At 55.9% G+C, this 115,343-nt stretch carries 94 protein-coding genes and 4 pseudogenes (2 of these 98 cut by a window edge); 25 read left to right on the top strand and 73 right to left on the bottom strand.

Annotation, left to right across the window (positions count from 1 at the left end; all coding sequences use genetic code 11):
- The 6 genes from D3871_RS19250 to D3871_RS19225 form a co-directional block, all read left to right on the top strand.
- Positions 1–922, top strand: partial view of an alkyl sulfatase dimerization domain-containing protein gene (locus tag D3871_RS19250; protein WP_119770683.1) — the 3' portion only. 332 nt of this gene lie to the left of the window's left edge; 922 of the gene's 1,254 nt are visible here — the last part of the coding sequence; its start codon lies beyond the left edge, outside the window; its stop codon occupies positions 920–922.
- Between the two features lie 29 nt (positions 923–951).
- Entirely contained in the window at positions 952–3,063 is a 2,112-nt protein-coding gene (locus D3871_RS19245; protein ID WP_119770682.1) for an acetate--CoA ligase family protein, read from the top strand.
- 64 nt (positions 3,064–3,127) lie between these two features.
- A complete protein-coding gene (locus tag D3871_RS19240; protein ID WP_233575723.1) occupies positions 3,128–4,108 on the top strand; it encodes a Bug family tripartite tricarboxylate transporter substrate binding protein in 981 nt (326 codons plus the stop codon).
- 255 nt (positions 4,109–4,363) lie between these two features.
- On the top strand, positions 4,364–5,410 hold the full coding sequence (locus tag D3871_RS19235) for a porin (RefSeq protein ID WP_233575722.1): 1,047 nt from the start codon (positions 4,364–4,366) through the stop codon (positions 5,408–5,410).
- 213 nt (positions 5,411–5,623) lie between these two features.
- Entirely contained in the window at positions 5,624–5,848 is a 225-nt protein-coding gene (locus D3871_RS19230) for a hypothetical protein (RefSeq protein ID WP_119770680.1), read from the top strand.
- Positions 5,849–5,853: 5 nt separating this feature from the next.
- Positions 5,854–6,315: a hypothetical protein gene (locus D3871_RS19225; protein ID WP_119770679.1), complete on the top strand. Its 462-nt coding sequence runs from the start codon at positions 5,854–5,856 to the stop codon at positions 6,313–6,315.
- A 533-nt stretch (positions 6,316–6,848) separates the two neighbouring features.
- Here D3871_RS19225 and D3871_RS19220 read toward each other — a convergent pair.
- From D3871_RS19220 to D3871_RS31720, 4 genes and pseudogenes are all read right to left on the bottom strand, one after another.
- Complete coding sequence (locus tag D3871_RS19220) at positions 6,849–10,790, bottom strand: DUF4214 domain-containing protein (protein WP_119770678.1); 3,942 nt, start codon at positions 10,788–10,790, stop codon at positions 6,849–6,851.
- Between the two features lie 495 nt (positions 10,791–11,285).
- Positions 11,286–11,960, bottom strand: a complete 675-nt coding sequence (locus tag D3871_RS19215) for a TetR/AcrR family transcriptional regulator (protein ID WP_158597985.1) — start codon at positions 11,958–11,960, stop codon at positions 11,286–11,288.
- A 640-nt stretch (positions 11,961–12,600) separates the two neighbouring features.
- Positions 12,601–13,176, bottom strand: a pseudogene (locus D3871_RS19210) (class I SAM-dependent methyltransferase); the annotation flags it as partial.
- Between the two features lie 435 nt (positions 13,177–13,611).
- Positions 13,612–13,960: pseudogene (locus D3871_RS31720) on the bottom strand (IS701 family transposase); the annotation flags it as partial.
- Positions 13,961–14,283: 323 nt separating this feature from the next.
- On the opposite strand from D3871_RS31720, the gene D3871_RS19200 reads away from it, so the two are divergent.
- From D3871_RS19200 to D3871_RS19185, 4 genes are all read left to right on the top strand, one after another.
- Positions 14,284–15,345, top strand: coding sequence for an MBL fold metallo-hydrolase (locus D3871_RS19200; RefSeq protein ID WP_119770674.1), 1,062 nt, complete (start codon positions 14,284–14,286; stop codon positions 15,343–15,345).
- Between the two features lie 141 nt (positions 15,346–15,486).
- The gene (locus D3871_RS19195; protein ID WP_119770673.1) at positions 15,487–16,671 is read left to right on the top strand and encodes an acetyl-CoA C-acyltransferase family protein; all 1,185 of its coding nucleotides are present in this window, start codon (positions 15,487–15,489) and stop codon (positions 16,669–16,671) included.
- Between the two features lie 80 nt (positions 16,672–16,751).
- Entirely contained in the window at positions 16,752–18,422 is a 1,671-nt protein-coding gene (locus D3871_RS19190) for an electron transfer flavoprotein-ubiquinone oxidoreductase (RefSeq protein ID WP_119770672.1), read from the top strand.
- Between the two features lie 14 nt (positions 18,423–18,436).
- Entirely contained in the window at positions 18,437–19,141 is a 705-nt protein-coding gene (locus D3871_RS19185) for a TetR/AcrR family transcriptional regulator (RefSeq protein WP_119770671.1), read from the top strand.
- A gap of 368 nt (positions 19,142–19,509) precedes the next feature.
- On the opposite strand, the gene D3871_RS19180 is transcribed toward D3871_RS19185, so the two are convergent.
- The 7 genes from D3871_RS19180 to D3871_RS19150 all read right to left on the bottom strand — a co-directional run bounded on the left by D3871_RS19180 (position 19,510) and on the right by D3871_RS19150 (position 26,489).
- Complete coding sequence (locus D3871_RS19180; RefSeq protein WP_233575721.1) at positions 19,510–21,315, bottom strand: sigma-54 interaction domain-containing protein; 1,806 nt, start codon at positions 21,313–21,315, stop codon at positions 19,510–19,512.
- A 57-nt stretch (positions 21,316–21,372) separates the two neighbouring features.
- Positions 21,373–21,777, bottom strand: coding sequence for a hypothetical protein (locus D3871_RS19175; RefSeq protein WP_147376849.1), 405 nt, complete (start codon positions 21,775–21,777; stop codon positions 21,373–21,375).
- Positions 21,778–22,060: 283 nt separating this feature from the next.
- Positions 22,061–23,194 carry a branched-chain amino acid ABC transporter substrate-binding protein gene (locus tag D3871_RS19170; protein WP_119770669.1) on the bottom strand — a complete coding sequence of 378 codons (1,134 nt, stop codon included), beginning with the start codon at positions 23,192–23,194 and terminating at the stop codon, positions 22,061–22,063.
- A gap of 12 nt (positions 23,195–23,206) precedes the next feature.
- The gene (locus D3871_RS19165; protein ID WP_119770668.1) at positions 23,207–23,920 is read right to left on the bottom strand and encodes an HAD family hydrolase; all 714 of its coding nucleotides are present in this window, start codon (positions 23,918–23,920) and stop codon (positions 23,207–23,209) included.
- A gap of 12 nt (positions 23,921–23,932) precedes the next feature.
- A complete protein-coding gene (locus D3871_RS19160) occupies positions 23,933–24,688 on the bottom strand; it encodes an enoyl-CoA hydratase/isomerase family protein (RefSeq protein WP_119770667.1) in 756 nt (251 codons plus the stop codon).
- On the bottom strand, positions 24,685–26,037 hold the full coding sequence (locus tag D3871_RS19155) for a phenylacetate--CoA ligase family protein (RefSeq protein ID WP_119770666.1): 1,353 nt from the start codon (positions 26,035–26,037) through the stop codon (positions 24,685–24,687). The genes D3871_RS19160 and D3871_RS19155 overlap by 4 nt, the downstream gene beginning before the upstream one ends.
- A gap of 35 nt (positions 26,038–26,072) precedes the next feature.
- Complete coding sequence (locus D3871_RS19150; RefSeq protein ID WP_119770665.1) at positions 26,073–26,489, bottom strand: thioesterase family protein; 417 nt, start codon at positions 26,487–26,489, stop codon at positions 26,073–26,075.
- 417 nt (positions 26,490–26,906) lie between these two features.
- Here D3871_RS19150 and D3871_RS19145 point away from each other — a divergent pair, with 417 nt between their 5' ends.
- Together D3871_RS19145 and D3871_RS19140 are read left to right on the top strand one after the other, a co-directional pair.
- Positions 26,907–27,848: a LysR family transcriptional regulator gene (locus D3871_RS19145; protein ID WP_119770664.1), complete on the top strand. Its 942-nt coding sequence runs from the start codon at positions 26,907–26,909 to the stop codon at positions 27,846–27,848.
- 380 nt (positions 27,849–28,228) lie between these two features.
- A complete protein-coding gene (locus D3871_RS19140) occupies positions 28,229–29,218 on the top strand; it encodes a porin (protein ID WP_119770663.1) in 990 nt (329 codons plus the stop codon).
- A 702-nt stretch (positions 29,219–29,920) separates the two neighbouring features.
- On the opposite strand, the gene panB is transcribed toward D3871_RS19140, so the two are convergent.
- The 7 genes from panB to D3871_RS19105 all read right to left on the bottom strand — a co-directional run bounded on the left by panB (position 29,921) and on the right by D3871_RS19105 (position 38,301).
- Positions 29,921–30,751 carry a 3-methyl-2-oxobutanoate hydroxymethyltransferase gene (panB, locus tag D3871_RS19135; protein WP_119770662.1) on the bottom strand — a complete coding sequence of 277 codons (831 nt, stop codon included), beginning with the start codon at positions 30,749–30,751 and terminating at the stop codon, positions 29,921–29,923.
- A gap of 761 nt (positions 30,752–31,512) precedes the next feature.
- A complete protein-coding gene (gene argE, locus D3871_RS19130) occupies positions 31,513–32,697 on the bottom strand; it encodes an acetylornithine deacetylase (protein WP_119770661.1) in 1,185 nt (394 codons plus the stop codon).
- Between the two features lie 46 nt (positions 32,698–32,743).
- Positions 32,744–33,745: an ABC transporter ATP-binding protein gene (locus D3871_RS19125; RefSeq protein ID WP_119770660.1), complete on the bottom strand. Its 1,002-nt coding sequence runs from the start codon at positions 33,743–33,745 to the stop codon at positions 32,744–32,746.
- Complete coding sequence (locus tag D3871_RS19120) at positions 33,742–34,737, bottom strand: ABC transporter ATP-binding protein (protein ID WP_119770659.1); 996 nt, start codon at positions 34,735–34,737, stop codon at positions 33,742–33,744. Before D3871_RS19120 ends, D3871_RS19125 begins: the two co-directional genes overlap by 4 nt.
- 13 nt (positions 34,738–34,750) lie before the next feature.
- Positions 34,751–35,674, bottom strand: a complete 924-nt coding sequence (locus D3871_RS19115; RefSeq protein WP_119770658.1) for an ABC transporter permease — start codon at positions 35,672–35,674, stop codon at positions 34,751–34,753.
- Between the two features lie 3 nt (positions 35,675–35,677).
- On the bottom strand, positions 35,678–36,655 hold the full coding sequence (locus D3871_RS19110; RefSeq protein ID WP_119770657.1) for an ABC transporter permease: 978 nt from the start codon (positions 36,653–36,655) through the stop codon (positions 35,678–35,680).
- A gap of 50 nt (positions 36,656–36,705) precedes the next feature.
- Complete coding sequence (locus tag D3871_RS19105) at positions 36,706–38,301, bottom strand: ABC transporter substrate-binding protein (protein WP_119770656.1); 1,596 nt, start codon at positions 38,299–38,301, stop codon at positions 36,706–36,708.
- A 505-nt stretch (positions 38,302–38,806) separates the two neighbouring features.
- Here D3871_RS19105 and D3871_RS19100 point away from each other — a divergent pair.
- Together D3871_RS19100 and D3871_RS19095 are read left to right on the top strand one after the other, a co-directional pair.
- The gene (locus D3871_RS19100; protein ID WP_119770655.1) at positions 38,807–39,739 is read left to right on the top strand and encodes an aldo/keto reductase; all 933 of its coding nucleotides are present in this window, start codon (positions 38,807–38,809) and stop codon (positions 39,737–39,739) included.
- Complete coding sequence (locus D3871_RS19095; RefSeq protein ID WP_119770654.1) at positions 39,739–40,413, top strand: DUF6064 family protein; 675 nt, start codon at positions 39,739–39,741, stop codon at positions 40,411–40,413. Before D3871_RS19100 ends, D3871_RS19095 begins: the two co-directional genes overlap by 1 nt.
- 13 nt (positions 40,414–40,426) lie before the next feature.
- Here the strand turns inward: D3871_RS19095 and D3871_RS19090 are convergent, their stop codons facing one another.
- The 6 genes from D3871_RS19090 to D3871_RS19065 are packed head-to-tail and all read right to left on the bottom strand — an operon-like array spanning position 40,427 to position 48,526.
- A complete protein-coding gene (locus tag D3871_RS19090; protein ID WP_119770653.1) occupies positions 40,427–41,242 on the bottom strand; it encodes an HpcH/HpaI aldolase family protein in 816 nt (271 codons plus the stop codon).
- Positions 41,220–42,458 carry a type III PLP-dependent enzyme gene (locus tag D3871_RS19085; RefSeq protein ID WP_119770652.1) on the bottom strand — a complete coding sequence of 413 codons (1,239 nt, stop codon included), beginning with the start codon at positions 42,456–42,458 and terminating at the stop codon, positions 41,220–41,222. Before D3871_RS19085 ends, D3871_RS19090 begins: the two co-directional genes overlap by 23 nt.
- On the bottom strand, positions 42,449–44,290 hold the full coding sequence (locus D3871_RS19080) for an IucA/IucC family protein (protein ID WP_119770651.1): 1,842 nt from the start codon (positions 44,288–44,290) through the stop codon (positions 42,449–42,451). Before D3871_RS19080 ends, D3871_RS19085 begins: the two co-directional genes overlap by 10 nt.
- Positions 44,291–44,304: 14 nt before the next feature.
- A complete protein-coding gene (locus tag D3871_RS19075) occupies positions 44,305–45,483 on the bottom strand; it encodes an MFS transporter (protein WP_119770650.1) in 1,179 nt (392 codons plus the stop codon).
- The gene (locus D3871_RS19070; RefSeq protein WP_119771444.1) at positions 45,480–47,321 is read right to left on the bottom strand and encodes an IucA/IucC family protein; all 1,842 of its coding nucleotides are present in this window, start codon (positions 47,319–47,321) and stop codon (positions 45,480–45,482) included. Before D3871_RS19070 ends, D3871_RS19075 begins: the two co-directional genes overlap by 4 nt.
- Complete coding sequence (locus D3871_RS19065) at positions 47,318–48,526, bottom strand: ATP-grasp domain-containing protein (RefSeq protein ID WP_119770649.1); 1,209 nt, start codon at positions 48,524–48,526, stop codon at positions 47,318–47,320. Before D3871_RS19065 ends, D3871_RS19070 begins: the two co-directional genes overlap by 4 nt.
- Positions 48,527–49,501: 975 nt before the next feature.
- On the opposite strand from D3871_RS19065, the gene D3871_RS19055 reads away from it, so the two are divergent.
- The 5 genes from D3871_RS19055 (at position 49,502) to D3871_RS30950 (ending at position 55,632) form a co-directional block, all read left to right on the top strand.
- Positions 49,502–51,634, top strand: a complete 2,133-nt coding sequence (locus D3871_RS19055; RefSeq protein ID WP_119771443.1) for a TonB-dependent receptor — start codon at positions 49,502–49,504, stop codon at positions 51,632–51,634.
- 63 nt (positions 51,635–51,697) lie between these two features.
- Positions 51,698–52,426: a DUF4198 domain-containing protein gene (locus tag D3871_RS19050; RefSeq protein ID WP_119770648.1), complete on the top strand. Its 729-nt coding sequence runs from the start codon at positions 51,698–51,700 to the stop codon at positions 52,424–52,426.
- Between the two features lie 3 nt (positions 52,427–52,429).
- Positions 52,430–53,140, top strand: a complete 711-nt coding sequence (locus tag D3871_RS19045; protein WP_119770647.1) for a PepSY-associated TM helix domain-containing protein — start codon at positions 52,430–52,432, stop codon at positions 53,138–53,140.
- 134 nt (positions 53,141–53,274) lie between these two features.
- The gene (locus D3871_RS19040; RefSeq protein ID WP_119770646.1) at positions 53,275–55,185 is read left to right on the top strand and encodes an FTR1 family protein; all 1,911 of its coding nucleotides are present in this window, start codon (positions 53,275–53,277) and stop codon (positions 55,183–55,185) included.
- 237 nt (positions 55,186–55,422) lie between these two features.
- Positions 55,423–55,632, top strand: coding sequence for a GDCCVxC domain-containing (seleno)protein (locus D3871_RS30950; RefSeq protein WP_119770645.1), 210 nt, complete (start codon positions 55,423–55,425; stop codon positions 55,630–55,632).
- Between the two features lie 62 nt (positions 55,633–55,694).
- Here D3871_RS30950 and D3871_RS19030 read toward each other — a convergent pair whose 3' ends face one another.
- From D3871_RS19030 to D3871_RS18990, 9 genes and pseudogenes are all read right to left on the bottom strand, one after another.
- On the bottom strand, positions 55,695–55,931 hold the full coding sequence (locus tag D3871_RS19030) for a hypothetical protein (RefSeq protein WP_119770644.1): 237 nt from the start codon (positions 55,929–55,931) through the stop codon (positions 55,695–55,697).
- 92 nt (positions 55,932–56,023) lie between these two features.
- Positions 56,024–56,277, bottom strand: a pseudogene (locus D3871_RS30945) (NADPH-dependent FMN reductase); the annotation flags it as partial.
- Complete coding sequence (gene arsC, locus D3871_RS19020) at positions 56,270–56,701, bottom strand: arsenate reductase (glutaredoxin) (RefSeq protein WP_119770643.1); 432 nt, start codon at positions 56,699–56,701, stop codon at positions 56,270–56,272. The pseudogene D3871_RS30945 and the gene arsC, both read right to left, overlap by 8 nt.
- Positions 56,655–57,371 (bottom strand): aquaporin, encoded by a 717-nt coding sequence (locus D3871_RS19015; RefSeq protein WP_119770642.1) that lies wholly within the window; start codon positions 57,369–57,371, stop codon positions 56,655–56,657. Before D3871_RS19015 ends, arsC begins: the two co-directional genes overlap by 47 nt.
- On the bottom strand, positions 57,368–57,868 hold the full coding sequence (locus D3871_RS19010; RefSeq protein ID WP_119770641.1) for an arsenate reductase ArsC: 501 nt from the start codon (positions 57,866–57,868) through the stop codon (positions 57,368–57,370). The genes D3871_RS19015 and D3871_RS19010 overlap by 4 nt, the downstream gene beginning before the upstream one ends.
- Positions 57,869–57,883: 15 nt before the next feature.
- The gene (gene arsN2, locus D3871_RS19005) at positions 57,884–58,321 is read right to left on the bottom strand and encodes an arsenic resistance N-acetyltransferase ArsN2 (RefSeq protein WP_119770640.1); all 438 of its coding nucleotides are present in this window, start codon (positions 58,319–58,321) and stop codon (positions 57,884–57,886) included.
- A 3-nt stretch (positions 58,322–58,324) separates the two neighbouring features.
- Positions 58,325–58,831: an ArsI/CadI family heavy metal resistance metalloenzyme gene (locus tag D3871_RS19000; protein WP_119770639.1), complete on the bottom strand. Its 507-nt coding sequence runs from the start codon at positions 58,829–58,831 to the stop codon at positions 58,325–58,327.
- Complete coding sequence (locus D3871_RS18995) at positions 58,828–59,166, bottom strand: ArsR/SmtB family transcription factor (protein ID WP_119770638.1); 339 nt, start codon at positions 59,164–59,166, stop codon at positions 58,828–58,830. Before D3871_RS18995 ends, D3871_RS19000 begins: the two co-directional genes overlap by 4 nt.
- 366 nt (positions 59,167–59,532) lie before the next feature.
- The gene (locus tag D3871_RS18990; protein ID WP_119770637.1) at positions 59,533–60,576 is read right to left on the bottom strand and encodes a porin; all 1,044 of its coding nucleotides are present in this window, start codon (positions 60,574–60,576) and stop codon (positions 59,533–59,535) included.
- 762 nt (positions 60,577–61,338) lie between these two features.
- Here D3871_RS18990 and D3871_RS18985 point away from each other — a divergent pair.
- Positions 61,339–62,082 carry a TetR/AcrR family transcriptional regulator gene (locus tag D3871_RS18985; RefSeq protein ID WP_119770636.1) on the top strand — a complete coding sequence of 248 codons (744 nt, stop codon included), beginning with the start codon at positions 61,339–61,341 and terminating at the stop codon, positions 62,080–62,082.
- 164 nt (positions 62,083–62,246) lie between these two features.
- Here D3871_RS18985 and D3871_RS18980 read toward each other — a convergent pair whose 3' ends face one another.
- From D3871_RS18980 to D3871_RS18875, 21 genes are all read right to left on the bottom strand, one after another.
- On the bottom strand, positions 62,247–63,503 hold the full coding sequence (locus D3871_RS18980; RefSeq protein WP_119770635.1) for an MFS transporter: 1,257 nt from the start codon (positions 63,501–63,503) through the stop codon (positions 62,247–62,249).
- Between the two features lie 203 nt (positions 63,504–63,706).
- Entirely contained in the window at positions 63,707–64,735 is a 1,029-nt protein-coding gene (locus D3871_RS18975; RefSeq protein ID WP_119770634.1) for a Bug family tripartite tricarboxylate transporter substrate binding protein, read from the bottom strand.
- A gap of 194 nt (positions 64,736–64,929) precedes the next feature.
- Positions 64,930–65,691, bottom strand: coding sequence for a maleate cis-trans isomerase family protein (locus D3871_RS18970; protein WP_119770633.1), 762 nt, complete (start codon positions 65,689–65,691; stop codon positions 64,930–64,932).
- Positions 65,688–66,152 (bottom strand): acyl-CoA thioesterase, encoded by a 465-nt coding sequence (locus D3871_RS18965; protein ID WP_233575719.1) that lies wholly within the window; start codon positions 66,150–66,152, stop codon positions 65,688–65,690. The genes D3871_RS18970 and D3871_RS18965 overlap by 4 nt, the downstream gene beginning before the upstream one ends.
- Positions 66,149–67,303, bottom strand: coding sequence for an FAD-dependent monooxygenase (locus tag D3871_RS18960; protein ID WP_119770632.1), 1,155 nt, complete (start codon positions 67,301–67,303; stop codon positions 66,149–66,151). Before D3871_RS18960 ends, D3871_RS18965 begins: the two co-directional genes overlap by 4 nt.
- Entirely contained in the window at positions 67,303–68,163 is an 861-nt protein-coding gene (locus D3871_RS18955) for a VOC family protein (RefSeq protein WP_119770631.1), read from the bottom strand. The genes D3871_RS18960 and D3871_RS18955 overlap by 1 nt, the downstream gene beginning before the upstream one ends.
- A gap of 24 nt (positions 68,164–68,187) precedes the next feature.
- Complete coding sequence (locus D3871_RS18950; protein ID WP_119770630.1) at positions 68,188–69,855, bottom strand: AMP-binding protein; 1,668 nt, start codon at positions 69,853–69,855, stop codon at positions 68,188–68,190.
- Positions 69,856–69,904: 49 nt separating this feature from the next.
- On the bottom strand, positions 69,905–71,152 hold the full coding sequence (locus D3871_RS18945) for an alpha/beta fold hydrolase (RefSeq protein WP_199724840.1): 1,248 nt from the start codon (positions 71,150–71,152) through the stop codon (positions 69,905–69,907).
- Positions 71,153–71,719: 567 nt separating this feature from the next.
- Positions 71,720–73,111 (bottom strand): aldehyde dehydrogenase family protein, encoded by a 1,392-nt coding sequence (locus D3871_RS18935; protein ID WP_119770629.1) that lies wholly within the window; start codon positions 73,109–73,111, stop codon positions 71,720–71,722.
- A gap of 34 nt (positions 73,112–73,145) precedes the next feature.
- Entirely contained in the window at positions 73,146–73,448 is a 303-nt protein-coding gene (locus D3871_RS18930) for a putative quinol monooxygenase (RefSeq protein ID WP_119770628.1), read from the bottom strand.
- The gene (locus D3871_RS18925) at positions 73,445–74,524 is read right to left on the bottom strand and encodes an Ldh family oxidoreductase (protein ID WP_119770627.1); all 1,080 of its coding nucleotides are present in this window, start codon (positions 74,522–74,524) and stop codon (positions 73,445–73,447) included. The genes D3871_RS18930 and D3871_RS18925 overlap by 4 nt, the downstream gene beginning before the upstream one ends.
- A gap of 56 nt (positions 74,525–74,580) precedes the next feature.
- Positions 74,581–76,005: a CitMHS family transporter gene (locus tag D3871_RS18920; RefSeq protein WP_119770626.1), complete on the bottom strand. Its 1,425-nt coding sequence runs from the start codon at positions 76,003–76,005 to the stop codon at positions 74,581–74,583.
- A gap of 150 nt (positions 76,006–76,155) precedes the next feature.
- Positions 76,156–76,575, bottom strand: a complete 420-nt coding sequence (locus D3871_RS18915) for a cupin domain-containing protein (protein ID WP_119770625.1) — start codon at positions 76,573–76,575, stop codon at positions 76,156–76,158.
- 542 nt (positions 76,576–77,117) lie between these two features.
- Positions 77,118–78,656 carry a methyl-accepting chemotaxis protein gene (locus tag D3871_RS18910; protein ID WP_119770624.1) on the bottom strand — a complete coding sequence of 513 codons (1,539 nt, stop codon included), beginning with the start codon at positions 78,654–78,656 and terminating at the stop codon, positions 77,118–77,120.
- Positions 78,657–78,780: 124 nt separating this feature from the next.
- On the bottom strand, positions 78,781–79,767 hold the full coding sequence (locus D3871_RS18905; protein WP_119770623.1) for a porin: 987 nt from the start codon (positions 79,765–79,767) through the stop codon (positions 78,781–78,783).
- Between the two features lie 418 nt (positions 79,768–80,185).
- The gene (locus D3871_RS18900) at positions 80,186–81,697 is read right to left on the bottom strand and encodes a tripartite tricarboxylate transporter permease (protein WP_119770622.1); all 1,512 of its coding nucleotides are present in this window, start codon (positions 81,695–81,697) and stop codon (positions 80,186–80,188) included.
- A gap of 6 nt (positions 81,698–81,703) precedes the next feature.
- On the bottom strand, positions 81,704–82,231 hold the full coding sequence (locus D3871_RS18895; RefSeq protein ID WP_199724839.1) for a tripartite tricarboxylate transporter TctB family protein: 528 nt from the start codon (positions 82,229–82,231) through the stop codon (positions 81,704–81,706).
- Complete coding sequence (locus tag D3871_RS18890; RefSeq protein ID WP_119770621.1) at positions 82,232–83,194, bottom strand: tripartite tricarboxylate transporter substrate binding protein; 963 nt, start codon at positions 83,192–83,194, stop codon at positions 82,232–82,234. It lies immediately after the preceding gene.
- Positions 83,195–83,354: 160 nt separating this feature from the next.
- The gene (locus D3871_RS18885; protein WP_119770620.1) at positions 83,355–84,383 is read right to left on the bottom strand and encodes a Bug family tripartite tricarboxylate transporter substrate binding protein; all 1,029 of its coding nucleotides are present in this window, start codon (positions 84,381–84,383) and stop codon (positions 83,355–83,357) included.
- A gap of 180 nt (positions 84,384–84,563) precedes the next feature.
- The gene (locus D3871_RS18880) at positions 84,564–85,649 is read right to left on the bottom strand and encodes an IS630 family transposase (protein ID WP_119771405.1); all 1,086 of its coding nucleotides are present in this window, start codon (positions 85,647–85,649) and stop codon (positions 84,564–84,566) included.
- Positions 85,650–85,820: 171 nt separating this feature from the next.
- Positions 85,821–86,720: a GntR family transcriptional regulator gene (locus D3871_RS18875; protein ID WP_119770619.1), complete on the bottom strand. Its 900-nt coding sequence runs from the start codon at positions 86,718–86,720 to the stop codon at positions 85,821–85,823.
- 385 nt (positions 86,721–87,105) lie between these two features.
- Here D3871_RS18875 and D3871_RS18870 point away from each other — a divergent pair, with 385 nt between their 5' ends.
- From D3871_RS18870 to D3871_RS18860, 3 genes are all read left to right on the top strand, one after another.
- Positions 87,106–88,221 (top strand): lactonase family protein, encoded by a 1,116-nt coding sequence (locus D3871_RS18870; protein ID WP_233575718.1) that lies wholly within the window; start codon positions 87,106–87,108, stop codon positions 88,219–88,221.
- A 123-nt stretch (positions 88,222–88,344) separates the two neighbouring features.
- Entirely contained in the window at positions 88,345–89,406 is a 1,062-nt protein-coding gene (locus D3871_RS18865; protein ID WP_119770617.1) for an isocitrate/isopropylmalate dehydrogenase family protein, read from the top strand.
- 430 nt (positions 89,407–89,836) lie between these two features.
- On the top strand, positions 89,837–90,286 hold the full coding sequence (locus tag D3871_RS18860; RefSeq protein ID WP_158597984.1) for a transposase: 450 nt from the start codon (positions 89,837–89,839) through the stop codon (positions 90,284–90,286).
- A gap of 340 nt (positions 90,287–90,626) precedes the next feature.
- Here the strand turns inward: D3871_RS18860 and D3871_RS31395 are convergent, their stop codons facing one another.
- The 3 genes from D3871_RS31395 to D3871_RS18845 form a co-directional block, all read right to left on the bottom strand.
- Positions 90,627–91,010 carry a methyl-accepting chemotaxis protein gene (locus D3871_RS31395; protein ID WP_158597983.1) on the bottom strand — a complete coding sequence of 128 codons (384 nt, stop codon included), beginning with the start codon at positions 91,008–91,010 and terminating at the stop codon, positions 90,627–90,629.
- A 510-nt stretch (positions 91,011–91,520) separates the two neighbouring features.
- On the bottom strand, positions 91,521–93,185 hold the full coding sequence (locus D3871_RS18850) for a class I adenylate-forming enzyme family protein (protein WP_119770615.1): 1,665 nt from the start codon (positions 93,183–93,185) through the stop codon (positions 91,521–91,523).
- Between the two features lie 31 nt (positions 93,186–93,216).
- Positions 93,217–95,340, bottom strand: a complete 2,124-nt coding sequence (locus D3871_RS18845) for a 3-hydroxyacyl-CoA dehydrogenase NAD-binding domain-containing protein (RefSeq protein ID WP_119770614.1) — start codon at positions 95,338–95,340, stop codon at positions 93,217–93,219.
- 210 nt (positions 95,341–95,550) lie between these two features.
- On the opposite strand from D3871_RS18845, the gene D3871_RS18840 reads away from it, so the two are divergent.
- Both D3871_RS18840 and D3871_RS18835 read left to right on the top strand, forming a co-directional pair.
- Complete coding sequence (locus tag D3871_RS18840) at positions 95,551–97,101, top strand: class I adenylate-forming enzyme family protein (RefSeq protein ID WP_233575716.1); 1,551 nt, start codon at positions 95,551–95,553, stop codon at positions 97,099–97,101.
- 55 nt (positions 97,102–97,156) lie between these two features.
- Positions 97,157–98,401: a branched-chain amino acid ABC transporter substrate-binding protein gene (locus tag D3871_RS18835; protein WP_119770613.1), complete on the top strand. Its 1,245-nt coding sequence runs from the start codon at positions 97,157–97,159 to the stop codon at positions 98,399–98,401.
- 108 nt (positions 98,402–98,509) lie between these two features.
- On the opposite strand, the pseudogene D3871_RS30930 reads toward D3871_RS18835, so the two are convergent.
- The 16 genes and pseudogenes from D3871_RS30930 to D3871_RS18755 form a co-directional block, all read right to left on the bottom strand.
- Positions 98,510–98,635, bottom strand: a pseudogene (locus tag D3871_RS30930) (IS200/IS605 family transposase); the annotation flags it as partial.
- Positions 98,636–98,715: 80 nt separating this feature from the next.
- Positions 98,716–98,925, bottom strand: a complete 210-nt coding sequence (locus D3871_RS31390) for an FAD-binding protein (RefSeq protein WP_158597982.1) — start codon at positions 98,923–98,925, stop codon at positions 98,716–98,718.
- A complete protein-coding gene (locus tag D3871_RS18820; protein ID WP_119771438.1) occupies positions 98,922–99,851 on the bottom strand; it encodes an electron transfer flavoprotein subunit alpha/FixB family protein in 930 nt (309 codons plus the stop codon). The genes D3871_RS31390 and D3871_RS18820 overlap by 4 nt, the downstream gene beginning before the upstream one ends.
- A 232-nt stretch (positions 99,852–100,083) precedes the next feature.
- Complete coding sequence (locus D3871_RS18815) at positions 100,084–100,833, bottom strand: electron transfer flavoprotein subunit beta/FixA family protein (RefSeq protein ID WP_119770612.1); 750 nt, start codon at positions 100,831–100,833, stop codon at positions 100,084–100,086.
- A 1-nt stretch (position 100,834) separates the two neighbouring features.
- Positions 100,835–101,662 (bottom strand): SDR family oxidoreductase, encoded by an 828-nt coding sequence (locus tag D3871_RS18810; RefSeq protein WP_119770611.1) that lies wholly within the window; start codon positions 101,660–101,662, stop codon positions 100,835–100,837.
- A 23-nt stretch (positions 101,663–101,685) separates the two neighbouring features.
- Entirely contained in the window at positions 101,686–103,482 is a 1,797-nt protein-coding gene (locus D3871_RS18805; protein WP_119770610.1) for an acyclic terpene utilization AtuA family protein, read from the bottom strand.
- Between the two features lie 12 nt (positions 103,483–103,494).
- Positions 103,495–104,271 (bottom strand): enoyl-CoA hydratase/isomerase family protein, encoded by a 777-nt coding sequence (locus D3871_RS18800; protein ID WP_119770609.1) that lies wholly within the window; start codon positions 104,269–104,271, stop codon positions 103,495–103,497.
- A 36-nt stretch (positions 104,272–104,307) separates the two neighbouring features.
- A complete protein-coding gene (locus tag D3871_RS18795; protein WP_119770608.1) occupies positions 104,308–106,293 on the bottom strand; it encodes an acetyl/propionyl/methylcrotonyl-CoA carboxylase subunit alpha in 1,986 nt (661 codons plus the stop codon).
- A 31-nt stretch (positions 106,294–106,324) separates the two neighbouring features.
- Complete coding sequence (locus tag D3871_RS18790) at positions 106,325–107,479, bottom strand: acyl-CoA dehydrogenase family protein (RefSeq protein ID WP_119770607.1); 1,155 nt, start codon at positions 107,477–107,479, stop codon at positions 106,325–106,327.
- A gap of 29 nt (positions 107,480–107,508) precedes the next feature.
- The gene (locus tag D3871_RS18785; protein ID WP_119770606.1) at positions 107,509–109,128 is read right to left on the bottom strand and encodes an acyl-CoA carboxylase subunit beta; all 1,620 of its coding nucleotides are present in this window, start codon (positions 109,126–109,128) and stop codon (positions 107,509–107,511) included.
- A 155-nt stretch (positions 109,129–109,283) separates the two neighbouring features.
- Complete coding sequence (locus D3871_RS18780; protein ID WP_158597981.1) at positions 109,284–110,156, bottom strand: phosphatidylglycerol lysyltransferase domain-containing protein; 873 nt, start codon at positions 110,154–110,156, stop codon at positions 109,284–109,286.
- 14 nt (positions 110,157–110,170) lie between these two features.
- Complete coding sequence (locus D3871_RS18775) at positions 110,171–110,995, bottom strand: TIGR03084 family metal-binding protein (protein WP_119770604.1); 825 nt, start codon at positions 110,993–110,995, stop codon at positions 110,171–110,173.
- A gap of 23 nt (positions 110,996–111,018) precedes the next feature.
- Complete coding sequence (locus D3871_RS18770) at positions 111,019–111,801, bottom strand: enoyl-CoA hydratase-related protein (RefSeq protein ID WP_119770603.1); 783 nt, start codon at positions 111,799–111,801, stop codon at positions 111,019–111,021.
- A gap of 168 nt (positions 111,802–111,969) precedes the next feature.
- Positions 111,970–113,541, bottom strand: a complete 1,572-nt coding sequence (locus D3871_RS18765; RefSeq protein ID WP_158597980.1) for a long-chain-fatty-acid--CoA ligase — start codon at positions 113,539–113,541, stop codon at positions 111,970–111,972.
- Positions 113,542–113,564: 23 nt separating this feature from the next.
- On the bottom strand, positions 113,565–114,749 hold the full coding sequence (locus D3871_RS18760) for an acetyl-CoA C-acyltransferase (protein ID WP_119770601.1): 1,185 nt from the start codon (positions 114,747–114,749) through the stop codon (positions 113,565–113,567).
- 124 nt (positions 114,750–114,873) lie between these two features.
- Positions 114,874–115,343: the 3' portion of a TetR/AcrR family transcriptional regulator gene (locus D3871_RS18755; protein ID WP_119770600.1), read on the bottom strand. The gene runs 166 nt beyond the window's last position; only the last 470 of its 636 coding nucleotides appear in the window; its start codon lies off the right edge, out of view; its stop codon occupies positions 114,874–114,876.

Here is a 115,343-nt window from a genome sequence, read left to right as displayed (position 1 = left end):
CTATGAACGCTATCGGACTACGCTTGGACTTCAGGAACGCATGGCCGAAATCCAGTTCAGGATGAAGCCTGGCGGTATGCGCGGCAAGATTGCCTTGCACGACCCGGACCAGACATATGCGCACCAATTGGTGCTAGGCAAGGGTGAGCGTCGCATTCACTTGATATGGGCACCGTCGGAGACCGACGACGTGACTGCGGTCTGGGTACCGCACTCACGTGTTCTCTATGGCAGCGCCGCCGTGATCGATTCCATTCCCAATATCGGCACGCCATTTCGCACGATGCGCGATACCTTGCGCTGGGCCAGCACGCTTGATCACCTGCGCGACCTGCGTCCGCTCAGGGTGGTACGGGAATTCGGGCCGGATATTGCCGGTGAAGACGAGGTGCAGCAGGTCCTGGGTGTAACTGCGAAGGCACTGCGCTGGCTCCATGCCGAGGTGGTTCGGATGATTAATGAAGGAATGGGCGAACGCGACATCCTCGCTGCGATCCGGTACCCGAAGCACTTGTTCGATGTACCCTGGATGCGCCCCAGTTATGGCGCGCCGGACTATATCGTACGCGACATCTATCGTTCGGAGAACGGCTGGTGGGACCGCAATCCGACCAGCCTGCATCCGGCTTCCCCTGAGAATATCGGGCGCGAAGTCGTGCAGGCCATCGCCGACAAGGGCGCATTGATTTCGCATGCGCAGTCCCTCGCCGCCAAAGGCGAGTTTCAGCTGGCACTGCATGTGATTGACATACTCGCCACGGCGACCGGTGACACACCTGAACTGATTCAGGCCCGGCAACTGAAAGCCGGATGGCTACGTGCGCGTGCCGATCAAGTACCGAGTTATGTATCCCGCAGCCTGTACAAGGTGTCGGCCGACATGATCGAGCAGGACAGTGCCCACACCTTTGGCATCCGCTGAACAGATTCGTCATCAGGAGACAACACAGCATGACACGCATCAACGAAAGCCTCGACAGCTTTTTTTCTCCAAGGTCGATCGCCGTGGTCGGCGCCTCGGCCACGCCAGGGAAAATTGGCGCGATTCCCATCACCTACCAGAACGACTACGGATTTAACGGCGAGCTCTACCCGATCAACCCGGGACGCGACGAGATCCAGGGCAGGAAGGCATATCCGACATTGGCCGCCGTCGGAAAGCCGATTGACCTGGCAATCTTCGCGATACCTGCAGCTGCAGTCGACGCCTCGCTCGACGATGCGATCGCCGCCGGCGTAAAGAACATCGTGATGTTTTCTGCAGGCTTCGCCGAAGTCAGCGAAGACGGCAAGGCAGCGCAGCAGCGGCTCATAGCCAAGGCGCGTGCCGCCGGAATTCGTATGGTCGGACCAAACTGCCTGGGTTTCATGAACATCGCCCGCAGCATATATGCAACCTTTTCTCCGGTTGTGTTTTCCGGTCGGGCACAGACAGGTTCTATCGGCATCGTTAGTCAGAGTGGTGCGTTCGGGGCCTACGCTTATGCGATGGCGCGTGAGCGCGGGCTAGGCTTATCGGTGTGGGTAACGACCGGCAACGAAGCCGATATCCAGGTCGCCGACTGCATCGCATGGATGGCGAGCGACCCGAATACCAAGGTCATCATGGCTTATATGGAAGGCTGCCAAAACGGTGAGCGGTTAAAAGAGGCGCTTGCACTCGCGCGTGATGCCGGCAAGCCGGTGGTCGTCGTGAAAGTCGGACGGACCGAGCTGGGCGCGGCAGCCGCTGCCTCACATACCGCATCACTGGCAGGAAATGACGCGGTGTTCGACGCATTATTCAAACAGTATGGCGCATGGCGCGCACGCACGATTGAGGATTTTTTTAACATCGCCTATGCGCTATCGATCAGCGGCGTGCCAAGCAAAGGCAAGTTGGGCCTGTTGACGGTGTCGGGCGGAGTGGGCGTGCTGATGGCCGATGACGCCGCCGACTACGGACTGGATGTCGCACCAATGCCGCAAGCCGCGCAAGACTGGCTGCTTGCGCAAGTACCGTTTGCAGCACCGCGCAACCCGGTCGACATTACCGGCCAAGTCACTTCGCAAGTCAGCTTGATCGAAGATACTGCGCGCGTGATGTTACGTGACGGCGATTACGGCAGTTTGATCATTTTTCTCGCGGCCGCCGGGTTGACCGAGCGAATGCAGGCGCTGCAGAAGGAGGTGGCGCAAAAACTGACCGCGGAATTCCCGGGACGGGTCGTGATGTTCTCCACCCTGTTCACCCGTGAGCATCAGCGTGCGCTCGATGAATGCGGCTGCGCGTCATTCCAGGAGCCGTCCAGCGCGATCCGCGTGCTGGCCGCCCTGGACTACTTTCGGGTGCAACGCGAAACTCAGCATATCGATCGTGATGCGGTGATCAAACACGTCGCGCTGTCACCCGGTGCTCTGAATGAAATCGATTCGCTTGCGCTGTTGAACAAGTTTGGCGTGGCGGGGGTGCCATCTCGTATCGCCACTCGGTGCGACGAAGCGGTGACTGTTGCCGGTTCGCTCGGATTCCCGGTCGTCATGAAAGTCCTGTCTTCCGAAATCACCCACAAGAGCGACGTCGGCGGCGTAGTGCTGAGTCTGTCCAATGAGGATTCCGTGCGGATAGCGTACGACAAAATGATGGCACGTATCCATGAAGCGGCGCCGACGGCGAAGCTCGACGGTGTGCTGATCGCGCCGATGGTGCGCGGCGGCGTCGAATGCATCCTCGGCGTGCACCGCGACCCTGTCATGGGACCGGTCGTCATGTTCGGCATGGGCGGCGTGAGCGTTGAGTTGCTGAAGGATGTCAGCTTCCGGATCGCTCCGGTCAGTCCGACGGAAGCACGCGCAATGGTCGACGAAGTGAAATTATCGCCACTATTGCACGGCTACCGCGGCACGGCACCAGCCGATATCGATGCACTGACGCAAGCGATCGTGGGATTGTCCAAGCTTGCGATGGCGGCCGGGGAGACGCTGGAATCAATCGATGTTAATCCTTTCATCGCGCTGCCGGCTGGCCAGGGTGCGATGGCGCTCGATGCGGTCGTGATCGGGCGTAGTCAGTCAACACGATAACGCAGCAAAAGCCGGCTGCTTGAAAGCAGCACCACAATGCAACGCGACGACAATGGAGACCCGTATGAACACCCGTAGAACCGTATTGCAAGCCTTCGCCCTGACCGCATTGCTGACCACGGCCGCCACTGTCCCAGCCGCGGACTGGCCGACTGAACGTCCGATCCGCATGATCGTGCCGACTCCACCCGGCGGCGGCACCGACATTTTTTCGCGGGTGATCGCCAATCACCTCGGCAAGGCGCTTGGACAGACCATCGTTGTCGAAAACAAGGGCGGCGCCAACGGCCTGATTGGTCAGACGACGGCTGCCAAGGCATCGGGGGACGGCTATACGATCCTGTTTACCTATGCTGCGGCGATCGCTGTCAATCCGGCGATGCAGCCCGCCATGCCATACGACACGTTGAAAGAGCTTAAGCCGGTCGCACAGATTGGCGCGAGCGGCAACTACCTGGTCGTCGCATCGGACGTTCCCGCCCAGGACTTGAAATCTTTCATTGACTGGGTCAAGAAACAGCCGGATCCCGTCAATTACGGTTCATGGGGCATTGGTTCGGGCGGACACTTGACCATGGAGGCGGTCAAGATGCAAACCGGGATCAAGCTGAACCATGTCCCATACCGCGGCTCGGGCCCGCTGGTGACGGATCTGTCGGCCGGCACCGTGAAAGTTGCGTTTGCAGACACGGTTTCAACTCTGCCGTACATCAAGAGCGGTAAATTCAAGGCCTTGGCGATTTCCGGCACCATGCGTGCGCCGGTGACACCAAACGTACCGACACTTAGTGAGCAGGGTGTACCGTTCAAGCTGGACAGCTGGTATGGCATATTCGCTCCCGCTGGCACGCCCGACGCCATCGTCAAACGGTTAAATGCCGAGATCACCAAGCTTGTCGGTCTGCCGGAAATAAAGGAGCGTTTTCTGCAAATGAACATGGCCGAGTCGCCAAGTAAGACGCCGGAAGAGTTTGGCGCCACCGTGCGCAGGGATATGCAGGCGTGGGGCGAGATTGTTCGAACCAATAACATCAAGCCAGAGTAACTGCGGCTCCCATCGCCCTTCGCCGCGAAAAGATGAGATCGATTCCCAATAGATGGAAGCGGCGGCAAAATCGATTGATCGGGCAGAAGTGATGGCATGCTAAGACTTCGAGGCGACGTGTACATCGGTGTCGCCCAAGAGAGTGTCGCGGTCGGATGCACAGGCTGCGACGGTGAATGGAGAAGACCGCGACGGACCAGTGACGCATGCATTGCCGGCCGTTGTGAACAGAACAAGCGTTTGGAGGAGACTGGAATGAAAAAGTTAGTCCTGGCCACGGCCTGCAGTATGGTCGCGGCCATCGCACATGCACAAAGCTCTGTACAAGTTTCAGGCATCATCGACCTGGGCATCGATTATGCGAAGGGCTCGCAAAGCCAAGCCCGGTTGCGTGACGGGGACATGGCAGCATCGCGCCTGATCTTTAAAGGTGTGGAAGACCTGGGTGGCGGCAATCGCGCCGCTTTCCTGCTGGAGAACGGCTTCACTGCGGACACCGGTGCCGAGTTCTTCGGGAACAACCGGCTGTTTGGACGACAGGCATGGGTGGAAATCGGTGGCGGATGGGGCACGGTTCGCCTGGGCCGGCAGTACACGCCTAGCTTTGATGGCTTGGTCAAAGTCGACGGCTTTTACGTCAACTCGAACGTGTCGCCGATCAATCTGGTGACCAGCCGCGAGGGTCAGGGGGCGGCAAAAGCCATTTATCTGGGGCGCTTTGACAACATGATTGCCTACCGTTCACCGACGTTAGGCGGATTTTCCACGACGCTCGCCTATGCTCCGGGCGAGGCTGCCGGCTCCTCCAGCGGCAGAAATACAGGTGCGAACCTGATGTACGCGAACGGACCTCTGTACCTGTACTACGCATATCAGGCGCAGAATTCAGGCACGGCTGCAGCGCCGGTAGCCAATCCAACACGGACCACGTTTCATTATGTTGGCGGCACTTACAAAATCGGACCGCTTCAGCTAGGGCTAACGTTTGAGAAAGACTCCAGCAATGCGCCTGGCACCAACGACGCGCGTCATTACCTGGCCTCGGCGACTTGGGAGGTCAACGCTTTCAACACGTTCCGTGGTGAAGTCGTCAAGCGTGCCGTGGACAATAGCCCGCTCGACCCCTATGCGCTCACATTGGGCTGGGACCATTCGCTATCCAAGCGCACCATCCTTTACGCACGCGCGGTCTATGTCAACAATCCCGCTGGCGGTTCCAGTTCAATCAATCAGATTCCTATCGACGCCAACAGCGGTGACAACGGCAGTTCGATTGGTTTTGGCATTCGGCACAATTTTTGATGTCGATCGTCGACGGTTTGGACACGGACAAGATAGCCAAACCGTCGACACAATAGTGTTCGAGCCTTTCACCTCTAAAGTGCGCCGCAGCGCGGCAGCAGACTTATCAGCCTGTTCCAGCGGCTGGATTTCATAAGGTGGTGTTTTCACCCGGCCATTGGCGACTGCATCCACCACCCCGCGGAGGTGTTCCGTAAAGATTGGGGGCTTGCTATGTTGTCCATCTTCTTTTGCGGCCTGCTGCCGGAAGCGTCTTCTATGGCGGATAATGCATTGAAAGCGTCCAATCCAGGCGGCTATAATCTGACGCTACTCGGCAGGTTTCTGACAGCTTTTGCAGTCATCGGCGGAGCAGCCGGCCTTTATGTGCTTGTCATGCATCTATTATTTGGCAAGCGGAAGCGCCGCCCAAAAAGCCAGACCAATCTTCCCCATTGAATCCCATGTCACCTGATAAACCCGACGCTACCCCCATTGCTCTTCCCCTCGTCCTGCGAGCGCGGATCCCGGTTGGCCTGTTGCTTATCTGTACGGCGCTCATCTCCATTGGCGTGGTAGCGGCGGCGAACGACCGCTCCATGGAGATAGCGATTATTGCAGTCATAGCGGGGCTGATTGGACTGCTGCAGCACTTCCCAGGCTTGAGCACACTGACGTTTGACGGCAACGGATTTGTGGTGAAAACCATTTTTGGCTCGCGTGCCGTTGCCTGGCACGACGCGAGCAATTTCCGCCCCATCCGTAAACTGCGGACCGATCTGGTCGCGTGGGATGATGGCGCCGGTGAGCCGAGTTCTCCTCGTGCGCGCGCGCAGATCTTCGCGTATTGGAAATCAGTCGACGCGGCGGCACTCGCCGCGCTGATGAACCGGATTCGGCTACAGGCTGCCGGTACGTCCACTTAAGACGTTTCGTGAGCCAAGGTCGAACGTCGGCAGCTCGGCATTGAGCAGCCGTTTACTTCATCCAATTAATCTTCCATGGACGGCCCAGACCGTGTCAAAACGCTTCTTTCTGAGCGGTGGTATTTCAGACGGAATTGGACCGAATCACGCTGGAATTGATCTTGATCGGGATTGATTGCCACAATCACGAGGTTCGCGTTTGGCGCCGATGATTCGCGTTCACCGGCTCGGTCGACGGCCGGCAGGATAGTACTACTGCGTCACAAAACATCACTGTCCAGTTCCCTCCCCCTTGCAGGGGGAGGGCTAGGGTGGGGGTAGAGTGGTTGCGCTAACGATTGCGCCGATTCGACCTCTCTACCCCCATCCCAACCTTCCCCCTGCAAGGGGGAGCACGTTCGTGACGCAGTAGGAATAGGGTGCCGTCGAAGAAGTTACCTCGGATTCCGAATGCGGGTGGCGGAAAATGAGCCGGCAGGACGCTACGGGGGGCGACATGCTTCAAGTTTCAGGTCGGACGCTTACTTCAAAAGCTAGGCGATAACAGCAGACGCGAAAGGCGGTAGAGCCGAAACGCCGCTTAGTTGGATGAAGACATCGTCTGCCGCAACGCCAGTTCCGGAACCGGTAGTTTCAAACAGCACATAGGTGTTGCCCTCAAAGACGGCAAACGAAACCCCAAGGCTCGTCACGTTGGCGGTAGCCATCGCTGTGGCAATTGCAGTAGCAGACGATCCGCCAGCCAAGGCCGCGACAGCCGTCTGAACATCACTTTGCTGGATTGATACGACGGCGCTGACGCCGGAGAATTGCAGCTTGTCGGTGCCGACGACGAAGTCAGTGATGAGGTCGGCTTGACCGAATGTCGTGCCGCTTGATCCTGCACCGGCAGTACCGACAAACACGAATATGTCTTCACCCCCATTGCCGGTAAGCGTATCCACATCCTTGCCGCCATTGATTGTATCGGCGCCAGCACCACCTTTGAGCACATCGCCATTGTCAGTACCGGTCAGGTTGAACGCGAAAAGCGATGCAGTGGACCCAAGATTGCCTAAATCGACAATATTGCCAATATCGATTTTGATAGCCTCGGCCGTGGAACCCGAAGAATCCTGCGTAAAGATGTAGACGTAATCGGTTGGATAGCTAGTCCACGCATCGATGAAGATGTTTCCCGCCTTCTTCGTTGACCAGACAACTCCCCCCGTACCGTTCCTCTCTTCAAACGATGATCCGTCGATGTTCGACCCAGTGAGCGCGATGCGGACCTTGTCGGCAGTTTTGTCGAAATCCATTATTCGGTCCATGCCAGTGGACAGTATGTCGCTGCCCGTGTACGCAAAGACATCGGCTCCTGCGCCGCCGGTCAACCTATCCGCGCGATTACCACCAATAATTGTGTCATTGCCGCTGCCGCCTTGAATAGTGTCAATGCCGCTGCCCCCGGTAATCATGTCGTTACCGTCATTGCCGTTGATGGTCAATGCCGCTGTGACGCCAGTAAAGTCAAGGACATCGACAGTGCCTGCACCATCCGCCGTGCCGTTGAACGTGATGGTGTTGCCGTCATTGACGACATAAATATCATTGATGTCGGCAGCAATAACGGAACCTGACAGGATGACGGTGAAACTGGAATCGAGGTCGTACTGGTCTGCACCGGTACCTTTTGCGGAGGTGACGGCCTTCACATCGGCCAGCGTGCCGCTCAAGGTCCATGCGTTGGCCAGTGAAATATTGCCGGTGGTCTTGCCGTCCACTGTAATCAGGTCAGCGACCGCGACCGTCCCATGGTCACTTAGCGTTACCGCAACATCAGCCTTCAGGTCATATTGATTTTCGCCCGTACCTTTTGCGGCTACCACAGTCTTCACGTTCGCCAGCGTACCATTCAAGGTCGATACGTTGATGGCTGAAATGTTCCCGGTGGTCTTGCCGTCCACTGTGATCAAGTCAGCAACCGCGGCCATCGTCGTATCGCTCAAGGCGACGGCAACATCGGCCTTCAGGTCATACTGATTGCCAGCAGTACCCTTAGCGGAGGCGACAGCTTTTACATTGGCCAGTGTGCCGCTCAAGGTCGATGCGTCGACAAGTGAAATGTTGCCGGTTGTCTTGCCATCTACCGCAATCAGGTCAGCAGCCGCGACCGTCATTGTGTCGCTTAGCGTCAGAGCGATATCCGCCTTGAGATCAAACTGATTTGCCGCAGTACCTTTTGCGGAGGCGACCGTCTTCACATTGGCTAATGTGCCGCTCAAGTTCGTCGCGCTGACAAGCGAAATGTTGCCGGTCGTCTTGTCATCAAGATTGTTGAGGCTGGCCACGGCTACCGTCGTGTCGGTCAGAGTAATCTCTTCATTTCCCAAGCCACTGATGGAACCCGGATTGGAAGCGCTGCTCGTATAGGCAGTTGCCACATCCGCCAGCGTGCCTGTTAATGTATTCGCGCTTCCAACGTTGACCGTACCGGACGTGGCGGAATCTATACTATTCAGCGTCGCAGCAGCGAGGCTGGTATCCGATACCGTCACGGCCACATCGGGCCGCATGTCAATCTTGTCGCCGGTCGTGCCCTCATTGGTAACCAACAATAACTTCGCGTCGTCCGCAGAGCCGCTAATTGCGTTCACGCTGGTGGCGGTCACCACGCCGGTAGTCGCTGCCTCGATGGTCTTGAGGTCCGCCGCCGCGACGGCCCCGGTGTCGCTGACGGTCACAGCGCCACTGATTTTGGTGATGTCTTTCAATACAGTTGCCGCACCGGAAAGTGTAAGCCCGGAGACAACGACCTCGGTCAAGCTGCTCTTTACTACCGATCTTGCGCTGCCAGCGCTTGGTGTAAATACAAAGCTCGTTCCATCATCAGTGACGACGACGTTGCCGTTGCCCGTTGAAAGGGTCCAGATCTTCGAGCCGGGCGCGTTCTCGGTCACGGTAAACGTCGGCGGCGGCGGGGACCCAACATCGGGTTCAGGCACTGGCGCGTTCAGTGCCGCATTCACCAACGCGATTTCGTCATCATCATGGCGGCTTGCCGGATCAAGATCGCCCACTCTTGAAGTTTTGATAATGGTGTCGAGAGCGGCGCCGGTCAATGTGCCAATCATGGAATCCAAAGTTCCGAGGCGGGCCGCGACTTGAATGGTGTTGCTGATTGTGCCTTGTGTTGCCACCTGTATCTGGGCAATTTTAGCGACCGCCAACGTGAAACCCGTCTCTCGAGCTGCAATATCGATCTTTGACGCTGTTTCCGCTAGCACGGTAGAAAAACTCGTCGACATCGATTGAATGCTCGTAGCGGCAGCACTGAGCTTTTCCGTATTGCTTGAGTTGATGCTTCCGGTCAGAACGGCCTTGACCACCGATTTATCCGCGAGATCGATCACGGTATCGATCCTGGACTGGATAAGGCCGGCCAAAGAACGAAATACGGCATCGGACGCCACGGCAGCCGTGACGTCGGTTCCGGCGACCGCCCGCAATGCGGTCCCGGCCGCAGCCACCAGGTTTTGTATCTTGACTACGACAGCATGGACCTGCACCGCGAGCGCTCGTTCAGAAGCGGATGCGGTTTCATTCAGTGCGTTCGTCAGCGGTGCGTATTCCTGCACATCGAGCTTTCCAGACAGGCCAAATGCGGCCAGAACCGCGGCGCGCGCTTCGGCGATCGTTTTTCCTTGCTCGACCAGGACCTGTTGCAAGGTCGTAAGCGGTGTGACGACGGTTGAACCCGCGAGAGCGGTAAGCACACCACCATATGGCAAATTTGTCGCAATGCCCGTTCCACCGGTGGCGACGATCGCGCCTTTGGCATTGAATAATGTGAAGTTGCCGTTACCATCGCTGGTGGAATGCGCCTCGCCATCGTCCAGCACACGGTTTCCATTTGCATCTGCAAAGACCGTGGCACCTCGAAGATAGTCAACGGCGACCGTGCCGACAATTTTGCTACCGCTGTATTGATCCAGTTTCACGGACGCAGACGCAACGCTCGCTGCCTCGGCCGTGACCAACGTCATGATATCGACTAACCTTGCCACCGGAATTTCCGTCCCGGTGGCCAACTGCTTTTCTGCTGCCTGTGTCGCCGATTCCAGTCGATGGGCAATAAACGCTTTTCCAGGAGTGCCGTCTGGCGCACCCAGGCCGGCATCAACCATCGACATGATGACGTCGCTGCGCTTTTGTCCGGCGTGCAAAAGACCGGTCCAGAACGCAAGCCCCTCTTGGTCAGGATCCTTGCCAAAGATATTCTGATAGATCGTCTTGACGAAATCGTTGTCGCTCTGCGATAAGGGATAAATCGCTCTGACATGGTCCAGGCTGAAAATGCTATCCGTCAGTTCATCAAAGGTTTTGCCTGCCGCTCTCTGCTCAACCCAAAACGCCAGGCCGCCCAGATCAGGCGCGCGGCCAAAACACGCCAGATAGAGTTTTGTAAAGCCTTGTTGAGTAAGGGAGAGGGCCATTTACTTCCTTCGAACCGAAATATTTAACGATGACGATTCGGGGAACGGCAGTAGAGTTTTTTGCTGATCAATACCAAGCATTACAAATGCTTGATGCAATCATGATCAAATGCGCCCAGATATCCCCGAATGCGGCGGGGAGTAATTAGAGCGTTTCGAAGGACAAACCGTCAATGAAACGAGCGGCAATAACGTCGAAACTGAATGTTTTTCAGATTTGGCTCGAAGAACGATTATTCACTTGAAAAGTCTGGAGACTTGTGGGTGTTGAGACTTGTGGGTGTTCATTCGGCGCAAGTGTCCTGAGTTGTTAGTTCGTTGACCAAGAAAAGTGATGCAATGGGCCTTAGCCGAGGCGCAAAACGCAGCAAGGGTGGCTCCCTTGCGAGTATTTGCAACGAAGGATAAGACCCGTTTCATCGCTTTTCGTCAACGAATTAATGACTCGGGACACTACAGCACAACGCACAAGGTGCTATCCAAGGCTTCCACAGATTACACCGGTGACGTGACGGTCGAGCTGCCCTCCTCGGGTAGGGTATAGCTTAGAAAGCCGAGAATCAGCCTGACCATTTCATCTTCGAATTCGCGGCTGCGAAGAAGTGACGGCCTTTCAACTGCAGCGGTTTGAATGGTGCCGGAGATTGCCCTGAACAATACGAAGCGAGCGCTATCTGCCTGCAGGCGATGGCTATTTTCCGGATGCGCTCCGCTCGCCATGCCAACAATCAGGCGATGGTAACGTTGTAGTCCCTGGCCTAATGCTGAATCTTCCGGGGCATTGATCATCTCGGTGCGCAGTATGCCGCCCAAGCGCGGACGTTCGCCGATAATTTCGATCATGGCGGCAATCAGACGGCGGGAATTCATTATTGCAGCGGTTGGCGTCGCATTCCAACTCGCCAGGATTCGTCCGGCCACGCCCAGCATGCGATCCAATTCACGCATAGCAAGGGTTTCAAGCAGTTCATCTTTGTTGGAGAAATACTGATATACCGTTCCCACACCATAACCGGATACCTCAGCCACTTTCTGCGTCGTCAGTTCGGAACGATCGCCCTGTTCCAGAATTCGGCATGCGGCTTCACATAGGTTGTCGAGCGTCGTCTGAGTTCGCTCCTGTGAGCCGCTTTTGCCTTTCTGAGATTTGTGCGATGGATCTTTTTTCATGTTGCCTGATGTTCGCATGATCCGGCCTATTTCTACATGCCAGATCAACGATGGAAAAGAATTGATATCCCTATGAGGCGGATGGCGATGACATTTTGGCGAAGTATGCCAATCCCCCACTTTCGCCATGTTCGTTGGCCCATTATACGGAAGATTTGATTGGCAGGAAGTAGGGACTCCAAGGTCGGCACTGCACCGCGCAATGGTTCCTTCCGAGGGTTATATAAAGGACTGTCCCGACTCAGTTAAATCCGCTCAGCGCTTGGATACCACGACAAATTTTCCTAAAATTTATCAAGGCTTGAGCGAATGCAGCGACGGCTCGATGAACGACCGGAGCTGGCTATGTTACGACGCTGTACCATCGACCATTCGTTTGGCACGCTCAAGGCATGGATGGGCGCAACGCACTTCCTAATGAAAGCGCTGCCTAAAGTCCAAAAAGAGATGAGCTTTCAGGTGTTCGCGTACAACGTGAGACGCAATCTACCTGTCGGCAGCCATCGTGCAGCCCGAAGATGAATCCTTGATAAAGGCAGTGCTTCGATATGACAGGCTCCGATGCAGGGGACGAAAGCCCTGGCGCTTCCCAATGCGTCAGGGCTTCTTCGTTACATCTTAAGATCACCCAATGGTAACCTCAAGGCTTTGCCTCCAGCACCAGGTTAAACGGCGTCTCCGTAGCGCGCCGGAAACGCGTAAATCCCCCACTGGTCACCACTTCCCTGATTCGCGCTTCGCCTGCTTGCGCACCAAGGCAAGCGCCGACCTCCTGCGAGCGAGATGCCGGGGTACAGATAAAGGTCGACGCGGAATAGAAGATGCGACCTATCGGATTAAGATTGTCTTCCAGGCGGTCGTTGGCGAACGGCTCGACAATCATCCACGTGCCATCCGGTTTCAAACTCTTGCGCACATGCGCGGCTGCGCCCACCGGGTCACCCATATCATGAAGGCAGTCAAATACTGCGACAAAATCATAGTCCTTGCCGGGATAATCTTGTGCCCGCGCCACCTCGAACGCCACACGCTCACCGAGGCCGGCCTCCTCTGCTGCTTTGCGCGCATGAGCGATGGAGGGCTCGTGATAGTCAAAGCCTGTGATCCTTGCTTCCGGATAGGCTTTCGCCATGATGAGTGTCGACGCGCCGTGGCCGCAACCGACATCCGCGACAAGTGCGCCCGTCTTCAGGCGGTTCTCCACGCCCTCCAGCGCATGCATCACGGCACCGATGTCACCAACGAATTGCCCCATGAATTCGTTCAACTTCGCTTCGTTAATAGCCATGAAATCCTCCTGTGGATCAACACTATCGATACGATGCGGCCATGGCGTAGCGTGGAGGGAAACACGGATGCATAAGGAAAGGCGTGTTCGCAGCGGAGTGCGGGGTAAGCCCACTGTCGGATGGCAAGCAAGGGTGTTCCGGACTGCCGTACGCCGAGACTAGCTTCATCATATTCAGCCGAATGCTACTCCGATTGAGAATTCTCACGCTGCGTCTGGCCGGCATTGAACTTCAGCACTGTCAATACTGCCGGCAGCGACTGCATGTTTCTTGCAGGCCTTCTGATAACTTTAATAAATAGGATTTACGCATAAGATCTTGCCGTCGCCATCAGAATTGTAGATCCGGTAGTCGATCACCTAGTATTGCCCCGTCTCGGGATTGGCATACACGCAGTTGACCAGGCAATGTCTTTGATCAGACCGTGCGCATTGCCACTGAACTGCAGTCGCACCAGTTCGATCTAGTGCGAGAAATTCTTGTCCAGCACCGTATCGTCGAAGATCACATAACCATGCAGGGAAGCCTGAATCTGCGCGCATGCTCCCACATCAGCCGCGAGGTCCGCCGGTCTTCGCGCAGGTAGCGGTTGATCGCATCGTGGCTCATCGACTTTGGCGTATGGTCCGCGTAGTTCGTAATGGTGTAGTTGATCTGGCTCACCAGCAGGTATTGGCAATAATCCAGTCGCGCCGGTCGGTTCGATCTCATGGCCGGCAATTTACCGAATCTTTGCCCCGTTTGGGCTTACATAAATTTTGAAATCAGTAACTTCTTGCGTAAGTCCTATGAACGATATGCATGCGGGTGGTATACCGCCCCCTATTTCGAAGGGGGGAATGCACGAGCGCCGTGTTGCGATAGCACCCCCTCCAAAACGGGGGGCGCAGCAAACATGAGTCCATGTTACGTTTTCTGCATCAGAATCGCACGGGATGACGCGATTTTGCCATACTGGGTAAACGCACGTGATTTGGTCATTTGGCAACGGCGTGGTAGCGTTAAACCAACTAGCTTGAGAGGAACTGGAATCCATGAACGACGATGCGCCTGCCCCCAAGAAAGGGGCTCTCACGTATCCCTGCGGCGAACCGCCCGCCCCTGGACAAACACAGGAAGTAGCGCCGGGTGTGCAATGGATCCGCATGCCGCTACCCGGCTCGCTGACACACATCAACCTTTGGGCTATCGAGGATGGCGACGGCTGGGTGATCGTCGACACCGGTATCCGCAGCGACGAAACCACCGCAGCCTGGTGCGATTTGTTTGCCGGACCGCTCGGCAATCGTCCGGCAACGCGCGTGCTGGTCACCCACATGCATCCCGACCATATCGGCATGGCCGGTTGGCTCACGCGCAAGTTCGAATGCAGGTTATGGACCACGCGCCTGGAATACCTGACCTGCCGCATGCTGGCAGCCGACACCGGCCGCGAAGCGCCTGCCGACGGCGTGTCCTTCTTTCACCGCGCCGGCTGGAGCACGGAAGCGATCGAACGTTATCGTGCGCGCTTTGGCAATTTCGGCAAGATGATCTACACCTTGCCCGACAGCTATCGCCGCATGCGCGATGGCGAAATCATCACCATTGGGCGCAATGAATGGCAAGTGGTCGTTGGCAGCGGCCACACGCCCGAGCATGCGTGCCTGTATAGCCCGGCACTGAAGTTGCTGATTTCCGGCGACCAGGTGCTGCCGCGCATTTCATCGAATGTATCGGTGCATCCGACCGAACCAGACGCGGATCCGATGGGGGAGTGGCTCGCTTCGATCGACAAACTCAAGAACAGCGTGCCTAACGATGTGCTGGTGCTGCCGGCGCACAACGAACCATTCCTTGGTTTGCATGAGCGGCTGGACAATCTTGCAGTTAATCAGTTGCGCTCACTGGACCGGCTGCGCGAGGCGCTGCAAGAACCCCAACGTGTCGTCGATGTCTTCGGCACGCTGTTTGCGCGCCCTATCCTATCCGGCGATGCCACCTTGCTCAGCTTGGCCACGGGCGAAACCATTGCGCATTTGAACTACCTGCTTCATCGGTGCGAGGCGTCGGTCCAAGTGGACAACGACGGCGTCGCCTGGTATCGGATGGCATAACCCTTCATACCGCTGCCCTTCCCAAAAGAGGGGCGCGCAGCACTTATCGCTCCCCTTATCTTTCATGCTTTATTCGGCACGGCGCGCTATGGCCTTGTCGTCCATGATCAGCCACATGCAACGAACAGAAGGGAAACGGAAATGAAGCAACGAGAAGTCGTCATCGTCAGCGGCGTGCGTACTGCCATCGGCACATTCGGCGGTAGCCTGAAGGAATTTTCACCGACCGAACTGGGCGCACGCCTGGTGCGCGAGGCGCTCTCCCGTGCTGGCGTTTCCGGTGACGAAGTTGGCCACACCGTGTTCGGCAACGTAATCCAGACCGAGGCGAAGGACTTGTACCTGGCACGCGTGGCCGCGATCAATGGCGGCGTGTCGGAAAATGCACCGGCCCTGACCCTCAACCGCCTGTGCGGCTCCGGCCTGCAGGCAGTGATTTCGGCGGCGCAAAGCATCCTGCTGGGTGACGCCGAGATCGCTATCGGCGGCGGCGCCGAGGTGATGAGCCGCGCACCGCACCTGACGCCGGCCGCACGCTGGGGCGTGCGCATGGGCGATAGCGCCCTGGTCGATACGCTGCTGGCCTCCTTGCACGATCCCTTCCATCAAATCCACATGGGCGTGACCGCCGAGAATGTCGCTGCGCGTTACGGCATCTCGCGCGAACAGCAGGATGCCGCGGCCGCGGAATCGCACCGTCGCGCTGCCGCCGCGATTGCTGCCGGTTACTTCAAGGACCAGATCTTGCCGATCACGTCGGAGACCCGCAAGGGCACGGTGGTGTTCGATACCGATGAACACGTGCGTGCCGATACCAGTTCCGAGAAGCTGGCGACCATGCGCGCCGCGTTCCAGAAGGATGGTTCCGTTACCGCAGGCAATGCGTCGGGCATCAACGATGGCGCCGCGGCGTTGGTGTTGATGGAGGCCAGTGTCGCTGAGCGTCGTGGCGCCAAGCCGCTGGCGCGCCTGGTCAGTTACGGCTTTGCCGGCGTCGATCCCAAGTACATGGGCATCGGCCCGGTACCGGCAAGCCGCCAGGCATTGGAACGCGCCGGCCTCTCTGTCCAGGATCTCGACGTGATCGAATCGAACGAGGCATTCGCCGCGCAGGCCTGCGCGGTGCAGAAGGAACTCGGTTTCGATCCGGCCAAGGTGAATCCGAACGGCTCCGGCATTTCGCTCGGCCATCCGGTCGGTGCCACCGGCGCCATCATCACCGTCAAGGCCCTGCATGAATTGCAGCGCATCGGCGGGCGCTATGCGCTGGTGACGATGTGTATCGGCGGTGGTCAGGGTATTGCTGCGATTTTTGAACGGATTTAATTAATAAAAGGCTGCATTGCTCCCCTCTCCCGCCTGCGGGAGAAGGGAGCAATGCGCAGCCGATATCTGCGCAATTAATTATGAACAAAGAACTCCTCGAACAATACGGTCCGCGCGATGCGATGGAATACGACGTCGTCATCATCGGCGGCGGCCCGGCCGGTTTGTCGGCTGCCATCCGCCTGAAACAACTGGCAGCAGAAAAGGGAACTGACGTCTCCGTCTGCGTGCTGGAAAAAGGCAGCGAAGTCGGCGCGCATATCCTGTCCGGTGCGGTGATGGACCCGATCGCGCTATCGGAACTGTTCCCGAACTGGCAGGAACTCGGCGCCCCGCTGAACGTGCCGGTGACCGAAGACCGCTTCCTGTTCCTCACCGAAAAGAAAGCCATCAAGACCCCGAACTGGCTACTGCCGCAGTGCTTTCAGAACCACGGCAACTACGTAATCTCGCTAGGCAATGTGGTGCGCTGGCTTGGCCAGCAGGCCGAAGCGCTCGGGGTCGAGATCTTCCCCGGCTTCCCGGCGGCCGAAGTGCTGTACCGCGCCGATGGGTCGGTCAAAGGTGTGGCCACCGGCAACATGGGCATCGACCGCCATGGCAAGCCGACCGATGCCTTCCAGCTCGGCATGGAACTGCATGCGAAATACACCTTCTTCGCCGAAGGCGCGCGCGGCCATCTGGGCAAGCAGTTGATGGCACAGTTCAATTTGAACGAAGGCAAGGATCCGCAAACCTATGGCATCGGCATCAAGGAATTGTGGGAAATCGATCCCAAGCTGCACCAGCCTGGCCTGGTGATCCACACCGCCGGCTGGCCGCTGGACAGCAGCACCTATGGCGGATCGTTCCTGTATCACCTGGACAATAACCAGGTAGCAGTCGGTTATGTGGTGGGATTGGCATACGAGAATCCTTACCTGTCGCCGTTCGAGGAATTCCAGCGCTACAAGACCCATCCGGAAATCCGCACCTTCTTCGAAGGTGGCAAGCGCCTGTCCTACGGTGCCCGCGCGATCACGGCGGGCGGCTTGCAGAGTTTGCCGAAGCTGACCTTCCCGGGTGGCGCGCTGATCGGTTGTGACGCCGGCTTCCTGAATGCTTCCCGCATCAAGGGCAGCCATGCTGCCATCAAGACCGGCATGCTGGCGGCTGAAGCAGCGTTCGATGCACTCAATATGGACCGTCAGCACGATGAACTCACTGCCTATCCGCACGCGTTTGCGCAATCGTGGCTGCATGAAGAACTGCACAAGGCGCGCAATTTCAAGCCGTGGATGAGCAAGGGCTTGTATTCGGGCACGCTGATGGTCGGCATCGACCAGGTGCTGTTCAAAGGCAAGGCACCGTGGACCTTGCGACACACGCATGCAGACCACGAGTGCCTGAAGCCGGCCGCCGAATATACGCCGATCGCCTATCCGAAACCGGACGGCAAACTGACTTTCGATCGATTGTCCTCGGTGTTCATCTCGAACGCCAACCACGGCGAAGACCAGCCCGCCCATTTGACCTTGAAGGATGCGGCGGTACCGGTGAAGGTCAATCTCGACAAGTATGCCGGCCCGGAAGCACGCTTCTGTCCGGCCGGGGTGTACGAGTTCGTGCAAACGGATGCGGGCGAAGATAAATTGCAGATCAATGCGCAGAACTGTGTGCACTGCAAGACGTGCGACATCAAGGACCCGACGCAGAACATCGTGTGGGTCACACCCGAAGGCGGCGGCGGACCGAACTATCCGAACATGTAAGCCAGGGTGATGCCATGTTGAAGAGCGCCGAAAACAGGTCGCCTGAAGTGGCGCCTAGGGGTCAAGCACGCAAGGGAACATTGACGCGCAAGGCGATCATCGAAGCGGCGTTGCAGGTCGCCAATCGCGATGGTCTGGAAGCACTCAGCTTCGGGACGCTGGCCGAACGCCTGCACATGAGCAAGGCTGGCGTGTTTGTGCATTTCGGTTCCATCCAGGCCTTGCAGACCGAAACGCTCAAGCAGTATTGCCTGCGCTTCGTGGAAAACGTCGTACTCCCCAGCCTGGCTGTCCCGCGTGGGCTTCCGCGCCTGGAAGCGATGTTTTCCCGCTGGGTCTGTCATGTGACGGAACATCGTGGCAATGGTTGCCTGTATATCAGCCATGCGACCGAATACGACATACGCTCCGGGTCCGTACTTCACGCATTGCGTAACGAGGCAATCCTATTGCGCAAGACGGTGGAAGGTACCATTCAGCGCGCGGTCGAGGAAGGACATCTGCGCAAAGACACCGATGTGAAACAGTTTGCATTTGAAATGTCAGCACTGATATTTGCGCTGCACCATGACACCTGGTTCATGCGCGACTGCCAGAGCAGAAAACGGGCTGAGCGTGCATTCATCAAACTGCTGGATGGATATCGCCCACCACCGGATTTGTCTAGACCTCAAACTGTAATAGCTCAGATTTCATCATCCAGTGAATGTCAGGTTTAATCGCACCTCAAACCTGGTCGAAGGACAGGATTCGGCTTCAGAGCGGACGGTGAAGGAGATACGCCGAATGCCTGCTGCAGGCTGTCGCCCGACATTCTGCATCGTATCGTGATAGGCAGGACCCGACCCAAACCGGCCTGCGGTATTTCGAAAAACCGGCCAATTCAAAGTGTGCCATGAGCGGACAGCGTCCGACTTGCCGGAGCTACCCGCTCAACAGTGGCGCTTCAAGAAGCATATCAGCGTGAATACAACGTAGGCGTTCACATGGCTCGAAGGTTTGCCTAGTCCCATTACACATTCGGCATGGAGCCATACAACACTAAAAGGCTATGATACGAGAACGCTTGCTTAGATCATTAGGAGACCTAGCGTATGGCACGTTCGACGATTACACCGTGTTCGCGAATCTTCGCGTACAACGTAGGTTTTGAAATTCCCAACCTGCGTGCGGATTCTGTAATGTTGCAGTTACAGGCTTGCAGCATCGCCTCAATTGCGTCGCGCTCTGCGTCGCGCAATGATTTAAGCGTGCCGCTTTGCCGGCTTTCCGGCAAAGCATGCGCGACATCGAGTTCTGAGAAATATATGTCAGATACTTCTTCTTCGTCACACAGGTTAACTATGCGCTCAACACAATTCTCCAGTTCGCGCACGTTTCCTGGCCACTCGTATTTCATCATTTTTTCTAATACAGATGGCTGAAACCGATACGTCCGCTTGCCTAACAAGGCGGCGTACTTGGTAAGAAAATGGTTCGCCAAAACAGCAATATCACCTTGTCTCTTCCTAAGGGGAGGAATAGTGATCGCAATCACATTGAAGCGATAGAACAAGTCTTCACGAAATTCCTTGGTCTGAACAAGCTGACGCAAATCGCGATTACATGCAGAAATGATGCGTACGTCGATGGGGATACCTCGAGTATCGCCAATACGAACCACTTCCCGTTCTTGAAGTACCCGCAACAATTTTGCCTGGACATCCAGCGGAAGCTCGGAAATTTCGTCCAAAAAAATTGTTCCGCCAGTGGCGGATTCAAATTTTCCGGGACGACCTTCTTTTCTGGCACCCGTAAAACTCCCGGACGTATAGCCAAAGAGCTCACTTTCGATGAGATCTCTTGGTAGGGCTGCGCAGTTAATTGCAATGAAGGGCCCGTCGACCCGAGAACTACCGTTATGTATAGCTTGAGCAAAAACCTCTTTACCAACCCCACTTTCGCCGTTAAGTAACACATTGGCAAAACCACGCGCGGCCTTGTGCGCTGCGGCTGTTGCGTCTTGCAGCGATTCAGAACTGCCAATTAAGCTTTCGAACGTATAACGCGCGTGGTTGCCTTGTAAGCGGTCGGCAATCTTCCGGACACGGTGAATCTCGCGAAACGAATTTACGATTGAAACAACTTGCCCCTGCGCATTTTTAATTGGCACTGCAGTGTCAATCAGATGCAAGTGCCGCCTTGGCGAGTCAATGATCAGTTCACGATCAACATAGCCGACGCCGGATTCGAAGATCGGATGAATGATCGGTTCAAAGTCCAACAGATCCGAAAAACGCTGTCCAATGCTCTTCTTCGGTACCAAATTAAGAATTCTTCCAGCCGTGGCATTCATGAATCGAACTACGCCGGACCGCTCTATTACAAGCAAACCATCAGTGATATGGTCAACGATTGCTTGCTGCTCTTTGATAAGCCATGTCTTCTCTTGCTCTACCGAAAATTTTGACGTGAGGATCTCAAGTGTGCTCGCTGCAAAATGAATAACATCATCCGCAGTCGCATTGCCGGTCTTTACCTGGGTAATCCAAATAAAGGCTCCGACAGTTTGGTTATTGATTGCGATAGTGCGGATGTGAAATTTTAAGTCGAGTGCTACGAACTCGATGCCTGTATCTTCTCGCGCCCTCTTAGGATCTTCATGAAATATCTTTTTAAGATTATCAAGTAATGATTCGGGAAGAGTTGTTAAATCTGCGCCAGTACGCGATTTGGAAAAAGCATCGACACCCAGCTTTGAGACGTTACTATCAAGTACAGTCAACTCTCGCGACAGGACTAGAAAGCCTGCACACTGATGGCTACGCAACATGTAGTTACGGGTTGCTGCCCATAACGCATCGCTGCTGAGAGTCGCGCTGAAAGCATGTTGCAAAAATCCTGCACGATCCATGAAATCCTTCCCATGCCGCGCTCCGATCGTACGGCGTTCAAAAACCATGATGCTGGTTTAATGAGACGATATCCCACTCTTTTCGGGGCTCCGCTCAGCTAAATGATGTAGTTTATGCCCCTTTTTTACGAATGCAAATTGAGGAAAAACCGCCTGTAGAGAAGCTGGCCGCAATCGAATCAAGTAAACTTCGCGGAAATATTTTAGTAGTAATTGATGTGTGTTAAATAACACCTCAATCATCAGCGTGTCAATCTCTGTGATTGCCGACGGTTCAGGTTTAAAAAGGTGAAAATTCGTACCAGCGCCCGGCGCAAGCCCAATTTTATACTGTATTTCCACACATTTATAAACATCTTCGAGCGTCAGACTACCCGGGGATGACAATAGCTGCCAAACGTTTTGAGTTGGTCCACGCGCTGCGATTAAGCCGACATCAATTAACGCAGTACAGGCATCCACGATTTCTGCTCTACACCGATTTGTAGCACTTTCGAGGTCCTTTAAGGACAGTGCATTCGGAGCCGAATTGACAAACAGATATAGAATCTCCAATGTGCTGCGAAACTTCTCCAGGAATAGGCGATCGCTGAAAAACCGTGCTAAATCAAAGCTCATACTAGTCGAAATAGTGAGTGGCTCATTTTGCCGAAGATGTGATTTGACTGATTAGAGTGGATTTCGATTAGGTGACCAGCTTAAGCACAATCTCGCTCAAAGCCAGCCACCTATTCTGTGGATCCGTCTAGCGACGAATAGGTTCGAGCTTCCCACCCACAACTTCGTAGACCGTTACCGGCGCGCCTTCCCAATCCCCTGTGCTATCAAACTTTACGTCCCCGAGTAAGCTGGTAAACTTTGACTTCGCGAGCACTGGAACAAATTTCTTCGGATCGGTCGACTCGGCCTGTTTCATTGCTTCAGCCACGGTAAGAGTCGCGACATAGAATGCCGGAGCGTACACGTCGATATCTGTCCCAAAGGCCTTTTTAAACCGCTCACGAAATGCAGTTCCATTGGGGAGCATGTCTAGCGAGGTACCCCCTTGTGCACAGAATAACTTTCCTTCAACCGCACCACCGGAGAGAGTAATAATGTCCTTTGCACACAGTCCATCACCGCCAAGCAGAGGAATATTCATCTCCAGCTGTTTCATCTGTCGCGCCATCAAGCCGCCCTGGGGATAATATCCACCGAAGAAAATTACTTCAGGCTTCAAAGCCTTCACTTTAGTCAGTATTGACATAAAGTCAGTGGATTTATCAGTGGTAAACTCACGGCCCACGACCTGCATCTTTAACTCATTGGCCCGGCTGATGAATACATCCGCGACCCCGGTGCCATAGCTCGTACGGTCGTCAATCACGGCGACTTTTTTCGCCTTCAGAAATCCGGCGCCAAATCGAGCCATCATCGACCCCATCGTATTATCACTTGCAGCTAAACGAAATACGTAGGGGAAACCTTGTTGCGTCAACTTCGGATTCGAGGACGCTCCGGTAATCATTGGCACCTGCGCGTCGTTGTATAGCTTGGAAGCCGGAATCGAAACACCGGAATTGTAGTGGCCAATCACCGCTTTTACACCTGCGTCGATCAGCTTTTGAGCAGCTGATACCCCTTGCTTCGGATCGCCTTGATCATCTTCCGAAAGAAGCTCAAATTTAACAATATCAGGACCAATACGGAACTTAGAGGCATTAAGCTCTTCAATTGCAAGACGTACGCCTCGCTCGTTGTCCTTGCCACTTACGCTTTGCGCGCCTGTAAGTGGCCCGCTATGTCCAATCTTTACCGTTACCTCTGCGGCCGACGCCGTGAGCGTAAAAAGTCCGGTCATAGATGCACAAAATAATGCCCTAGTGATCGCAAATTTCATTTCTATGTCTCCTCAAAGTTTTAGTGCGGACGGCACTTCGTTTTCCAGCAAAATCCGGACACTGGATAAATCGTGATATTCAAAGTCAGGCCTTGGCTGCCACGTCCCCAAGACGTCACGACCACGATTAATCCATGCCACATTCATCCCAAGTGGCTTTGCTCCATCAATATCCGCCCATGAGGCAAGTGAGCAATGCAGCACATTTTCAGCCGGTACTGCGAGACGCTGAAGGGCAAGCTTGAAAATATCTGAAGAGGGTTTGTATGCCTTGGCCATTTCAGCAGAGGTCACGTGTTCGAAGTACTGAGTTAATTGACTTCGCTGCCACAGATCCGTATCCATGTTTGTAATAGGCATTAGGGGATACCTACTCGCCATCCATGCCAGGACTGCCGGCACCTCCGGGTGTGGTGGCGCCTCTTCTACAAGGTTACTAAGAAAAAGATCGGTAAGAAACGGCAGCTCAATCTGCTTCGAAATGCCGGGCGCGATAGCGTCCAACGTCGTCACCAGCGCACGCTGAGCTACGTCACGATATCGTTGATATTTTTCACCACGGTAAAGCCGGACATTGTTAATGTCCCAATCAAGGTAAATCTCGTCTATACCCTTCGACGGCTTTATACCAATGCGATTGAGTACCTTCTCCATGCCTATAATGCCGCCTTTGTCGACATCGACCAAGGTCCCGAAATAGTCAAAAGTGATTGCTCTAATATCCATAGAATCTCTCTACTAGTTTTTCCCGAATTTTTTAACTCGCTCTGCTGCGTCCGGTGATCCAAAGCAATCGACTGTTGCCCTATGCTCGAGAACAAGCGAGTTTGCTAGCTGTCCCTGCAACTGGGTAGTAAGTAGTTTTTTAAGTCGCCCCACTGACATCGCTGACTTCGTAGAGACAGCTTCCGCGACAGACATAGCCTTCGTTAGCAACTGGTCTTTTGAGACGATCCAGTTAACTATTCCAAGTTTTTGAAGTGTGTCACTGCTCTGTCGCTCTCCGAGGAGCCACAATTCCATTGCCTTCTGATAACCAACGGCCATAGGAAGAAGATAGGTTACGCCTCCTGTTACGAACTGCCCCCAATCCATCTCCGGGAAAAAACATACCAAATCCTCAGTGGCGATCACAAGGTCACAGTTAAGTAACCATTCAAAACCGCCGCCTACTGCGAATCCGTGAATGGCACCAATCACAGGCTTTTCTCCAAACATGAGATCACGAGTAATGCGTTGAATCCTTTCCACGTGACTAGCAATGCTTTCAAGGTCTTTGGCTTGTTCCGCAAAGTCTTTGAGGTCATCTCCCGCGCAGAAAGCACGACCTGCACCATGCAACACAATTGCACTTGTGGCACGGTCGGATTGCGCGCGCTGCAAGGCAACATGGAGATCCTCAAGTAATTGAGTGCCAATTGCATTGAGACGCTCCGGCCGGTTAAGGGTCACTACTCCTACCTGACCCACAACTTTGTAATTTGCATAACTCATACTTCCACCTGTTCTACCCATTTGGTTTTTCCGTCGGTTCGAGGCAATCCTTCGAATGGAATCATCTCCACCACTGCAGTCGATCCAATTCGCCGTTGTATTTCACGTTCGAGTGCCTCGCGCGCGCCATTCCAATCACCTGATGATAGGAGTTGAGCAGCCTCCACTTTTACATCGATACGATCGTACGGGCCAGGTCCACGGAGGACGATTCGAAATTGGCCTGAGCTATACTGCGGGAGTGCCTCGACAGCGGCGCGTACGGCACTCGGGAAGACATTAATACCCCGCACATTGAACATGTCATCAGTCCTTCCTGTAACTCTAAAGCGCCACGCCGTCCGTCCGTCGGGGCCAGCATCGGCTCCGGTAACCGTAACGATATCTCTTGTCCTATAACGAATTAAGGGTTGGCATTCTTTCGCTAGGTGAGTGCAGACAAGTTCGCCTACCGTACCCTCGTTGATAGGCAATCGTTTTCCGCTTTCGGGATCGAGAATCTCAGCAAAGATGACATCGCCTGCGTGAAACAGGAGATCATTTGTCCAGCTAGTTTGCCCGCCCAGAATACTAAGCACCTCCGACAGGCCGAAGTTAGCATTGCGAACTTTAAAGCCCCACTTTTCTTCCATTGCTTCGCGAAAAGCTGGGTTATCGAGCCCGCCTTCCCCTCCAAACAAGCCGAGCCGAAGCCCTAGATCTCTTGGACTAAGGCCGGGAAAGTGGTCACGAAGCACTTTTTCCAGCATTGCGGGATAGGACGGTGTACACGAGATGGCCGTTATGCCAAGATCTTTAATCGACTGAATCAGTTGCGTCGTGTTTCCGACCCCGAAAGGTAATACGGTCGCGCCTGACGCTTCTAGAATCGTATGATCTGTGAAACCCCCAGTCCACATGCAATAGTTAAGACAGTGAACAACGCGATCCCGAGGTCGGAGGCCCGCGGCCCACATGGAACGCGCCCCGACGTGAGCGACTTTTTCCGCATCCTTCTGGGAATTTGACAGAATCAAAGGCCGTCCAGTAGTCCCCGACGTACGGTGCATACGGGCAACGCGTTCCTCGGGGCAGGCAATGTAATTGCCGAAGGGATAGTCCGCTTCCTGGCTTATTCGAAGTTCATCTTTTTCGGTAAGCGGAAGATCTTGAAGATCATCTAAGGAGATATCCCGATCAATATATTGAGCTAGCTTAGTTTGATAGAAACGAGAATGCTTTTTGACGTATTCCCATTGCGACGCCCAACGTGTCTCTTGATATTTTCTCAGGTCGTCAGGCGACAGCGTCTCGAATTCACGATCAAAGAGTGAGTTGTCGTCTAATTCCTGCGGTGCATTTGCGCGCATTATGTTACTCCGTGTTTTGTGTTAACTTCGTTATTTCAGATCGCTTTCCTTCTTAGGGAAGCCTTTTCTTCAATATCGCTTTGTCGGACGATCGCCCGTGCATGTTCTCCCTTTCCCACATCGCCAGCACCGTCATACGCTCTTAGTCGAAACCAAAATAGCGACCCCTCCTGACGCTCAAACGTGGCAACGGCCGTGACAAACGACCCCATTGCTGACGGTGAAAAGTGACTCAGCTGCACCTTGGCGCCCACAGACATCTCGCCATCTTTTAGCAGCGGCTCCAGCAAGCGTGCGCAGGCGCGTTCCATAAGCCCTAACATTGCTGGCGTCGACAGAACTTCTGGATATGATTCGTTCTCGAAATCCGCGAACGCGGCGGCGAGATCGCCCTGCTCTACAATTATTGAGACTGCAGTCGAGTCCCCTGTCTTTAACATGATCTGCTCCATTTAATGATGTTGCAGAATCCCAATTTGCAAGACGCATGCCACGGTCCTTGTATATTAAAAATTCAAGAACTACCTCATTTTTTGGGCGTCTTTCCGGGGTGTTCGGATGCGACGGTTAAGATTTTTTACGATCGGATACTTTACGACCGTAAAAATTCTTAACGGGTATCCAGGGTGATTGAGATGGCAGCTTTCGCTGCATTTACCTTCGGCGCTTTATCCAAGCCAATGTCCAAATCTAACCGTCAACCGTTGAGGCTACGTAGACAAATGGCACGCTGCTTGCAGGGTCAGCGACTACGAATACTTAAATAAAGGTGATATGCACATCTATGCCAAATTCCGCCTTGTAGTTAACCTTGCCCTTATAGCTTTTGTTTTACCTATTCTTGGGCATTTTGTCTGGAGATCCAGCGTATGGAATTGCGCCAGCTAAGATATCTTGCGTCGATAGTGGAGAGCGGAAGCATATCCAGAGCGGCTCAAAGGCTGTATGTTGCTCAGTCTGCACTAAGCCAACAGTTATCAAAACTGGAGGCTGAACTGAACACAAAACTCCTGCATCGGACGGCAACGGGGATACGGCTTACTGAAGATGGTCGAAAGTTCTGTGAGCATGCCAATCAGATTCTGCGGAACGTTGAAGACGCTAAGCGTGCATTTAGTGACAATCCGAACACCCCTGTTGGAACGGTAACGTTAGGAATCCCCCAGAGCGTATCGGCTGCATTGGCGTTACCTCTTTTTGTCGCGGCGAAGCAGCGACTTCCCCGTGTAACGCTACTGATCACCGAGGAGCTTACCGGTAACCTTGAAAACCAGTTAATCGATGAGAGGCTGGACATGTCGGTTCTGTTTGACGATGGAAAGCTAAATCGGTTTGACTATAAGGCACTAGCTCGAGAGCAGCTCTTTCTGGTATCGACTCCCGATTTCCTGGGGATATCCATTAGCGCTGCAATATCACCCAGTGATGCTCTACGTCAGCCGCTCATTCTCCCTTCTTATCCACATGGTGTACGCATCCAGGTCGAGCGAATGGCGCGTAGCCTTAGTCAATTTGAGTCTAATTTGGTGGCGGAGATTAACTCTGTTGCTATCCTTCGAAGCGCACTTTTAGCAAAGTTAGGCGCAACAATTCTACCAATGGCTCCGGTGAGGGACCTTCTCGACACCGGCTTACTAGTCGCACAGGAAATCGCATCCCCGGCAGCAACACGAACTCTCTGCCTTTGCACGCCAAGCGGAGCAGCACCATCGCAGGCTGGCGCCGCCGTCAGCAAGTTAGTTGCTGAGGTAGTAGGCACCTTGTGTGAGGATGGGCGATGGTTAGGCGCCGCAGCTTTGAATGTTCCTTGAACCATCGTAAAAGTTTCATAGGGAGCGTTGCAGATCTACCTCTCGCATGCCCATCTGATTAATAGAATCCGGATCTCAAAGTCATATTTCCATATGAAAGTCAATGAACCCTAATATCGTAATCGCTGTGACTGCAGCAAATGCCTCCATTGATATACCCCGTTCGGATCGAGTCGAAAGATGGCTCAGGATCTGCTTCACGAGAGCTGGCCAAGGTATTTAGGCAGGGCGACACAATCGCCCGATGCTTAAATGATCCGTTTTTTATCAAATTCCTGGGTGTCGTTAAACGATTGAATGCAGTTGTAATAAAAATTATAGCTAAAGAATCGGCACCTACCAGGCGCTAAACACATATTTAACATCCAACGAGAGAGAAAATGAAGAAATCAAACTTGGCCCTTGCAGTCCTTTGTACGATGGCCACATGTTCGTGGGCGCAGACATCGGTTACCGTATATGGCGTTATGGACCTTGGTGTAGTTTCAGAAGGTGGTGGTCCGGGAGGATCAGTTTTGAAGTTGAGCAGCGGCGTCAGTGCTGGTAGTAGACTCGGCTTTCGTGGTAGCGAGGACTTAGGTGGCGGACTCAGTGCTAAGTTTGTTATTGAATCGGGTATTGCGGCCGATACAGGTGGATTAAACCAAGGCGGATTGACATTTGGGCGTCAAGCATTTGTCGGGCTCGACGGTGGATTTGGTTCGATTACCGCTGGCCGCCAGTACGCGCCACACTTTCTCGCCGTCGATGATATTGACCCGTTCGGAACTGGGTTGGCCGGCAATTCGACCAACCTGCTGGGTACGACGGCACGGATGAGCAACGCGTTGATTTACACTACCCCTTCCGTCGGTGGTTTCAACGGGCAACTCGCCTACGGGTTTGGTGAAATAGCCGGTGATGCCTCGGCAAATCGTCAAATGGGCTTACGATTGGGATACAGCGCTGGTCCGTTCAGTGGTGGACTCGCACATCATCATACCAATGATCCGAGTGGTACGACGGCAGCGAAAAACACGTTAATATCGGCGAAGTATGACTTTAATTTCGGTTGGGTTAGCTTGGGTTACAACGTCAACGACGGCGCGCCTGGCAACGATAGCCGTGACGTCCTCGTTGGCCTTAGCGTCCCGGCAGGAACTGGCACCATTATGGCCTCTTACGTGCGCAAAGATGATCGTAGCGCATTAAATCGGGATGCAGCTCAGATTGGCATCGGCTATATCCACAACGTATCGAAGCGTACTGCGCTATATACATCATACGCCCGCATTGACAATGATAACGGAGCGATGTACACCGTCGGCAACGCCATCGAGGCCGGATCTGGAAATCGCGCATTTAATTTCGGGGTGCGTCATCGATTTTAACTTGTGATTCGCGAAGGGCCAGCGCAATGCGCTGGCCAACCGCACCTGAGAGCTGTAAACATGTCGTTCTGTAAAGCGTGCTCGATAACTCATTTACATAGCAGACCCGTTATTACTTCAATGTCCACATAAACCTGAACCCACGATATTTCTCGGACTTTAAGAATGGACGTTTTCCTTATTCAGGACGCCGATATCGGCCTAGCCAGCTTCATCGGGTAGGGTAAGAAAGATATTTTTTAAGTGATGTTCTTTTGCTTTGCACTGGAAATCTGTCATGTCATTGACTCAACTCGAACCGCTGTTTGCTCACGAATTTAATTACCTTCTCGAGGTTATCCGACGGGATATGCGATCTCAACGTATTAAGTCCCATGAAGATAGTACAAATGCTTTTGAATATGGCGCAAACGTGAGGCGTAATATTCATCTATTGGAAACACTGAATCCTAAGGCAAGCAAGTCTAACGTTTATACGCTTATAGGCCGGTCTAGCGCAGCGGCACCGACGAGTGCAGATTCGTTCTGGTATGCGAAACGCTTGCAATCCGGCTCTTAGGTTGAGATTCGGCGTACGCGTGTACTTCCGACACATAACTATTGCGTCGGAAGTAAGGTAGTAGAGGGATGTCGAGATGGCGTGTTAATTGCGGACTTTGACGCTGGCACCATCTGTGTTTTAACTCGATTAGGTTACTGACGTCAGTAGCAATGTGTGTCATTGGGGAAAGCGTTGGATTTGACTTCTTCGACGTAGCTACGTATTGCTGCTTCTATGCTTTGACACCCGTCCATGAAGTTCTTAACAAACCGGGCTTTGCGTCCGCTGCTAATTCCTAACATATCGTGCATCACGAGAACCTGACCTGAACAATACGGACCGGCTCCGATTCCTATGGCCGGTATAGATAAGGCCTCAGTAATTTCCTTACTGATCAATTTCGGTACCGCTTCAATGACAACCAATTTTGCGCCTGCGTTCTGAAGCACTAGCGCGTCGTCTTTAATTAACTTGGCGGCTTCAATGGTTTTACCTTGAACCTTGTAGCCACCAAGGCTGTGGACATATTGCGGCGTAAGGCCTACGTGTGCGCAAACTGGTATTCCGCGTTCGACAAGACGACTGACGATATCTCTTAGCCAAGCACCACCTTCCAGTTTCACCATCTGAGCGCCTGCTTGCATAAGCTTTGCGGCATGGTCTATGGCTGAGCCGGGAGTTGCGTACGTACCATAAGGCATGTCGGCTATGAGAAATGCTGACGAATTCCCGCGCGATACGCATTTGGTGTGGTACACCATATGCCCTAACGTCACTGGCAGAGTTGATGCGTGACCCTGGCATACATTCCCAAGCGAGTCTCCCACAAATAAGATATCTACTCCGCATCGGTCCATAAGTGCCGCAAAACTGGAATCGTAGCAGGTCAGCATTGCAATCCTCTCGCCGTCTATGTACATCCGAAGCAGAGAATTTATGTCTTTCCGTCCGACGCGGTTCGATACAATGGATGCGATGTTTTTTTCAATCATTGTCGCCTCAACATATTGAGCTTAGCTTGCTTTGAAATTTTATTGTTCTGTTTTAGGGCCTGTTGACATTCAGTTTGGGAGTGCGAAGGTGTCCTATGCGTTGTAGGGCTAGGCGCGGCGACGCGACGTAGCGGTGCTACGGCAAGGAGCCGCAACAACGCCATGCGACGCATAGGACACCTTCCCGAAGGGTTCGAGCCAAAACGCGCGCTACCGGCGTTGCATGGCTAGCAAAGGCGTCCAGCCTTTGCGTCGCCACGCGCCACCGCCAGCACGCGTTTTGGCTCGAACGCATCTCCCAAACTGAATGTCAACAGGCCCTAATACCGCGTTACCCTAGCAGTAGGCGGCCGTTGCAACAAGGTTTTTGAATTGGTTCCGAATTAATCACGACGTAGCGCGCAAATTAACGAGATGTCAGATAGTTTTGCGGGAAATGACAGTAAAAAGTATGTCTCCCTCCTTCACAAGTTGCAGCAGATAGATTCGGCTAGGGGCACGAGCGAACTTGTCGGAATGTACGTAAATTCCCAAGAGATATTTAGTTGTCGTGCTCATGGAATTTGATGTTGCCTCGCCATGAATTGTTCAAATATCGTCTCGGTATCCGCCCCTCCGCTCGTCCGAAACGGGATTGCTGATATGCAAGGGCTACTCGGGGCCGTTAACGGCCTTGCCTGTACTCGAAACGTACAACGGCGCGTGCACTCGAGATGTTTGCTTCACTGGCGCTGTCATGATCTCACTCCACTCAGCTCTGGTTATTTGCTGGATTCATCCATAAGCCGCAGTAAAAACGCTTCACATTGCGCCAACTGCTGAAGCGATACATACTCATTCGGCCGATGCGCTTCTTCGATGCTGCCGGGGCCACATACGACAGTAGGAATGCCGGCACGCTGAAACAGCCCTGCCTCAGTGCCGTAGGAAACGGCGCCATTGGGCTTATTGCGCGACAGCGATGCCGCGAGTTGAACAATGGCATCGCTCTCCTCCATTGCAAGACCGGGAGCGGCTGCCAGCCATTCGAAGTCAATGGCTGCATCCGGTTCGACACGGCGCATTTCGGGTACCAGTGTTGCGGCGAAGTCCTGTACCTCCTGATACAACTTCTCTGCCTCCACGCCCGGCAGCGTACGGGCTTCAAACTGAAACTCGCAGTCCTTCGGCACAATGTTGGACGCCAAGCCGCCTCGGATGAGGCCGGTCTGCATGGTGGTATAAGGCACGGTGAACCCGTAATTGCGCGTCTCCAGCTGTGCCATCCGATCAGCCATCTGACGGATGTAGACGATGATGCGCGCTGCATACTCTACTGCGTTCACACCCAGGGTCGTGTAGCTGGAATGGGCTTCCCGTCCACGGACACAGCAGCGGAACCGGTGCGTACCCTTGTGCGCGATGATCGGCTGCATCGATGTCGGTTCTCCGACGATACACCCTGCTGGTTTCAAGCCTATTTCCTCGAGGTCCCTGATCAGGCCACGGACGCCGACACAGCCAATCTCTTCGTCGTACGACAGCGCAAAATGCAATGCCGAGTCCATATCTGCTTCCAGAAACTTCGGCGCTAGTGCAAGCACGGTGCCGATATAACCTTTCATGTCGGCGGAGCCTCGCCCATACAGTCGTCCTTCCTTGATCGTCGCGGTAAAGGGATCCGTGTCCCAGGCCTGACCATCCACTGGGACCACATCGGTGTGGCCGGAGAGGACGATGCCGGGTCGCTTCCCTTCGCCAAGCGTGGCGAACAGGTTTGCTTTCTTGCCGGTCGCATCATAGGTAAGCCGTGACTTCACTCCCATGGCGCCAAGATAGTCGCGTGTCCACTCGATCAGCCCCAGATTGGAATCCCGCGAGACAGTCGGATACGCGATCAGCCGTTCAATCATGTTCAATGTTTCGGCGGAGGGCATGGCGACAGCGGCTTCGTTATTGGCATTCATGGCAAGAATCCTGGTTATGCATGAGGGTATGTATGAAAATCGCGAATCAACCGTTCAGGTGACATGCGGAAAAATGTTGTGGTGCAATTTCCTTGAGTATCGGTCGTTCCGCCGAACAGCGCGGCATGGCATGCGGACAGCGTGGGTGAAAATGACACCCTGTTGGCGGATTCAATGGCGAGGGAATCTCTCCATGCACTGCCATGAACTCGATTTTCTTCACTTCCAGCTTCGGCGCCGAAGTCAGCAGCGCCACGGTGTAGGGATGGTTCGCGCAAGCAAAGACTTCAGATGCCGGCGCAGATTCCACCACTCGCCCCAGGTACATGATCACCACCCTGTCGGACAAATGCTTTACGACGCCCAAATCGTGACTGATAAACAGATAGGTCAGATTCATTTCGTCACGCAAACGAATGAAAAGATTGAGCACTTGTGCCTGGATCGATACGTCGAGCGCCGCAACCGCTTCATCGCATATCAAGAATTCCGGCTTGACGGCCAGTGCGCGTGCAATCCCCACACGGGCACGCTGGCCGCCGGAGAACTGATGGGGAAACCTGCGCAACATAGCGGGATCAAGTCCTACGCGTTGTAGTAGCCCTTCCACGTAGTCCTTCTGCTCCGAAGCACTCACCATGCCGTGTGTCACCGGCGCTTCACCAACAATGTCATGCACGCGCATGCGGGGGTTTAGCGAAGCATAGGGATCCTGGAAGATCATTTGTATGCCAAGCTGCTTGCGCCGGCGAATCGCCGGCGCGAATTTGTCTATTTCCTCTCCCTTCCACCAACGAGTACCGAAGGTCATGCTGTGCAACCCCACAGCCATGCGCCCCAGCGTCGACTTCCCACATCCGGACTCGCCAACCAGACCAACTACCTCGCCTGGATAGACAGCCAGACTGACGTCATCGACCGCATGCACCACTTCTTCTTTCATGCCGGCGCCAAATACATTGGCAATCTTCGCAGCCGCATCAAGGCCTTTGACAAATCGCTTGCTGACATGTTGCAATTCAAGCAAAGGCTGAGTAAGCGTGTTCATTGCACCACCTCCGGCACAACCGTCACTGGATGGAAGCAACGCAGCGTCCTCCCGTCATACTGTTCCAGCACCGGAGCAGTGGCGCAAACTTCGGTTGCATGGTCGCAGCGTGACCTGAATGCACACCCGCTGGGGAGGTTCATCAATGAAGGCGTCATGCCACGAATCTGCTTCAGTGGCTGTCCGTGAGGATTGCGCGACGGTGCCGATGCGATCAAGCCGTAGGTGTAGGGATGGCGCGGCGCTTCGAGCACTTGATGGACGGTGCCGCTCTCTACGATTTTCCCGGCATACATCACGCACACCGTATCGGCCAGACCCGCCACGACAGAAAGATCATGTGTAATCCAGATTAGCGAGGTGCCGGATTCGCGGCAGAGCTTCTGCATTTCATACAGAATTTGCCCTTGGATCGTTACATCGAGGGCTGTTGTCGGTTCATCGCAGATGATGAGTTCAGGCTTATTTAATAGTGCAATGGCAATGGCGACACGTTGGCGCATCCCGCCGGAGAACTGGTGAGGGTAGGCGACCAGACGCTCATCCGGGGATGAAATACCGACGCGGGCCAGTGCGTCGCGGGACATCTCGCGGGCGACTGTCCTGCTGACTTTCTGGTGTGCAAATATGGCTTCCATCATCTGCGTATCGATACGCAACACCGGATTGAGCGTCATCATCGGATCCTGGAAAATCATCGCGATGCGGTTGCCGCGCACCGCGCGCATCTGTTCCTGTGTCAGTCCGCGCAACTCTTTCCCCTGCAGCCGAATGCTCCCGCTTACCAGTCTGCCGGGCGGATCGATCAGACCCATGATGGAATAGCCTGTCATCGATTTTCCGGAACCGGATTCCCCGACGAGCCCCATGATTTCACCACGATTGACAGTGAAGGATACGTCGTCCACGGCTTTGACGATACCGCCGTGCGTGAAAAAATGAGTTTTCAGATTTTCTACGATGAGAGCCGGATGTTGATCCTGTGTTGTCATCGCATTCCTATCATCATTGCGTTTGGAGGCGTGGGTTAAGCACGTCGCGCAAATGGTCTGCGACGAGATTGATTGCCACAACAGTAACCAGCAATGCCAGTCCCGGGAAAAAGCTGATCCAATATTTTCCTGATAGTAAATACTGGAAGCCGTTCGCAATCAGCAGCCCAAGGGACGGTTCCGTTACCGGAAGGCCGAGTCCGAGAAACGACAGGGTGGCTTCCAGCGAAATGGCGGACGCGACCTGCAAGGCAGCAATCACGATGAGTGGCGGCAGGCAGTTCGGCAATAGGTGGCGGAAGATGATACGCATCGGAGACAGGCCGAGACAGATGGCGGCTTCGATGTACTCTTTCTTTCGTTCCACCAGCGCGGCGCTGCGTGCGGTACGGGCATAGTATGCCCATTGCACGGCAACCAGCGCAATGATGATTTTCCCGATACCCTGCCCTGTCAATGCGAGCAGGATCAGCGCAATGAGAATGGGAGGGAAGGAAAGCTGGATGTCGGCGATGCGCATCACGAAAGCTTCTACGCGCCCGCCCGCATAGCCGGCCAGCAGACCCAGCGACAGTCCGATGACGAGCGCGATCACCGTACTCGACACCCCTACGATCACTGAAATACGGATGCCGTACAGGATAGCCGATAGCATGTCACGTCCCTGCTCGTCCGTACCCAGCAAATATTTTACTGAACCGTCTACCGACCTCTCGCCGGGCTGTAAACGGGAATCCATCACATCGAGCTTGGACAAATCGTAGGGATTCTGCGGTGAGAGGACTGGCGCAAAAACCGCAGCCAGGATAATCAATAACAGTACGACAAAGCCGAATGTTGCAACCTTGCTCGAAAAGAATTGCCGTACGAAACGCTGGAACGGTGTTTCGGCCTTAGCAAGCGCTGGTGTTACTTCAGGCGCTGCTTCCATCAGCATGGTCTATCCCCTCGCATCAGACAGGCGCACTCTTGGATCGAGCAATGAATACACCACGTCGACGACAAGATTGATCAGTATGAAAATTACGACGATGAGCATCAGGTACGCAACGATCACCGGTCGGTCCAGTACACGGATGGAATCTATGATCAGCTTGCCCATGCCAGGCCAGGCAAACACTGACTCCGTGACGATGGCAAATGCAATAATCGAGCCGAACTGCAACGCGATCACAGTCACGATCGGAATCAGGATATTCTTCAGCACATGCACACCGATGATACGCTTGTTGGATAAGCCTTTAGCGCGTGCGAACTTGACATAGTCTTGCAGCAACGCCTCCTGCGCGCCCGCACGGGTCAGGCGAACCACCAGGGCAATATTGAATAGCGAGAGATTCAGCGCCGGCAAAAACAGATGCTTCAATCCATCCCAACTCAGAAAACTGACGGGTATGCCGAGCAACTCCTGCGTCGGTCCGCGCCCGCTGGACGGCAGCCAGCCCAGTTGCACGGCAAACAGCATGATGAGCATCAGGCCAACCCAGAACGTGGGCAGTGAAAAACCGAGGATCGACACCGCCATGATGGTTTTACCCGCAATGCTGTTGGGACGCAGGCCTGCCCACAAACCGAGTGGAATGCCGAGCACAATGGAAAAAAGGATGGCAGTGACGGCGAGTTCCATGGTGGCTGGCATGCGTTCGAAAATCAGCGTGAGTGCCGGGGTCGAGAAAGCGAACGAGCGGCCCATGTCGCCGGAGAGCGCATTTTTAAGGAAGATAAAATATTGCTGCCAAAGCGGCTTGTCCAAGCCGAAAGAAGCGATTGTCCGGGCACGTTCTGCCTGGTCGGCATCAGGACTGAGCAGCACGTCGATAGGGTTGCCGATTGCATAAACCCCCACGAAGACCAGCAGCGACATGACAAGAAGCACCGCGACGCTTTGCAGCAGGCGCCGAATGATAAATACCAGCATGGTTCAGCTCGCAGGAAAATGTCCGCCCTCGAATGAAGGCGGACGGATCATTATTGCGGGCGGAAGCCGTAAGCGTGGGTACGCTCGTCGGTGCGAGGTGTATAGGCAAAGCCTTTACGTGCCGCCCATGTCGTTACCTGCTGGTGGATAGGAATGATGCCGTACTCATTGATGGCAATGGCGGCGGCATCCTGCAAAAGTTTTAGCCGTTGCTGGTCGTCGACGGTATTGACAGCCTTGCCCAAGGTTTCATTCAGCTTGGGGTTGCAGTACTTCAACCAGTTGAATCCGCCGAAACCGCGTGCCGGATCGTCGCATGCAACCAAGGCACGCAAGGGCGAGGAGGCTTCGCCGGTCTGCGCGCCCCAGCCGAGCAGACCGAGCGAGTATTCGCGTTTGGCGCCACGCGATGAGTAAACCGACATCGGCATGCCTTCTACCTTGGCAGCGATGCCAATACGTGACAGCATCTGAGCGATGGTTTGGGTGATTTTCTCGTCGTTGACGTAACGGTTGTTCGGCGTATGGATCGTGATGCCGAATCCATCCGCATAGCCGGCTTCCGCAAGCAGCTTTTTCGCGCCTTCCGGATCGTACTTTGGCACTTTCAGCTCCGGGTTGTGGCCGAACAGATTGGGCGGCACCAGATTATTGGTCGGCTCCGACAATCCCTCCATCACACGGTCCTTGATCGCATCGCGGTTGATCGACATTGATATCGCCTGACGAACGCGAACGTCCTGCAGTGGGTTCTTGTCAAGCGGTTTGCCATCTTTCGTGGTCACGAAAGGCGATTTTTCCCGGCTGGCGTCCGGATAAAGGAAGATCATCCGGTGAGAAATTTTGGAGTACATGCCGATATTGCTGTCGCTGCGGATGCGAGCGAGGTCGGGCGTGGGCACATTTTCAATTGCCTGCACATCGCCGGCGAGCAGTGCGGCAATACGGGTAGCGCCGTTTGGAATAAAGCGCAGCGTCACCTTGTTCCACTCCGCCCTCTTGCCCCAATAAGCATCGTTGCGCTCGAGTTCGACGCGATCGTCGCGCTGGAATCGAACAAACTTGTAACGACTGGTGCCGACCATGCCTTTGCCGCTGGAGAAATCATCGCTGGAAATCCCCTCGGTAGCCTTCTTCGACACAATGTAGATCGAAGTCAGGTCAGGCAGGAGAAGTGGATACGGTTCCTTCGTGATAAAGCGAATGGTGTGGGCATCAATGATCTTTTTCTCGGCGATGCTCTTGGTATAAACATCGAATTTTCCAGGGCTGCCGACGATCGTCGCGGGACGCTCCATCGACCATGCAACGTCGGCTGTCGTCAACTCGCTGCCGTCATGAAACTTTATGCCCTTGCGCAGCTTGAACTCCCAGGTTGTTTCATTGACGAGCGTCCAGGATTCGGCCAGGGCGGGAATGATTTTGCTATCGGGATCCATTGTTACCAATGGTTCGAAGATGTGATCCGATACATTCAGATTGGCGAACAGGTTATAGAAATGCGGATCCATCGAGGTAGGAGGCGAACTCAATCCGAGCCGAAACTCCTGGGCATACAACACGGCCGGGGAAATCGCGACGACGGTGGCGATCGATGCAGCGATTAACCTGCGCTTGGCTCGTTGTGAGAGCGACGACAGATACATGGTGAATCTCCTTTGTCATGTTATGCATTGGGAGCTTGCTGCCAGTAGTCACGCGGTTTAGCGTTAAAATAATATACACATTCTCTTGTTTTTGTGATTGACCTTAAGCAATCAGCGAATTGGTGTTGTGGTATCTCACGGTTCTCGGCAAGAAATTTTCAAACTGCCGATGTTCTGCATCGACTTACGCAACGCCTTAGGAATGTGTACGGAATAAGTTACCGATTTGGACGCGTCCGATGGGATGCGAAGCAAGGCGCGAGAAGGAGTCATAGCGAGCTATGGCGACGCCGAGCAACGCTGCAGCGCGCCCGTCGGACGTGGATCAAATCGGGAAATTATTTCGTGCACGTTCCTTAAATAGACGTACCGTAGCCTGTGGCCGAATTCGGATCATCAGCGCGATAATTGCCGCCACGTCACCTGGTTCCCAATACACGAAGATCTGCGCGGGACTGCAGTCTTGCCAGCTTCGACACAGCAGGATCCAACGGGAGTGTTCTCCATGGAGCAAACTTTACCGCCACGCCGCCGCCATCTGCTCCAGCTCTTGCTGGCGCTGGGAGCAGGCGTCGTACTTGGCCCTGCGACCGGAACGATGCCACAACGCGTCTTGATCACACGCCCCATCCCCTCCACCGGCGAAGCCTTGCCCGTAATCGGCTTAGGAAGCTGGATCACCTTCAATGTAGGCAACGACCGTGTTGCCCGCGCCGCTTGCACGGAGGTCATGCGCAACTTTTTCGATGCCGGTGGCCGGATGATCGATTCTTCACCGATGTATGGTTCCTCCCAGGAAGTCATTGGTGAGGGCTTGAAGAAACTGGGCAATCCACCGCGCCTATTCTCCGCCGACAAGGTCTGGATCGCTTCCGGCGCACGCGGGCCGAGCCAGATCGAGACATCGCGCCAACATTGGGGCGTGGCGCGTTTCGACTTATTGCAAGTACACAATCTGCTCTCCTGGCAAGAGCACCTGCAGACGCTTTTTTCCATGAAGTCGGCGGGCCAGCTTCGTTATGTCGGGATCACTACCTCGGAAGGCCGCCGCCATCTGGAAATGGAGCAGATCATGCGCAACCATCCGCTCGATTTCGTGCAGCTCACCTACAACATTCTCGACCGCGAAGTTGAAGCACGCATTCTGCCATTGGCGCGCGAGCGCGGCATCGCCGTCATCGTGAACCGGCCGTTTCGCCAAGGAGCGTTGATCAAGGCGATGGAACGCCATCCGCTGCCGCCGCTGGCAGCGGATATCGATTGCGCGAACTGGGCCCAGTTCCTGCTCAAGTTCATCGTTTCCCATCCGGCCGTCACGTGCGCCATTCCGGCAACCTCCAGCGTGGCCCATATCGGCGAGAACATGGGTGCGGCGCTTGGACGTCTGCCGGATGAGACAACGCGCCGCCGCATGATCGCCTATGTCGAGAAGCTCTGATGTCTGAGTGGTGGACCTATACGCTATCGGATTTTCTACTGTTCTCGGCGCGCACCTACTATCGCCTGTTCGAAGTCTATAACAGCGAAATATGGCCGGCCCAGGTCCTGGCACTTGCACTCGGCTTCGCGACGCTGGTGTGCCTGTTCCGAACCGAGGCGTGGCGGGGGCGTATTGTTGCGGCGATTCTCGCAGTGTGCTGGTTGTGGGTGGCATGGGCATTTCACGTTGAGCGCTATGCCACCATCAACTGGGTTGCAAATTACTTTGCGGCTGGCTTCATGATCGAGGCGGCGCTTCTGATGTGGATAGGGGCGATTCGCGGTCAACTGCACTTCAACCCGACTGGCAATGCGAGCCATCTTGTCGGCTTTGGCATGTTCCTCTTCGCGCTGCTATTTCAACCGCTGATTGGTGCGCTTGCGGGACGACCGTGGCTGCAAGCCGAAATCTTCGGTATTGCACCTGATCCTACCGTCGTCGCAACGCTCGGTGTCCTGCTGCTCACATCAAATCGGATTTACCGGGTGCTTCTTCCCATTCCAGTCATCTGGTGCGGAATCAGTGGCGCTACGCTGTGGACTATGGAGGCCCCAGATGCGTTGATAATGTCGTTCGCTGCACTGCTAACCTTGATCCTGACTGCGTGGAAAGCGCGGTTGCCCTCTGCTTAGCGGTAAACACGTCTTAGCCTGACATCGGCCTCTTGACATTCGCAACGGCGTCAAGCGGATTGCCTGCGTATCGCATCACGCTTACATGCGCCTTGAGTGCGCGGAAACTGACACTGCGGTCGTCCCCCAGCAAGTACGCCTGCACACCGCGCTCCTTCCATCGGCTCAACTGATCCGCAGTCCGTGGGATCGCGCAGAATTTGACTTCGTGCTGATCGCAAGCGGTCGCAATCCTGTCGATTGCAGCTTGCACGCTCGGATGCTGCGCCTGCCCAGGCACGCCATACGACTGGGATAAATCGATCGCCCCTTCCAGCACCATGTCGATGCCGGCGACGGACAGGATTGCATCCAGGTTGCCGACACCCTCGCTGTCCTCGACCATCGCCACCACCATGATTTCGGCATTGGCACGCTCAAAATACGTCGGCAGATCGATGGTGCCGAAGCCGGTGGTACGCCCGCCGCTGATGCCGCGGCTGCCCAACGGGTGATACCGGCTGGCAGCAACCGCTTGCTCGGCATCGGCGCGGGTGCGTACATGGGGCACGACGATCCCGAGCGCGCCGCAATCCAGCGCGCGCAGGATATTTTCCGGTGCCGCGTTCGGCACCCTGACCAGGGTGGTCATGCCGGCACACTCGGCTGCCCGCACCATGTTTTCCAGCGTCTCGGGATTGACGCACACGTGCTCCATGTCCAGGATCACGAAGTCGTAACCCGCATAACCGATCATCTCGACCACCAGCGGCGATGGAATCGAATTGAGCAGTCCGAATACCGTCTTGCCGTCGGCGAGCGCCCGCTTAAGCTTGTTCGCGCGCAGCATGTGCACCCTCCTCTACCGGCAAATACCATTGCAGCGGATGCGGATGCCGCAGGAAATCGTGATGCGAAATATGCCAGGCATACGCGCCCGCATAAGGGAATACCACCAGATCGTTGCAGCGGACGGTCTCGACGGGCGCATCGAAGGCCAGCAGGTCCTTCGGTGTGCAAAGCTGGCCCACCACGCTGACCCGCTCATTCGATACCGCGGAACGGGGAAACGCATAGGGCCATGTATCGACCGGCAGCACATGGAAAGGATGGCTGTGGCCTTGCGCATAAGGAGTCCGAAAATGATGCGAGCCGCCCCGTCCAATCACAAAGATCTTGCCGTAGGTGCGCTTGATGTCGATTACCTGCATCGCGTAGTAACCGCAGGCCGCGGTGATGTAGCGGCCCAGCTCGAAGCGCACCCTGACTCCCGGTAAACCGCTCTTGTCCAGCAGCGCGGACAATCCGCTACTGAAATCGACCCAATCGAACTGCCGGTCCGGCTGCCGGTAATTGATGCCGATGCCGCCGCCGACATTGACCTGGGCTATGGATAGCCGGTATTGCTCGCACCATTGCCGCACCTGCTTCAGGTAGGCGCGCAGGAGTTGCAGATGCGCCTGCGCATCGAGCTGGTGCGACAGCAAATGAAAATGGAAACCGCGCAGCTGGATCTCGGGATAGTTGTGCAACCATGCGAGGCATTCCTGCAACTGCTGCGCGGGAATGCCGAACGGGGTCGGCTTTCCGCCCATCATCAGGGTGGTTTCGGCGAGACTGTCGAGCGCCAGATTGATGCGCAACAGCACCGCTTGTGTCTTGCCGGTCCGGTCAAGAATTGCGGCCAGACGCTGCAGCTCGTTCAGGCTTTCCACATGTAGGCAATCGACATGCTGTGCGACTGCCGCCTCCAGTTCGCTGTCCAGTTTTCCCGGCCCGCTGAAAATCACCGGTACTTCGGCGAAATGTTCCCGCACCCATGCCAGCTCGCCGCCGGACGACACTTCGAAGCCGTGCACCAATGGCGCCAGCGTTTGCAAAACGGGCAGATCGGAATTGGCCTTGATGGCATAGAACAGTTCGCATCCTGCCGGCAGGGAATCGACCACGCGAACCGCGTTCCGGCGCAAGCCTTCAAGGTCGTAGAGATAAGCGCACAAGGGTTCGTCGGATGCGGCTTGCGCCGCGCGGATGCTTGCGAAGACTTCAGCCAATCTCAGTTCCACGCCTTATCCTCCGCAAGCATGCCGAGCGGGTTGGTCACCGGGAGATAGGTGGTGGCACGGTCGGCGCGTTTTAAAAAGCGGTTCAGCAAATTCGTCTTGCCCGGAAACGGTTCGCCATCCAGCAAGGCCTTGATGCGTTGCGCCGAGTGCCCATCGCCATACTGGCTTTGATAAACATGCAAATGATGCCGCACCATCGACCACAAGCGTTGTTGCAGGCGAGGATTGCCCGCGCCGATCTGGCTGATCGCTTCGCAGAAATTGTTCACGAACAGGCAATAGGCAATGCGCTTCCATCCCAGGTCGTTGCTGTACCAGAGCGCTTCGCGGGCGCGCGGGCTGACGTGCTGCAACTGCCGTTCGCCATAACGTTCGCTGACCAGCTTGACGCCTTCGAAGTCGCGCAGGAATACCTGTTGCGGTTCACCTTCGGCCACGCCGATGACCACATTCTGCAAATGCGGTTCGAAAATCACACCATGCTCGAAATAGCAGTACAGCACCGGGTACATGACTTCCGCGACATAGCGCGAAAACCATTGTTCGGCTGCCTCCGCCGTCGACAAGGACCAGCGCTGTTCCATGTGCGCCAGCAATTCACGCACGCGCCGTTCGCCATGGAGATGGTTGCCGAATAACGCACCGGCCAGCAAGGGCGTGACATCGGGCTGCAGCGTCTCCTTGAAACTGCGCCGCAGGATCATGCCGAAGCCTTCGGTCACCTCCTTGTCGAGTTGCGCATTGTTCAGCTTTAGATCCACCGAAATGAAAGCTGGCTCTTCCAGCACGCGGGCGCCGGGGAATTGCTGCTGCAACGCGGGCATCAGTTCGCGCATGATTCGCGTGACCTGCAACGCGCCTTCCAACTCGTACACCGCGTTCTTGCGCACGCAGTTGGTGATACGGATGTTCAGCGAGCCTTTATAGAAATACGGATTGTCCGGGTGGAACAGCGTACGGATCGATGAGGTCGGAAAATACGCTTCCCCTTGCGGGCCGAGATCGCGAATACGGCCCGTACGAATCGCTTGCGCCACGCTCGTGTGCTCCTGCAGGTAGCGCGCCTGCCAGGGATGGACCGGAATCAGCGCATAGTCATGGTCGGCGACAAGGCCGGCAGGTGCCTGCTCTGCAATGATCTGGTCACAGGATGTCGTGAGTACCGATTGCTGCAGCAGGTACTCGCGGCGCACCGCGAAATAATGCAGGGGAAATTTTGCGCTCATTTCCGGTGAATACCGCAGCATGTCGTCATAGGAAACGCCCTGGCGGCTTTTCGGCGCGGGGTGGAATGGATGGCCGAATACCAGCGACTGCTCGGATTCGATGAATGCCTGCAACGGCTCTGCCGCGAAAGGCCCCGGGCGCGCCGACTGCAGCACCGCAGCAGTAACGGTCACGCTATCGCGGATTTGCTGCATCAGCTCGTCGTTCGGCGGCGTGTCGGTTTGCAAGGACAATTCGCGTAACAGCCATCCGGCCAAACCTTCCCAGTCGAGCAAGTTCCATGGTTTGGCCGGCGCCTTGCAGTAGAACGGCGATCGGTAACGGTAATTGCCCGTGGCGGAAGGCTCTTCCACCACTGTCAGCAGCCGCGTGCCGATCAACGGCAAGCGGATATGCATGATACTGCCGCCACTCTGGCGCAATGCCATATGCACTGACTGCGGCCAGTCGTTCTGGCCAAAAAGCGGTCCGATCTGCAATTGTCCCTGCGGCTGCGCCACCTCGCGGCAATAACAGTTCAATAGCGTTTCCATTGAACGCCGGCCAGCTTCCTGTCGCGCCATCAGCGCGGGATCGATGGCGTATGCCAGATTATTTGCTTGCATGATTTCTCCTATCACTAAGAATTGCTGAGACGCAGGCGATAAAACGTCAAGCCGGCGAGATAACCCCCGGCGACGAACATGACCAACGCACTGATGAAAAACGGTGCACGTACATCGAAAGCCTGTACTGCGATACCGGCAATCAGGCCGGCGCCGACCGCACCCCACTTGGAACTGCTTTCGAACCAGCCGAACGTGGCGCCGGCATTGCCGCCATGGACGACGGCGGCGATCAAGGCATGCAGGCCGATGAAGCCGGCAGTCATTGCCAGTCCCATCACGATGCGCCAAGCTGTTATCGCGAACAGCGCCGGCGCCAGTGCCTGTCCCAGCAGCGAGGCGGCGAGCACCAGATATGACAGCGCCAGCGTCAGGACCAGGCCGCCCTGCCCCAGATAGCGGCTGAACGGAACCGCGCAGAGCAAATACATCAGATGTGGCAGTCCGAACAGCCAGCCGGCAAGCACCGGCGACACCGCAGCGTCCCCCGACTGGATGAACGGCACAAAGTAGGGAAACGTCATTACCGTGGAGCAGACGAACGCGAACTGCAGCGCGTAGATCTGTCCCGGCGTCGCCTCGATGATCTTGCCGGATACCGATGGCGATGTTTTGCCTGCATCCTGCGCCTGCTGCGCTGGCAGCCGCCAAATGAGCACGGCGGCACACAAGGGCAACAGCGCCAGATAGCGGTACAAGACCAGCGGCGACTCAACCGTCATCATCAACACGCCCAGGCCGGTCGGCGCGATCACCAGTGCGGCGCGGGCCGACCATTGCATCAATGTCAGGCTGCGAGTCAGTGCCGCGCCATTGACCACGGTGGCCAGGTAGGCGTTGGATGCGGAAAACGTACCACCGAGCAGTCCTTGCAGCAGGAGCGCAATGAAAAACACCCAGGTATTGGGTGCAAAGCCGGCCAGCAGGAAACTTCCTGCCAGCCCCAGCTGCGCGCGCAACAGGAGCGGTTTCTTGCCGAACCTGTCCGCCAGTTTTCCCCACCACGGACTGCTGATTGCGGTACAGAAGGTCGGCACCACGTAGAGCCATCCCGCCAGGTATACAGCGTCGCTGTGCAGGGATTTTTCGAGGATCAATGCGAAAAACGGCGGCATGCCCAATGCGGCGAATGCCGCGATGAAGTGCCCGGCCATGATGGTGCCGACGATGAAACGACGTGACCCCGTCTTCATGTCGGCCTCAGGAAGTTGGGCGCGCTGCGCCCGTAAAACTTGTTGACGTCGGCGGCACCGGTTTCGGTCTTTTCCGCCAGGGTGGCGGCGATCAGCAGGTATTTGATATATAGCCGGTCATCTTCGAGCAGCACGCGGCGCGCCAGCGCAATCTCCTCGCCCTCGGCGGCCAATTCTGTCAGTACCGCTTCGATCCGCTGCCGGACATTGGCATACAGCGCCGCGGTTGGCCGGCCGAGGATGGGCGCGAGGCGCTCGACCAGGACTGCGATATTCAACTGCAGCGTAATCGTCGTAAACATCTGCGCCAGCGGCAGTTGTTCTGCAACGGCAATGCGCTGATCCTGCAATCCGGCAAGATGCAACGCCAGATCGGGCCAACGCCGCCTGAAGTCATCGAGATGGATGCGCGCCGCATCGTTATCCTTGAGCAGCAAGCGCAGCCGCGGCTCGCTGCGGCTGACGACGATAACCGAGTTCTGCTGGTTGGATTCCAGCGCAATACCGTAACGCAGCCAGAGCAGCAAGTGCAGGCGCAGCGTCAGGTCCAGATAATCGTTGAAGAACGCGGCGACATCGCCGGCATAGAACTGCGCGGCCACTTCTTCCGCCACCAATTCTCCGGATGGCGTCGGTGCCATCAGCGACGCGACCGGGATCAAGGTGCTGTCGCGCAGCACTTCGGCCGGATAATGCCGCAGGATATAGCCAAGGAACATGCGGTTGTCGACATGCGCGCCGCATTCCTCATCCGTCAGCAGCAAGCGTCCAGCTATTGACGGCTCGCGCGCCGCAATCGCGCCCAGCGCCGTCTGGATGCGGTGGCCGTCACGGATCGTACTTGGTTTGATGGTACGGATGTTCTTCGCACCGAGCGTGCGTATCGTCAGCGGCAGTTTCAGGTGCCACTCCGGCGCATCCAGCAATACTACGGTACGTACCGACAGGGTCGGCGCTACTGTGAGATAAGGCTGTGGCGCACGGATTACCTCCTCATGCAATCCGCTCTCGCGCAGGAAGGCGTCGAGCTGGTGCTCCCATACAAAAGGGTGTACCGGAACCAGCGCATGCGTGTCCACCATCGCAGCGTCCAGGCCAACGTCTTCGAAACGTGGCCATAACGCCGGCCAGCCCTGTTCGCCGTCGATACTCGGGTGGTAGAACGCACGCGGGACGGCCAGCCAGTGCAGCAGAAAGCTGCGCTGGAATTCAGGGCCGTATGCCGCAAGCGCCTCCTCGTCGAACCCGAGTTTTGCGCGCGCGGTCGGATACAGCGGATGGTCGAGAAATGCGCCTAGCCTGTCGTAATGCAAAAGGCGGGCATGCCCGTCCGATGGTATGACATCCGTGCCCGCCGTTGTCAGTTCAGAAAACCAGCGTTCGCGTTCGGCTTCGCTCTTCTCGCGATGAGACAGTGCGAGCTTGCACTCGTCGGCGAACGCGTTGAACAAAGACGCTGCGCCGGGTGCCAGGCCGTGCGAGAAGCAAGCGATGACATCCTCTACCGCATACAGCTCCCTCGCCTGCCCGCCCTCCTGCCACAACAGCGGCAAGTCGGTGCTGTGCCAGTCTTGCATGAACGAAGCCCTGTTGACTGGAATCCATAGCACGCCGTCCCCGAAATGCGACACCTTGAGCCAGGCACAGGCTGCAGTTTCATACTTGCCGAATTCGGCCGGCAATGCAGCCGGCGAAACGAGGGTCGCGCCACTCACACAAGCTCGTACGTCTTCGCGCAACAACGCATCCAGCACGCGTTGATAGATATATTGCACGTGCTTCGCGCGGGACACTTCGACCGCCGGGTCCAGTGCGGTTCCGATCGTAATCGCGTTCATGCGGCGATCCCCCATGCCAGGGAACCACTGATCCGGTCCATTTCCACGTCGAGACGCTGTGCGTCGGGCCCGGTGCCGCGCAATACGCCGAGGTAATCCTTGTTCGAGTTCGTCAGGCTGATGGCTTCGCCGACCGAGCGCAGCGGCTTATAGGAGAGCAGAAGCTGGTCCGCACGATTGACGAATGCTTCCGGCGCATCGGCAAGACGGCCAGCCGACCGGGCGGCGAAATAGCGGATCAATGCAGCATTCCGGGCAAGTTCGAGTTGCGGCAAAGGCTCGCCCAGATACAGCCGCAACACGATTTCAAACAACGGGATGGCGAGCGTATCCTGCAGCAGGAACTCGCGGTAATCGCCAATATTGCGGTAATTGATTTCGATCAGGCGCGGTCCTGTTTCGGTCATCACATATTCGGTATGGCATGCGCCGAAGCCAACGCCGAAACTGCGAATCATGTCGACCACCTGGGCTTCCTGCGCGGCCGTCAGGCCGGTTCCCCATTTCGCCTCCAGTTCGACGAAATACGGCGGCGGCGACAGCTTCACCTGGAATCCGCCGAGCACGCAGAGCTGCTTGCCGTCACCCAGTGTTTCCAGGGTATAGAGCGGGCCTTCGATGTATTCCTCCAGCAGCAGCGGCAATCCCGGCTGTTCCGCCCAGACCGCTGCACACTGCGCCTCCAGTTCTGCTCGATCATGGGCGAGCGTCACCTGCTGGCTGGCGACGCCCTCGCGCGGTTTGACGATGCATGGAAACGGCGCCTCGTCCGCCACCAGCGCCAATCCCGTGCTGTCGCAAACGACGGCATGCCACAACACGTCCAGTCCGCGGGACCGTAACCTGCTCCGCATTTCAGCCTTGTTCTTCGCGCGGTAGGCGACATGCCAGTCCTTCCGCGGCAGGCCGAAATAGTCGGCGACGATGGCCGTGCTGGTTTGCAGGTGATCGCTGTTGGAGAAGACCGCCGCCGGCGTTTGCTGACGGCAGGTCAGCACGCCGATCACGGCCAGCGGATTGAATACGTCACACGCGATGATTTCGCTCGGATAGGCGGTCAGCCCGGCTTGGCTGAAATGCTGCCGGTGCACGTCGGCATGGTCGGTCAGCAGCACGACCGGCAGACCGAGGCGCCGCGCCGCCGGAATGAATCCATCGTTGACGGAATCGGTAGGCGCGTGGGCCAGAATGATCAGTTCTTTCATTATTTTCCTTAAAAATCGGTTTGCAAAGTCAAAGGGACGGCATGCCCCGGCAAAGCCTGGGCCATGGTCTTCATCGAAACTGGTTGTGAAATGGTGGACACGGCATATGCGTGTCCACGCGGCGCGCTATTTGCCGGCCCGGATCCCGCAAACTGATGACGGTCGTGGCAGATGGCTGGTGCAGGCCGATGCGGCATGTTCGGCTGAACCGCGACCTGAATGGAACCTGACGTAAGAGGTGATAGCCGATTGGACGGCAACATATTCCGTCCGGCGGGTGTGGATTTGCATCGCATTCTCCTGAGTGGAAGCCACATGAAACAAGCGGGCTGCCCTTCCCGGAGAACGGGACTGGTGGCTGGCTGATACTGGGGGCGGCCAATAGTGGCCGCGTACTGCTTCGCGCAAAATTTCATGCGCGAACACCATGAAATGTATACTACATCTAAATGAGAATCATTCGCAACTATTTTATTATGTAAATGGCACTGCCCTCGCATACGGCTTACTGCCATTACTCGAAATAATGATTTCGAACCATAAAAGCTGACATCACCGTGTCGGAATCGGCAACGTTATATCCCGGCCACTATTTTCGTGCGGACTTCGTCGAAACTCCTGCAAACGCTCGAGATACATAGGCCTGCGTGAAAAACCTCTTGTCACCACTATTCAAATAAGCAATAATTTAAATAATAATGATTCTCATTTATAGCTAGCGTTCGTCATCGAACGCCATTTAAAAGCACTCGCCGACCCGCCCGATCTCGCGCCGGTATTGCGCGTCACTTGCCAGCAATTTTCGGAACAATGGGCAACCGTCGTTGAACAGGCGATGCATCAGCCGGAAAAACGCCGACTCTTTTCGCGACTTATCGCAATGACTTAACCGATTTTTTACTTGTACTCGACAGCCAGCCAAGGTCTTTTTTGACGCATTAGCCAGCCAGCGAATTTATATATTTAGGGAGCATGATGGCATTCAAAAAGACCCAACTGGCAGTGCTGGTCGCGCTGGCTGTTCAACAATTATCCAGCACTGCGTTCGCACAAACGGCAATACAATCCGACGTGGTACTGCCTGGTGTCAAGGTGACAAGCACGCGCGAACTGCTGCCAACTTACAATGCACCGACCGCCACCAGCGCAACCAAAATCGAAGCGCCGCTGCGCGATATTCCGCAAACAGTCAATGTCGTGCCACAGCAACTGCTACGCGACCAGGGCGCCCGTTCCCTGGAAAGTGTGCTGAAAGCCGTGCCGGGCGTCGGTCTGTCGCACGGCGACGGCCAGCGTGACCAAGTTACGATCCGTGGCTTCACTGCCATCTCCGATCAATTCATCGATGGCTTGCGCGACGATGCATTGTATTTCCGCGACCTGTCCAATATCGAGCAAGTTGAAGTGCTCAAGGGGCCGGCATCGGTGCTATATGGACGCGGATCGTCGGGCGGCCTGATCAACCGGATTACCAAGAAGCCGGGCATTGACAAGAGCGAAGTGACGGCGCAGATCGGCAGTTGGAACCAGAGGCGCGCCGAGCTGGATTTGGCCCGCAACTATAGCGAAAGCGGCGTGGCATTCCGCGTGACCGGAGCGGTAGAACGTGCCGACAGCTACCGGAGCCAGCAGTTCCTGGATCGCGAAGCGTTCTCACCGTCCCTGTCGTTCAAACTCGGTTCGGACACCAGCCTGCTGCTGCAGGCAGAATACCTGTCCGACCGCCGCGTCACCGACTTCGGCATTCCGGCATACCGCGGGCGGCCTGTCGATGTCCCGGCAAGCACCTACTACGGCGCGGCCAATGCGCGCGATGCGGACTACTCGCAAGCGGACATGACAGCACTCGGTTTTACGCTCAACCATCGCTTCAACGATCAGCTGTCGGTACGCAATGCGTTCCGTCACTATGACTACAAGCTGGACCGCAACAATACCCTCGTTGGTGCAGTGAACGAAACGGCGCTGACTGCATCGTTGAATCGCACTAACCTGCGGCGTGAAGAGGATGGTTATTTCAACCAGACCGAACTGACGCAAAAAACCAGCCTGGCCGGGATGACGCATCAGATCCTGTATGGCTTGGAATTTGGCAAGCAGAACAAGGATCAGGTCAACCGCTCGCAATCCGGTATCAGGACTGTTTCCCTGTTCAACCCGGTACTCCCGGTGCTGCCTTTGACTGTGACTGCTGCACCGTCCACTGACAACCTGGGCATCATGACGACCAGCAGCATCTACGTGCAGGATCTCGTCGCACTGTCGCAGCAATGGAAGGCGCTTGCGGGTGTACGGTACGATCGATTTGAACAAGAGACCAGAGAGCGAAGGATCGGGCAAGCCAATCTGGCGCGCACGGATACCGCATGGAGTCCGCGCGTCGGCGTGGTGTATCAGCCGGCGCCGGATCAGTCTTATTACGCGTCCTACAGCAAGTCATTCCAGCCCTCGGCGGAAAACTTTGCGCTGGCAGCGAACAACGCGCAAATCGCACCGGAAGAAACCACGAATCAGGAAATTGGTGCGAAATTTGACTTTCTGGACGGCCAAGCGTCCGCGACCGCATCGCTGTTCCGGCTTGAGCGCACCAACATCAAGGCAACCGACCCGACAACCAACCGGCTGATTCCGATCGGCGTTCAACGCACCGACGGGCTGGAACTGACGTTCACCGGTGAGTTGCCGCATGGCTGGCAGATCTGGTCGGGCTACTCCTATCTCGACACTCGTGTCACGTCGTCGCCCGCCGTAGACAACAGTGACAACGTGACAAAAGGCGTGCCGGTGCAAGGCAAGCGTGCGACGCTTACACCGAAGCATAGCGCCAACCTGTGGCTCACGAAGTTCCTGGGCAACGGATACCGTGCAGGCGCAGGTGTGAACTATGTCGCCGACCGCTTCGCCAATCCCGGCAATACCGTCACCCTGCCTGGCTTTACCACCGTGGACGCCATGGTGGGCTATCGGGTAGCTGGACTGGATTTGCAGTTGAACGTCAATAACCTGTTCGACCGCAAGTACATCGTGTCCGGACATGGCACCGTGCCCAATCTGAACCTGCCGGGCGCACCGCGCTCCGTGCAATTAACGGCACGCTACGCGTTCTGATGTGCATCGACGGTTCTTCTTTTGAACGAAGAAGAACCGTCTCGAAGCCTCAATAGGAAAATCATGACTATTCTTCTCAAGACTTTCATCCACACCGCCTGCTGTGCAGCGCTTATCGCAAGCGGCACGGCACAAGCCCATTATCTTTGGATCGAATCCGGCGACTCCGGCGCCAGACTGTATTACGGCGAACCCGATGCTCTGCTGAAGGAAAAGAGTCCCGGCAAGCTCGACAACATCAAGTCGCCCAAAGCGTTCGTACAGGACACCCCAAGCGGCAAACCTGGCGCAGTCACGATCAGCCGCGCCGCCGAATATTTCGCCATTGCGAACAACAAAGGGACACCGGCCATTCTGGCCGTCGAAGAATCGCTGGAAGTACGCGATTTGACTAAGCATGGGCTCGGGTTCGCCAAGTCCAATTATTATGCGCGTTACGGCCAAGCCGCGACGGACAGCAGCGCATCACCGCTAGTACTGGATATCCATGGAAGTGGGCCGAACAAGCTTGCCGTGGTATATCGCGGCCAACCGCTCAAAGATGCCAAACTTGAAGTCATTGCACCCAACACTTGGATGCAGGAACACAAAACCGATGCGCAAGGCGCCGTCCACATCAACACACCGTGGCGTGGTCAGTATGTCGTTCACGTGCTGCATATCGATCAGGCACCCGGCGAATTCTCCGGGAAAAAATACGATTCACTGCGCAACCATTTGACTTACACCTTTACCAAGGCAGACGGCAGCGATCCCGGCCCTGCGGTACCGCCCAAACACGAAATGGATTAAGTCATGCATGCCCACACCCTTTTCCGCACTTCAGGCGATACGTCTGCCGGGGAGCAAGCCGCGCGCGCGCCATCCGAGAGCCAAAAACGCAATCGAAGCCGTCGCGCGGTCTTCCTGACATGGCTGCGCAAGACGCATCTCTATGTCGGCTTGTGGGGCGCGGCACTGGGCCTGCTGTTCGGCATCACCGGCATCCTGCTGAATCACCGGGCAATCATGAAAATCCCGGTTGAAAAAACCGTCCAGAAAACCGCGCAGTTGCCACTGCCGGAAGGCGCATTCAGAACGCCGGAAGAGATGTCGGCATGGCTGCAAAAGGAATTGCGATTTACGGCGGTGTCGCCGCCTCAAGTGAAAACACAGCCGGCCAAAACCATCGTGTGGGCCGATCGGGACGTGTTGCAGCCCGAGCGCTGGAGCGTCAATCTGACGCGGCCGGAGGGCGGTGTCAACGCCGAGTATTTTGTTGGCAACCGCTTCGTCAAGCTGGATCATATCGATGCCACGCTGATTGGCACCCTGATCCGTCTGCATATGTCGGTCGGCGTCAGCGCGTTCTGGGTATTGTTGTCCGACACCATCGCCGGCAGCCTGATCCTGCTGTCGATCACTGGCTTGCTGCTGTGGACGCAGCTGCACACAGTGCGCACCATCGCGGTATTGACCAGCGTCGGCGCACTGCTCGGCGGGCTCTGGTTTCTGTGGTCGATATGAAAAATTCGGCCGCCCCTGCAATCACATGCAAGGCGGCCGCCATGGGATTCTCCTCGACGCCGGATATCCCCTTATTCATCGAATCTTTTTGAATGCACTATATGAAGCCAAGGCTACTAGTATTTTTTCGGACGATGGCGTTGCTTCTTCCTCTGATTTCCTTCACCGCTCCTGCATCGTCCATGGAGAAGGTGACCGAGGAGAAGGCAAAGCAAATCTGGCAAATGCTGGATTACCTCGCAGTCGATTATGCTGGCGCTGTAAAGGACGGCAAGATAGCGAACGATGCGGAATATGCCGAGATGCAAGAGTTTTCCCAAAACGCCGAGCAGCAGATTCGAGAATTGCCGAACACCACAGCGACGGCACAACTGATACAAGAAGCAGCCAGACTGCGGAAAATCATTGCGGATAAGGCCGCGCCCGTATTGGTGGCCGAGCATGCCAGAAACCTGGCAAGTACTTTACTTGCTGCCTATCCGGTACCCGTAGCACCCGGCAAAATGCCTGAGCTTCAGCATGGCGCCCGTCTTTATCAAGCCCAATGCGCCGCCTGTCACGGCCAGGCAGGCCACGCCGACGGACCACTGGCAGCCAAGCTGGAGCCGCCGCCCATTGCGTTTGCAGACCATGATCGTGCAAAAGAACGCAGCATTTTTTCGCTTTATCAGACCACGACACGCGGTGTCGAAGGAACAGCCATGGCCAGCTTCGGCACGCTATCCGAAGACGATCGCTGGGCTGTCGCTTTTTTCGCGTCCACCCTGGCCTATAGCGACAGCGACCGGCAGCTTGGCGCCAAGCTCTGGTCTTCGGACAAGTCGCTTCATGCGGTTATAGCGGAGTTAGGCATATTGACTCAAACGGCCGAAGCATCACTAACCAAGCGTTTAGGGCCGGAGAACGCACGTGCGGTCTTGGCTTATCTGCGCAGCCATCCCGAAATATTGAACGCGTCAAAGGCAGATGGCCTCGCGCTGTCCAAGTCGAAGCTGCGGGAAAGTCTTTTGATGTTAGAGAAAGGCGACAAAGCCGACGCATCCAGACTTGCCATTTCGGCCTATCTCGACGGCTTTGAGCCGGTAGAACCGGCGTTGGCCGCTAAAAACAAAGTGCTGTTTGAGGAAATCGAAAAGACAATGGGCACTTATCGTGCCGCGCTCTCGGAAGCTCAGTTGGAAACGGCACGCAGCACCGAAAAACATCTGCAGGCACTGTTAACGGATGCGCAGGCCACGCTTGGCGCAGCCGATAGCGCGGATCCCCTGGCGACGTTTATTGGCGCCTTGACGATTCTCTTGAGGGAAGGCCTGGAGGCGCTACTGATCGTGGTCGCAATGATCGCGTTCCTCAGGAGGGCGGAACGCAGCGATGTCCTGCCCTATGTCCATGCAGGTTGGGTAAGCGCACTTGCAGCGGGGGGCTTGACCTGGGCCGTCGCCACCTATTTGATCGATCTCAGCGGTGCGAGCCGGGAAATGACCGAAGGTTTTTCCGCCATCTTTGCAGCAGTGATGTTACTGACCGTGGGAATCTGGATGCATCAAAAAAGCTTGGCCGGTCGCTGGCAAGCCTACGTCAAGGAAAAATTGTCGCACGCGCTCAACAAGCGCTCTGCCACCGTGTTGTTTGTGCTGTCCTTCGTCACGGTATACCGGGAAGTATTTGAAACGGTCCTGTTCTATGCGGCGTTATGGAACGATGGCAACGGCCTGTATCTGCTGGGCGGTCTGACAGCCGGCGTCGTGATTCTTTCAGTCATTGCTGCCATATTGCTGCGGACAACGGCCCGTCTGCCTATCAGTCAGTTTTTCGCTGTGAGTTCCGCATTGGTTGCCGTGCTGGCGATCGTATTGATCGGCAAAGGTGTGGCGGCATTGCAGGAAGCCGGGATGCTGGATGTGACGCCAATTTCGGTCCCCCGCATTGATTTGTTAGGGATCTATCCGTCGCAACAAACGTTGATAGCGCAAGCTATCGTTCTATTTGTCGTGATTATCAGTTTTGGGTTCAACTTGCGCCCTCCAAAGAAGAAAAATATTTAAATTACTCAATTTTTGACGAGTCGCTTCGGCTGCAAGAATACTTGCGCTGACCAGACAAACAATCGCATCCGCTGCATGGAGGAAATGCACTACGCGCTGCTGTGCTTGACCAACTTAGTGAAGTCGCGCAACTCGGTTTCCAATCCAGAGCAGGTGACGTCTGGACAAATACAGGCTAGACTGAAGGACGCAGGATTTGAAGCCGCCTTAACAAAATAACCGGCTAATTTTATTGCCATGAATCCTATTCGTGAATCGGTTCTAACCTGCCCGCACTGTGGTTTTGCGAAGCCGGAAATCATGCCGACCGACGCCTGCCAGTTCTATTACGAATGCGAGAACTGCAAAGCAGTCCTGCGTCCGAAAGCTGGCGACTGCTGTGTGTACTGCTCCTATGGCTCAGTAAAATGTCCGCCTATTCAAGAGCAGAAGGGATGCTGTTCCTGAAGCTGGCCTTGAATTCCACCAATATGTTAGCTCGGCCTACTTGTAGAACTAGCGGACCACTTTTAATCCAGTGCCCCTTGCTCGCGCAGCCACTGAGCGAGCTTTTGCAAAGCAGCTCGGTCGATTGAAATTCCGCTGGAGGCAATTAAGGCATTTCCCTCGATGCCCTCATGGAATTCGAAATCAACGGAAAATCCGCTTTCTGGATGCAAAGTTACAACCAATCGTTCGGTGCCAGCTTCCATCGTATTTTCAATAATGGCTTGGCCTGTTTCGGATTCGTGAAATGTCGATGCCATGTCATATCTCCTAGTAGTTAACTGAGTCATTCCTGTCAGTCCGCGGTACGACCATGCATGGGAAGAAACGGTTACTTGGCAACCTAACTTCGGTGGTCCGGAGAAACACTATCGACCATCGGAAGACCATGCGGGTCGAATACGCGAGTTTCCGCCCCAAAGTGCTGCAGAATCCCCACTGCTTCGAGCGTAAGAAAGCGACTATAGGACTTCTCCGCAGCGAGCCGTAAAGCAACAGAATTCGCGGGGGATGTGCCGATACTGTGGCAGCATTCAGCTTGTCAACGGTCGGCACATCAAGGTGCGGCAAACTGACATTCGGTAGACTTGACAAGTTGTCAGCCATTTTCCTTGACCCTCCGTCCTTCAGCGTCAATGACGACTTCTCCGTCTTCCTTGGCAAAAGGACCTTTCTGCGGCAGCGGAAGGATGTCCAATACCAATTCAGACGGACGGCACAGCCGGACACCCGTAGGAGTCACTACAAAAGGCCTGTTGATGAGAATTGGATAGGCCAGCATCGCGTCAAGCAACTCGTCATCGCTTAATGCCTGATTGTCGAGCCCGAGTTCAACATAGGGAGTGCCCTTTCCCCGGATTGCCTCTCGCACAGTAAGCCCGGCTTTTTCAATCATGTCCTTGAGCTCTTCCCTAGACGGCGGAGTTTTCAAATACTCAATCACTTGAGGTTTAACTCCTGTATTGCAAATCAAAGCCAGGGTATTACGGGAGGTCCCGCAGCTCGGGTTGTGGTAAATCTTGATTTCCATAGGGAGATATCTCTTTTTCGGACGCGAAAAGCCATTTAAATATGACGACTGCTGCTGCGGCACCTAGCAGCTGGGCAATGATGAATCCGGGAGCATCGACTGGACGAATACCAGCAAACGTATCTGATGCCGCTCTAGCCAAAGTTACAGCGGGGTTGGCGAAAGATGTCGATGACGTAAACCAGTAAGCGGCGGTGATATAGGCTGCGACGGCAAATGGCGTACTGGTAGGCCTTGTCCTGGAGCAGCTGATGATGACTGCCAATAGGCCAAAGCTCGCTATGAACTCACTCCACCACTGTGAAGGCCCAGTACGAATATGCTGGGACGCGAAAAATAGCGGCTCCTGAAACATACCGTGGGCAGCAGCAACACCGGCAAATGCTCCGGCCACTTGTGCCGCGATATACATCAGAGCTTGGCGGGAAGTTAACTGGCCGAACCAGACGTCGCAAAGCGTCACCGCTGGATTAAAGTGCGCACCGGAGATGGGTCCAAAGGTGAGAATGAGGGCCACTAGACCCGCACCTGTTGCAATTGTATTGGCCAGTAGCGCAATCGCGACGTTATCGCCGGCCAGCCGGTCCCCCATAATACCGGAGCCGATTACGACGGCTAGCAGGAATGCCGTGCCGAGAAACTCGCCGGCCAATCGTCGAGACATATTCATACCGGGGTGTCACCAATTTTCTTAATTTCGCTTTGAATTGTATGCCTCTCGAGTGTTTTTATTGGCAGGCTAACGAAGGTATTCATCCTCGCCATAATCTGCTTGAAAATCTTCTCGAACGCTACCCGCTTTTGCTCGTCGGTTCCTTCGACTGCGGCTGGGTCTTCAAAGCCCCAATGCGCCGTCGCTGGATGTCCGGGCCAAATTGGGCAAACTTCGCCGGCCGCGTTATCGCACACCGTAACGATAAAATCCATATGTGGAGCATCTGGAGCCGCGAACTCGTCCCAGCTCTTGCTGCGCAGGTTGTCGACCGGGTAACCAGTCTTCTTTACCTGTTCAACTGCGAACGGGTTCACTTTGCCACCCGGTTTGCTGCCGGCGCTAAAACCTTTGAAACGTCCATGACCCATGGTCGTTACGAGGGCTTCAGCCATGATGGAGCGTGCAGAGTTTCCCGTGCAAAGGAACAGCACGTTATAAGTCTTTTCAGTCATGTTTGTCTTTGATTGCTAGATTAAGGTCCTGCGCATGCACACCGCTTGCGCAGGACACAAGGTGGAAAATTCAGTAGTGCCTTGAAGTGTTGCCGGCGCCTCTGACCTTGCAGTCACTTCGTAGCCTCGACGCGCAAAAAAGTCGGTCGCCGTGGTCGTGAGCAGGTACAGCGTCCTGACGCCAGTAGTGCGAGCATGGTTTTCCATTGCTTCGGCGAGTTGTGTGCCCAGACCTGTCCATCGGCTTTCCGGACGAACGACGAGCGAGCGCAACAATCCATTGTCTTCATACCGCTCAAGGCCCACCGCACCAAGGACTGACTGGCCGCCGGCTGCTATAAGAAATTCGTTCAGACGATTGGTGTCGACGTCCTGATATGGCAAACCACTGTCCTTAAGCAGTGCAAGGACAGCGGGCAGGTCGTCAGGTGTTGCCAATCGAAGCGGTGTCATGGCTCAGCAGCAGGCGCCAGAAGTGGCTTTTTGCTCCTTCGGTACACAGCAAGGTGATTGAGCGCTGGTTTTTGCCAAGGGAATACAGCATGCATCAGGGCCAGCGGCTTTTTGATCTGTGGCAGGCTTGTTCGACTCGCCAAAGACCGGAATGGTATCGAGCGTATGGTAGGTTTCCCAAGCAATTCCAGACGGGTCATTGACCCAGTATTTATCTGACTTGGCATAGCAGCAGGCTACGCCTTCTTCCTTCTCGACACCAGGTTGTAATGCGTTCAGGCGATCCTGCATTTCGCTCAACTCAGTCGCCGATTCGACTTGTATCCCAAGGTGGTTCAAGCCAGTCTGCGCTCCGCGCTGGGATATCGCGAAGTTGACACGGGGATCGTCCAGCATCCACTTCGCATAGTCGGTTTTTACGACCGTGGGCTCGTTGGCGAACATGCCGGAGTAGAACTTGATGCTGTCAGCGAGATTATCGACCGATACATGGACATGCAGGCGTTTCATGAGCAGGCTCCTTCTTCAGAACAGTTGGAGACACGGACGGGAGAACAGACATTTCCGCCGCAGCAGTTTTCAGTCAAGAATCCAATCAGGCCATTCATGGTCGGAAAATTGGCCGAGTAAATAAGGGAGCGACCGGCCTTGGTTTGCGTTACCAGTTCGGCGTGAGTCAGTTCCTTTAAATGAAAGGACAACGAGGAAGGCGGGATCTCAAGTTGCTCCGCAATCCTGGTGGCAGCCAAGCCCTCCGGGCCGACCTGTACCAACAGCCGAAAGACGGCGAGACGGGAGTCCTGTGCCAGCGCAGCAAGCGCCGTTACTACAGCTTTATTGTCCATTGTTCGACTATTCTCGAAATAACATTGATTCGATAATAGTCGAAATATAGTATAAATACAAACGGTGATGCAGATATTTTTCAGTTGGCGATTCTTACTAGGCCCTGGATGACATGAAATCCTTCTGCCGCGCAGACTTCTAGGGGGGAAATACCCTGCTGAAGGCCACTATTCCTGCGCGACTTTCTGAAAGGGTGGCGTTATTCTTCTTGTGTCCGTGGTGTTTTCCGGTGTTGAAAAGCGAATTCCCTTTACGCAACAGAAGTCTCGCAATCTTGTTCCCCCGAATGTGAAATCCGGGGACAGATCCGCTGATATTACTTTCCGTAAAGCCGAAATCGCTACTGCGGAAAAGTAAGCTTACTATCAGAACGTGTGGCGAATGCCGAAATTGAACGCTTTGTCGCCCGTACCGGTATCGGAGCCATTGCCGACCGTATAGAAATTTGCCGTGCCTGCGGCAGCATCATTGTCAATGCGTGCATAGGATGCGTAAAGGTCTGTGCGCTTGGACAGCGGATAAGTGACACCGATTGCCATCTGATTTGCATCTCGGTTAAGGGCACTGCGAGCATCTTTTCGAATGTAAGATGCCATCACACTGGAGACGCCGAAGGGCACAGTGACACCAACGAGGACATCTCGTGAGTCGGTCCGCGGAATTGCGCGGCCGTTGATGGTTATCAGTCCCTTGTTGCTTTGTACACCGAGGTGGAATTTTGCCACGCCGAAGTTGTACACGCCGCCTAGCAGGATGCTACGTCCGTCGTCTGGTGCTACTCCGGCAGCCGGTACGTTATTCGCGCGATGATATGCCAGTCGTATACTCAGTGGCCCACTGCTATAGCCCACGGACGCACCAACGTTGCGGCCAGCACTGCTATCGCCGGCCACCTCGCCGAAACCGTACGCAATGTCTGCGGTGAACGGTCCGGTAGCGGGCATTGCGTACTTGACCGTGTTGTTCATACGAATTCCGCCCTCGGACAGAATGTTGTTTGCACTGCCTGCCATGCTAAACCCCAGGAATGGGTCAACGGCGTTTACAGCCATGAATAGCGGTGTGTATTGACGTCCAAACGTCAAGGTGCCGGCGCCGGTGGACAGGCCGACATGGGCTTGGCGACCAAATAGCAGACCTCCCTGCCCCATTGCGCCAGTATCGATATTCGTTCCCGTCTCAAGGACAAATTGCGCAGCCATGCCGCCGCCCAAATCTTCGCGACCGCGAAAACCTATCCGGGATCCGCTTGCAATACCGCTTCCGAGCTTGGTCACACTCCCGGCAACTCCGCCGCTCTCGCGCACGATCCCGGCGTCCACAATGCCGTAAATAGCTACATTGGTTTGGGCCCAGGCCGCGCTGGCCATTGCACTTGCCCCAAGCATGATGCAAAGCGTCTTCTTCATGTAAATCTCCTTGATTGGTTGAGCATTTTCTATTGCCAGCCTTTTCATGCAAATCGCTCTGCATTTGGCCGTTTTTCAGTGGCTAGCGGTGTACTTTTCACTGATGCCATGGATAGTGGAACGCCACACTTTGGCTGAAGCGGCGCATGTTTTACCGGCATAAAAACATACGCAAAGACGATTTAATTAACACCACCTCAATTAATATATCCATCTATTGATAGGGGGTCAATTTATTTCGAAAGGATTATTTTTAGGCACGTGGACTACGTCATGCAGTGCGACTTGGGTCGGAGCCCAACAGGAACTATGCCTGCTAAATTCATTGTGCAAGTTCCGGGCTCAAGCGGCGCGGGGTAGAGGTTTACTCCCCCGTTTCTGCACCGATGAACAGGATGAGTTGTCTGTCCTCCCCAACCGGCTTAACAATTCCCTAGCAATAAGTGCAGGATGGCCTTGTACCGGCGGTAATGATGTCATCCTAGCAAAGGCGCCATGTGTAGTGCCATCTTCGCTCTATATGGATTGCGTATTACAGCGGAATCGCGCTTTGGCCGAGTTTTCTCGGAAGTTCACCATGATTCCATTTGATGCCGGAGAAGACTGATAGTATATTAATACTCAATCAATTAATGCAGCGACGGTGTGTCGGACGTTGAATTGCTCATTTGCGTCAAAAGAAGTAGTCCTATTTGGTGCGTTTGTGAGAGGGATCAGGCACATCCGGCATTGGTAGCTCACCACGACGAAAAGTTGAAAATTATGGCAAAACAGGCCACCGTGCAGACCGTAGAAGAATCCCCACGACCCAGGGGCCGCCCGCGCAAAACCGATTCGGCCATTGGCTCCGAGGCCGAACTGACGAAAAGTGCAATTATCGACAAGGCAATCGCACTTGCCAGACAAATGCCTCTGTCCGATATTTCAATGGTTCAACTTGCGCGGGAGTTCGATGTTGCACCAGGTTTAATACATTACTATATCGGCAACCGAGACAACCTGATCTCTGGGGTGTTGAATTACTACTATGGTGATCGGGTTCGCCGACTACCTGCGTTGACCGGCCATTGGCGAAATGACGTCGAGAAAATGGCTAATGTATTGTTAGCGCATGCAACGGACCATCCCGGCATCGCCCAATATATCGCGTCGCATAATCGCTTTCGCTTGTTCCAGCAGGTCGGGGGAAATGAAACAGATTATGGTGTCGTGTATTTCGACTATGTGGCACAGGCGTTCCTTCAGGGGGGCTTCAAACCAAAACAGGTAGCGCTTGCATTCCACCTCCTGATGCAGTTCCTCGTTGCATCGAGCACAGCGCAAGCGTCTCGCCAGCTTCCAGCCGACCATAAAGAATTCATCAAAGCGAAGTTTGAAGAGCTCGATTCCGCCAAGTATCCCGCGGCAAAAAAGGTTGGCGTACCGTTTTCGTCCCTCGATTCCAAGCAAGCTTTCGAAGCTGGACTTAAGCTTTTGCTCGACGGATTTGCACAGTGGTTAAAGTAACTGCCTTACAGACTCGCTAAAGAATGTCTTTAAAAGCTTAAGACGATAACGAAAAAACGCCCGCTACGAATGCATCACGGGCGAACTTCAATCCCTTGGAGATACGGATTGAAGGAGACAAACTGAGATCGTTCAGAATTATCCGTCTATTCAGACAAGCCTATTCATGCCGTTGCAGACTCCAGAGAATCCGACGCACCATCGATGGATGCGTTGCGGTATTTCCCTAGCGAGAGAAGCGCCAATCCTGCGATCGCAAGCATCCACGGAAACGCCAGCAACACGGTATCGTAAGATTTCTGCAGGTCGAAAAGCTTGCCAACGACCACCGGACCGATAACTCCCCCCAATGCGTACCCCGCGAATGCGATTCCATAAAATGTGCCAAACGAACGCATACCGAAATACGACTTTACCAAGTAGGAAATCAGGTCGCCTTCGGCGCCAATCGTCAAGCCCACCATTGCGGCAGCCATGAGCAGGATCGGGTAGCTGGTCGATGTCTTAATCATAATGAGTCCGCATGCCCCGATAAGGAAAAAAGCCGCCGCGACGTACGATCCGCGGATGCGGTCGAGCAGAATGCCGGTGAGGAGACGACCGGTAATGAGACCGATGCCGACGAGCGATGCGGCTTTTGCCCCGTCCTCAGGAGTAAAGCCTTTGTCTCCGAACATGGCAGGAAAGTGGGGATTCAACGACAGCGTTGCAGCAGAGGCAATCGCAAACGCTACAAACATCGTCCATAACTTCCATGAGCGCAGACCGTCTGCCAGCGACATACCCTCAACCGGCGCCAATGGACGGGTCGCCTTCTTTGAACCGGTATTCGGTGCTCGCTCACGGAGGAAGAAAAAGGCGACGAGCGCGACAACAATGGAACAGATTCCCAGTGCAACATACGCAGTGCGCCAGCCATAAGATGAAATCAACACCTGCGCAAGAGAAGGCATGACGACAGTACCAGCCCCGAGGCCGCACATCGCGATAGCCAACGCCAAGCCAAGGCGCTTATCAAACCACTGCGGGAGTATCGCAAGATAGCCCAACACCGACGTGCCCGCACCAAAGATACCAACGAGCAACGACAGTCCAACCCACATGGCTTTATCGCCGGTCTGAAGCGACATCGCTGCCGTACACATCCCAAAAATAATCGCTGACACGAGAATTACCCTGCGCGCACCGAAGCGATCCATTAACAATCCGACCAATGGGCTTATCAACGCGATGCCTAGCATTGAACTCGAATAGGAAAGCGCGACCTCGGATCGCCCCCAGTGAAACTCGGCCGCCAAGGGTTGCATGAAGATGCCAGATGTAGCATTGAAAATCGGCGGATATCCGGCAAACATGCCTAGCGCGGCGCCGAATACAATCGCCGCATAGACCGAGTTACTAGTGGTTGGTGTGGTGCTCATTGTCTCTCGTTTTCTCTATGGTTTAGCACGTATTTGTCGATATCCCGCCGTACTGTCAGATCAGCGGTCTGATCGCATGTGAAACATATCGGGAAGGTGGCAGCACAAACAACGTCACCCTCGATAAATGGGCTCAGAAGGTGGACTGCATACGTTGTTTATTGCAATCAGAATGCGCGGCATGCGCCGCGCCCGTGTGCCCGTTATTCCGGCTTGATGTTTGCCTTCTTGAGCACATCAGACCAGAGTACCTTTTCTTTCTTGATGAAAGCATGCGCGTCGGCAACGCTGCCAATTTGTGGATAAGTGCCGAATTCCCGGAAACGAGCCACGACATCAGGCATTGCCAGTACACGATTCACGTCGGCATTGATCCTGGCGACGATGTCTTTTGGCATATTTGCGGGCGCTGCAAGGACGAACCATCCAGTGACGCTAAGGCCCGGTATCACGTCTTTTGCCAATGGAATTCCTTCCAGTCCTTCCAATACCTTATCGGAAAACACGGCAATCGGACGGACACGTTTTGCCCGAATCATCGGCATAAGAGGTCCAATGCCGTCTATATAGTACTGCGCGTCGCCATTAATAACCGATTTGATCCCGTTCGCCGCCCCACCAAAAGTGACATTAAAAAAATCGCCTTTTCCTTGCTGATTAAGAAGTTCGCTCGTCAAATGGGGAATTGACGCCTGAGTGGGATTGCCCAGTACGATTTTTCCCGGATTCTTGCGCGAGTGCTCCAGCACATCCGCCAGCGTTTTGGCTGATGAGTCGACACTGCCGATCAAACCCATCGGGGTATACCCAACGGTGGCGATCGTCGTAAAATCTTTTTCGATATCGTATTTCGCGGCGCGATAGGTCAATGGCGTGATCACTGCGGCAGCCGCATGGGCAAGTACGAGCGTATAACCATCAGGTGCAGACGAGCTCGTGTAGCGCATCGCGACCAGACCGCCAGCGCCGGTACGGTTCTCGACAATGATCGGCTGTTGCCAAACGGGTCCGAGCCTGTCAGCAATCACGCGCGCAATAATGTCTGGCGCCGAGCCAGCCGTCGCGGCGACTACCAGCTTGATATTGTTTTTTGGCCATGCCTGCGTCGGCGTTTGCGCCATAACACCGTTCGCAAGCGTAGCGGCGACTGTGCCTGCAAAAATTGCCAGTGCGTGCTTTAGACGTGTACGACGACCTGAATTCCGTGGACTAGCGGTGTTCTTCAAAGACATTCTGTTCTCCTTAAATTGGTTGTAATAGCGACGCCTGCCCGATACTCGCGTACGGGTTCAACTGGCATCTGGATTTGGCCGATCTCTTGCTCGATCCTGCCGACCTTTTTCATCTAATGACACGCTGCAATTTGGTTGAGCGAGATAACCGAGCTCAGAATAGAGCGCTCTCCGAGCGATCATGGAAGCTAATGCTACAGTCCCCGCATATCGCCAAGAAATGCGCCGGCATCAGGCGCGACGGGATCCAGTTTCAGCAACTTCAACATTTGCCGGGCTGTGCATACCGCGGTGGAGGTAACAGGAATGCCAAGGGATTGCTGCGCAACCTGAATTGCCGGTAGAGATGGCATCTGGACGCACGCTGACAGCACGACCGCATCCACACCCTTGACGTTGAGCCGTTTCACATCGTCAAGCAACCGCATCGGATCGCGCTCACCGACAGCGATATTGTCCTCGATACTAAAGTTCAGGTGATCCTGGACTTCGATTCCTTCTTCCCTGATATATTCAAGAACTTTGGCTGTGAGCGCATCGCTATAGGGGGCCATCAACGAAATTCTCTTGGCACCAAAACTCTTCAATTCTTCGACCAATGCGCCCGCCGACGTCATGATCTGCGGTGGCAACTTGGCGCTCTCGGTCGCAGCACGCATGTCGGCTACAGTCGTACGGTGATAACCGAGTCCCATGCACATCGTCGCAACGAGACAGGCAGTGCTCAGGATATCAACCTGAGCGTCAGCCAACTCGACCGCACATCTGCCCATTTCGCAATTCATCCGCTCAAGTTCTTCGGGTACGACCTTATGCATGCGGACCCGACTGGAATGGAAACTGAATCGCTCAGGCAGCACTGCCATGCGTCGGTTCAGGATTGCAGGAATCTCGCGTTCCATCGTCACGTTGGAACTCGGGACGACTTGCCCAATCTTATAGACTTTAGCGCTCATGCATTCTCCACTGGACTTGTTTGGAACTGGACTAATATTTCCCGCAACTCCGGAGGAATTGGCTTTCCTTTGCGGACAGTGCGTTCAATACAGATTGGCGAAAACCGGGCTTTGAAGACAGGGGTACCGTCGGGCTTGGCTGCAGAGCACTCAATATCAAAGCTGCGAGTGCGTACGTCACCGACGACGCACTGAATATCGATAACGTCACCAGGCCACAAAGAACCGATAAAGTCGAATGACATACCCTTGCACGGCATATCGACATCGAACTTTTGGGACAGGTCATGCATTGAGCCACCGGCCATATGGTTCTTGAAGAAACCAATAGCGCCCAACAGGTACTCAGGGAAGCGCCCGGTGTAGACAACACCTGCGGGATCACAATCGCCCCAGCGAACCGTGCGGCGGACAATGAAGGGCTCGCGGCTCAGCACATACTCGGTGGCGTCCATTGTCATGTTGGCTCCATGTCAGTAATAATGCCGGCTTCTTCGATCTTCTTAAGAAGCTCCGGATAATGACGCTGCAGTCGTTCACGGTCGACCCGACCGGTACGCGTCATGAAGCGATATACAAACTCGTAGGGACTATAGGCGTCCATCCATTCGCGAATGTGTTCGTACCAAGTGAATGACTTTTCAGACGCGTTGATCAGCTTATCTTTTTCGGGACCGCGCTGGTTCACGTAAGCAGCGAAGGCCGCATTAATGTCAGTCGGGTTGGCACAGATCGCGTCTGCCAGCGCAATGGCGTCTTCCATCGCAATCCGTGTCCCGGAGCCGATGGAGAAATGTGCACTGCTTAATGCATCGCCGATCAGAACTTTGTTTCCAGAGTGCCAGTTCTTATTGCGGATAACCGGAAATTGACGCCACGTTGAATTATTCGAGATGAGAGGGAATCCATCGAGTTCACCACTGAAGATCGTCTCGAACAGTTCCTGTCGCTGTTCCAATGTCATTTCCTCCATGTGAAGATCGACCCAGGTCTGATGATCACATTCGGCGACAAACGTACTCATCGCATCGCTGTACGGATAATAATGCGCAATGAAGTAACCGCCCCTGAAACGACGGAACACCAATGCAGGATTGGCAAAGACCTTATGCGTGCCGAACCACGCAAAATGGTTCGACAGGGAGCGGCGTGATGTGCCGAATGCCTCTTCATCCTTGCTGCGAACGAGCGAATTGACACCATCCGCCCCGACGATGATGTCGGCCTGAATGTCTGCAACGTCATCGATATGGCAGTTGTAGCGCACGTCAATACCTAACTTGGCAGTGTGATCGGCCAAGATGGACAGCAGCTTGATGCGTGGAATTGCGCCGCCGCCCTGGCCGGGCTTTGTGACCACAATCGGCGTCTCATTGCTGATAATTGTCTGCCGATCGTTAAAGTGCATCGCACTCATCAGTTCGGCAGAGAGTTCCGGGTCGGCTTGGCTGATCCGGTTCAAGCCGGTATCGGCCATCACTACACCAAAGCCGAACGTCGCGTCCCTCGGATTTTGCTCATACACTTCAATGACGACATCCGTCATCCGCTTCTTCAGCAGTATGGCGAGGAAAAGCCCCGATGGGCCTCCGCCAACGATAGCCACTTTCATTATGCCGCCCCTTCGATGACGAGGTCATCACGGTCGAATTTGGTGATACGGCCTTGGAAACCGCCCGTCAGCGCGCCATACCAGACTGCAGGGTTGAAGCGAAGCTGCTTTCGATTGAAGGAAAGTTCGGGAACACCATCGATGCGCACGTAGTTGTTCTCGAGCGCCGTGATACGGTATCGATTCCCTTCCTTCGCATAATCGATCAACGTGCTGAACTCCGGCACGTTCAGCACGTAGATGCTGGCATGATTGGAAGCGTGTTGAGGATCGATCAGCGATGCTTTGCGCTGCCATACGGGATCGATCGACTTGAACTCCCCGCTTGCGCCCTTCGCTTTCTCCAACTCCATCGCGGCTTGAAGAGTCAACGCGGCGTCATTATTGTCGGCCGCGTTGAACGGGCGCATTTGCCACGTGATTTCGATGGGATAACCATTCGGATCATTGAAGTAGATCGACTCGATCACTTCATGCTGAATCTGATACCGGAACGGGATCCCGACCTTTTCAACACGCTCGCGCCATGTCAGCAACTCTTCACGGGTCTCGACACGCCAGGCGGTGTGCGTCGCGCGCTGCTGGTAATGCTCGCGCATGGCAAGCCAGTCCGGACGTTCGGTCCCAATGTAATAAAAGAACGCGATTGTGCTACCGAGGCCGCTGTCAAAGAAAAAGTGCAGGAAATCGGCGTGGTCGTCGGGCCCCCACCCCTTCGCCGAGATCGCATGGATCAGGGGAAGGCCAAGGAGATCCCGATAGAAATTGACTGTTTCACCAAGCTTCCACGTGGGGCGCGCTGTATGATGGACGCCGGACAGGACTGGATTGGGAAGCACGTTGTCAGTTGCTGCATTCATGATGTCGTTTCCTTTTTTAATCGACTACGCTGCTTCGGACTGCAGCTTCTCTGCAATTTGTTGCCGGAGGATGACTTTGCTCAGTTTTCCAGACGCCGTGAGGGGGAAGTCTGAAATCACTTCCACACGTTCAGGCCATTTGTACTTAGCCAGGCCTTTTTCCTCCAGAAACTTAGCAAGTTCTTCTACGGAGATAAATGTTCCCGGCGCCTTCGGAACGATGTACACGCAGACGCGTTCGCCATAGGTACGATCCGGCATGCCGACAACAGCGGATGCAAGGACCAGCGGATTGAGGTTAATGACGTTTTCGAGTTCTTCGGCATTGATCTTTTCGCCGCCCCGATCTACGACATCCTTTGTTCGACCTCGGAAGTAATAGTATTTTTTCCCTCTTATGACCTTGTAAGTCATCAGGTCGCCCGACCGGTAGAAGCCGTCGTTGGTAAACTTGTCGGCCTGCGCGTCACCGGACTTGTAATAACCCAGTATCGTGTAAGGCCCGCGAAACAGTGCCTCGCCTTCCTCTCCTTCTCCTACCTCGCGCTCCGTGCCCGGCTCAACAATCTTGACTTCGTCGTACGCTGACACTGGACGCCCGACTGACAAGTCAAGAACTTCTTGAGGATCGTCGGTACGCGTGAACATGATCGTCCCTTCAGTCATGCCAAAGATATGGTGAACAAACGACTTCACCGCCTCGCGGATCCTCGGCGCATTCTTCGGGCCAATGAAGTGGCGGCGTGCACGCGTCGCTTCATCCGAATCCAGCAATGCCGGCAGCACGCGCTGGAAGATCGGACCTGCCAAGCCGAACCAGGTCGGCTTGTAGTTGCGAACGACCGCTTGCAGTGTTTCGGCCGAGATGTCCGTGCAGACTGTAACGGTGCCACCGACCAGAAGCAGTGGTCCGAAGAAACAGACCATGTTCATGTTGTGCATGAAAGGCGTCGGCATGAACAGAACATCGTCGCAGGTATAGTTATTCCACTTGGCTACCGCCTGCATGTTGTACAGGTATTCATTCTGAAAGCGCGGAATGATCTTCGGGACACCTGTCGTGCCTCCCGATAGCTGGAACACCGCGACCTGAAACGGGTCGTATTCGACATCGGCCAGGATCTGTTTAGCACGCGGTAAAGGCATGCCGGCCACCAATTCATTGAGAGACGCCGCGCATCCCCGTGCTGCGCCTCGCGCCTGGACAATGAACTCCATCGTCGGGACGTCGGCCTGCATCTCTTCGGCAAATGCGACATCGTCGAACTTGGCATCGTCGCCCTGAACCAGATGAACGCGAGCGCCGGCCAGATTTCCGAGATAGCCGACCTCATGGCGCCGGAATGCCTGCAATGCGCAAATAGGGATGATGGTTGCCTTCAAACAGGCGATGAAAAAGTACATCAACTCATGTGAGTTGCCGCATTGAATCATTGCACGGTCAAGCGGTTTCAATCCCATGTCGAGCAGCGCTGCAGCAAGCCGGTCAGTGACCTCGTTAACTTCACGGTAAGTACGGTCGCCTTCGGCACCCACCAGCGCCAATCGATCAGCGTTTTTTTCCAACGACTTGATCAGTGCCTCGGAAAGCGACTCGCGGGGCAACGGGCCTAGTTCGATATAGTTTGCGAGTCGGGCCGGATCGGGGTAAACAACGCCTTCAAGGCGCAATTTTGGTTCAACATGAAGCATGTTCGTCTCTCGTTCTCTGTAATGTCCTTTTTGGTGTTGCAAGCATGATTTAGCTGAATTTCCGGAGCCAATCAGTAATCAGTTTTCCTGCGACGACACGTCCGGCAGGCTCTCCCGCTACGAGGGCCATCCCGTGGTGATTGCCACGAACCGGGATGCGGACCTTGTCGCTTGAACGCACCTGCTGATAGATTTGGTCGAAATCGCCGGGGAACGTACATTGATCGCCGGTGTACTCGAGCAAAAGCGTCGGTTGTTCAATCGACGGTGCACACTTCTCCAGCGATGCATTGGACGAAATACCAGACCAGGTCGACAGCCACGATTCCGGCGTCACTACACGCGCGAAGCTCACACTACCCCAGTTGGATACGAACGGATCACGACCCCATAGGGATCCGGTAACGCGGTCGGACGGATCGATGGAGATGTCCCATGATCGCAAGTCCGCGTCCGTACGCCAGACATTGAAGATCGGCGCAAAGGAAGCGATCCGTTTTACTTCCAACGCGTTTTCTTCTTTCAGCTTGATTCGGGCATCACGCTTCACCGCGAGAAGTTGGCGGGCCTTTTGGTCAATCTTTTTCACGCGCTCGACTTGTGCCAGCTGATAGCGTGTGACGAACTCTTCTGTGTATTTCCCTTTTCCTGTCTCCAGATTAAAGCCATTTTTCGGTGAAAAGGGATCGAGGGCCTCATTGACTTGCATCGGATCGTCTTCATCCACGACAGAAGGATCGATGCCGGACATCAAGAGCTTGCCTTGGCCAGGATGTGGGGAGACGAAGACGATACCGTCAACCTGCGGCATCGTAAGTTCGGACAGCTTTGTCGGACGTCCGCCCGGGGTTTTGGCAATACGCGCTTCGGACGCAGTCAATGATTGCTGGTTGTAAAACGCATATAGACTTGCTCCGCCCGAATTTCCGAGCAAAATGACTTTTCGAAAATTAAGCGATTTAAGATGCGAGACGCCAGCGGCGACGTCGAACAATGCAATCTCATGCTCCAGCCGCAGGTCGTTGCCGATCGACCGTGGTCCCTGTACCCAGCACGCGCATCCGGCATCGAGAATAAATGGCACGAGATAGTGGGTAACGGCCATTTCCCGCGGGTGCATGATGGAGACGACCGTCGTTTCTTTACCAGTTGCAGTAAACAAAAAACCAAGTGTTTTTTGGCCATCCGCCGTCATCAAGGCATAAGGCACCATTTGGTAAGGTCGATCCATCAAACGGGGATCCCAATTAGCGCCACGCATGCCTGCGGTTATTTGCGGCTTAACATCTTCCTTCATCGCTGCCTCCGAATTGATACCATCTCAATTAAGATACACACGAACCAAATCGAAGTCAATTTAAATTGAGACCAAATTAATTAATCTTTTTCTCGCTTCCAGGTTTGCTTTCCCAATGACAACAAGGCGACATTTTCGTGCGGGGTGCAGTTAATTGACATACCGTCAATATAAGTATGTATTCCGTTTTCCATTGCAAGGAGTTTTTCGGGATGAGGAACGCTTCATGGGCTCTTCCCGTATCGCGTATTTAACGCGAGGGCGCTATCGGCCAGGTGACTGACTTCGCGACGGAGACTGCCCGCTGTATTCGCCCATACGTTGCGCATGAGCCATCAGTTCAGGGCTTCTTATTAGCGGCACAAAAAGGGAAATCAGAATGCCGCGCGGTCCGTCGATAATTTACTGTGCGTATTGTTGCGGCAGCTCAGTCCATTGCTCGGCGTGGACAGGGGGCTGGCGATCTGACTTCATTTCACAACTTCTTGGTTTATGCGGATCGGAACAGCTTCTTCACGCCCGATCCACAGAACCATAAAAATTGGGACGCCAGGCCCCGATTCTTGCTTACTTCGCCACTACCGACCAATAGGTCCGGATATTGGTGAATTCCCGCACGCCTGCAGCAGCAAGCTCGCGTCCATAGCCAGACTTCTTGGTGCCGCCAAACGGAACCCGGGCATCCGAGGCGGTAATTGCATTGATGAAGGCTGCACCGCTGGTAATCCCCTTGGCCACTTTCACGCCGCGCTGGGAAGACGAGGTCCAGATACTCACCGAAAGACCGAACGGCGTCGCATTCGCCAAACGGATTGCCTCTTCATCGTTCTTCGCAACAGCAATTGCGGCAACCGGGCCGAACGTTTCTTCGTCGAACGCTGCCATGCCGGGGGTTACATTGCCTAGAACCGTCGGTTGGTAGTAATAGCCCTCACCTTCACCCGGCATGCCGCCTGCAAGCAAAAGTGCGCCAGCTTCAACGGAACGCTCAACCTGCCTGTGAAGCGCATCGCGCAAGTCTGCACGGGCCAGTGGACCAATCTGTGTCGCGGCATCGGCAGGATTGCCGGCGACCAGCGCGCACGCGCCTTTGACAAACAATTCGGTGAATTCCTGGGCGATGGATTCGGCAACGATGAATCGCTTTGCGCAGACGCAGCTTTGGCCGGAGTTATGGTAACGCGCCTTGACAGCAGCGGCCGCTGCCGCATGGAGATCGGCGTCATCCAGTACCACGAACGCGTCCGAGCCGCCCAGTTCCAGCACCGATTTCTTTGACGCGCGTCCGGCAGCCGCACCAACTGCCGCCCCTGCCCGATTGGAGCCGGTTAGTGTGACTGCAGCAATCCGGTCATCGTTGATCAGTCGTTCGATCGTCTCCGGCACATCGCCTTCGGCAATCACCAACGTCGTTAGCAGATGCTTCGGCAGACCGGCGTCGAGCAAGAGCTTTTCCAGCGCCAGTGCGCATCCCGTGACATTCGGCGAGTGCTTGAGCAGCACACCATTGCCAGCGGTGATTGCGGGAATGGCGAAACGCATGACCTGCCAGACCGGGAAATTCCATGGCATGACGGCAAGCACCATTCCGATCGGTTCATAGCTGACCCACGCATCGACCCCGTCGATGGCGACCTTTTCATCCTCAAGGATGCGATCGGCGTTATCCGCATAGTAAAGCGCCGTCACCGCAGACTTTTCGAGTTCACCGGCGGCTTCGCCGATTGGCTTGCCCATTTCGGCAGTAATCAGCTCGGCAAAGGTCTTGCTTTGTCTACGCAGCTCCTGTGCCAGGCGACGCACCGCCGCGACACGGACGTCGAGCGGTTGCGTGCCCCATGCCCGGGCCGCCGCGTGGCCTGCGGCCGCCGCAGCTTCAACCTGTGCCGGCGTCCATGCCTCATAGGTGCGTAACTCAGCGCCAGTCGCCGGATTAATTGTAGTGATAAGTTTTGTCATGGCTTCGTATTCCTGCGTGTAGTGGACAGCCCGGTCAGGCGTGGTGAAAAAGTTGCGTGCAGAAGGTATTGACCTGGCTTCCCTTTACCACGCATGCGTCGGCTGCCTGCCGCCATTTCGCAAAATGCGGTGCTGCGCGATGGGCTTCGATTGCCGCTTCATTCTCATAGAGTTCATAAAAGATGAAATGGGTCGGATTCTTCGTATCCTGCGTCACGTCGAAGTACTTACAACCCGCTTCATCATTAAACGTACGCTCTGCGTTTTCTTTAATGGCAGCCAGGAATTGATCGAGGCGTTCCGGATAAACATCAAGAGTAACAATCAAGGCGATCATGCGTGCGCTTCCTTTTCAGTGAGAGAGTCAATCGTGGCCGGTAACGCCACCCCAGTTTCGGTACCAAGCTTTTGGAGGCTTTCCCAGGTATGCGCCGTGATATTGATCCCTTGCTCACGGTGGATCGCGGTGTTGCGGTCTTCGAGCTCGCCCGGAAAATAGATTTCTTCAACGCCCGCTGCCTTGGGAACTGCTTTGGTCTCGGCAATGAGCGCTTCGATCCGACTTCCGAATTCGGAAAGCGGCATCATCGATTTCACATCGATAGTGATCAACAAATGACCACAACCGCTTTCCCGGTCAGGATCATAAGGGCCGGCCACGTTGGAGCCGAAATTGCTGCCAGTGAGTACGCCAGCGAGCACGTCCATCATGAAGGAAATGACATACCCTTTGTGACCGGCCATCGGCAGGATCAGACCATCAATAGCCGCCTTTGCGTCGGTCGTTGGAACGCCATCCTTATCCGCAGCCCAGAAATTTGGAATGTCGACACCACGTTCTGCCGCCAGATATATCTTTCCGCGTGCAACTGCGGTATTGGCTATGTCCATGACCGCCACGCCGCGCTGCCCTGCCGGTGCGGCAATCGACCATGGATTGGTGCCAATCGTCTTTTCACGTCCACCCCATGGTGCCATGGCAGGACTGGCGTTAGTGGCAAGCAGCGCTACACAGCCGGCCTTGGCAGCTTCCCGCGTGAAATAGGCTGCAGTACCAAAATGATTGGAATTACGTATGCCAACCGCACTGATGCCATGCTGTTGCGCGCGCTCGACACCGATCTCGACTGCCTCGGCGGTAAGCACCTGGCCTATGCCATGACAACCATCGACAACCACCATGGCGCCATTGTCGATAACACGTTTGCTGGCGGTGACTGGCCTCATCACACCGCGACGCAAGCGCTCCACATACCAGGGCAGGCGCAGCATCCCGTGAGAGGCATGCCCCCAGAGTTCAGCCGTGACGAGACTGTCGGCAAGCAAATGTGCATCAGCTTCCGGCACCCCGGTGTTGACCAATACGGCCGTACCGAATTTGGTCAGCTCCTCTGGCTTAACGATATTTGACATATGAGTATTCCTTTAATAGTTCGACAGCTGCATTCCCCACGTTTGGTGCAGTTGACTTAGAGAGGAAAAGCCTGGGTGAGCGCACCTACCGTCAGCATGACAAGTCCGACCACGATCGCGCGCCAGATGGTCTTCTTCATGTGCTCACCAAGTTCGACCTTAGCCAGACCGACAAGAAGCAGGAATGACGCCACCAGCGGACTGGACTGGTGCAGCGGTTGACCGACCAGTGCTGCGCGAGCCATTTCCACTGGCGTAATCCCGTAATGCGACGCCGTTTCGCTGAGGATCGGCAGCACACCGAAATAGAAGGCGTCATTACTGGTAAAGAATGTCATCGGGATGCTGATCAATCCGGTAACCACAGCAAGATGCGGGCCCCATGATGGTGGAATGACCGTAACAAGCCATTTGGCCATGGCGGCGACCATGCCACTGCCGCTGAGAACACCGGTAAGAACGGTTGCGGCAAAGACCATCCCGACTACGCCGACAATACTCGACGCATGCGATTTGATCTGTTCAGACTGCTCGGCTACCCTGGGGAAGTTGATGACCAGCGCAAGCGCGACGGCCATTAGGAAGACTACCGGACTCGGGACAATCCCGGCCACCAGCAATGTCATCACAACAAGGGTGAGCAGTGCATTGACCAAGGCAAGCTGTGGCTTGGCATTGGGGCGATGCAGAACTACTGCCCCCGCTGACATTGAGATCGAAAATTCGTCTTCAGTGTTTGGGAAAATTTGCGCCGTGACGAGCGAAGGACCAGCGGCCGGCGATGCCACGCTTGATCCGTCTGTCCCACCAGTCGATCGATTCAAGTCCGGGCGTTTAAATAATCCTTCGGACGGCAAGAGTTGCAGCTGACCTATCCGCTTGCGTTCGGCACGACCCAGTAGATAGGCGAAGGCCAGCAATGCCGCGATCGATGCCGCAACCGCAGGAATCATGGGCATGAAGATATCGACCGGATTCAACTTGAGCGCCGCGGCGGCGCGTGCTGTCGACCCTCCCCAAGGCACGGTATTGAGGATGCCATTTGCGGTCGCCGCAACGCAGGTCAGCACCCAGGGATTCATGCCAAGACGCAGGTAGATCGGCAAAAATGCAGACGTTACGATAATGAACGTGGTGGAGCCGTCACCGTCCAAGGACACAATCGTCGTCAATAGTGCGGTGCCAATTACCAGACGTACAGGATCGTGATGGACGAACTTGAGGATCAATTTAATCAGCGGATCGAACATGCCGACATCGATCATCACGCCGAAGAAAATAATGGCGAAAAACAGTAAGCAAGCTGTCGGCGCAACTGTCTTGATCGAGTCAACAATCGACTTCCCGAGATCCAGTCCGCCGCCGGCCGCCAAGCCAAACAGAATAGGCACAATGATCAGCGCCGCAACCGGCGTCAAGCGCTTGGTCATGATCAGATACATAAAAGCGGTAATCATGCCGAAGCCGAGAACGACCAACATCACTGTCTCCAATTGTCGTTATGAGATTGATCTGCAGGAGTCTTGCCAGCATAAGCCCGGCGACCAGGCAGCACGCCGCCGCATGCGCTTCAGACTGAAGCGCATTTCGTCCAAGGAACTCGACCCCGGTTAAAAACCTTGTCCTGCGCCTTACTTTTTGGCGTGTTCGGCCGACACCGGATTCGTGATCCCCGTCGATGTCAGAGTGCGTGTCGCATCTGTCCGGGCATAAATCCAGAGGATCTTCATTGGGTTCGTTTTCGACAGATTGCGAAAACGGTGCGATACATTCGGCGGAATATATGTAACGTCATGCGCCTTTAATGGGTATTCAAGGCCGTCGATGTCCAGGATCGCCTCGCCTTCCATCAAGACCACGCTTTCTTCGCAATTGTGGCTATGGAAAGGGATCTCGACACCCGGGTCGAACGAGGTATAACCGGTAATAAAACTGCTCGTGCCGATTTCCCTGGAGACCAAGGGGGTGGTGCGTGCACCACCGCCACGCTCATGCGTCGGCAGGGTCTCAGGCTTGAGCAATGCAGCTGAGGAAGGTGTTCTGATCGTCATCTTGACTCTCCTTAAATGGGGCCGTGCATCCTCTCTTGGTGCACGGCAAAATGAGCAGTGATGCGCAGCCAGCCAGGATGGCCGACTTAATTTTTTAGATAGGTCACGGCAAACACAGGAAGATCGCCATTTCATCAACGCAGCATCAGTGAATCGATAGGGCATTATAGCATTTTGTGGATATATAATGCACTGACAAATTTACCGTGTACGAGTTTTATTGAAACATCCCTGCGCCAACTCTCATTCACTATCCCACCACAATCTCTCACAGGCATTTATTCACAAGAACTTAAGCGTTTTGTTAATATAAAATGCTATTTACAAGGAGAATGTTTGTGCCAGCCCGATTTCCAGCCGTACAAACTCGGTGTTACAGGGCGTCAAGCGATGGTGGATCGGGCAGCGTTTAGGCGTAAAAAAGCCTGCTGTCTTGCGACAGCAGGCGAAGCCCCACTTTGGGAAGGGAGGAGACATCCTATTAATCGTACGACATGGCGGGCTACGTTATTGAGCACCTCAACACCAGAGCCATCTGCGGTTTAGACTGCGCTTGCCGTTTTGAAGATACTTACCGTATCTGTCAGCGTCATCGAGCCATTGCGCATGGATTCCGCAGCCGCACTTGCTTGTTCGACAAGAGCCGCATTTTGCTGCGTTGTACGTTCGATCTCTGTAATGGCGCGATTGAGTTGATCGATGCCGCTCGACTGCTCATGGCTGGCTGCGGCAATTTCACCCATGACGGTAGTCACGTCCCGTACGCTATGGACTACCTTGTCAATGGTGACGCCGGCCCGAGTCACCAGTTCACTGCCTTCTGCAACCTTGGCCTTGGACATCTGGATAAGGTCTGCGATCTCACGTGCCGCAGATGCCGAGCGCTGAGCCAATGCCCGCACCTCGCTTGCAACGACAGCAAATCCCCGCCCCTGCTCACCTGCACGTGCGGCCTCGACGGCAGCGTTCAACGCCAATATATTCGTCTGAAATGCTATGCCGTCGATAACACTGATGATATTGGACATCCGATTTGACGAATCATGAATCGAGGACATCGTCCGAACAACGTCTGCCACGATCACTCCTCCGTCCTGGGCGACGGCGGACGCCGCCTCGACAAGCTGGTTCGCGTGGCTCGCATGTTCGGCATTCTGCTTTACCGATGCTGCGAACTGCTCCAGTGTTGCCGCCGATTCCTCAAGAGCACTCGCCTGTTCTGCCGTTCGCGTGGCCAGATCCTGATTACCTGCAGCAATCTCATGTGCGACGGTTGCAATTTGCACAGCTTCGGTCCTTACCCGTGACACAATCTCTGCCAACCCATCCTTCATTTCTTTCAAACTGGCCATTAACTGGCCGGTTTCATCGTCAGCTGTCGCAGCTATTGGACTGCTCAGGTTACCCTGCGCTACTGTCTTTGCCAATAAGGAGGCGTCTCGAAGCGGCCGCGTGATGCCGCGAGCTATATGCCAGGAACACAGTACGCCGACCAAGAACACGATGACCACGAGCGCAATGAGCCACTGCATACTGGTGGACGCATTCTCTTCAATATCCGCCGCTATGCTGTCCATCGTCGCGCGCTGCAGATCGAGCAGCTTCTTGATGGAATCCTGATACGCCGCTGCGCCAGGAAGAAATTCGGACTCATAGAGTTGCTGTGCTTCTGATACCCTTCCAAGCTGCTTATATCGCGTGATGGTGTCACGCACGCTCACAAAGCGCTTGCGGCTTTCGATGGTCTTTACATATAGATCTTTCTCGACCTGCGTGTCGAGCAAGCTTTCAATCTTCTTGCGCAATTCACCCGAACTCTTCTCGGACGCAGCCGCATCGTCGGCAAACACCAGGCTCATGGTATCGCTATCGCTCTTGGCCACGGCCTTTGTCCGCAGAATGCCTCCATAGATATTGCGGTACCAATCGGAAATCAATCTTTCCTTGACGAGTGGTCTTTCCATCAATGCATTCAACGCGCCGACGTTATCCTGCAATCGCAAAATGCCTGCTATGTTCATTCCAATGGCAAGAACCAGAACGACGCCGAATCCGATCGCAAGACGATTTCCTACCTTCATTACGGTTCCCTCGTTGTCCGCCTGTTTTGATTGTCCCGGGTGATACCGACTGTTTATATCACCCGGAGTGCCGTACAAGTGTAGCCATGCCAATGTGGTCTGCGCTTGCCAACGCTCACCTATCTCAGAAACGGTGGCGGATGCCTACATTAAAGAGCTTGTCGCTGCGTCCTGGTGCAGCGACGTTATATGCAGCAGCAGCGTCATTAGAGGTATGTGAATACGACGTATAGAGATTGGTTCTCTTCGACAGAGGATGCACGTAGCCGATGGCAACCTGATCCGCGTCGCCGTTCGCAACAAGCTTGTCGTCCTTATGAATATAATCGGCGATCAGCTTGCCTGCCCCAACTGGCACCGACACACCGACGAGCGCATCACGTGTGTCAAGCGTTCCCACGCCCTTGTTAATCGCGTACATCGCATGGGCTTTGACAAACCGAAAATCATAGGTGCCGGCCAGCAAAGTGGTTTTGGCGTCGTCGGTACCTGTTGCATTGTTCTGGCGATGGAAGGACAGCGCAGCTGCGAACGGTCCCTGTGCATAGTTGATGGTGCCGCCGACCTGGCGTGCGCCGGAAGAATTGCCAGCTACTTCGCCGAGCGCATATTGCAGTTCGCCGGTGAAACCGCCAATTGTCGGCGTGATGTAATCTATCGCGTTATCGGCACGGATGCCATAGGTCGAGAACAAACGAGCCGCATCACCGGCCAGGCCTGTACCAAACGGTTCAAAATTATCGATGACTTTAAAGATTGGATTGAACTGACGACCCAGTTTGACTGCACCAAATCCGCCCGATAAGCCGATAGTCGCCTCGCGGCCGAACAACCGACCGCCCTGTCCCAAGGTACCGGTGTCAGTACTGAATCCATTTTCAAGAACAAAGTTAGCACGCAGTCCGCCACCGAGGTCTTCCGTACCGCGAAAACCGACACGGCTTCCCGACTGAATGCCACTATCCATGCGCCAGACGTTACCCGCCGCTGCGCCGTTATCTTCACGCGAAATGCCGACATCGACCACGCCATAAATTGTGACATTGGACTGGGCGAATGCTCCCGTCACCGTCAATGCACCGAAGGCGGCCATAGCCAGGTGTTTGTTCATTAATCCTCCTGAGGTTTGTTGATTATTGGTTGATTAAAACCGCTTTTTTGCTGCTTCACTGCCTGGTACTACTAAAGTGATATTCCCGATACGGTCTATGTGTTCCCGGTCTATGCGTGATGCGGAGCGCTGAGAAATGCGAGCGCACATATCCTCACCGTTACAGATCGAGTACCGTCGGACAGAACTTCCCCTGCATGTGTCAATGACATGCACTCTTCCGCCCGTCTGCGCCAAATGCTTCGGTTATTGGCCGCTGGCTAAGTTTCCCGGCGGCGCAACTGTTGCGCCTGATATTCCGTGGCGACGCAACGCATCGTCGACAAATCCGCCCAACGTCCTATCTTCGACAAATGCGTCGAGATAGCTACGGGCTTGCTGACTGCGATTCTTTGGCACGCTCATCGCCTGACCGCGGTTAGTCATCTTCATGCAGTTGTACGCCACGCTTGCGCAAGTACATAGGCACAAACAGGACGATGCATGTTGCTGCGAGGATAGAAGCCGACAGCGGTTGCGTAACGAACACTAGCCAATCGCCCTGACTAATGGAGAGCGCATTACGCAGCTGCTTTTCTGCCATTGGCCCGAGCAACATACCGACAATGACGGGTGCTACGGGGAAGTCATAACGGCGCATAAGTACACCTGCCCAACCAATGGCAAACATCAGCAGCAGATCGAACGACGACTGGCGCATGCTAAAGACACCAATAGTGGCGAAGACCAGAATGCCGGCATTCAGATACTGCCTTGGAATCGACAGCAAGCGAACCCACACGCCAACCAGCGGGAGGTTGAGCAGCAGCAGAATCACATTACCGATGTACAGCGAGGCGACCAGTGCCCAGACGATGTCGGCTGAGGTTTGAAATAGCAGCGGACCGGGTTGCAGGTTGTAGTTCTGAAATGCTGCAAGCAGGATCGCCGCTGTTGCCGATGTCGGGATACCCAGCGTCAGAAGTGGCACCAGCGATCCGGTCACGCAGGCATTGTTTGCAGCTTCCGGACCGGCAACGCCTTCAATGGCGCCGGCGCCCTTGTTGGCGGCAAATTCTTCAGGGTGCTTGGTCAGTTTCCGTTCGGTCGAATACGACAGGAAGGTCGGGATTTCCGCTCCACCGGCTGGAATCGAACCAAAAGGAAAGCCAAGCGCCGTTCCCCGGATCCATGCAGGCACTGAGCGCTTCCAGTCCTCTCGAGTCATCCACAACGATGACATCCGGTTCTGCTTACCATCTGCCCCGTTGTCATACATTACGCTATAAAGCGCCTCTGCGACCGCGAACAGACTGACCGCCACCAGGACCACCTCGATACCGTCGACCAGTTCAGGGACACCATATGTGTAGCGGGCGGTACCAGAGATGGAGTCCATGCCGATCAGTCCGATGGCGAGACCGATACCAAGTGAAGCCATGCCACGCAACATCGAGGCGCCCAGCACCGCGGAGACGGTTGTGAAGGCGAAAATCAGGATGGTGAAATACTCGGCCGGACCGAATTTCAATGCCACTTCGGCGACAAAAGGCGCTACAAATGTCAAAAGAATGGTCGCGATCGTGCCAGCGAAAAAGGAGCCAATGGCGGCGGTAGCCAGTGCCGGCCCGGCCCGGCCGTTTCGCGCCATCAGGTTGCCCTCCATGGCGGTTACCATAGACGACGACTCACCCGGCGCATTCATCAGGATGGACGTTGTAGACCCGCCGAATTGTGCCCCGTAGTAAATCCCGGCAAACATGATCAGGGCACCGGTCGGGTCAACCTTTGCCGTCAATGGCAATAACACCGCGACTGTCAGAGCCGGTCCAATGCCTGGCAGAACGCCGATTGCCGTACCGAGGAGGCAGCCAAGAAAACCCCACATCAAATTGTACGGCGTCAGAGCGGCAGCAAAGCCTGCCATCAGGCTTGTAAGAATGTCGAACATGATAATTTAGATCCAGGGACCGACGAGCGATGGGAGTGCGAGACCGAGGCCGCTGGTAAAGAGCCAGAAGAGCGGCAATGTCAACCCCAAGCCAATTCCTACATCCCGTAACGGACGCTTGCTGCCAAAGCCTCGTGCAGCAAGCGCAAAGAGAATGGATGACGCAAGTACGAAGCCGATCTGAGTAATCAGCAGTGCCTCGACTAGAATTCCACAAGACACCCAGAACGTACCCGCCTTGTTACTCACCTTTGCTCCGCCTGCGTCAGCATCATCGTCGGCATCCAGATTATGAAAACCGCCCGACACCGCTTGCCAGGACAACAGGCTGCCTACCAAAAACAGGTAGCCTGCGATGGCCATCGGGAAAACATGGGGGCCAAGAATGGAATACCCCTTGTCAACTGGGAAGTGCTTTGCCCCATAGGCAAGCACCGCGCCGACGATGAGGAGAAACACTCCGATCGCCAGCTGGCGGAAATGTATGCGGCTGGTAGTCCCCATGTTGGCTTCAATCGAAGTGTGCAGGCTCATTTAGATCAGTCCTACGTTAGCCAGCAAACCACGCAGACGGGTATGCTCATCGTCGACGAACTTGGAGAAATCGTTACCAATCAGGATCCCGGGCGTCCACATGTTGGTTTTTACGGCTTCTTGCCATGTCTTGGTCTTGGTTGCGGCAACCACAGCATCAGTCAGGGCATTACGCTGCTCTGCAGTCAAGCCGCTTGCACCGTACACACCGCGCCAGTTACCGATAGCAATATCAATACCCTGTTCCTTCAGCGTGGGCGCGTTCAGACCAGGCAAACGCTCGGGCGAACCAACACCCAACACGCGCAACTGTCCTGCCTGCACATACTTAGCGAGTTCGGCATAGCCACCGGTGACTACACTAATATGGCCGCCCAGCACCGCCGCGATGACTTCACCGCCACCACCGAAGGCGATGTAGTTAACTTTGGTGACTGGTACGCCAAGCTTTCCGGCAAGTTCAGCAATGCCGATATGGTCAACCGACCCTTTCGATCCACCACCCCATTTGACGTTGGCCGGATCCTTCTTAAAATCTGCCATCAGGTCGTTCAGGGTTTTATAGGGGGATTCCTTGCGGACCGCGATGATGTTGTACTCAGTGAACAGGCGGGCGATTGGTGTTGCATTGGCAAGCGTGATTTGCGGATTGTTCTGAACCACACCGGTCACCATGATCGCGCCAACCACGCACAGCGCGTTGACATCTCCCTTGGTGCTATTGACGAATTGCGCAAGACCCAAGGTGCCGCCAGCACCACCCTTATTTTCATAGGTCGTGCCTTTAGCCATGCCGGCTTCCTGCATCGCTTTCCCCAGTGTCCGCGCCGTTTGATCGTAACCGCCGCCAGCGGATCCTGGTGCCATGAATTTCACGGTATCGAGTGCATGTGCTGGAATAGCTGCGGCAAGCGCGACCACTGTCATCGCACGGCAGATGTAACGGTTGAATGCCTTGTACATGGATGAATCTCCTTATAAGGTTTTAGTAGCGAGGGATGGGCAGCCGGCGTCAGTTTTCATCCTTGGATAACGCCGGACTAAATGTTCTGCTTAACGCAAACATCAAGCAGACCCGGTGACTGCCTGCGGAGGCAGGCAGTCACCGTGGCGGTCTCTTTAATCAGTCAACTTTGACGTTGTACTGTCGAATCAGCTGCGACCATTGCGCCGATTCACGTGAGATCAGGCTGGCGAATTCATTTGCCCCTTGGCCGATAGGCTCTGTCATGCTGGCGGTCAGTCGCTCCTGCACCTGCGGCGTCTTCAGCGCGGCCACGGTCGCGTTATGAATCTTGTTCTTGACATCAGCAGGCGCACCCTTCGGCACAACAAAACCAAACCATGATTCGAATTGATAACCCGGGACCCCGCTTTCGGCGACCGTGGGCACGTTCGGGAGGGCGGGGGAACGCTTGGCTCCTGTTACCGCCAATGCTTTTAGTTTTCCAGATTTAATATGGGGAATCGCCGCCAAGGGAAAGGCAACCATCGTGTTGATCTCGCCGCCAACAACACCAATCAATGCCGGACCGCCGCCCTTGTAAGGGACATGCATGACATCGACCTTGGCCATTGTCTTGAGCATTTCGCCAGCCAAATGGTTCGCACTGCCATTGCCTGCCGTACCATAGGAATACTTGCCTGGCTCCTTGCGCGCCAGTTCCAAAAACTCCTTGAGGTTATTCGCAGGCAAAGACGGGTGGGCGACGACGACCAAGTTGACTGCCGCTAGCAGCGTGACCGGATCGAACTGATCCAGTTTATAGCCGGGATTGCCGTATAAGGTGGGATTAAAGGCCATCGTACTCTGGTTAACGAACGTCACCGTGTAACCATCAGGCGCACTCTTGGCGCCAGCCGCGGTACCGATATTGCCTGCGGCGCCTGCACGATTGTCAATAATGATCGGCTGACCCAGCACTTCCTGCATCTTGGGCTGCAGGCTACGGCTGATCGCGTCTGCGTCGCCGCCCGGCGGCTGCGGGACCAGCAGCGTGACCGGCTTCGTTGGATATTTCGCATCGGCAATTGCCGCGGTAGGCAGGGCAGATAAGGCGATAGACATACAGCTGGCTGCAACTGCACCAAGCGCGGCATAACGAGTGCTTTTCATTAACATCTCCTGGATCGGGATAGCTTTACTGCTCATTTGTTTTTGCTTTTTGTGAGCATAGAATGCACAAACAAAAATGTCAAACGTTCTCGTGCATTTCAATCTTCATTTTTCGGTGTGTCGCTACAACTGCGGCAAGCAATGCTTGCGCCGTAAAAAAATCATGGCGAACGGCAACAGTCTCCTATTCGAGAGGCGACGCTGCAGAATTACAGGCTAGTGTAGTGCTTCGTTTTTCTTTGAACCAAGGCGGCGGTTGGCGCGAATGACTTTTTGCAGGATGTCATTGGACTTGGCAGTCCAGACGAAGGGTTTGGGATTTTCATTATGCACAGCGATGTACTCGTCAATGGCGGCAATCAGTTCGGGCACGCTCCTGAACACGCCGCGCTCCAGACGATCGGTCGACAGGCTGCGGAAGAAGCGTTCGACCATGTTGAGCCAGGAGGCGGAGGTGGGAGTGAAGTGCAGATGGAAGCGCGGATGCTTCTCCAGCCACGCCCGCACGGTGGGATGCTTGTGGGTGGCATAGTTGTCGCAGATCAGATGCAGTTCCTTTTCCTTCGGCGTTTCCCGATCGATTTGACGCAGGAAGTCCAGCCACTCGCCATGGCGATGCCGTTGCGCGCAGCGCGAGATGACGGCGCCGTCGAGCGTGCACATTGCCGCAAACAACGTGGTCGTGCCATGCCGCTTGTAATCGTGGGTCATCGTCGCGGCTTTGCCTTTTTTCAACGGCAGTCCCGGCTGCGTGCGATCGAGCGCCTGCACCTGGCTTTTTTCGTCGCAGCACAACACCAGCGCATGCTCCGGCGGACTGAGGTACAACCCGACGATGTCTTCCAGCTTCTCCGCGAATCTCGGGTCGCGGGAAACCTTGAACGTGGCGACCAGATGCGGCTTGAGGCCATGGGCTTTCCATGCCTTGTGGACCGTCGTGTCGGATATGCCCATCTCCGCCGCGAGGGTGCGCGTGCTCCAGTGCGTCGCGCCTTTCGGCGCCGTCTGCGTGGTCAGGCGCACGATCTCGGCGGCGTCAATCCGCCGTTTGCGCCCGCTGCGCGGCAGGTCGCCGTCAATGGCGGCGACGCCGCCTTGCGCGAACCGGCGACGCCACGCGATGACTTGGCCCCGACTGATTTCCATGCGCCGGGCGATTTCATGATTGCCCACGCCGTCAGCCGCCAGCAAAACGATTCGTGCGCGCCGGGCAGCCCGCGCATCGATCGTCTGCGACCTCACGCGGCGCTCCAGTTCACTGCGCTGTTCACCGCTCAACTTGATCGTCGTGGCCTCGTTCATCATTCGCTCCGCTCAAAGAATGATGTTATGGCAACGCGCAGGGAACATAGTTCAATGATTTCGAAAGCACTACACTAGTGGGGGAAAGGGAGTGAGGACATTCCCGAACTAGGCTGTCGGGAATGGTGAGAAACCGCAGAAGAATAAAAAAACGAGCTAGTCTGCAGCCAACTATGCGGCCTTCTCGCTGAACGTGGCTGTCAAGGCTTTCTGTCGACGAGCGCCGTCCAGATGATCTCGCATCAGCGTAGCCGCGCCCAAAAAGTCGCCCTTGGTGAGGGCGTCCAATATCGCCAGGTGCTCTTCCGCCTGAGCCCGGCGAGGTAACCGCTTCTCTGCCTGCATATATTCGACAAGCCGGCGCAACTGGTCGAGGCGGCGAACTGTCTGCAGGATGAACCGGTTACCCGATAAGTCCGCTATCGTCTCGTGGAAACGGGCATTGGCCTCAAAAAGCTCAATTGGCGTCATGGTCCGGTAGCCGTCTGCCGCAATAAATTCCTGCTGCCGACGGCAAGCCTCAAGGGCCGGCATGTCGAGCCTGAATTTGGGACTGAGAATGCCGGCGGGCTCAATGGCAATGCGTAACGCATAACTCTCTTCGTAAGCCTCCGGTGAATCAATCATGGACAGGAATTCCCAACCATGCCCGGTGCGCCGCTCGATCCACCCCTCCTGCTGAATCCTCGACAAGACCTTGCGAAGGGCTGCGCGGGTCACGCCAAACTGCTCCATCAAGTCGGATTCATTGACGACATCAGGCAGCCGGCCACGCTGTCTATCTTGCGCGATGTGCAAGTACAACGGATCTTCAGCAGCGGCTGACCATTCCTGCGCGGCGTTCGCCAGTTCCGATGCTGGAACAGCCAAGAAATAGCCACGGTTGCGGTCATGTTTGACGAAACCAATTTCGGCCAGATGGGCCAATGCTGCCGAGATCGGAAACCGCGACGTGCCAACGACTTGAGCGAGAAATGCTTCCGCCAAGTGGGTGCCGGCCGGAAGATTTTCTCGACGGGCGTAGACGATGATTTCCCGCAAGACACGGGTTTGAAGGGTAGTTAGTGCCATAGTGACCTATAAGGACGACTCACTACATTAACAAAAATCCGGTCGATTCGGGGATACCAGGAGCAGATGGCGCGCTTGGCACTCCCGCCTGCATCGACAAATGTGTTTGCATTGTATTTTCACATAATGCATTATAGTCGACACCGCGATTAATCGCACCCTCCCATTTTCAAGGCACCCTGCCATGTCCTCTCACGACACAGCCATTGGCACTGTACATTCAAGCGGGCGCTGCTACCGCATTTATGACGCGGGGACGGTTTGTCATGAAATTGATCCTTCGGCTTACGCGAAACTGCCTTACAGCTTCCGGGTTCCCGCTGACACGGTAAAGTAAAAGGCAGATGGTGCCCGAAAGGGCACCATCGAATAGAGTAAAAACACCATGACGCTTGAACAAACAATAAGCACCTCCAAAGCAAGCCCAATGTATGCCTATGTCGGCTCGCGGACCACCAGGCAGCGCAATGCCCAGGGCAACGGTGTCAATGTCTATGCTATTGATGCAGAAAGTGGAAAATGGACACATCTCCAACTGGTTGGTGATCTCGTCAATCCCTCTTTTCTCGCACTAGGCCGAGATCACCAAACGCTGTATACGGTGCATGGTGACATGGATGCAGTCAGCGCCCTGGCCATAGACGCAAAGACCGGACTGCTCAGATTCTTGAATCAGCAATCGACCGGCGGCTCCAATCCAGTTCATCTCGTCACCGATCCGGCGAACCGACTCCTGATCGTTGCCAACTATGCGACAGGAAGTATCGCCACCCTGCCCCTGAGCCAAGATGGATCGCTTGAGCCGCTGAATTCGCTCATCGAAGTCATTGGCCCTCCTGGGCCGCACAAGACACAACAAACATCACCGCATCCTCATCAGGCAGCGTTTGACCCATCCGGACGATACGTAGTGGTTCCAGACAAGGGAGTCGATACCCTATTCGTATTTCGGTTCGAGCCTGATAGCGGGAATCTGGTACCTGAACCACTGAGTCAGGTTAAAGCACGCAGTGGCGCAGGACCAAGGCATATTGCCTTTCATCCGACCTTGCCATATGCCTATGTCATGAATGAGCTGGACTCCTCGGTCACTGCTTATCGATTCGATGCGGATAGCGGCCGGCTGACGCCTCTGCAGATTATTCCCACTATTCCCTCCAACTACTTCGGAGACAACACGGGGGCAGCCATTACGGTTTCCTCGAGTGGCCGCTTTCTGTACGCGTCGAATCGCGGACACGACAGTATTCTTCAGTTTAGTGTTGATGAGGGAACCGGTGAACTTACGCAGATCGGCTGGACCGGAAGTCAGGGAATTTGTCCTCGTTTCATGTGCCTTGATCCGGACGGACTATTTATGTACGTTGCCAATGAAAGCAGTCATACGATCGTACAGTTCCATATTCATCAGGAGACAGGCCACTTGGCTCCCTCAGGGCAGGTAATTGGGACAGGAAGTCCCGTTTCGATTGTGTTTGCCACTCCGAATCCCGGACGGTAACACAACTCCGCGAGTGGTTTGTTGCCCCAGGCGGCCGTAAGGTAATCGTGCCGCTGGCAGGCCATGATCCCGCCGACACAAACGGCACAGGGATAAATCTAATTACATTTGAAAGGAATAAAAATGCGTATTCTCGTGTTGCCCGGCGACGGAATTGGTCCGGAAATCGTGGCCGCATCTGTTCAGGTGCTAAACGCGGTTAACCACGCTCTGGACCTCAATCTTCAGCTGGACTATGAGGACATCGGTTTTGCTAGCCTCGAAAAATACGGTACGACCCCAAGTGACGAAGTCATGGAGAAGGCACCAACATATGACGGCCTGATTCTCGGCACCCAATCCCATGCCGACTATCCTGCGCCGGACAAAGGTGGTAAGAACATATCCGCAGCGTTTCGCGTAGGCCTCGATCTGTACGCCAACGTACGCCCGTCAAGGACCCGCCCTTTTCTCAACAAAACGGGAAAGGAAATGGACCTGGTGATCATGCGCGAGGCTACCGAAGGTTTTTATCCTGACCGAAATATGTATCTAGGATGGGGCGAGATGATGCCGTCCCCTGACATGGCCCTTTCCGTTCGCAAGGTCACCGCACATTGCTGCGCGCGCATTGCCCGGCGCTCGTTTGAACTTGCGATGAAACGCCGCAAGAAGGTCACAGCAATCCACAAGGCCAATAGCTTCCATATGACTGACGGCCTCTTCCTGCGGGAAGTCCGCAAGGTGGCGCTCGATTTCCCCGAAGTCAAGCTCAATGACCTTCTCGTCGACGCGTCGACAGCGTACCTTGTACGCGACCCCTCGCGCTTCGATGTCGTTGTGGCCACAAACTTTTATGGGGACATCCTCTCCGATCTCGCAAGCGAACTGTCCGGTAGTCTTGGCTTGGGTGGCTCAATCATGGCCGGCGATAGCCTGTGCTGCGCCCAAGCACAACACGGCTCCGCGCCCGATATCCAGGGACAGAACAAGGCGAATCCAACTTCGATGATTCTGTCGGTTGGCATGCTCCTCACTTGGCTCGGTGAAAAGCACAACTCTGCTGCATTGCTGCAGGCGGGCCGCAAGATTGACGCGGCGGTCGATGCGACGCTCGAGAACCCTGCGACAAGAACCGCAGACATCGGCGGGACGATGGGCACCCGTGAGTTTTCGAACGCTGTCGTAGCCGCACTTGGCAAGTAATCTTGCCTATCCAGTAGTTCTATTGGTCAGTTATGGGGCACTTCAGACGTGCTCCCCGGGAATTAGGGCCGTTCTTAGTTCGAGCTTTTCGGCTCCTAATCACCTATCGGCATACCAACATGCGCCTTTGCAGTACTATCGCTTCCTTCCTGCACCAAGCCGCTTGCGGTGTCGCAACCGCCACTGTGCAACGACATGTTGGTGTCAAACGTACAGTGAATCCAATTCGTTGAAGCAGCCCGCGCCAGTGTCGAAATAGGTACCTGAATGCGCCCATTCTCACGCGACTTTCTCTCGCTACATCGGTATGCTGTTTCGGTCTGAAGTGATTCAAACGCTCAAAAAAAGCCCGCCGGGAGAGAAGAATCCTGCTCTTCATCGACGAGAGCGGCTTGAGTGAGAGGCCTACTCGAATCAAGACATCGTACCGGTGGGATGCACACCGGTACTGCGGCACAGTTTCAACGGGAAGCAGCTGACGGTGATTGCTGCGCTGGGTGTGCGTAATTTCTATTTCCGATTGGTGTACGGGCCGATTGGCAAACCTGAGCTCGTGCATTTTCTGAAGACGCTGCACAAGAAACTTCATCGGAAACTGCTGGTTATTTGGGATGGTCTGCCTCAGCATAAAAGCAGGCTTGTTGCCGATTATCTGAAGTCAACATCGGGAAAGGTCGTTGTCGACTATTTGCCTGGCTACGCACCTAAACTCAACCGGTCTGAATACATCTGGGCCTATATGAAGCAACGAGAACTAGGCAACTTATGTCGCAGCACGATTAGCGAGGTCAAGGCGTTCGCCTGCAGTCGCCTGAAATCTATGCAGCGTCGCGTCGGATTGATAGCATCGTTTTGGAAGCAGGCTGGCCTGAAACCCTAATGTCACCTATATCCTGAACGCGCAGTAGTAGTCACAGCGGAGGGCCCATTCGTTACTCCAAGTACGATTGTCTCAGGACAACAATTGTCCAATCGGCGATCCGAAGACAACTGGCTTCAATACTAATGTACGACGGCAAGCGCAGGAACTCAGTCGACAACAAGTCAATCACGCGCCCATCGGTCTTTGGACAATCCGAAACGAGATAACTACGGTCGAAATTATGGGCGGTGATACAGATGCTAACAACGTACAAGACGTTCCTCGTGGTTTGCAGGCCCTGGCAAAGGCGGAAGATCCAAAAGGTCGATTTTTTCGGGACATTGTTGTCCGCTGGCTGTTATTTCCCGCTCGTGATATCTGAAAACTTCTGCCGATGTAGCCCTCGAGGATTTAGCGCTTCAAGCAGGCGCATGGCGTTTCTAACATTGGCGCGATGAAAATCTGCATGTGGTGTCCAGGCGAGCGACTTAGTTTGCTCGGCTCGTAGATCACGTCTGAGCGCCTCGAGAAGCGCATTCATTTCATGAGAAAAAATACCGGGCAAATGAAGCATGATTTGATCTCCTTGGCGGCCATAGCTGAATGTTGCGTACTTCTGAAGCACAACGACAAAGTCACATCCCCGCTCCCCCGCGCGGGCATCTTCCACCGAAACATTTAGCGCTAAGATGTTTGTTTGAAACGCGATCCCATCTATAACACCACTAACGTCGGCGACCATACTCAAACTGCTCTTGATTGAGCCATTGTTTGTACTACTATTGTTACCGCTCCGCTACCGAGATCCGCGCCATGCGACGCCGACATGGCCATTTTATTTACTCGTCGCGCGTTGCCAACAGCGCACTCTTCATTGCCGCCCTCAACATCAGCTTGCCATTGGTCTTTTCAAACTCTTGAATGCATACATTCTTGTTGTGTGAAATAAGGGAATTCCCATCACGACCATAACGATAAGAATGGCGGGAACGAGGCCAGATCCGACACCTGGCCGTACGTCTGCAGGGAGATTACGCAGATTCATTTTCTGGCTCTTTCTACCAAAACGAAGGGGGATACAGACTTAGTAAGGGTGGGCAGAAATTCGCATCTTCGTAATGTTTCGCACCTAAACTTTCCCAACTGAGCACCGCCATATCCGCAGATACAGTCTATGTGATAGCCGCAACGTGAGCTTGCGTCAGATAGCTGCAATCTCTCTGCCACGACGCTTCAAAAATAAGCTTCTTTTTCAGATGTTCGAAAAGCGCGACTGCGCGACGCTTCGCAGCACCGAGAAGTCGATTTTTCCTTCTGGTGACATCGGCCATTCTCCTTCCCAAGTGAGGAAGTTGCGTGGGATCTCGTACGACGCCATTTTTCCCTTGCAAGCTTCGCGCAACATGGCATCGCTTTCGAGCAATGTGCCTTCCCGGGTTCTTACGAAACTGATCACACGCGCCCCCCAGTAAGGATCCGGAATTCCAACCGTTTTGACGTCATCGAACCGGTTCTGGAATACGTCCAGCAGCAAGGTGCTCACGCGGGTCGTGGACACGTTTTCGCCACCAGATTTGACGACACCTCCGAGCCGGCCGAGATAAGTCAGATAGCCATTGTCGAGATGGCCATAGTCACCACTGTGAAAATAGCCTTCTGTGTCAATGGCCTTGGCGGCTTCATCCGGTTGATTGAGATATCCGCGAAACATAAACGGGCTGCGGTAGCAGATTTCACCACCTGCGCCCTGTCGCATGCGCTCTCCGGTGTCAGGATTCTTGATCACGACCTGCACGCCGGGAAGCGGACGGCCATGCGTATGTTTATTCAGTCCCGCGTCCATGCAATCGTGATCGCCAAGCGAAATCAGGGGGCCATTCTCCGTCTGGGCATACAGGCCTGTGACGGTCGCGCCCGCCGGACACATCGCACGAACGAGATCAATTGTGGCCGGGTCGCCCGCCACTATAGCCTTGTCGATAGTAAATGCGTAGTCCTTGAAGCCTGGAACCCGATGCATTCCCTGCCAGTGCGCCTCGAAGCCAGATGTCGCTGTGATGCGATGACGATCGACCAGTTGCACCGCGGTTTCCGCGTTAAAAGACTCCATCAGATACAGCGTGCTTCCGCTGAGGACCAGATTCAGGTTAATCGCGAAGAGCCCGCTGTTGTGGAACAACGGAGACAGATTGAGAAAACGTTCCTGCTCCGTATACGCCAGTGACCTGGCAGCAAAGTTGACGGCGGCAAGCGGTGGACGATGGTCCCACAAAGCGCTTTTTGACAACCCGGTGGTCCCTGACGTCTGACAGATGAACTGGATATCATCGGGCCTACCTGCGGTCCGCAATTTGTCCAGCCGTTCATGATCAACGGATGTCACCTGCCCGAGCAGGGTATGGAAATCAAGGAACTGTTCGTCGCGTTCGTTGGTGCGGCTCACGCCGACCATGTACTGCAAGGATGGTACGGCCGCTGACGAGACTCTTCCCTGCCCATTAAAGACCAGATCCGGCAGGGCCTCGCACAGCAGCTGCAGATAATCTCGTCCCCCGTACCGGTGCACAATGACGATGAGTTTCGGTGCATTGCGCGGGAGCACGCCGGAGAGTTCAAGTGTTCCCCACAGCAGGTTCAATGGGTTGACCACTGCGCCGATCTGCAATGTTGCCAGGTACAGGCTGACAAACTCGGGCGTAGGACTTGGCAGAGTGGAGACAACATCCCCCTTTCCGATGCCGAGATTCAACAGAGCTTGCGACAACCGGTCCACTTCGTCGCCTAGTGCCCGGTAACTCATCTCCCGTCCTTCGTAGACCAGCGCCGCCTTGTCCGGGAACGTGGTACGAGTGGTAGCGAACAGCTTTGGGACAGTCTCGTTATACCATGCACTGCGGGCGATACGTTCTTGCAGCATGCTCTTCTCCTCTCCATCGTCACAGGGAATCTCAGTTCTCCGGCTTGATTGGCCAGTCTCTGAAATGCAGTCCTCTCTCTGCCATGAACGCCAGAAGCAAAGAGATGCTCCAGTAACCGTGCTGATCCCCGCGCAGTTGTGCGTAATGGTCCAAGCGCCCGGCGATCTTTGCGATACCGATGGTATCGGCCAGATGCATCGGGCCACCCCGGTAATCCGGAAATCCGTAGCCATTGACCCAAACGAGATCAATATCGCCGGGACGATACGCAATCCCTTCTTCGAGAATCCTGGCGCCTTCATTGACAAGCGGGTACAAGCAGCGCTCGATGATTTCTTGGTCAGTGATACCCGTGCGGCGCGCAATGCCATACTTTTCCGCGAGCGCAATACAGATCGTCTCAACCTCAGGATCGGGAACGGGTGTGCGGCCGTCATAGCGGTAGTATCCGAAGCCTGTCTTCTGCCCAAAGCGGCCGAGCTCCATCATTTTCTGTACTACGGCACGGTAGCTCGGGTCAGCGGGTAGGGCACCTGCCTTCCCGCGTTCGATCACAACTTTTGCTGCAACATCAAGACCGGCCAGATCGAGCATGCGGCACGGCCCCATTGGCAGGCCAAGCGACTGGATCGCTCGGTCGATCTGGGCGGGACTCGCGCCTTCCATCATGAGGAACTCAGATTCGCGTAGATAGGATTCCAGCATGCGGTTGCCGATGAATCCGTAGCAGACGCCTGACACGACCGGCACCTTGCCGATGGTCTTGGCAAGGCGAACGATGGTGGCTAGCACATCAGGGGCCGTCTGGGCACCGCGCACGATTTCCAGCAGCCGCATGACATTGGCTGGACTGAAAAAATGCATGCCGAGGAAGTCCGCGGCACGGCCGCTGGCCGTGGCCAGAACATCGACGTCGAGCGTGGAAGTGTTGCTGGCAATGATAGCGCCAGGCTTGCAAACTGCCCCGAGGCGTTGCGAAACCTGCTTCTTGATGTCGAGATTTTCGAACACGGCCTCGATCACGAGGTCACAGTCGGCCAAGTCTTGAAAATCAAGGGAACCGGTCAGCAATCCCATGCGGCGGGCAGGTTCGCCCGGCGCCAGCTTGCCCTTGGCGGCCGTGTTTTCGTAGTTCTTGCGCACGATGCCCAGGCCGCGATCCAGCGCCTCCTGCGAAGTCTCGATGATTACCACAGGGATATCGGCGTTGGCGAAATTCATGGCGATGCCACCGCCCATCGTTCCCGCGCCGATGACGCCGACCTTCCGGATGGGCCTCGGCGCCACATTTTCCGCGACGCCCGGAATTCTGGTCGCTTCGCGTTCGGCAAAAAACAGCTTACGCATTGCCTCGGACTGCGGTGAAACACGGCATTCCTCGAACAATCGGGCCTCGACACCCTGACCCTGCAGCAGCGGCAGCGTCGCGGCAGCTTCCACGCAATGCACAATGCGCTGTGGCGCGGGATAAGCTCCCTTCTTTGTCTTTACTTCGTCGAGCATCGTCTCGAAGAAATCCGGCTCGACATCCTCCATCGACACCGTCCGTTCCCCGGTACGGCGCGGCCCCTTGCCTGCGGCCACCAGACCCTCCATAAACTGAACGGCGGCCGCGTCCGGATCTCCCTCGGCAAGCGCGTCGACTAGCCCTGCCTGCAGCGCCCTGTCGGCACCGATGGGGCGACCGCTGAGCATCATGTTTAGTGCCTGCTTGACTCCCACCAGGCGCGGCAGGCGCTGCGTTCCATGCGAACCGGGCAGGATGCCGAGCAGCACTTCCGGCAGGCCGAGCCGTGTGGACGGCGCGGCGATGCGGTAGTGGCAAGCCATGGCCAGCTCGAGGCCGCCGCCGAGCACGGTGCCGTGCAGCACCGCCACCACGGGACGGCCGAGGTTTTCGATGCGGTTCAGGGTAGTGTTGAAGGGTTCGGTAGTGAAATCCGGCTTGGAGAATTCGGAGATGTCCCCGCCGGCGACGAAGGTGCGGCCGGCCGCGCAGACCACCAGTGCGCGCATGGAGGGATTTGCTTCGAAGCGGTCGACCGCGGCTTTGATGCCCTGCACGACAGCGGGCGACAGTGCGTTTACCGGGGGATTGTCGATGCGCAGTATCGCAAGCGCGCCGCGCTGTTCGAGAGACACGAGATTGCTCATCCTGGGGAGTCCTTTATGACATGGCCAATAACCGCTTCAGGTTAGCAGCTCCAAAATATGTGATCTTGCGTCAAGTGGCTGATGGATGCCGGGTGCGTCGGCTTTGCGTAGCAGGTTCACACAAGACGCGCGCACGCCAAGCTGCTACCGTCATCGAAAGAACAGGAACCATGCAAGCGATAACGCTGCCGCCATCAAAGGAGAAGCGACGTGGAGACCGATGTGGGCAATGCCGCCGTACGGCAGGCAGCCATGCTGACCATTCCCGAGTTGTTCAGGCAACAAGTCAAGCTGAATCCGGCGCGCACGGCATTGGAAGACGGTCGCCGTTCACTGACCTATGCGGAGCTGGACAGCCGCATCAACCGGCTGGTCAATGCACTGGCGGACGCTGGCGTGAGACATGGCGACAGGGTTGCGATCCTGTCCGAAAACCGCATCGAGTACATCGAACTGGAAATGGCAGCCGCCCGGCTCGGCGCGATCCTTGCCTGTCAGAACTGGCGCCAGGCGGACGACGAACTGGAGCACTGCATCCGTCTCGTCTCGCCGCGCATCGTCTTCGTGTCCGAGAGGCATGCGGCGGCGCTGGACCGCATCTGCCACGGCGTCGAACGCATTGTCGTCCTGGAAAGCGGCTACGAGGCCCTGCTGGGCAGCGCCTCGGACCAGGAACCGGACTGCGCCGGCCCGCCCGATCCGGAAGATGGCCTGATTATCCTGTACACCAGCGGCACCACCGGCCTGCCCAAGGGCGCGCTGATCAGCCAGCGGGCGATGGTCGCGCGCACCACCGTCAACCGGATCGACGGCTTGCTCAAGCCGGGCGACACCTTCATCGCCTGGGCGCCGCTGTTCCATATGGTGTCAACCGACCAGTGCTACGGCACGCTGACGACCGGCGGCAAGGTGATCGTGATGGACGGACTGGACGTATCCGCCCTCGTCGCCATTGTCGCGCGCGAGGAGATCGGCCACCTGACGCTGATCCCTGGCATGGTGGACCGCGTGATCGAAGAAGTCCGTCGCACCGGCATCAAGGCCAAGGGCGTGCGTGCGCTCGGCTGCATGGCCGACCTCGTGCCGCGCGACCAGATCGCACAGGTGACCAGCCTGCTGCAAGCACCCTTCGTCAATTCCTTCGGCTCCACCGAAACCGGAACGCCGCCCGCGAGCCGCGGTTTCATGCCAATCGGCGTACTCCCGGAAAAACTGTCCAAGGAACAGAACTCGAACTGCATCATCCGCCTGGTCGACGAAGACGACAACGAAGTGTCGGACGGCACGCCCGGCGAAATGGCGGTACGGTCACCGACGCTGTTCAGCGGCTACTGGGGCGCGCCGGAGGCGACCGAGAAGGATTTCCGCAACGGCTGGTTCCACATGGGCGACGTATTCGTACGCAACCCGGACGGCACGCTCGATTACGTCGACCGCCGCAAATACCTGATCAAGTCCGGCGGCGAAAATATTTACCCAGCCGAAATCGAACGCGTGCTGCTGGCGCATCCCGGCATCGCCGATGCGGCCGTGGTGCGCCGCAAGGATCCGCACTGGGGTGAGGTGCCGGTGGCATTCGTGGTCCGGACCGACGCCTCCCTTACCGCCGAAGACATCATCGGCGCCTGCCGGGGCAGGATCGCCGGTTACAAGCTGCCCAAGGACGTGATCTTTATCAGCGAAGAGGAAATCCCGCGCAGCACCACAGGCAAGATCAAGCGGCACGAACTAGAACAGGCGCTCGACGGCGCGATTAAGTAACGGCCGCGCTTGCCTCCCCGGCAGCGTGGCGCCACCCATATCAGAAAGGCTTTCCATGTCGATCCTCCCTTACCGCATCAAGCTGGCATGCGCCTCAGGCGCGCTCGCCATCGCCAACGGCGCGTTCGCAGACACCATCCGCATTGCGTACATCGATCCACTGTCCGGCGCGTTTGCCACGACCGGACATAACGTGCTCAAGAGCTGGCAGATGATCGCGGAAATCGCGAACAAGGAGAAATGGGCGGGAGAACACACTTTCGAGATCGTCGGCTTCGACAACAAGGCCAGCCCGCAGGAAACGCTGGCCGTCCTCAAGACCGTCGTCGACCAGGGCTTCCGCTACGTCGCGCAAGGCTTCGGCTCCGGCGCCGGCCTGGCGCTGATCGACGCCATCAACAAGCACAACGAACGCAATCCGGGCAAGGAAGTGGTGTACCTGAACACCTCTGCCGGCGATCCCGACATGACCAACAGCAAATGCAGTTTCTGGCATTTCCGTCTCGACGCGCACGCCGAAATGCGCATGGAAGCCCTCACCTCCTTCATCGAGAAGGACAAGAACATCAAGAAGGTATACTTGATCAACCCGAACTACGCGTTCGGCCAGCAGGTCTCGCGCGTGGCAAAGGAAAACCTGAAACGCAAGCGCCCCGATATCCAGATCGTCGGCGACGACCTGCATCCGTTCGGACAGGTGAAGGACTTCACGCCCTATATTGCAAAGATCGCGACGTCCGGCGCCGACGTCGTCATTACCGGCAATGCGGGCGCGGACCTCTCGCTGCTGATCAAGGCGGCCAAGGAAGTCAACCTCAACACCAGTCTCTTCACCTATTTCGCCAGCAGCCCCGGCATTCCCGCCGCGATCGGATCGGCGGGCGCCAACCATGTGAAGTCGATTCCGTACTGGCATCCGAACAATGAAACCTTCGCGGGCAAGGAAATCGTCGAGGCATTCAAGAAGCGGTACAACGACGATTTCTTCTCGTCGGCCACCTACGCAGGCATTACCCTGCTCTCGAAAGCCGTCAAGCAGGCGAAGTCCACCGACCCGATCAAGGTCGCCTTCGCCATGGAAGGCATGAAGGTAGCCAGCCTCAACGGCGAAGTGGAAATGCGCAAGGACGACCATCAGCTGCAGCAGCCGCTGTACATGGTCACATGGGTGAAGACCAACGGCAAGGATGTGCGCTACGACGCCGAGAACACCGGCTACGGCTGGAGGACGGACAGCAAGATCGACACCTACGTGGCGGCCTTGCCGACTTCCTGCCGGATGAAGCGTCCGGGAATGTGAGGAGACACCCAGGCTCTGTCGCAAGTAAATGAACCACGTTCGTAGAACGTGGTTCTGCCTTATGCCCCCCAAAGGGGGGCACACGAGCGGACCTTCGTAGAAGGTCCGCTAGGTTGATCGCAATTGCAGTTCTTGTTGATGCGATTCTTCTTTTTCCTGAAACTTGACGTATTTCCTGATTATTTCACTGTCCAGTCCTACCGTATCTACACAGTAGCCTTTCGCCCAATTGTGGGCACAACATCAAGCAAGGTACTTCCTTGAGCAGGTCCCTCGCTCTAACAGGCAAAGCCAGTTAGGCGATGACCACGTCCTTAGGACGTGGATTTCAAGATGTCATTAAAAGAAAATGTCAAGTTTAGGCGAAAGCTTGGGTTGGGCGCCGATTTCGCTGCCTTGTCGGCGGCCAACTGCTTGAGGCGAATCGCGGCCGACAGGCCGGCCGGGCCGCCGCCCACGATGACCACATCGTATTCCATCGCTTCACGTAGGCCGTACTGTTCAATCAATGAAACCATGCTCATCCAAGCTCGTTGACCAGCTGCGGCACAAGCTCGAATAAGTCGCCTACGATGCCGTAATCCGCCACCGAGAAGATTGGCGCGTCCGGATCCTTGTTGATCGCCACGATGGTCTTCGAATCCTTCATGCCGGCCAGATGCTGGATCGCACCGGAAATACCGACCGCGATATACAGCTGCGGTGCCACGATCTTGCCGGTCTGGCCGACCTGCCAGTCGTTCGGGACAAAGCCCGCATCGACCGCTGCGCGCGACGCCCCCATGGCGGCACCCAGCTTGTCGGCCAGCGGCTCCAGGATCTTGAAGTTGTCGCTTGAACCCATGCCGCGGCCACCGGACACGATCACCTTGGCGGCGGTCAGTTCCGGACGGTCGGACTTGGCCACTTCGCGCGACACGAAAGCCGACTTGCCGGCATCAGCGGCTGCAGTGAGGGTTTCCACTGCCGCGTTACCGCCGGTGGCTGCCGCATCGAAGCCGGTGGTACGCACAGTGATGACCTTGACCGGATCAGCCGACTGCACGGTGGCAATGGCATTACCCGCATAGAACGGACGCTCGAACGTGTCGGCCGAGATCACCTTGGTGATTTCTGACATTTGCCCAACGTCCAGTTTGGCGGCTACGCGCGGCAGGATGTTCTTGCCATACGCGGTGGCCGGCGCCAGGATGTGCGCGTACGCGGAAGCGATCGCGAGTGCCTGTTCGGCGACATTCTCGGCCAGGCCTTCGGCAAAATGCGCGGCATCGGCGACCAAGACCTTGGCCACGCCAGCGATCTTGGATGCGGCTTCAGCTACCGCGCCGCAGTTGGCACCGGCGATGAGGACATGGACGTCGCCGCCGCACTGGGCGGCCGCGGTGATGGTGTGGAGGGTGCTGCCCTTGAGGGAAGCATTGTCGTGTTCAGCAATGACGAGTGCAGTCATAAAATTTTTATTGAAATGCGGTTGTACTGGAAATTCACGCGCCACAGGGAATCAGCGTGACGCTGGCTTTCCCTCGCTGTCCTGCTCAGAGTCTTCCTTAGCCCAGCCGACAGTACGGCGGATTTGTTCTGGGGGAGGCAGCGGTTCGGGATGTTCCATTCGGTGTGCCAGCCACGCGCGAATGAGCTGACGGGTACGCACGTTATCCACGATAGAACTCCTTATCGCGTCTTCAGACGACCTTGGCTTCGTTCCTGAGCCTGGAGACCAGCTCATTGATGCTCTTGACCACGATGCCGGCGGCGCGCCTGGGCGGCTCGGTCACTTGTAAGGTCTTCAGGCGCGGCGCCACATCTACACCCAGGTCAGCCGGCCTGAGCGTTTCCAGCGGCTTCTTCTTGGCTTTCATGATGTTGGGCAAGGTAACGTAGCGCGGCTCGTTCAGGCGCAGGTCGGTGGTGACAATCGCCGGCAGTTGCAGCGCCACGGTTTCCAGTCCGCCGTCGACTTCACGGGTGACGGTGGCCTTGCCGTCTTCGATAGTGACCTTGGACGCGAAGGTCGCCTGCGGCCAGCCCAGCAAAGCGGCGAGCATCTGGCCGGTCTGGTTGCAGTCGTCGTCAATCGCCTGCTTGCCGAGGATGACCAGTTGCGGTTGTTCCTTGTCGGCGATGGCTTTGATGAGCTTGGCCACGGCCAGCGGCTGCAGTTCGACATCGGTTTCGACCAGGATGCCGCGGTCGGCGCCAATCGCCATGGCGGTGCGCAGCGTCTCCTGGCACTGGGCGACGCCGGCAGACACAGCCACGACTTCGGTGACCTTGCCGCGTTCTTTCAGGCGGGTCGCTTCTTCGACGGCGATCTCGTCAAAGGGGTTCATCGACATCTTGACGCTGGCGATATCCACACCACTGCCGTCGGACTTCACGCGTACCTTGACGTTGTAGTCCACCACGCGTTTGACGGGTACTAGAACTTTCATTTCAATGTGCTTTTCTGGCTTCGTTAATTAATGCCGCTCCGGCGGCTTCGAGCGGCGGCTTCACGCTTTCCAGGGCGCCGCCGCCATCACAGGGGATCAACGCGCCGGAGATATAGCCGGCGTAGGGAGACCCAAGAAACAGCGCCAGGTTGGCAATATCGTCCACCGTGCCAATCCGTTTCAAGGGGACGGCGGCGGTTGCCCTTTCCCGCTCCTGCTCGTCGCGTGCCATCAGTTTTCTAAACCCCTCAGTCCCATCGATCGGCCCGGGGGAAATCGAGTTCATCCGGATGCCGTCTGCCCCCCACTCCAAGGCGAGCGTACGGGTCAGTTGGTCAACGCCGGCCTTTGCTGCGCCCGCATGCGCCTGATAACGCATGGGGACGAATGACTGCGGCGCGGTGATGTTGATCACGGACGCACCCGGTTTGCGCAAATGGCGATAGGCGTGACGAAGGACGTGGAAAGTTCCCACCAAATCGATGTCGATCACCACGCGGAAACCGTTTGACGACATGTCTTTGGCTTCGCACAGGAAGTTACCCGCCGCGCCGGATACCAGAACATCGATGGGGCCAAGCCGCTGCGCGGCCTCATCAAAAGCTTTTCCAACTGCATCGAAGTCACGCACATCTGCGCACACGCCGAACACGCGCCCGCCGGACTTCTCCAGCTCGGCACGGGCGGCATCGACATTTTCTTGTCTGCGGCTGGCGACGGTGACCATGGCGCCCTGCCGGGAAAATGCCTGAGCAATGCCGAAATTGATGCCCGTCGTTCCGCCAAACACGACGACGTGCTTGCCACTGAAGTCAAAATCGAGCTGCAACTCGTTCTCCTAATCCGTTTGTTTTAAAGTCCGGCTGCCAGCGCGCGGGGGACCGGCACTGGAATGTCGAGCAGTATCTGGGCCATTCCCTTGCCCAGGGGATCCATGCGCATCGACGCTGTACCGCCTCCGTCCAGCGCATCATGCAAGAGAAAGTTGCAAGCATTAAGGCCGGGTACTAAGAAGCGTTCGACGCGTCCTTTCACGAGGTGGGCAAAGTATTCCTTGACGACGGCCGGCGTGAGCTGCTCCAGGATGATGGCAAGGTACTCCGGCTTGCGGGCGATGATGCCGATATTGGAAATATTGCCTTTGTCGCCGCTGCGTCCATACGCGAGCCTGACCAGTGGCACCATCACTGCATCGGCCACAACCGGTACCGGACCAGGCTCGGGGGCAGATGAGGCGGCCTGCGGCTGGTAGCCACCTTCCGTCGCAATCTCCACCGGCCGTGACTCGCCGTTGAGCCCAATGTTGACTGGGACCTGCCGTTTCGGCAGCGTAAAGGAAAACTGCTTGATCAGTGGCGATGCGGAAGGGCGGGCCAGTGCCGGCCCGGTCGTTCCTGGCGACCACGACGTGCCGGCAGGTGCGATTTCCCGGGCAAAAATGTCCAGCGCCGGCTTCATCGGATGGTTGACCGCGACGCGCATCATCACTTCCCTGGCATGCGTCACGCGCGAATGCGGCCCATAGAGACTTTCCGCGCCGATCACCTCGACGTGCGTCGCGGTATAGTCAGACAGCCCAAGTTTCCTGAAGATCGCCTGAGTACGCTCAATGATGGCGTGCCCCGTGCGCTTGGCTTTCGCTACCGCGTCAATGCCGACGATGACCATCGTCCCATTGCAGCGGTAGCCGTCCATGTACGTGGCCGATACCTTGTAGGAGTCGCTCGGTGGCAGGCCGCGCGCACCGGAGACAAGGACGCGGTTATCGTCTTCCTGGAGCATGCGTACCTCGCGGAAATCGCAGACCACGTCTGGCAACATATACGCAGCTGGATCACCGATCTCATACAGAAGTTGCTCTGCGACTCCGGCGACAATGACACTGCCGCCCGTTCCCTGCGGCTTAGTAACGACAAACCGGCCATCGCCATAGCATTCAATCACTGGATAACCGATGTTGGCCCAGTCGGGAACAGCTTCCCAGTCGGTGTGCACGCCGCCAGTAGCCTGGCATCCGCATTCGATGATATGCCCTGCGAGGCTTCCGGCCGCCAGCATGTCGTAATCGGTCTCCTGCCAACCGAATTCATGGATCAATGGACCGAGCGTGACGGCACTATCGACGCAGCGGCCGGTAATCACCACGTCTGCCCCGGCGCGCAGTGCTGCCGCAACCGGGAAGGCGCCGAGATAAGCATTGGCACTCAGGATGCGTTCGGGTAGCGCGCCCCCGGTGAACATATCCTTCTGTCCCGCCTCCCGCAGTGCGGGTACCAGCGCACTGACGTCGTCACCTTCTACGACAGCGATCGTCAGGCTGATGCCCATGTCCTGAGCCATGCGCGCGAGAGCATCGGCGCAGCCGCGCGGATTGATACCACCGGCGTTGGTGACCACCTTGATGCCCCGCTTTGCGACCTCGGGCAGGACACTCTTCATCGCAACGTCAATAAAATCTGTCGCGTAGCCAAGTTCCGGCTTTTTGGCGCGGGCAGAAGCGAGAATGGCCATCGTCAGTTCGGCAAGATAGTCAAATACCAGGTAATCGATCTCCGCCCCGAAGACCAGTTGTGGCGCACCGACCGAACTGTCCCCCCAAAATCCTGACGCACCACCGATCCGTACGACCTTTTTCTTTGAAGCTGTCATCTGTTTCTCCCGTCAGCGGCCAGTCCAGGCCGGTTTACGCTTATCGTTAAAGGCGGCAAGCCCTTCCCTGGCGTCTTCGGTCAACGCCAGCAACGCGATCTGGCTTTCCGTATAGGCAATACCTTCGTCGAAGGACATCGCGCCCAGCGCACGCATGGCGTACTTGCCGCGGCGGATAGCCGTCGGTGATTTGTCGGTGATGCGATCCAGCAACCATTGCGTCTTGACGTCGAGTTCGCTGGCCGGCACGATGTGGTTGACCAGTCCATGCTGCAGCGCGATGGCCGCATCGAACGGTTCACCTGTAATGCACCACTCTCTGACGATCCGCTGCGGTACGAGATCCTGCAGCAGGCTCAGGACTTGCATCGGGAACACACCGATCTTCACCTCGGGCAAGCCGAACAGCACGGTGTCGGCGGCAACGGCCATGTCCGCCATGCACAGCAGGCCCATGCCGCCGGCCATGCAAGTTCCGTTGACGCGCGCAATGATGGGCAGCGTCGCATTCTTTGCCTGCCGTAGCAGGTCTGCATAGGCGACATTCGGTTTTGCATAATCAAACGCAAAGCCTTTGCCGGGCTGCAGGTCACCGCCGGCGCAGAACGCTTTATCCCCCGCCGCGGTCAGCACGATCGCCCGAACTTCGGGGTCGTCGTGCGCTTGGCGGATTCCATTACCGATGCCATCGATGACATCCTGGTTAATCGCATTGCGCTTGTCGGGCCGGTTCAATGTGATCCAGAACGCCGATCCTCGTTTTTCCAGCAGTACTGCTAAATTCTCCATCTGTTTCCCCTCAATTGTTCCATGCCGCGCCGTCCGTCAGGCATTGGCCACCGCAGGCTCCACCGGTTCAATTTCAGCGATGACGCGGTAGGCTGACACCTGGTCTCCCATTCCTGCATTTAACGCCTTGACCCGGCCCGTAACGGTTGCTGCATGCACATGCTCCATCTTCATCGCATCAAGTGTGATCACCGGCTGACCGGCCTTCACCAAATCCCCCGCGGCAACATGCACCGCCACCACGCGGCCATTCATCGCAGCGCGGATCTTGCCATCACCTCCACCGTTCCCCTGGCGCGCCTGCGCGGCGCGAGTCAGGTCCTGAATGCGATAGGAGCTGCCACGGTACTGCAGCAGCAGTTGGCTGCCGGCGCGCGTAAATACAGCACTTTCCACGATTCGATTGCAGGAAAAACGTGCCCGGTTGACATCGATTGCGAGGATCTGCAAGTCGAAGATGCGTTCGCCGACTTCGACCGAATAGCCGGTATCGCCCAGATTGGTTAAGCTGGCGACGCACTCCGTTGCCTCCGCTTCGAAGCGGAAGGCAATCGGCAGACGGTGCGCGATATTGCTGGTTCGGACACTGGCAGACTCGCTGGCGGTGGCGTAGAGGAGGGCCGCAGCCAGCGCATGCGCACGCGCGTCACGGTCGGCATCGGCCTGCAACAGCTCAGCGCTGTGTTCACCAATGAAGGCCGTTGTTGCACCGCCTGCCGCAAATACCGGATGCCTCAGGCAACTGGCGAGGAATTGCTGGTTCGTTTTCACGCCGAGCGCAACCGTATCTTCCAGCGCAGCTAGCAGCTTCCGGCGCGCTTCATCACGCGACGATCCGTAGCTGATCAGCTTGGCGATCATCGAATCGTAATACGGGGAAATTTCCGCGCCGGATTCCAGGCCATGCTCCGCCCTGATCCCGTCCGGCATCTGCCACAAACTCATCAGGCCGCTCTGTGGCATGAAGCTTTGTGTTGCATCTTCCGCGCAGAGGCGCACCTCGATCGAGTGTCCCTGAAAGCGGACGTCTTCCTGCCTGACAGGAAGCGACTCGCCGCTAGCGACACGCAACTGTAGCTCGACCAGATCCAGGCCGGTAATCGACTCCGTCACCGGGTGCTCGACCTGCAGACGGGTGTTCATTTCCATGAAAAAGAAATTCCCGTCCGCGTCGAGCAGGAACTCCAGAGTCCCGGCGCCCTCGTAACGGATCGCCTTCACCGCGGCCACTGCGGTTGCCCCCATACGTGCGCGCAGATCGGCATCAACCACCGGCGACGGCGCTTCTTCCACGACCTTTTGATGGCGGCGTTGAACCGAGCAATCGCGCTCGCCAAGATGGATGGCGTTGCCATGCCGGTCGGCGAATACCTGAATCTCGATGTGACGGGGCTTAATGATGGCGCGTTCAAGAATGACTTCCGGATTCCCGAATGCGCTTTGGGCTTCAGACTTTGCGCTGCGCAGGGCATCGACAAAGTCAGCTGACTTCGTAACCAGACGCATGCCGCGACCGCCACCGCCAGCCGTTGCTTTGATCATGACCGGGTAGCCGGTTTTTTCTGCTTCGACGCGCAAACGTTCTTCACTCTGGTCGTCACCCTGGTAGCCGGGAATACAGGGCACGCCGGCTTCCATCATCAGTTTCTTTGCGCCGGCCTTATTGCCCATGGCGATAATGGCTTCCGGCGACGGCCCAATGAAGACGAGTCCCGCGTCGCGACAGGCCTGCGCGAAGTCTTCGTTCTCGGCGAGAAACCCGTACCCGGGATGGACCGCGTCGGCGCCGCTGCGGCGTGCCGCTTCAATGATCGCCGGGATGTTCAGGTAGGATTGCGCAGGAAGTGCTTCGCCGATATACACAGCCTGGTCGGCTTCGCGCACATGCCGGCTTAACCGATCCGCGCTGGAAAACACCGCAACGGTCCGGTATCCCATGGTTTTTGCGGTGCGCATCACACGCAGCGCAATTTCGCCCCGGTTGGCAATGAGGATCTTTTGGAATGGGGTAGTCGTGGTCATGGTGTGAGCTGTTCAGCTTCCTGGATATACGTTAATTATTCTTGGGATACGTGCCCATGAATTTGGAAATAATCTGCATCATCACTTCGTCTGCGCCGCCCCCGATGGAGGGCAGGCGGCCGTCGCGATAGGCGCGCGATATGCGGCTCTCCCAGACAAAGCCCATTCCGCCCCAGAATTGGAGGCAGCCGTCGGTGACCTCGCGCATCAGACGTCCTGCCTTGAGCTTTGCCATCGAAGCCAGTTCGGTGGCATCCTTCCCATCGACGACAATGTCGACAGCCCGATAGCATAGTGAGCGCAGCGCCTCCACTTCCGTCTTGTACTCGGCCAGCTTGAATTGAACCCACTGGTTGTCAAGAATGGAACGTCCGAACGCTTTGCGTTCACGCGTGTATTCGATCGTCTTGTCGATCATCTGGTCCAGGATGCCGACGGCGTTCATGGCACCCCAGATCCGTTCGACCTGGAACTGCTCCATCTGGTAAATAAAACCCTTACCTTCCTCGCCGATACGGTAACGCTGAGGGACGCGGACTTCGTCAAAAAAGAGTTGTGCCGTGTCGGAGGAGTTCATGCCAATTTTGCGGATCTTCTTCGTCACCTCGACGCCTCGCGTTTTCATTGGCACGACAATCAGCGACTTGTTGCGATGCGCTGCCCCATCCGAGGTATTCGCCAGGACGACACAGAAATCGGCCTGGGTGCCATTGGTGGTCCACATCTTTCCGCCATTAATGACGTAATCGTCGCCATCCTTGCGTGCAGTGGTCTTGACTGACGCCACGTCGGAACCGCTTCCCACTTCCGATACCCCGAGACAGGCCACCATGTCGCCAGCGATCGCCGGTGCGAGAAACTCCTTGCGCAGCTCATCGGATCCACGTTCGGCCAGTGCCGGTGTAGCCATGTCTGTCTGCACGCCGATCGCCATCGGAACGCCGGCGCAATCGACCTCACCCAGCGTCTCCGCAAGGAGTGCACCATAGGACAGGTCTAACCCCATGCCGCCGAACTCCACCGGCTTGGTCAGGCCGAGCAGGCCAAGTTCGCCCATCTTCCTGAACAGCTGGTGCGCGGGAAACGTTTCAGCCTCTTCCCACTCGTCCACATAAGGATTGATCTCTTGCGCAATGAAGCGCTGGATGGTGCGCCGAACTTCTTCGTGTTCCTGTGTAAACTTCATTTCGGGTACTTCCTTTGAAAAGTTGACCGTCAGGGGCGAGCAACAGAAAACTGCATCTTGTGCGGTTCGCGCACCTGCGCCTCGCGACAGATCGATAACACATAGGAAAGCACTGAGCGCGTGTCGCGCGGATCGATGACGCCGTCGTCCAGCACATGTGCGCTGGTCGTGAATACGTCCATCTGGCGATCAAAGTTATCAACGATCTTCTGGCGCACGGATTCAAGCTTGCCCTGGTCGACTTCACCTTTGCGCTTCATCGCCGCTTCCGTAACAATCACCATTGTCTGCGCCGCCTGCTCGCCACCCATCACAGCGGTCTTGGCATTTGGCCAGGAGAAGCAAAAGCGCGGGTGAAAACCTCGTCCACACATGCCGTAGTTTCCCGCGCCAAACGATGCGCCACAATAGATTGTGATCTGCGGAACGGTTGCATTCGTCACCGCCTGGATCATCTTCGAACCGTGCTTGATGCTGCCGGCCTCCTCATACGTGCGACCGACCATGAACCCGGTCGTGTTGTTGAGGTAAAGGATCGGCACCTGTGCCTGGCAACATGCCTGAATGAAGTGCGTCGCCTTAGCTGCGCCAGCAGGATCGATTGGACCATTGTTCGTGATGATACCGATCGGATGGCCGTCCAGCATCGCATTGCCACACACGGTACCTGAGCCGTACAGCGCGCCAAACTCCAGGAAATCGGAGTCGTCGACGATGCGCGCAATCACCTCCCTCATGTCCACTGGACGCTTGTGGTCCATGGGCATAATGCCGAGCAACTCTTCGGTGTCGTAGCGCGGCGGTTTGACGCTGCGCTGGGGCTCTGCCGACACGCCACGGTTCCACTCCAGCTTGCCCATAATGTCGCGTGCAATGCGCAGCGCGTCGCGGTCGTCTTCCGCAAGATAGTCGCCGAGACCGGAAATGCTGGTGTGCATCTCCGCGCCTCCGAGCTCTTCCTCGGTTGCTATCTCGCCGGTTGCTGCCTTGAGCAGCGGTGGTCCCGCGAGGAATGCGCGGGAGCGTCCGCGCACCATGATGATGTAGTCAGACAAGCCGGTCTGGTAGGCGCCACCCGCGGTGGATGATCCGTGCGTGACTGTGACAACAGGCAGGCCGGCTGCGGAGAGGCGGGCGAGGTTGCGGAACAGATTCCCGCCGCGCACAAACTCTTCGACACGGTAAGCCATCAGGTTGGCCCCTGCGCTCTCTACCAACTGGATGTACGGGAGCTTGTTCTCAAGTGCAAGTTCCTGAACCCGCAGTTGCTTGTCGAGACCTTTCGGCTGCAAGGCACCAGCATCAATACCAGAGTCGGAGGCGCTAATCATGCAGCGGACTCCGGAGACATAGCCGATACCGGCGATTACACCGCCTCCTGGCACGCTCTTATCCGGATCCGTGTTGTCCATGCAGTAGCCGGTCAACGTCGACAGTTCCAGGAAGGGTGTCCCATGATCGAGCAGGAGCGACAGCCGCTCACGCGGCAGGAGCTGCGCACGTTTCTCGAAACGCGATTTCGACGCGGCTGAGGCGCGGCGTGTGCGCTCTTCGAGTTTGCGCACTTTTCCAAGCAGAGACAGCATGCCGTCGCGGCTGGACTGGAATGTCTCGCTACTGGTGGAAATATTCGTTTCAATGATAGCCATGTTGTATGTGGAGTAAAGGTACCCAAAATGCAAATCTCGATTTGCGGAATGCGCATCGCTTCGTGTATATGAAAGTTACTACCCGGTGCACGAAACGTCTTGCGTAAAGTGGCTGATGAATAAGTTTAGGCGCAAGGATGTGGAAGGACCGGATGTTACGTCCGGACGCGGACCCGGAATTTGCGCAGCATCGACGAGGGTTGATAGGAACGCTTGGTCTGCCGGAAGTTGGCCAGGCCGAGGTCCTGCTCGAAGTTGATCCATTGCAGCTGGCTTCTGGTTGCGCAATAGTGGTGGAACATATACTGGTAGATGCCCTTGTACGCGTCGCTGCCCTTCGCGAACCGCATGACGGCGACGGACGGGGTGAACGGCTGTGCGATGAGAAAGCCGGCGGGACGTTCGTCCGCATAGAAAACGATACCTTCCATCCCGAAATGGCGGTACAGCCGAAGGGCTTCGCTACAGGCACTGTCGTCGGCTTCGCCTGGCAGCTTTTTCTTATCTCGCATCCATGTCTCGAGGACCAGAGCGGCATCAACCGAAGTGTCTTCCGTTAAGGGCTTTACGTCGATCCGCCATGAGGCGAGCAGCTGCTGCATTAAATTATATTTCTTGCGCAACAGATCACCACGGTACGTCCGGAAGTTCTCTGCAGGATAGAAGTAATCGGCGTCGTCGGGCGAATCGGTCCAGTAAAGCCGGCTTGGGTCCAGCGACGCGAGCGTATCTTCCGCCACCGGAAACAGGAAATCCTGGTCGCGCAGCACCTCGGCAAGTTCGGCCGGTGACGCCTGGCGTGGATCGAAGAGCGGAAGCACGTGGCGGGCGCCGTCGTAGGTCTTGCCAGTAATTCGCGGCAGCGGCCCTGGAAAGTAACGGTAATCGTGCGCCTGGCGAAACAGATAAAGGTTGGAGAAAGCGTACTCTGATGGCGTCTTTTCTCCCAACGTTACGCGTAGCGCACGCATTCTATCGTCGATTTCCTCGCGAAGCGAAAACGTCAGCGACAGGCCTTCCGTACTCATCGACGGCATTCGTCTTATCCAGAGATGGAAGCAGCGTCGTCGTACTGCACGACGCGCACGCCAGGATCAGGTGGGGTAGCCGGTGGCCCGGCAAAACACTGAGCTATGGACATCCAATACGTAGCGGGTACGCCGGTGACCTGCAGCTGCGTATCCGCGATATTCCGGCGCTGCGTCACGACGAGACAGAATTCTTCCGCCTTGCCGCGCACGGCATTATCGGCCGCCGGCTCATTCCAAGTCCAGGTCTCGTTGCCAGGCGCACTCAGTTCAATGTAAGGTGCCGGTTCCGGGACTGGGAGCTTGCGATTGACGAAGGTCCAGCCATACGTGGTGGCACCAATGTGGGCAATGTGCTTGAGGCGGCGGGACGGCTGACGTGGCACGCGTACGATGTCGAATACATCCTGTCCATGTGCCCAGGTTTCCATCATGCGGGCCGTCGCAAATGAGCGGGCACTCATCGTCGGACCATACCATGGCAGCCTCGCCTTTGAATCAAGACGCGCAAGGGCATTCGATAACGCCTCGAAGCGGGTACGCCAATACACCAGCAGTCTGGTGCCATCCATTGCGCCATACTTTTCCCGCGTGATGGCACTAATCTCGCGCCCCTTCCCCAGCTCTGTCATCAGCGCTCGGGTATTTGCAGCAAACGCATCGGCATCCGTTGCTGCAAGCAGCCCGGTTTCGTCGAAGAAGCACAGGTGTGCGATCTCGTCCCAAGGCGTCCAGCCAAAAAATGCTGTTTTGGCGTGCCATTGCTCTGGCGTCAGTTTCTCCGCCAGCGCAGCCAGTTCGTTATATTCCTCAAGCAGATCGGCGCACACGTCTTTCATGTCATTCCTTGAAGTAATTTAGGTCATTTCGCTGTGAAGTACGGGCGGCGCTTTTCCATGAATGCGGCCACGCCTTCCTTTCCATCCGCCGACCGCGCGGAGGCGATCATGTAGCCTTCCTCCAGCGTGAGATGATCGTCAAGCGACCGCGTCGCCGCACCGTCGACGAGATGCTTGATGCGCCCGAATGAGAGAGAGGCGCCAGACGCCAGTCTCCGTGCGTGCTTCCACGCTTCGCTATGCAACTCCGCATCTGGAAGCACCGCATTAACAATACCCCACTCCAGGCACTGCCTGGCACCGATCGGCTCGTTCATCAACAGAATTTCCTTCGCACGGGCAGCACCGGCCCTTGCTGCAAGAAGATAGGACGCACCAAGGTCGGGCGTCAACCCGATTGCGGAATAGCCTCCACGCAATTTCATCGATTCAGCAGCGAGCACGATGTCCGCACATAACGCCAGACCGATGCCCCCGCCGCCGATCGGTCCGTTCAACGCGGAGATGACCGGGATCGGAAGCTTCTTTAACATGCGAATTAATGCGTGCAGTTCGGAGATCGCAGCTTCCATGAGAACCGAAAGATCGTTCGCGGAACGCATTTCCGCAATGTCGCCGCCCACGCAGAAGGATTTTCCGCTGCCGGTCAGCATCACTGTCCGGACGGATTTGTCGCTGATGACCTCGTTCACAGCCGTAATGAGTGCGCGCCCCATCGCGCTATCGAGGGCATTGCCGTTGTCTGGCCGATTGAGCGTAATGGCGGCGATTCCATCGACAATTTCACACATTACCAGTTCAGCCATCGCTTTTCCTTCCCGCCAAGTTGAGTCCCTTGCAGCATATCAGCCACTGCGCATCCGATCTTGTGAGAACTGGCTGCACATAGCAGGATGTCGCGTAATAAAAAAGGGTGCGTTTCCGCCCCCTCAAAGGCTGACACCCGGAGGCAAAAGAAAACTGTATTGCTTGCTTCAACTGACGAGCCTGTCGCGCTGTTCCCAATAGGGTGCGCGCAGAACGCGCTTGAGCAACTTACCCGAAGGATTACGCGGCAGAGCCTCAGCAAAGTCCACGGATTTCGGGCACTTGTAGTGGGCTAAACGTTCTCGCATGAACGCAATGAGTTCTTTCTCTGTCAAGGTGACGCCCGGGCGCAGAACCACAGCAGCCTTGACCGCTTCGCCCCACGTATTGTCGGGTACCGCAAACACGGCGCCGTCTGCGACGTCGGGATGTTGCATCAGGACGTTCTCCACTTCGGCTGGGTAAATGTTCTCGCCGCCCGAAATGATCATGTCCTTCACGCGGTCATGGATAAACAGGTATCCATCCTTCAAATAGCCTGCATCGCCTGATCGGAACCAGCCGCCCCGTTCGTTGCGGCCCTCCGGGAATGCCTCGGCTGTGGCCTTTGGATTGCGCCAGTACTCTTTAAAATTCCGGACGGTTTCGATCCAGACCTCACCGACCTCGCCATCGGGTGCGTCATCGAGCGTACCGGGATCGACAATTCTCAAACCTGCAGCGCCGATTGGTTTTCCTGCGGACCGGAGTAGGTAGGATCGCTCACCCCCAGGTTGATGATCCTCCGGCCGCAGGAAAGTGGCAGGCCCCGATACCTCCGTTAGCCCGTAAACCTGCAGGAATCCGCATTTAAAGACCCGCATCGCATCCTTCAGTACACGTTCACTGATGGGTGATCCGCCATAGGAAATCAGGCGCAGGGACTGGTAATTGCCGGCCTCCGCGTTTGGCGCGTTCAGCATAAACTGCAACATGGCCGGAACCAGAAATGCATGGGTAATGCCATGGTGTCCAACGCTATCGATGAACCCGGACGGATCAAAATCCGGGAAGGTGACTGTCCGCCCGCCCGTATAGAGCGGGAGTAGCAGCATGGTCATGCCGGCGACATGGAAGGTTGGTAGTGGATTACCGAGAATGCTGTCACCCTGAAAAACCCACTCCTCCGCGCAGGTTGAACAAGTCGACAGCAGCCCCCGGTGGGAAAGCACTACGCCTTTCGGCAAACCTGTTGTGCCCGACGAGTACAATTGCAACGCTGCATCGTCAGGTCCGGCAGGCACTGCCACCAGGTCAGCATCGGCACCCGCAGACCACGATTCGAATCCCGGTACGGCGTCAACTGCATTTTCCGTGCATACGGTCCTGAGGACGCCCGGAAGCTTCGCCTGCTCAACCACTGGCAGGAAGGCCGCATCCACCATAAGGAAACGCGCCTCGCCGTTGTTTACGATGTACTCGATTTCCGGCGCGGCAAGACGCCAGTTCACCGGCATGCACACCGCGCCGATTTTGCAAGCCGCCAGTGACAGCATCAAACATTCAATGTGATGTTTGGTCAGGCACGCGACACGGTCACCGGACTGGATCCCCAATCTGAGCAGTGCGTTGCCGATGCGGTTAACGTGCTGCTCCAAAAGCTGGAAGCTGTACGTGCGGTCATTCGCGCTGCATGCCACCGCACCTGGATTTTTTTCAATCTGAAAAGGGAGGATATCATTCAGTGTCTGGAAGTTCATTTGCATCTCCTCACTGCCTCTGCTCAAGCAACTTCGAACAGGCCTGCGGCACCCATCCCGCCTCCCACACACATGGAGACGACAACATACTTGACACCCCTGCGCTTGCCCTCGAGCAGAGCGTGGCCCACAAGACGGGCACCTGTCATGCCGTAAGGATGTCCGATCGAGATTCCGCCTCCGTTGACGTTGTACTTTTCCGGGTCGATACCGAGGTGATCGCGACAATAAATTACCTGGCAAGCGAAGGCCTCGTTCAGTTCCCACAGGCCGATGTCATCCACCTTTAAGCCATGCTGCCTGAGTAGTTTGGGAATGGCATAGATAGGTCCAATACCCATTTCCTCGGGGGCGCAACCGGCGACTGCCATGCCGCGGTAGATCCCCAATGGATGCAGGCCCTTGCGCTCGGCGGTACGGCGATCCATCACGACACAAGCGGAGGCGCCATCTGACAACTGACTGGCGTTGCCCGCCGTAACAACACCGCCCTCGATGACCGGCTTCAATGCCTGCAGGCTTTCCAGCGTGGTCTCGGGACGGTTTCCTTCGTCCCGACCCAGCGTCACGGATTTATACGACACTGCCTTGGTTTCTTTGTCCACGATGGCCATGTCGGCGGTAATCGGGATGATTTCGTCGTCGAACAGGCCCTGCTGCTGCGCACGCGCTGTGCGCAGCTGGGACGAGAGCGCATACGCGTCCTGCACCTCGCGCGAAATGCCGTATTTCTGCGACACGAATTCTGCCGTCTGCAACATCGGCATGTAGGCCTGCGCAACCTTTTGTACGACCGCCGGATCGGCTTCAGCGGCCACCCATTCCATGTAGCGGCTTTGCACTGCCGAGATGTTTTCATGGCCCCCTGCCACGACGACCTGCATGCCATCGACGATGATCTGCTTGGCTGCCGTTGCGATCGCCATCAATCCGGATGAACATTGGCGATCCATCGTCTGTCCTGACACGGTGTCCGGCAGACCGGAAGCTATGCCGGCAAGGCGAGCGAGATTCATACCTGCAGTACCGGCCGACAGCACGGTCCCCATCACGATATCATCGACCTCCCGGCCATCGATACCGGCCCGTTTGACCGCATGATGAATCGCATGTCCCAGAAGCGTAGGCGACTTGATGTTGTTCAGCGCTCCGCGGAAGGCGCGCCCGACAGGCGTGCGCGCTGTCGAGACAATGACGGCTTCATTCATTTTGTGGACTCCTCATGTAGTTGTGATGAGAGGCGCGCGCTGCGCCCTTTCAAAACAGCAGGCTAACAGTTGAGGAGACGACAATCTTGCGTCAATTGGCTGAAGGTTTAGCCCTGATGTTGAACTATTCCTGCACGAGCTTGATCAGCATATCGCGGAATTCTTTTGTGCTGTAGCGACCCGAGGTACGGAACCATGTCATGGCTCCCATAAGCGCACCATGCAGAATGCGCGCAGCCGCGTCGGCCGGTATGCGCAGGGGAACGGCCTCGTCGTATTGCTCGAGTACGTTCCTCCAAATGCTGTGGTAGCGCACGCGCAGACGGGTAAATTCCGGCATTGCCGATTCCGGCACTTCACGCCACTCGAATACAAGCACCGCGAGATAATCCTTTTTGATGTCCCCGACCATCCACTCAAGTTCGATGTCGATGATCTGTTTCAGGCGCTCGGCCGGATCTTCGGTCCGTGTCAATACATCCTCGGCCCGCAGACAAAGGCTGAGGGCGGCTTCGCGCATGATCTCAAGCAGGATTTCTGCCTTTGAGCGAAAGTGATAAAACAGGCTTCCCGATAGGATGCCGACAGCCTCCG

The sequence above is a fragment of the Noviherbaspirillum saxi genome, assembly GCF_003591035.1.
Taxonomy (GTDB): domain Bacteria; phylum Pseudomonadota; class Gammaproteobacteria; order Burkholderiales; family Burkholderiaceae_D; genus Noviherbaspirillum; species Noviherbaspirillum saxi.
Note: the sequence above shows the minus strand (reverse complement) of the source record. Positions and strands in the feature narration are given on the sequence as shown.

Bases quoted from the DNA above. Each gene is read 5' to 3' on its own strand.
- D3871_RS19245 (WP_119770682.1), top strand. From the start codon at position 952: ATGACACGCATCAACGAAAGCCTCGACAGCTTTTTTTCTCCAAGGTCG.
- D3871_RS19240 (WP_233575723.1), top strand. From the start codon at position 3,128: ATGAACACCCGTAGAACCGTATTGCAAGCCTTCGCCCTGACCGCATTG.
- D3871_RS19235 (WP_233575722.1), top strand. From the start codon at position 4,364: ATGAAAAAGTTAGTCCTGGCCACGGCCTGCAGTATGGTCGCGGCCATC.
- D3871_RS19230 (WP_119770680.1), top strand. From the start codon at position 5,624: ATGTTGTCCATCTTCTTTTGCGGCCTGCTGCCGGAAGCGTCTTCTATG.
- D3871_RS19225 (WP_119770679.1), top strand. From the start codon at position 5,854: ATGTCACCTGATAAACCCGACGCTACCCCCATTGCTCTTCCCCTCGTC.
- D3871_RS19220 (WP_119770678.1), bottom strand. From the start codon at position 10,790: ATGGCCCTCTCCCTTACTCAACAAGGCTTTACAAAACTCTATCTGGCG.
- D3871_RS19215 (WP_158597985.1), bottom strand. From the start codon at position 11,960: ATGAAAAAAGATCCATCGCACAAATCTCAGAAAGGCAAAAGCGGCTCA.
- D3871_RS19200 (WP_119770674.1), top strand. From the start codon at position 14,284: ATGAACGACGATGCGCCTGCCCCCAAGAAAGGGGCTCTCACGTATCCC.
- D3871_RS19195 (WP_119770673.1), top strand. From the start codon at position 15,487: ATGAAGCAACGAGAAGTCGTCATCGTCAGCGGCGTGCGTACTGCCATC.
- D3871_RS19190 (WP_119770672.1), top strand. From the start codon at position 16,752: ATGAACAAAGAACTCCTCGAACAATACGGTCCGCGCGATGCGATGGAA.
- D3871_RS19185 (WP_119770671.1), top strand. From the start codon at position 18,437: ATGTTGAAGAGCGCCGAAAACAGGTCGCCTGAAGTGGCGCCTAGGGGT.
- D3871_RS19180 (WP_233575721.1), bottom strand. From the start codon at position 21,315: ATGGATCGTGCAGGATTTTTGCAACATGCTTTCAGCGCGACTCTCAGC.
- D3871_RS19170 (WP_119770669.1), bottom strand. From the start codon at position 23,194: ATGAAATTTGCGATCACTAGGGCATTATTTTGTGCATCTATGACCGGA.
- D3871_RS19165 (WP_119770668.1), bottom strand. From the start codon at position 23,920: ATGGATATTAGAGCAATCACTTTTGACTATTTCGGGACCTTGGTCGAT.
- D3871_RS19160 (WP_119770667.1), bottom strand. From the start codon at position 24,688: ATGAGTTATGCAAATTACAAAGTTGTGGGTCAGGTAGGAGTAGTGACC.
- D3871_RS19155 (WP_119770666.1), bottom strand. From the start codon at position 26,037: ATGCGCGCAAATGCACCGCAGGAATTAGACGACAACTCACTCTTTGAT.
- D3871_RS19150 (WP_119770665.1), bottom strand. From the start codon at position 26,489: ATGGAGCAGATCATGTTAAAGACAGGGGACTCGACTGCAGTCTCAATA.
- D3871_RS19145 (WP_119770664.1), top strand. From the start codon at position 26,907: ATGGAATTGCGCCAGCTAAGATATCTTGCGTCGATAGTGGAGAGCGGA.
- D3871_RS19140 (WP_119770663.1), top strand. From the start codon at position 28,229: ATGAAGAAATCAAACTTGGCCCTTGCAGTCCTTTGTACGATGGCCACA.
- panB (WP_119770662.1), bottom strand. From the start codon at position 30,751: ATGATTGAAAAAAACATCGCATCCATTGTATCGAACCGCGTCGGACGG.
- argE (WP_119770661.1), bottom strand. From the start codon at position 32,697: ATGAATGCCAATAACGAAGCCGCTGTCGCCATGCCCTCCGCCGAAACA.
- D3871_RS19125 (WP_119770660.1), bottom strand. From the start codon at position 33,745: ATGAACACGCTTACTCAGCCTTTGCTTGAATTGCAACATGTCAGCAAG.
- D3871_RS19120 (WP_119770659.1), bottom strand. From the start codon at position 34,737: ATGACAACACAGGATCAACATCCGGCTCTCATCGTAGAAAATCTGAAA.
- D3871_RS19115 (WP_119770658.1), bottom strand. From the start codon at position 35,674: ATGCTGATGGAAGCAGCGCCTGAAGTAACACCAGCGCTTGCTAAGGCC.
- D3871_RS19110 (WP_119770657.1), bottom strand. From the start codon at position 36,655: ATGCTGGTATTTATCATTCGGCGCCTGCTGCAAAGCGTCGCGGTGCTT.
- D3871_RS19105 (WP_119770656.1), bottom strand. From the start codon at position 38,301: ATGTATCTGTCGTCGCTCTCACAACGAGCCAAGCGCAGGTTAATCGCT.
- D3871_RS19100 (WP_119770655.1), top strand. From the start codon at position 38,807: ATGGAGCAAACTTTACCGCCACGCCGCCGCCATCTGCTCCAGCTCTTG.
- D3871_RS19095 (WP_119770654.1), top strand. From the start codon at position 39,739: ATGTCTGAGTGGTGGACCTATACGCTATCGGATTTTCTACTGTTCTCG.
- D3871_RS19090 (WP_119770653.1), bottom strand. From the start codon at position 41,242: ATGCTGCGCGCGAACAAGCTTAAGCGGGCGCTCGCCGACGGCAAGACG.
- D3871_RS19080 (WP_119770651.1), bottom strand. From the start codon at position 44,290: ATGCAAGCAAATAATCTGGCATACGCCATCGATCCCGCGCTGATGGCG.
- D3871_RS19075 (WP_119770650.1), bottom strand. From the start codon at position 45,483: ATGAAGACGGGGTCACGTCGTTTCATCGTCGGCACCATCATGGCCGGG.
- D3871_RS19070 (WP_119771444.1), bottom strand. From the start codon at position 47,321: ATGAACGCGATTACGATCGGAACCGCACTGGACCCGGCGGTCGAAGTG.
- D3871_RS19065 (WP_119770649.1), bottom strand. From the start codon at position 48,526: ATGAAAGAACTGATCATTCTGGCCCACGCGCCTACCGATTCCGTCAAC.
- D3871_RS19055 (WP_119771443.1), top strand. From the start codon at position 49,502: ATGGCATTCAAAAAGACCCAACTGGCAGTGCTGGTCGCGCTGGCTGTT.
- D3871_RS19050 (WP_119770648.1), top strand. From the start codon at position 51,698: ATGACTATTCTTCTCAAGACTTTCATCCACACCGCCTGCTGTGCAGCG.
- D3871_RS19045 (WP_119770647.1), top strand. From the start codon at position 52,430: ATGCATGCCCACACCCTTTTCCGCACTTCAGGCGATACGTCTGCCGGG.
- D3871_RS19040 (WP_119770646.1), top strand. From the start codon at position 53,275: ATGGCGTTGCTTCTTCCTCTGATTTCCTTCACCGCTCCTGCATCGTCC.
- D3871_RS30950 (WP_119770645.1), top strand. From the start codon at position 55,423: ATGAATCCTATTCGTGAATCGGTTCTAACCTGCCCGCACTGTGGTTTT.
- D3871_RS19030 (WP_119770644.1), bottom strand. From the start codon at position 55,931: ATGGCATCGACATTTCACGAATCCGAAACAGGCCAAGCCATTATTGAA.
- arsC (WP_119770643.1), bottom strand. From the start codon at position 56,701: ATGGAAATCAAGATTTACCACAACCCGAGCTGCGGGACCTCCCGTAAT.
- D3871_RS19015 (WP_119770642.1), bottom strand. From the start codon at position 57,371: ATGAATATGTCTCGACGATTGGCCGGCGAGTTTCTCGGCACGGCATTC.
- D3871_RS19010 (WP_119770641.1), bottom strand. From the start codon at position 57,868: ATGACTGAAAAGACTTATAACGTGCTGTTCCTTTGCACGGGAAACTCT.
- arsN2 (WP_119770640.1), bottom strand. From the start codon at position 58,321: ATGACACCGCTTCGATTGGCAACACCTGACGACCTGCCCGCTGTCCTT.
- D3871_RS19000 (WP_119770639.1), bottom strand. From the start codon at position 58,831: ATGAAACGCCTGCATGTCCATGTATCGGTCGATAATCTCGCTGACAGC.
- D3871_RS18995 (WP_119770638.1), bottom strand. From the start codon at position 59,166: ATGGACAATAAAGCTGTAGTAACGGCGCTTGCTGCGCTGGCACAGGAC.
- D3871_RS18990 (WP_119770637.1), bottom strand. From the start codon at position 60,576: ATGAAGAAGACGCTTTGCATCATGCTTGGGGCAAGTGCAATGGCCAGC.
- D3871_RS18985 (WP_119770636.1), top strand. From the start codon at position 61,339: ATGGCAAAACAGGCCACCGTGCAGACCGTAGAAGAATCCCCACGACCC.
- D3871_RS18980 (WP_119770635.1), bottom strand. From the start codon at position 63,503: ATGAGCACCACACCAACCACTAGTAACTCGGTCTATGCGGCGATTGTA.
- D3871_RS18975 (WP_119770634.1), bottom strand. From the start codon at position 64,735: ATGTCTTTGAAGAACACCGCTAGTCCACGGAATTCAGGTCGTCGTACA.
- D3871_RS18970 (WP_119770633.1), bottom strand. From the start codon at position 65,691: ATGAGCGCTAAAGTCTATAAGATTGGGCAAGTCGTCCCGAGTTCCAAC.
- D3871_RS18965 (WP_233575719.1), bottom strand. From the start codon at position 66,152: ATGACAATGGACGCCACCGAGTATGTGCTGAGCCGCGAGCCCTTCATT.
- D3871_RS18960 (WP_119770632.1), bottom strand. From the start codon at position 67,303: ATGAAAGTGGCTATCGTTGGCGGAGGCCCATCGGGGCTTTTCCTCGCC.
- D3871_RS18955 (WP_119770631.1), bottom strand. From the start codon at position 68,163: ATGAATGCAGCAACTGACAACGTGCTTCCCAATCCAGTCCTGTCCGGC.
- D3871_RS18950 (WP_119770630.1), bottom strand. From the start codon at position 69,855: ATGCTTCATGTTGAACCAAAATTGCGCCTTGAAGGCGTTGTTTACCCC.
- D3871_RS18945 (WP_199724840.1), bottom strand. From the start codon at position 71,152: ATGAAGGAAGATGTTAAGCCGCAAATAACCGCAGGCATGCGTGGCGCT.
- D3871_RS18935 (WP_119770629.1), bottom strand. From the start codon at position 73,111: ATGACAAAACTTATCACTACAATTAATCCGGCGACTGGCGCTGAGTTA.
- D3871_RS18930 (WP_119770628.1), bottom strand. From the start codon at position 73,448: ATGATCGCCTTGATTGTTACTCTTGATGTTTATCCGGAACGCCTCGAT.
- D3871_RS18925 (WP_119770627.1), bottom strand. From the start codon at position 74,524: ATGTCAAATATCGTTAAGCCAGAGGAGCTGACCAAATTCGGTACGGCC.
- D3871_RS18920 (WP_119770626.1), bottom strand. From the start codon at position 76,005: ATGTTGGTCGTTCTCGGCTTCGGCATGATTACCGCTTTTATGTATCTG.
- D3871_RS18915 (WP_119770625.1), bottom strand. From the start codon at position 76,575: ATGACGATCAGAACACCTTCCTCAGCTGCATTGCTCAAGCCTGAGACC.
- D3871_RS18910 (WP_119770624.1), bottom strand. From the start codon at position 78,656: ATGAAGGTAGGAAATCGTCTTGCGATCGGATTCGGCGTCGTTCTGGTT.
- D3871_RS18905 (WP_119770623.1), bottom strand. From the start codon at position 79,767: ATGAACAAACACCTGGCTATGGCCGCCTTCGGTGCATTGACGGTGACG.
- D3871_RS18900 (WP_119770622.1), bottom strand. From the start codon at position 81,697: ATGTTCGACATTCTTACAAGCCTGATGGCAGGCTTTGCTGCCGCTCTG.
- D3871_RS18895 (WP_199724839.1), bottom strand. From the start codon at position 82,231: ATGAGCCTGCACACTTCGATTGAAGCCAACATGGGGACTACCAGCCGC.
- D3871_RS18890 (WP_119770621.1), bottom strand. From the start codon at position 83,194: ATGTACAAGGCATTCAACCGTTACATCTGCCGTGCGATGACAGTGGTC.
- D3871_RS18885 (WP_119770620.1), bottom strand. From the start codon at position 84,383: ATGAGCAGTAAAGCTATCCCGATCCAGGAGATGTTAATGAAAAGCACT.
- D3871_RS18880 (WP_119771405.1), bottom strand. From the start codon at position 85,649: ATGAACGAGGCCACGACGATCAAGTTGAGCGGTGAACAGCGCAGTGAA.
- D3871_RS18875 (WP_119770619.1), bottom strand. From the start codon at position 86,720: ATGGCACTAACTACCCTTCAAACCCGTGTCTTGCGGGAAATCATCGTC.
- D3871_RS18870 (WP_233575718.1), top strand. From the start codon at position 87,106: ATGACGCTTGAACAAACAATAAGCACCTCCAAAGCAAGCCCAATGTAT.
- D3871_RS18865 (WP_119770617.1), top strand. From the start codon at position 88,345: ATGCGTATTCTCGTGTTGCCCGGCGACGGAATTGGTCCGGAAATCGTG.
- D3871_RS31395 (WP_158597983.1), bottom strand. From the start codon at position 91,010: ATGGTCGCCGACGTTAGTGGTGTTATAGATGGGATCGCGTTTCAAACA.
- D3871_RS18850 (WP_119770615.1), bottom strand. From the start codon at position 93,185: ATGCTGCAAGAACGTATCGCCCGCAGTGCATGGTATAACGAGACTGTC.
- D3871_RS18845 (WP_119770614.1), bottom strand. From the start codon at position 95,340: ATGAGCAATCTCGTGTCTCTCGAACAGCGCGGCGCGCTTGCGATACTG.
- D3871_RS18835 (WP_119770613.1), top strand. From the start codon at position 97,157: ATGTCGATCCTCCCTTACCGCATCAAGCTGGCATGCGCCTCAGGCGCG.
- D3871_RS31390 (WP_158597982.1), bottom strand. From the start codon at position 98,925: ATGAGCATGGTTTCATTGATTGAACAGTACGGCCTACGTGAAGCGATG.
- D3871_RS18820 (WP_119771438.1), bottom strand. From the start codon at position 99,851: ATGACTGCACTCGTCATTGCTGAACACGACAATGCTTCCCTCAAGGGC.
- D3871_RS18815 (WP_119770612.1), bottom strand. From the start codon at position 100,833: ATGAAAGTTCTAGTACCCGTCAAACGCGTGGTGGACTACAACGTCAAG.
- D3871_RS18805 (WP_119770610.1), bottom strand. From the start codon at position 103,482: ATGACAGCTTCAAAGAAAAAGGTCGTACGGATCGGTGGTGCGTCAGGA.
- D3871_RS18800 (WP_119770609.1), bottom strand. From the start codon at position 104,271: ATGGAGAATTTAGCAGTACTGCTGGAAAAACGAGGATCGGCGTTCTGG.
- D3871_RS18795 (WP_119770608.1), bottom strand. From the start codon at position 106,293: ATGACCACGACTACCCCATTCCAAAAGATCCTCATTGCCAACCGGGGC.
- D3871_RS18790 (WP_119770607.1), bottom strand. From the start codon at position 107,479: ATGAAGTTTACACAGGAACACGAAGAAGTTCGGCGCACCATCCAGCGC.
- D3871_RS18785 (WP_119770606.1), bottom strand. From the start codon at position 109,128: ATGGCTATCATTGAAACGAATATTTCCACCAGTAGCGAGACATTCCAG.
- D3871_RS18780 (WP_158597981.1), bottom strand. From the start codon at position 110,156: ATGAGTACGGAAGGCCTGTCGCTGACGTTTTCGCTTCGCGAGGAAATC.
- D3871_RS18775 (WP_119770604.1), bottom strand. From the start codon at position 110,995: ATGAAAGACGTGTGCGCCGATCTGCTTGAGGAATATAACGAACTGGCT.
- D3871_RS18770 (WP_119770603.1), bottom strand. From the start codon at position 111,801: ATGGCTGAACTGGTAATGTGTGAAATTGTCGATGGAATCGCCGCCATT.
- D3871_RS18765 (WP_158597980.1), bottom strand. From the start codon at position 113,541: ATGAACTTCCAGACACTGAATGATATCCTCCCTTTTCAGATTGAAAAA.
- D3871_RS18760 (WP_119770601.1), bottom strand. From the start codon at position 114,749: ATGAATGAAGCCGTCATTGTCTCGACAGCGCGCACGCCTGTCGGGCGC.